This window comes from Fundidesulfovibrio terrae (assembly GCF_022808915.1).
GTDB lineage: Bacteria > Desulfobacterota > Desulfovibrionia > Desulfovibrionales > Desulfovibrionaceae > Fundidesulfovibrio > Fundidesulfovibrio terrae.
This window is the reverse complement of the sequence record NZ_JAKZFS010000001.1, coordinates 869,880-983,749: the sequence shown is the minus strand read 5'-3', so window position 1 is coordinate 983,749 and position 113,870 is coordinate 869,880. Positions and strand designations below refer to the sequence as shown.

Here is a 113,870-nt window from a genome sequence, read left to right as displayed (position 1 = left end):
GTCCAGCACCTCGGGCACGAACCCGGCCCCGATGCCCTGGATCATGTGCGGCCCGGGCTCGCCGCCGGAGAGCACGGGCGAGGCGTCGGGCTCAACCGCCACGGCCCTGAGCCCGGCCTTGCGCTGCTTGAGCACCTGGGCCACGCCGGTAAGCGTGCCCCCGGTGCCCACTCCCGCCACGAACACGTCCACTGCGCCGTCCGTGTCGCGCCAGATCTCCTCGGCCGTGGTCAGGCGGTGGATCTCCGGGTTGGCCGGGTTGGCGAACTGCATGGGCATGAAAGCCTTGGGCAGCTCCGAAACCAGCTCGTGAGCTTTCTCGATGGCCCCCTTCATGCCCTTTTTCGCGTCGGTCAGCACCAGCTTGGCGCCGAAGCCCTTGAGCAGCGTGCGCCGCTCCACGCTCATGGATTCGGGCATGGTCAGCATGAGCTTGTAGCCGCGCACCGCGCACATGAAGGCCAGGCCGATGCCGGTGTTGCCGCTGGTGGGCTCCACGATCACCGTGTCCTTGTCCACCAGGCCGCGCTTCTCGGCGTCCAGGATCATGTTGGCGCCGATGCGGTCCTTCACGGAAAAGCAGGGGTTGGCCGATTCCAGCTTGGCCACCAGCTGCACGTCCAGGCCCCGGCCGATACGGTTCAGGCGCACCAGGGGCGTGTTGCCCACCAGTTCGATCATGTTCGAGGCGATGTTCATTGTCGCGCTCCACGCCCGTCAAGGCGGGCCAAGGTTGCAGCATTGCGGTCGTAGCGCCAGTCCTGGGCTTGGTCCAGGCGGACGCCGCCTATCCAGCGCCCCCGGCCGCCCGTTCGCATCCAGTCCGATCCGCCGGAGAGGGTCCGCTCCCCGGCCTTGGTCAGCCGGACCATCCGGTCCGGAAAATTCCCTTCGTCACCGGCCAGCAAGGGCGCGGGCCCGGACATGAGCCGGGACGCCATCAGCCAGCAGGACCAGTCCCCGAAAAAAGGGCGCTCCTCCTGGCGCGAGACCGCCTTGAAAAGCGCCGCTCCGCTGACAGGCCCGGACGAGGCCGCCTCAAGCATCACCCGCTCCAGGCGCGAAAGCCCGTCTCCGACGCCGGGGTATTCCTCCAGGAGCCTGCCCACGGCCTCGGCGACATACGGCAGCCCCTCGACGCCCTCGGCAACGAACCTCTCCAGCCCGGACGGATCGGGGGACGTGAAAGCCCGCCAGGCCTCGTCCGCCGCGCGCATGGTTGCGGCGTCCAGGGGCTCAAGCGCCTTGAGCAGCCCCTCGCTGTCCAGGCCCGAGAACCCCGCGCCGCGAAACGCGAGGATGCTCCCGGGCGCGACCCCGAGCCCGCGAAGCAGCGACACCACCTCCAGCATCTGGAGCTGGTCGAACAGGTCCGCCTCGAACCACAGCACCGCGCCGTCCGCGGCCGATCGTTCCACCAGGCGGTCGCGCTCATCCAAAGAGCCCAGGACCTCCTCGTAGTCCCCCCAGCCGCAGGAGGCGATGAAATCCGCCCGTATCTCCCGCAGTTCGCGCCCGGTCACGTCCGAGGGCACGGGGCCTTCGTGCAGCACGTCCCGCCAGGGGAGCACCTCGTCCGCCATTCCCGCGCGCCTGAGCTCTTCGGCCGCGAAGTCGCCGCAGGTTATGTGCAGCATATGCCCACCTATTCCAGAGGCCGCTTCAGGTAGCGGTAGTAGCCGTCGTACTGCTGCACCGCCGCAAGCGGGTTGTGCCCAAGCAGGCGGTCCTTCACGGCGAGCACCGTGCAGGGGGCTTCGGCGTACTTGATGAAAAGCGAATCGTGCCCCACGCACAGCCCCAGCAGCACGTTGAAATCGGTCCGCGAGGCGTTCAGCGCCTCGGCCTGGAACACCGGGTTGCACATGCTCTCGTGGACCGCGCCGGGGTCCACCTGTTCGCAGGGCTTGATGCCGATCTCCGACTTGGACACGGCCCCAGCCTTGCAGGACACGGACACCGTCTCGAAGCCGTTGGTCGTAAAAATCTCGTGCACCACGGCCCCTTCCTTGCGGAGTCCGATGCAGAACGCCAGCCCGAGGCGACGATACCCCATGCGGCGGGCGAATTCCACGATCTCGACGATGCGGGGCTTCACCGGCCTGACGGACGCGTAGCCGCCGTCGCGCCCGCCGTAGCACTCGGACTCCTGCGCGGAGGCGTTGTACGCGAATTCCAGGTTCTGCGGAGAGATTGTCGCCGAGAGGGCCTTCCCGGACTCCTCGGACATGCGCAGGGACGGGCAGTTGGCCGGAGCCTTCCCCTTGGCGTTGCGGCAGAAGCGCACGGACCAGTCGTAGGGGCACAAGGCGCAGGTGGGATGGTCGAAAGCGGCAGGCATGGATGCTCCGGGGAAATACGTGCTTGCCGGGGCTTCGCCCCGGACCCCAGCAGGGCTCTGCCCTGCACCCGCCAGGGAGACATCCGTCTCCCTGGACCCTCTTACCGCTTCGCGTCCGCGAGCGTTAACGCTCACGGCCGCGAAGCCCGCTATAAGTTTTTTGAGAGAGTCCAGAGAGAACTTTTTTCAAAAAGTTCTCTCTGGCCGCCGAAGGCTCTTAACAAGTACAGGCCGGAGCTTCGCCCTCGGTCCGCTTGAACGGCGAAATCTCCCGCAGCCTGGAGATGATCTTGGGCAGCTCGTTAAGCACCAGGTCCACGTCGGCCTCGGTGTTGAAGCGCGACAGGCTGAAACGGATGGAGCCATGGGCGTAGGTGAACGGCACGCCAAGCGCCCGTAGCACGTGGGACGGCTCAAGCGACCCGGACGTGCAGGCCGATCCGGAGCTTGCGCAGATGCCGAAGGCGTCCATCATGAGCAGGATCGCCTCGCCCTCCACGTATTGGAAGGAGATGTTGGTGGTGTTGGGCAGGCGCGACTCCGTGGTGCCGTTGACGCGCGCGTCGGGCACGGCGGCCAGCAGGCCCTTTTCCAGCCGGTCGCGCATGGCCCGCACCACGGAGTTCTCGTGGCCGATGTTGCCCATGGCGATCTCGCAGGCTTTGCCCAGGCCGATGATGCCGGTGGTGTTCTCGGTGCCGGCGCGGCGTCCGTGCTCCTGGTGGCCGCCCATCATGAAGGGCCTGAACTGGGTGCCCTTGCGCACGAAGAGCGCTCCCACGCCCTTGGGGGCGTGCACCTTGTGTCCGGACACGGCCAGGAAGTCCACGGGCAAGGTCTTCAGGTCGAAGGGCACCTTGCCGAGCACCTGCACGGCGTCGGTGTGCACGAGCACGCCGCGCTCCTTGGCGATTTCGGCGACCTCCTGGATGGGGAAGACCACGCCGGTCTCGTTGTTGGCGAACATGACGGAGACGAGCGCCGTGTCGGGGCGGATGGCGTCGCGCAGCTCGTCCAAGTCCAGGCGGCCCTCAACGTCCACCCCCAGGTAGGTGGCCTCGTAGCCGCCCTTCTTCTCCAGGTGCTTGACCACGTTGAGCACGGCGGGGTGCTCGACACGGGTGGTGATGAGGTGGCGCTTCTCGGGCTGGGAGGCCAGGGCCGAGCGGATGGCGGTGTTGTCGCCCTCGGTGCCGCAGGCGTTGAAGAGCACCTCGCCGGGGGTGCAGCCGAAGGCGGCGGCCACGCGTTCGCGGGCCTCGCTTATCTTGCGGCCCACCTGCCCGCCGAAGGTGTGCATGCTCGAGGGGTTGCCGTAGAGCTCCGAAAAGTACGGCAGCATCTCGTCAAGGACGGCCGGGTCCACCTTGGTGGTGGCGTTGTTGTCCATATAGACGGCGGCCATCAGCGCACCTCCTCCACGATCAGGTCGGGTTCAACGGCGTCGCGCAGGCGCTTTTCCACGAACTGCTTAAGCGTGAGCTGGCTGGACTTGCACGAGGAGCACGCCCCGCGCAGCTGCACCAGCACGCGCTTGCCTTCCACGTCCACCAGCTCGATGTTGCCGCCGTCCTGCTGGAGGCTGGGGCTGATCTCCTCATCGATGATCTTGGAGACGAGCTTCATGCGCTGCAGGTTGGTGAGCCCGGCGGGCTTGACGATCTCCAGCGGCTTCAGGACCTTCTTCTGCCCCTTGGCCTCGGCCAGGAGGTCGGCCAGCTTGTCCAGGCACTTGCCGCAGCCGCCGCCGGCCTTGGTGTAGTCGGTGATCTCCTCCACGGAGGAGAGGTTGTTCTCGGCGATGGCCCGGCGGATGGTCTCGTCGGTGACGCCGAAGCATTCGCAGACGACCTCGCCCTCCTGGTGGGGGGCGACGGGCTGGCCGCGCAGGTTGGCCACGGCGGCCTCCAGGGCCTCCTTGCCCATGACCGAGCAGTGCATCTTCTCCTTGGGCAGCCCGCCCAAAAACTCGGCGATGTCCTGGTTGGACACGGCCAGGGCCTCATCCACGGTCTTGCCCTTGATCATCTCGGTGAGAGCCGAGGAGGACGCGATGGCGCTGGCGCAGCCGAAGGTCTGGAACTTGGCGTCCACGATGCGGTCGTTCTCGTCCACCTTGAGGAAGAGCTTGAGTGCGTCGCCGCAGGCCAGCGAGCCGACCTCGCCTACCGCGTTGGCGTCCGCTATCTCGCCCACGTTCTTGGGGTTGATGAAGTGCTCACGCACCTTGTCGGTATATTCCCACATAAGAATTCTCCTGGTTTGAAACGAGGCAGTGCTATGAAGACGAAAAATAACACCTCCCCCCGGTTTATGGAAGTGCCCCGGGGGAAATTGTTCCGCAGGCGCGGCCGGTTAATCCTCGTCGTAGCCGTCGGCCCCGGCCTCGTAGGAGGCTTCCACCACGATGGCGATGCCGCCGCGCGGACGGAAGTCGCCCGTGACCATCATGCGGCGTGGTTTGCAGGCGGCCACCAGGTCATCCATGATGCGGTTGGTGAGGGTCTCCATGAAGGAGGGCTCGCCCCGGTAGCTGAACAGGTAGAGCTTGAGCGACTTGGACTCGATGCAGCGCTCGCCGGGCACGTAGGTGATGGCGATGGTGCCGAAGTCCGGCTGGCCGGTCATGGGGCAGAGGCTGGTGAATTCCTCAGTCTCGAAGGTGATCTGGTACTCGCGGCCGGGGAAGCGGTTGGGGAAGGTCTCGATGAGGCCGGGGTCCACGCGCTCGGGATATTTGGTGCCCGCCTGGCCCAGGTGGGTCAGGGAGGAAACGTCGTCTTTCATGCTCATGGGATGCTCCTTCTGCCGGCATATTTTGACGCCGGGCCGCATCTGGATTAGACTTTCGGGATATTCGCGTCAAATGGTGGGAATGATGTCGGTCATGGTCACGGAGATATTCCACTCCATCCAAGGGGAGTCCTCGCACGCCGGACGGCCGTGCACCTTCGTGCGCCTTTCGGGCTGCAACCTGCGCTGCGAGTGGTGCGACACGCGCTACTCCTGGGAGGAAGGCCAGGCCATGAGCCGCAGGGACGTGCTCTGGGCCGTGGCCGGACACCGCTGCCGCCTGGTGGAGATCACCGGCGGCGAGCCCCTGGCCCAGCGCGAGACGCCGCGCCTGGCCGCGCTTCTGCTGGAACACGGCTACGAGGTGCTGGTGGAGACCAACGGCTCCTACCCCGTGGACGTGCTGGACGAGCGCGTCACGGCCATCGTGGACATCAAGTGCCCCTCCAGCGGCATGCACACCTGCACCGACTGGAGCAACCTGGAGCGCCTGCGCGCCCGTGACGAGCTGAAATTCGTCATCGCCGACCGCCTGGACTACGAATACGCCACGCGGGTGGTGCGCCGGATCCTGCCCCAGGAGCGCCACATCCACTTCTCGCCGGTGCTGTCGCGGCTGGCCCCGGCGGAGCTGGCCGCCTGGATACTGGAAGAGCGCCTGCCCATCCGCCTGAGCCTGCAGCTGCACAAGATCATCTGGGACCCCGAGGCGCGCGGGGTCTGAGGGCGTCATCGCGGACGGATTACGCACAAGACACCGGACCCCATATGCGGGGGGTCTGAATTCATACCGAGGTTCATCGTGAAGAACGCCGTGGTTCTCTTTTCCGGAGGACTCGACTCCTCCACCTGTCTGGCCATCGCCAAGTCCCAGGGATTCAACGCCTACGCCTTGAGCTTCCGCTACGGGCAGCGCCACACCGTGGAGCTTGAGGCCGCAAAACGGGTGGCCAAGCACCTGGGCGCGGCCGGGCACCTGATCCTGGACGTGCCGCTCGGGTGCATCGGGGGGTCGGCCCTGACCGCCGACATCGACGTGCCCAAGGACCGCGACGTGGCCGTGATGGAGGAGGAAATCCCCGTGACCTACGTCCCGGCCCGCAACACCGTCTTTTTGTCCCTGGCCCTGGCCTGGGCCGAGGTGCTGCCCGCGGCGGACATCTTCATCGGGGTCAATGCCCTGGACTACTCGGGCTACCCGGACTGCCGCCCCGAATTCGTGGCCGCCTTCGAGAACATGGCGAACTTAGCCATAAAAGAGGCCGTGGAAGGGCGCTTGAAGATGAAGATCCACGCCCCCCTCATGCACTGGGACAAGGCCAGGATCATCCAGGAGGGCATGAAGCTCGGGGTGAAATACGGGCTCACGCACAGCTGCTACGACCCCAGCCCCGAGGGGCTTGCGTGTGGCAGATGCGATTCGTGTCTGCTCAGGAAGAAGGGGTTCGCCGAGGCGGGGGTGGACGATCCGACGGGGTATGCCTTGGACGCGAGCTGACCTACAGGCCGAGCCAGAGGGCCAGGGTCCGGTTCACCTGCACCATGACCTCGTCGCTCACGCGTCCGGCCACTTGCCGCACCCGCTCGCGTTTCACGGCCGACACTTTGTCCACCATGATCTGCGAGGGAGCCTGGAGTCCGTTGGCGGAAGATGGTTCCACCGGAATCCGGAACAGGGGGGCGTCGATGAGGTGTGACGACAGTGGGCAGACCACCACGCTCGCATGGGTCTCGTTGGCTTGGTCGTGCTGCACCACCAGCGCGGGGCGCGTCTTGCCGTAGTCGCCGGACATGGCCACGATGACGATGTCGCCTCGTTTCATCCGGCGTCGTCCCAGGCGCTTGCGTCCTCAAGAAAAGCCAGCACGTCCTGTTCGTCGGGCCCTTGGCTGGCCAGCATGGATTGCCGCCGCAATTCTCCGGCGATGGCCGGGGAGCGGGTATCCGGCACCCATATCTGAACAGGCCGAAGGCCAGCCTGCTTCATGCGCACCCTGTACTGCTTCATCTTCTGGCTGGGGCTGAGAGGGGAATGCGTTTGCATATCTTTGCGTCCTCCGGCAAAACGTAACATAGTTACCATCCCGGCAGATGTCAATTGCCCCAAGGCCCCTCACCTCACCGTCCGAGCCCCTTCAGATATACCCAGGCGATCCCCAACAGCTCGTGGGCGCATTCGTAGGATTTTTCCATCCCGTAGGGGGTGGGGAGGAACATCGTGAAACTAAACGGCGCCCCTGACGATGTGAAGTGCGTCGGGGCCGCCACCGGGTCCATGCCGTATTTGCGGAAGAGCAGCATGGACCTGGGCATGTGCACCGCCGACGTCACCAGGAGCATCTTCTCGCCGTTCACCATCTTGGCCACGGCGACGGCCTGGTCTTCGGTATCCAGCGACTTCGTTTCCAGCACGATCTCCCCTTCGGGAACCCCCAGCTCGCGCGCCAGCTTGGCCATGATCTCCGCCGCGGCCACCTGCCCGTCCAGCACGCCTCCGGAGATGAGCAGCTTCGCCCCGGGTATCCTCTTGAGCAGCAGGACCCCCTCCACCAGCCTGTGCATGGTGGCGTCGTAGTTCTGGCTGGTCAGAGGCGTGCGGTCGTCGCTGGCGGCGTAGCTGCTGAGCACCACCACCCACTTCACGCCCTGGGGGATGTCCGCCTGGGTGAGGATGGGCTTGTATTCGTATTCCAGCCGCCTGAGGATTTCGTTGGAGAATACCGGCATGGACTGCGCCAGCAGCAGGACCAGCCCGGCCAGGCAGAGCATGCGCCCCGCCCTGGCCCTCCTGGGAACAAACGACATGGCCACGCCGAGCGCGAGCGCCAGGACCATCAGCGAAAAGGGAAACAGAAAGAAGGACAGTATCTTCTTGAGCAGCATGGGACTCCCTGTCATCCGCCGCACAGGTAGTGCGCGTTGAACGGGTCCGTGGGGATCTCGCACACCTCCACCGTGGCGAATCCGGCCTCGCGGAGCATTTCGAGCGCCCTGCCGCGCCCCCACATGGTGCCCAGGCCCGCCCCGCCGTCCACGAGCCCCACCGGCATGCAGTGCATCAGGCTCACCGTATAGAGAAACGCACCCAGCGGATGGTCCACATTGCCCGAAAGCTCGGTCTCGGCCTTGATGTCCACCATGGAGAAGAGCCCGCCATCGGCCAGCACGGCCCGTATCCCCTTGAGCACATCCAGGGGCCGGGTCTGGTCGTGCACGGCGTCGAAGGCGGTCACGTAGTCGAAGCTCCCGGCCAGGACCGGATCGTCTTTGAGTCCGGCCGCGTCGCGCAGCTCGAACCGGGTGTTGGAAATCCCCAGGCGTCCGGCCTCGGCGCGCGCCACCGCGAGCGCCTCCTCCGAGATGTCGATGCCGGTGAAGCTGCTCTCCGGGAAGGCTGCGGCCATGAGCAGCACCGCCACTCCCTCGGAGCATCCCACGTCCAGCACCCGGATGCCCCGCTTGAGACGCGCGACCACCGCGCCCCCGGCCACGGACGGCAGGAACACGTCCACCAGCATCTTCCTGTGCTTGGCCTCGGCCACCTGGGCCATCCAGTCGTGGAACGGCGGATAGCGGTCGTAGGGCACGCCCTCGCCCGTGCGGAATGCGCGCTGCACGTCGTCCAGGACGCACCGGGTCAGGATCGGCAACTCCTGGGTGTAGACCCCGATGTTGCCGCTTCCGGCCCGGCGGGTGAGCAGGTCCGCGTGCTCGCGCGGAAGCGTGAACAGGTCCTCGCCGGAGGGGGAGACGGCCAGGTCGACGATGCCGCCGCAGACCATGACGCACAGCCACTCGCGCACGTAGCGCCCGTCAAGGCCGGCCTCGCGGGCGATCCCGTCGCTGGTGGCCGCGCCGCCCAGGCGGTCCATGGCCTCCAGGAGGCCCGTCCGGTAGCCCAGGCACAAGGCGGTGTTCACGGCGGATGCGTTCAGGACGGCGGTCATCTTCCCGGCGAATGCGGCGCGTCTGTCGTCGGAGGCGGAGGTCATGGTCCGTGCTCCCTCGTTGTGCTTCTACTTGAGAATAAACCCCAGGGCCTTGAGGTTCCTGCCCCAGCCGCTCCAGTGTCCCGTCTCCATGGTCAGCAGCCGGCGGTGCTCGTCATAACGGGCGTGCACGTTGGTCTCGATGGAGCACCTGCGGTCGTAATTGGTGTGCGAGAGCGCCAGTTCCCACTGCCCGCCCCCCAGATCCTTCACCTTCTCCACCACGAACACGTGCCCGGTGCTCATGCGGTGATTGGAATTGTCGCCCAGGATCAATATCGAAACCGCGGTGGGCTTGCCGGTCACGTGTCCGTTCTGGTCCTCGCACTTGTACCAGCTGATGGGCGAGAGTTCGTAGTTGCCCCGGCAGCAGGAATTGCCCGTGCGGCAACGCCCGTAGGGCAGGCTCTGCGGCTCGCAGCGGTGGAAGAGCCGCCCGTGGCTCAGGTTGTAGCACGGGTGCTTGCCGCCGCTTACGTCGATGGGATCGCCCGTATCCTGGACCTTCTTCTTGCCCTTCTTGGCGGCCAGGGCCGGAGCGCCCTGCCCCGCCAGCACAAGTCCGAGGACCACCGCCAGGACCCAGGCTATCCTCCTCGCCGACACCAACGCGACCAGAGCACGCTTCATGCAACCTCCTCCATCCAGCCCGGCCCGACCACCACCGGCCCCCGGGGCATGGGCGCGAAGCTGAATCCGTCGATCAGTTCATGGGGGGAAACCAGGCGCGGAGCGTCCAGGAGCCCGGCCTTCCAGGCCAGGTATCCGGTGATCGCCTGCGCAGAGACTCCCGACTCGCGCAGCAGCCCGAGGTCCACGTCGCCGCGCCGTTTGGAGAGCCGCCTGCCGTCAGGGTCCAGCAGCAGGGGCACATGGGCGAAGGCTGGTTCGGGCCAGCCGAAGGCGCGGAAGAGATGAATCTGCCGGGCCGTGGAATCGAGCAGGTCCGCCCCGCGCACCACCTCGGTTATGGCTTGCGCCGCGTCATCGGCGACGACCGCCAGTTGGTAGGCGTGCGTTCCGTCTGCGCGGCGCAGCACGAAATCGCCGCAGTGCGCGGCCAAGTCCTGCGTCTGCGGCCCCAGCGCCAGATCCGTGAATTCGATATGCAGGGCGGGCACGGCAAGCCGCAGCGAGGGCCTTCTGCCCTGGGCCTGCCGGGCCTCGCGCTCGGAAACGGAGAGGTTCAGGCAGGTTCCGGCGTAGACCGGCTCGGCCTCACCCGCGTGGGGGGCGCGCACCACGTCCGCGTGGGCGACGCAGGGTGTTCCGCACTCGTGGCCCGTGCCGGGGGCGCTCCCGGCCTTGGCCGCCAGCGCGGCGTCGCGCAGTTCGGCCCGGGTGCACCAGCACGGGTAGACGAGCCCCCGCGCCTCCAGCAGTTCCAGGCAGCGCTGGTAGTACTCACGGCGTTCGTCCTGGCGGTAGGGGCCGTACGGGCCGCCCTTGTCCGGGCCTTCATCCCAGTCCAGGCCGAGCCAGGCAAGGTCCTGGAGGATTGCCCGGGCGAAATGCTCCTTGGAGCGTTCCGGGTCCAGGTCTTCCATGCGCAGCACCACCGCCCCGCCCTGGGAGCGCGCCGACAGCCAGGCCATGAGCGCGGTCCAGGCGTTGCCCAGGTGCATGCGCCCGGACGGGCTCGGGGCGAAGCGGCCCCGGGTCGTCATTTCCCGGCCCTGGCCTTGGCGATGAGTTCCGGACGGTACTCGAAGTGCATGATGTCGAACTCGGCCCACTTGCCGCCCCAGATGAAGCCGTGGCGCTCGAAGACCTCCGTCACCTCGGGGGGGAATGCTTTGCGCAGCCCCAGGGGATCGTTGCCCTTGTACCACTGCCAGTAGGTGTTGCGCTTGGCGTTCAGATCGATGGCCGCGCCGAAGCTGTGCATGGACAGGCGCTCCGTGCCCGCGATGGCCCGCCAGGCGAAGGTGCCGCTTATTGGCATAAGACGCGCCCGGATGTCCGGCCTGGCGGCCAGGGATTCAAGCTCCCGCCCCACGGCCTCCAAGGCCTTGGCCGCGCCGTTGCGGGAATTGAACATGACGGTGGTGTTCAGGAAGGGCACCGGCACCAGGTTGGCCTTCACTTCGGCCGGGTCGTGGCCGTAGACGGCCTTGAAAAAGGCGGTAATGCGCCTGCGTCCGGGATGGAAGTTAGGCTCCGGCTCCGACGTGACCGGCCCCAGGGGATAGGGCTGGGCCAGCATGTCCTCGATGTCGGGGTCGTCCAGGGCCTGCTCGGGAGTCTTCACCCTGCCGTCGTCGTAGACCAGGCGCACGCCGTCGCTCAGCGTGAGCCCGCCCGCGTCGATGGATTTCACCGCCTCGGGGTAGAAGCGGCGCATGAGTTCCAAGTCGGAGGTCTTGTCCGCGAAGGCGGAGGAGGCAATCAGGATCGAAAGAACGAGCAGGGGAAGGATGATCTTTTTCACGAGGCGCACAGTGTCACGCCGGGCGGGCCGGCGTCAAACCGATTCCGTGCGGAGGCCCGCCGCCCGGTCTCCGGCTACCCTTGCGGCAGACGCCGTGCCCGGCGCTGCTCGAGCCTGCGCCGGGTGCGAACAGGTCCCCTACACCTTCTTGTGCAGGAGCTTCTGGAAGATGGCCTCGGCGTTCTTCTCGGCCTTCTGGAGTTCGTCGGCGGTGAGGCCGCAGCCCAGGGCGATCATGCGCCGCATCTCCTGGGACACCAGGTCGCCGGGCGCGTGGGCGTCGTTGTCGATGACCAGCTTGGCTTTCAACTTGCGGGCCATCATGGCCACGTGCCCGTTGGTCAGGCTATGGCCCTTGCGGGTGGTGATCTCCAGGCACACGCCTTTCTCGGCGGCCAGGGCCACCTCCTGCTCGGTGATGAGCCCAGGATGGGCCAGCACGTCCGCGCCGCCCTCGATGGCCGCAAGGTTGGTCCCCCTGGCCACGGGCTCCACGATGGTCTCGCCGTGCACCACCACCAGCATGGCCCCGGCGCGCCGGGCCTCCACGATAAGCCCGGGGATCAGCGCGGGCGGACAGTGGGTCAGCTCCACGCCCACGGCCAGGTTGCAGTCCAAGTATGGGCCGGTCTCATCGGCGAAACGGCGCAGGTTCTCGATGATGTGGTACATGTTGGAGGGGTCGGCGTGGTCGGTGATGGCCAGCCCCTTGTACCCGGCCTTGGCGGCGCGGCGCACGAGTTCGGCGGGGATGAGTTCGCCGTCGGAGAACGTGGTGTGGGTGTGCAGGTCGATCATGGCTTCATCTACATCTTGTATTTGGTGTCGTCGGGGTTGTAGCTTTCCAGGATGTCGGCCCACTTGTCCTCGCCCTCGGCGCTCGCTCCGGGCTTGGGCTTGGCCTCGGACAGGGACGCGATCACCTTGGGGTCCACCAGGATGGACGCCCCGGCGCGCAGGGCCAGGGCCACGGCGTCCGAAGGACGCGCGTCGATCTCGATCAGCTTGCCCCCCTGGTCCACGGAGATCACCGCGAAGAAGGTGCCTTCCTTGAGTTCCGTGACCGACACGGCGCGCACCGTGCCGCCCAGGAGCCCGAGCGCGGTGAGCAGCAGGTCGTGGGTCATGGGCCGGGGCAGCTTCACCTCGTTGAGCGTGAGCGATATGGCCATGGCTTCCATGGCGCCGATCCAGATGGGCAGGGTGATCGTGTCCTCGACGTCCTTGAGGATGAGCACCGGGGCCTGGGTGTCCTCGTCCAGGGCCAGCCCGAAAACCTTCATCTCTATCATGACGCCCCCTCCCCCCAGAGTGAATGCTTCTTGGCCTGGGTGATACGCACCGAAACGATACGCCCCGTGAGGTCCGGCTCGGCCGGACCCGCGAAGTTCACCACCCGCCCGGCCTCGTCCCGGCCGCGCCAGGCCGGCTCCTCACTTCCCCTGCGAAAGCCTGGGCCTTCAACCAGCACCTTGGCCGTGGTTCCGGCCAGGCTTTCCAGCATGGCCTCCTGCTGGGCATTTTGCAAGGCCTGAAGCTCGGCCAGCCGCCAGGATTTGATCTCGTCCGGCACCTTGGGCTCCATCTTCACCGAGGCCACGCCGGGGCGGTCGCTGTAGAGGAAGGAGAAGGAGCCCTCGAAGCGCACCTGGCGCATGAGGTCGAGCGTGGCCTTGAAATCCGCCTCGGTTTCGCCGGGAAACCCCACGATGAAATCCGTGGAAAGCGAAATGTCCGGGCGCGCCCTGCGCAGTCCTTCGACCTTCTTCAAATATTGATCGACCGTGTACTTGCGCCCCATGCGTCTCAGCACCGCGTCCGACCCGGACTGCACCGGCAGGTGCAGGCTGGGGCAGAGGTTGGGCAGGTCGCCGAAAGCCTCGATGACCTCCTCGGCCAGGTCCTTGGGGTGCGAGGTGGTGAAGCGGATGCGCTCGATGCCGGGAATGGCGGCCACGGCGCGCAGAAGCTGCGGGAAGAGCACTCCGTCGCCGCCCGCGTCCAGGCCGTAGCTGTTCACGTTCTGCCCCAGGAGCGTGACCTCCCTGACGCCCGAACCCGCCAGCGCGAAGCACTCCTGAAGCACCGCGGCGCTGGCCCGGGACTTCTGGCGGCCGCGCACGTGGGGCACGATGCAGTAGGCGCAGAAGTTGTCGCAGCCCTGCATGATGTTGACGAAGGCCGTGGGCGAGGCGGCCTTTCCGGGCAGGGCCGGGTCGCGCTCCAGGTAGTCTTCGGTGAAATCCAGAAGCGACAGGCGAAGCTTGGGTTCGCGGGCCAGGCGGGCCAGGGCGGCCGGGGCCTGGGACACGCCGTCCGTGCCGAAGACCAGGCGCACGAAGGGAAAGCGGTTCCAGAGCTTGGTGCCCACCTGCTGGGCCACGCAGCCGCCCACGGCGCAGAATATGGAGGGATCGCGTTCGAGGTGTTCGGAGAGCCTGCCAAGCAGGCTGTAGACCTTCTGCTCGGGCTTGTCGCGCACGGAGCAGGTGTTGACCACATAGACCTGGGCCTCTCCGGCGGGGACCTGTTCCCAGCCGAGGCCCTCAAGGCTGCGGCCGAGCCAGCCGGAGTCGGCCGCGTTCATCTGGCAGCCGAACGTGAGGACGTGAAACTTCATCCTCGCATCATAATGCATGGATTGGCCGCGGTCAAAGGGCGGGAAAACGCTCCCGCGCGCGGGCGTCACTCCCGCCCGTGCCCAAGCCAGGCGGAAAAGCGCTCCAGCACCTTGGCCAGCATCTCGTCCGTGCTCGAGGCGGCCGCGTCCAGCACCAGTTCGGCCCGGGGATCCTCCTCGAAGGGGACGTCCACGCCGATGACCTGCCCCAGGCCCTCGAACTTCTGGCCCGTGGCTTTGCGCTTCATGGCCTTGGCGTAGAGCCCGGCCATGACCGTGCCCTCGGGCCTGGCGGATTCCCGCTTCATGGCCGTGGTCACGCCGCAGCGCAGATGCACCTCCGCGAAGCGTTCGATCAGCTCGCGGGCGCGCTCACGCATGGCCACCTGCGGGCCGGAACCGTCCATGAGCACGATCCTGCCCTCCCCGGCCAGGCCGGCGGCCTCCTCGGCGAACATCCTGTAGGCCTCGGCGCGCTCCTTGACGGTGTAGAGGGGGCGCGGCGTGTAGTGGGCGCGCCGGGCGTCCATCTGGAGGAGCACCGCGTCCAGCCCCCGCTTCTTCAACACATCCAGCACGGCCCTGGCCAGGGTGGACTTGCCCGATCCGGGCAGCCCGGTGAACCACAGGGCGGCCCCGGTCTTGTCGGCCTCTGGTCCTTCCGTGTCGTCCAGGGCGGCGTTTCCGTCAGTTTGCATATTCCTACCGTGATACCGTTTGATCCCGCGGAGCTATCGGGGATTCCAAAGGGACCCCGTCCCTTTGGCCGCCGGAGGCATCTTCCCTCCTGCTCTTACTCCAAATACTTATTGATCCCCCGCCAGTCGAACCGCTCCTCTTCCAGCACCCGCTCCAGGAAGCGCAGCAACCCCTCGCGCACCGGCTCGGGGTGGTGGGGGTACCACTGGGGCGAGGCGATGACCAGCCCGCGGAACACATAAAAAGGCGCAATGACTTCCAGTATCTCCTCGTCCCCCGTCCGTTCCAGGTACTCTTCCCAGAAGGCCGTATAGAGCTTCTCGAAGTCGCCCTGAAGCCTTGGCGTGCCGGTCTGGCCGTAGAGGCCGAAGAGCACGAAGTTGAGGCTCATGGTGGAGACGTCGTCGGCTGGTTCTCCGAATTCGCCCCTGCTGCGGTCCAGCACCGAGAAGTCGAACCGCCCGCCGTCCTCGCGCACCAGGGTATTCCAGGGGTGGAAGTCGCCGTGCACCACGCTCAGGCGGTGGTTGTAGCTTCTGAGCTTCCAGCGCCAGTCCACCACGCGTTTCTCCAGGGCCTGAAAGCGCTCGGGCGGGAACTTGTCGTAGGGATGGGGGTAGGCGTCCACCAACCCGAAGATGCACTCGGAGGCCCCGATGAGGTTGCGCACGCGGCGCAGGTAGAGGTCCGGGTCGTCGCTCTTGTCCGCGTGGATTTCGGCCAGCCAGCCCGCGAAGTCCCGGGCCAGGGCGATATCCGCGGGTGTGGCTCCCTCGCGGACGATGCGTTCGAGCGTCTCGTGGTAGCCGTCGCCGTCCACCAGCTCGGTGAGGATGAAGAATTCCTTGGGGTCCACCACTGCGGCCATCTTGTCGTGCACGTCGAAGTAGCCCAGGCCCATGGGCTTGGCATGGCGGGGCAGGCGTCCCGAGGTCTCGTGCTGGAACATGAGGATGGCGGCGCGGTCCCAGTAGAACTGGTGGCCGTACTTATCGCCGCGCATGATGGAGAGCACGGCGGACTTGAGGCGGCCCTCCACTGAGAACTCCAGGCGCAGGGGCTTGCCGTAGCCGAACTCCTTCATGCCCTGGGTTCCGACCTGGCCGATCTCGCCGAGCCAGGTGAGTTTCGCGGTATCGCCGAACACCTGGCGCAGATAGGCCTGGATTTTTTCCGGGCCTATGACCAGGGGGGTCTTTTCCTCGGTTCCCTTGCGCATGACGCCTCCCGGGCGCGGTGCGGCGCCCTCACGATCCGATCATGCAGGCGGCCGGACCGGCACTCGAAAGCCCGGCCCCCCGCCTGCTGAAACCGTCCCCCTAGTCGGCCTTGCCGAAGTTCTCCTCGTAGCGCGCCCAGAATTCGGCCTCGGTGAAGGCGTGTTCCTGGGTGCCGTGCTGCTCCACGCAGTAGGCGGCGCACACCGCGCCCATGCGGGCGGCCACGGGCAGGGGCTTGCCCTGTGCCAGGCCGCGCAGGAGGCCCGCCCGGAAGGAGTCGCCCGCGCCGGTGGGGTCCTTGACGCCCGAGATGCAGGCGGCGGGCACGCGGGTCTCCACGCCCTTTTCATTGATGACCGAGCCTTCCTCGCCCAGGGTGGTGATGAGGATGCCCACCCGGTGCAGGATGGACTCCTTGGTGAGGCCGGTGGCGTTCATGATGAGTTGGAGCTCGTAGTCGTTGGTGATGAGGTAGCTGGCGCCGGTGAGCATCTCGGCCAGCTCCTCGCCGGAGAAGGCGGTGATGTTCTGGCCGGGATCGTAGAAGAAGGGGATGTTCAACTCCTTGAACTTGGCGCTGTAGAACTTCATGTCCGCCAGGCAGCCGGGGGCCACGATGCCGAGCGTGGAGGCCGGGTCGAAGCCGTCCAGGGAGAACCCGGCCTGGACCTTCATGGCCCCGGGGTTGAAGGCGGTGATCTGGTTGTCGGTCTGGTCGGTGGTGATGTAGGCCCCGGCGGTGAATTCCTCGGGCACGTTGCGGATGCCCTGCATGGTGAGCCCGTGCTGGGCCAGCCAGGCCGCATAGGGCTCGAAGTCCTTGCCCACGGTGGCGATGATGGTGGGGCTGTCGCCCAAAAGGCTCAGCGAATAGGCGATGTTGCCGGCCGTTCCGCCGAACTTCTCCTGCAGGTCCTGAAGCACGAAGCACACCGAGAGGATGTGCAGCTTGTCGGGCAGGATGTGGTCGGCGAACTTGCCGGGGAAGGTCATGATCCGGTCGTAGGCCATGGACCCGAAGACGAGGATGCGCATCGAGGCTCCTTACGATTGCGGACCGGTTTCGGCGGAAATCCAGTCCAGGAAATCGGGGTTGCCGGCCGCCACCGGCAGGGCCACCACGCAGGGGACCTCGTAGGAATGGAGCTCCTTCACCCGCGCCACCACCGCATCCACCAGTTCGGAGCGGGTCTTGGCCACGAACAGGGCCTCGTCCTCCTCCTGGACCGCGCCGTCCCACCAATACAGGGATCGGACGCCGTCCAGGACGTTGGCGCAGGCCACCAGGCGCTCCTGGACCAGGGTCCGGCCGATGGCCAGGGCCTCGGCACGGTCCCGGGCGGTGACGTAGACGAACACGGCCGCCATGCTAGTTGCAGACCGGCTTGTCGCCGGGCTTGCGGGAGGCCAGCCAGGAAACCAGGCCGGGCTTGTCGGCGGCATCGAGCTTCGCGCCGTTTCTTATCATGTGCGACACCGTGGCGTCCCAGGCGTCCTGGTCCTTGACTCCCAGGTTTTTGCAGATGCGCGCGGGGGTGTGGCACCTGGTGCACACGCTTATGACGGTCTGCGCTGGGTCCTTGTCCTGGGCCCGGGCGAAAGCGGGGAGGCAGACGCCGAGGGCCAGGCACAGCACCATGGCCAGACGGGTACGTGTCATAGGTCGGACTCCTTGAAAAGGGCAAGTTTGACCCTGAATACACAAGTTTGCCGATTTTGCAACGCGCCGAGGCTTGCCCCTGCCCCCGGGCGTGGCTAGGATGATCGTATGTCACGACGTGAACGGCTCATGGAGTATTACCGGTCCATGCTGGGCTCGCTGGGTCACAGGAACTGGTGGCCCGCAAAGACGCCCTTCGAGGTGTGCGTGGGGGCCATCCTCACCCAGAACACCGCCTGGACCGGAGTGGAAAAGGCCATCGCCAACCTGGAAGGGGCGGGGGCGCTTACCCCCGAAACCCTGCGCGGCCTGCCGAGGCCTGAGCTTGAGGAGCTGATCCGCCCGGCCGGATATTTCCGGCTCAAGGCCGAGCGCCTGTCCGGCCTTTTGGACTATCTGGAACGGAGCTGCGGCTTCGACCTGCCGGAGCTTTCCCGGCGCGACATGGGCCAGGTGCGCGAGGAGCTTCTCGGGGTGCGCGGCGTGGGCCCCGAGACCGCGGACTCCATCCTGTGCTACGCGCTCGGCATGCCGAGCTTCGTGGTGGACGCCTACACCCGGCGCATCCTCTCCCGGCACGGCCTGGTTCCCGAGGACGCCCACTACGACGAGCTGCGAGACTATTTCATGGACGTGCTGGACCCCGATCCGGCCCTCTTCAATGATTTCCACGCCCAACTGGTGCGCGTGGGCAACCGGTTCTGCAAGACCAGGAAACCGCTGTGCGAAGAATGCCCCCTGGGACCCTTTCTTTCCTGATCCTGGTCCTGGCCCTGTCCGGGGTCCCCGTTCTGGCGGCGACGCCCTACCCGCTGACGGCCACCCCGGCCGAACTGGCCGCGCGCCCGGAACTGGAAAAGATCCAGTCCAACATCCGCGTCCTGGAGGCGCGCCTCAGGCAGCAGGCCACGCGTTTCGCGGCCCTTTCCGGCGAGGCAGGCAGGCTCTCGCGGGAGCGCCAGGGCCTCGAGGACGAAATCGCACAGCTCACCGGCAGGCTTAAAACCATGTTGCCCGCCCTCTGGGAGATGGACGTGCGCCTGAAGGGCGTCATGGACGCCTCCGTGGCTCCCTGGGACGAGACCGACCGGGGCCTCGCCTGGCTGGGCTCGGTGTACGCCCAGGCCCGCGAGGATCTGAACCGGCTGCGCATCAAGAACAACGAGCTGGCCGCCAATATGGAGAAGGAGGCCGGGCTCAAGCCCGAGGCCGACGCCCAGGGCTCCCAGACGGAATCCTCCCGGGACGCGCTTTTGGCCGAGCGTCTGAAGCTCCTGAAGGAGCTCACCGCGCTGCGCCGCGAGCGGCCCGCCCCTCCGGAACAGCTGGAACGCATCCTGGAGCAGGCGTCCCTGGCGGACTTCTCCCCTCTCGGGGTCGCGGACAAGCCCTTCGAGGCCGCGCGCGGGGTGCTGCCCTGGCCCGCCAAGGGAACTTCCGCCCAAGGATTCGCCCCCCAGACTTCGCCCGCCGTAAACGGCGTCTCCATCGCCACTGCCCCCGGAGCCAAGGTGACGGCGGTGCACTGGGGGAGGGTGGCTTTCGCGGGCGAAGTGAAGGGCCTGGGCCACGTGGTGGTGCTGGCCCACGGGGGAGGCGCGCTGACGGTCTATTCCCGCCTCTCTTCCGTGTCCGTTTCGCCCGGCCAGGAGGTCGCGCGCGGCGCCATCCTGGGCGCGGCGGGGGAACTCTCGCCGGGCGGTGCTTCCGGCATGTCTTTTGAATTGCGTTTTGGCTTGAAACCAATTAACCCCAGCCGATGGCTTATTGTCGGTTAAAACGCCGGCAGGGCTCAAGGCTTGCTGACGCATCCGGCCCCTGCGGCCGGTCTCTCGCTGGAGGCGATTCTATGTCCCGCATTTCCAAGACCGGGGTGGCCGTGATCGTTGCCGCCCTGATCCTCACCGCCGGATTGGCCCTGGCTCAGGAGGACCGGTTCGGTCCCCTCAAACGCTTCAGCCAGGTGCTCGACCTGGTGGAGAACAACTACGTCAAGAACGTGACCCGCCAGGAGCTCATCGACGGGGCCATCGTGGGCATGCTCCAGCAGCTCGACCCGCACTCCAGCTTCCTCTCCAAGGAAGACTTCAAGGAGATGCAGGTAAGCACCTCGGGCGAGTTCAGCGGCATCGGCATTGAAATCTCCGTGGAGAACGGACGCATCACCGTCATCTCCCCCATCGACGACACCCCGGCCGACAAGGCTGGACTCAAGGCCGGCGATGTCATCGTGGAGATCGAGGGCCAGTCCACCCAGGACATGTCCCTCATGGACGCCGTGCAGCGCATCCGTGGCCCCAAGGGCAAGCCCGTGGCGCTCACCATCGTGCACAAGGGCAGCAACAAGCCCGAAAAGCTGCGCATCGTGCGCGAATCCATCCCCATCGTCTCCGTGAAGAGCTCCGAGGTCGAGCCCGGCTACCTGCTGGTGCGCGTCACCCGCTTCAACGAGAACACCACCGCCGAACTCAAAGACTCGGTCGCCGCCTACACCAAGGGTGGAACGGCGCTCAAGGGCATCATCCTCGACCTGCGCAACAACCCCGGCGGACTGCTCGACCAGGCCGTGAGCGTCTCCGACTTCTTCCTGACCAAGGGCCGCATCGTCACCATCAAGGGCCGCAAGGACGAACAGCGCAAGGACTTCGACTCCAAGAAGGACGGCTTCGAGCCCTCCGTGCCCGTCACCGTGGTCATCAACGCCGGAAGCGCCTCGGCCTCCGAGATCGTGGCCGGAGCGCTGCAGGACAACAAGCGCGCCCTGCTGGTGGGCGACAAGAGCTTCGGCAAGGGCTCGGTGCAGACCGTGATCCCCTTGAACGACGGCTCGGGCATCAAGCTCACCACCGCCCTCTACTACACCCCCAGCGGCCGCTCCATCCAGGCCGAGGGCATCGAGCCCGACTTCAAGGTGCCCCTGCAGCAGGACACCGACAAGGAAAAGGACCTCTTCGCCCAGGGACACCAGGTGCGCGAACGCGACCTGAACCGCCACCTGGACAACGTCAGCCGCAAGAAGAAGGCCGACGGCACCGATCCCAAGCAGAAGATCAAGGAACTCATGGAGCACGACAACCAGCTGAAGCTGGCCCTGGAACTGCTCAAATACGCCCCTGTGAGCGCATCGGCCCAGTAGCATGGCACAGAAACGCCCCGGCAAGCCCCGGCGGCGCTCTCCGAAACAACAGCGCGGCCGGGCACCCACTCCGGCCGCGCTCGTTTTTTTCGCGGGCGTGGCCGTGGCCGCCATCCTCCTGTTCTTCGGCTACGCCTTCTACTACCTGCCAGAAAAGCAGGGTCCCAAGGCGCCCCCGGCAACCCAGACCCAGCCCAAGCCCCAGGCGCAAGCTCCGGCGCCGCCCGTTCAGGCCCCACAAGCCCAGGCTCCTGCGGCCGGGCAAAGCCCGCCGTCGGGCCAGGGCCAGGCTCAGCCAGGGGGACACGCCCCCGACCAGACGCCATCCCAGGCGCAAGCGCCCGCCGTACCGTCGACGCCCGCGGTTCAGGCCCCGCCAGCCCCCACAGCCCCGGAAGCAAAGCCCGGCAATCCGCGCCTGGCCGTGGTCATCGACGACCTGGGCGGCTCCCTCGACCAGGCCAGGGACATTCTGGACCTGGGGCTGCCCGTCACATTCTCCATCATCCCCGGCCTCACCCACTCCAAGGACGTGGACGCCATGGCCGCCAAGGCGGGCATGGAGGTCATCCTGCACCAGCCCATGGAGGCCCACGGCAACGCGCCCGAATCCCCCGGCACCCTGCGATCCGGCATGAACGTGCCCGAGGTTTCGCGCATCCTGGCCGCACATCTCGCCCAGCTGCCGCACGCCGTCGGCGTGAGCAACCACACCGGCTCCAAGGCCACGGAAGACCCCGTGCTCATGGCCGCCGTCATGGGCGAGCTCAAAAGCCGCAACCTGTTCTTCCTGGACTCCATGACCTCGCCCAAAAGCGTGGGCCTCAAGGAGGCCGCCCGCGCCTCCGTGCCCGCCCTGCCCCGGACCGTGTTCCTGGACAACGAGCGCGGCCAGCAGGCCTCGCTTCTCATGCTGGCCCAGGCCGAGAAGGACGCCCGGACCAAGGGCCGCGCCGTGGCCATAGGCCACCCCTACCCCGAGACCATCGGGGCGCTGGCCGTGTGGAGCCTGCGCCGCGACAAGGGCGTGCAGTTGGTGAGCTTGTCGAAGATTATCAAAGAGTAAGGCGAAGAAAGAGAGAGGAGTGAAGATGCCTCCGGCGGCCAAAGGAACTTCGTTCCTTTGGAATCCTTTATAGCTTCGCGTCCGGGGCGGAACGGCGTTACAAAAACGTCACAATTGCGGCGTTTGGCGCATGATGTTAGGAGAGTTTCGGTTTTTTTACTCTCGTCGAAACATCGCAGAACAAGGAGCAGGCATGAAACGGATTCTCACGCTGGCGGCAGCAGCCGTCCTGGCCCTCTCGGCCACCGTGGCCATGGCCCAGCAGAAGGTCGTCTCCATCACCCAGATCGTGGAGCACCCCGCCCTGGACAACGCCCGCAAGGGCTTCATGGACGGCCTCAAGGAAGCGGGCGTTGACGCCAAGTTCAACGTGCACATCGCCCAGGGCAACGCCGCCACCAACGTGCAGATCGCCGGCCAGATGCTCGACGAGAAGCCCAACCTGGTCCTGGCCATCGCCACCCCCGGCGCCCAGGTCTGCGCCCAGAAGATCAAGGACATCCCCGTCCTGTTCACCGCCGTGTCCGACCCCGTCGGCGCGGGCCTGGTCAAGACCATGGACGCCCCCGGCGGCAACCTGACCGGCATGACCGACATGCCCCCCGTGGACAAGCAGCTCGAGCTCATCAAGAAGATCCTGCCCAAGGCCGCCAAGCTTGGCGTGGTCTACAACGCCGGCGAGGCCAACTCCGTCAGCCAGGTGAACGCCGTCAAGGCCGCCGCCGCCAAGATGGGCCTCACCGTGGTCGAAGCCACCGTGGCCAACTCCGGCGGCGTGTTCCAGGCCGCCAAGAGCCTCGTGGGCAAGTGCGACGCCGTGTACATCCCTCTGGACAACACCGTGGTCTCGGCCTTCGAGTCCCTGGTGAAGGTCTGTGAGGAGAACAAGCTGCCCCTGTTCAGCTCCGACAACGAGTCCGTGGAAAAGGGCGCCATCGCCGCCCTGGCCGTGGACTACTACGCCATGGGCAAGCAGACCGCCGGAATGGCCAAGAAGATCCTGGACGGCGCCAAGCCCGCCACCACGCCCGTCGAGGCCCTCAAGAACCTGGACGTGCACCTGAACCTCAAGGCCGCCAAGGCCCAGGGCGTCACCGTGCCCGCCGACGTGATTGCGTCCGCCAAGAAGAAGTACGAATAGTCGTGTAAAGCCTCCGGCGGCCAAAGGGCTTCGCCCTCTGGACACCCGTATAGCTTCGCGCCCCCGGCTCAATAACTGTCGGGGGCGCGATTTTCGTTGGCTTTACAAACAGGCGATTTCAGGGCACACGTCCGGGGTTTCGCGGCCCGTTTTTCAGCAAATCCTGGAGCCACCACCAACATGTCGTTCTACGCTTTCATAGGCGCGCTCGAGCAGGGCTTCGTCTTCGGCCTCATGGTGCTGGGGGTGTATCTCACCTTCCGCATCCTGGACTTCCCCGACCTCACGGTGGACGGTTCGCTCCCCCTGGGCGCCGCCGTGTCCTCCGTGTGCATCGGCGCCGGAATGGACCCCTACCTGTCGCTCATCCCCGCGACCCTGGCCGGATTCTGCGCCGGGGCCGTGACCGGGCTTCTCAACACGCGCCTCAAGATCCTGCACCTGCTCTCCTCGATCCTGACCATGATCGCGCTCTACTCCATCAACATCCGCATCATGGGACGCCCCAACTTCACCCTGCTCGGCAAGTCCACCGTGCTGGATCCGCTTGCCGCGCTGGGCATGCCTTCCTGGATGGCCGCCCCGGCGCTGTTCGCCTGCGTGACCGTCCTCGCCGCCGTGGGCCTCATCTGGTTCACCCGCACGGAGCTCGGCCAGGCCATGCTGGCCACCGGCGACAACCCGCGCATGATCACGGCGCTCGGCGTCAACACCGGCAACATGATCGTCCTCGGCGTGGGGCTCTCCAACGCCCTGGTGGCCCTGTGCGGCGCGCTGGTGGCCCAGAACCAGGGATCGGCCGACGTGAACATGGGCGTGGGCACCATCGTGGCCGGGCTCGCCTCGGTCATCATCGGGGAAACGCTCCTCGGCCAGGGGCGCATCGCCAAGATGATCCTGGCCGCTGTGCTGGGCTCGGTGGCCTACCGCCTGGCCATCGCCCTGGCCCTGTCGCTCAAGGTGGGCAGCTTCTCCTTCGCCCCGAGCGATTTGAACCTCATCACCGCTGTGGTGGTGGTGGCCGCGCTCACCGCGCCCAAGCTCAAGCGGAAGGTGGCAGGCTGATGCTCACTCTCTCCGGAATCACCAAGCGCTTCCACAAGGGCAGCATCAACGAGGTCCTGGCCCTGGACGGAGTCGACCTGGACATCCGCAAGGGCGACTTCATCACCGTGATCGGCTCCAACGGCGCGGGCAAGTCCACGACGCTCAACTGCATCGCGGGCTGCTTCATGCCGGACAAGGGCTCCATCACCCTAAACAGCGAGACCATCACCACCTGGCCCGAATACAAGCGCGCCCGCTTCATCGGCCGCGTCTTCCAGGACCCGCTCATGGGCTCGGCCGCCTCGCTCTCCATCGAGGAGAACATGGCCCTGGCCGACCGCCGGGGCAAGGTGCGCGGGCTCTCCGCCGGGGTGAAGGCGAAAGACCGCGAGCGCTACCGCGAGCTGCTCTCGCGCATCGGCCTGGGCCTTGAGAACCGCCTCAAGGACAAGGTGGGGCTCCTCTCGGGCGGGCAGCGCCAGTCCCTGACCATGATCATGGCCACCATGGTGCGCCCCGAAATTCTTCTTCTGGACGAGCACACCGCCGCCCTGGACCCCAAAACGGCCGGGCACGTGCTGGAGCTCACCGACAAGCTGGTGGAATCGGAGAAGCTGACCACGCTCATGGTCACGCACAACATGAACCACGCCCTCAAGCTGGGCAACCGCCTGATCATGATGCACCAGGGCCGCGTGATCCTGGACATCGACGGCGAGAAGAAAAGCCGGTTCAACGTGGAGGATTTGCTGGAGCGCTTCTTCACCCTCAAGGGCGAAGCGTTTTCCTCGGATAAGATGCTCCTGGTGTAAGCCGTCCGCGCGCCTTTGGGCATGGGGTGTGCCCCTTGTGCGCGCTTCAACCGGTGCCGGTGGGGAACCGGGAAAGCCTCCCGCGATGGGCGCGGGGAGCTTCCGAGCCAGGAGCGTTTGGACTAACGAACCTCCAACCTAGGAAGGTCCCCGATGGAACTCACCCTCTGCCTTATCAAGCCCGATGCCGTGAAACGCAACCTTGTCGGCGGCATCCTCTTCATGATCGAGAAGGCGGGCCTCACGCCCGTGGCCATGAAGATGCTCAAGCTTGACCAGCGCCTTGCCGAAGGCTTCTACCACGTCCACAAGGAACGCCCCTTCTTCGGCGAGCTGACCGAATACATGGCCTCCGGCCCCATCGTGGCCATCGTGCTTGCCGGCGACAACGCCATCAAGCGCTACCGCGAGCTCATGGGCGCCACCGACCCCGCCCAGGCCGCCGACGGCACCATCCGCAAGGTGTACGCCGTCTCCAAGCAGGAGAACTCCGTGCACGGTTCCGACGCCCCCGAAACCGCCGCCTTCGAGATCTCCTACTTCTTCAACGCCACCGAACTGGTAGGATAACACCATGGGCGCGACCATCTCCTTCATCGGCACGGGCAACATGGGCGCGGCCCTGATCAAAGGGCTCGCCCGCATGGACGGCGTGAAACTGGCCGGATTCGACCTGGACCGCGACAAGCTCAACGTCTTGTGCGTTGAGTGCTCGCTCACGGCCGTTTCGTCCATCCACGAGGCCGTGGCCATGGCCGACTACGTGGTCATGTGCGTCAAGCCCCAGCAGATGAAGGCGGTGCTCGCCGATGTCCATCCGGCGCTCGCGCCGGGCAAGTGCCTGATATCCATCGCGGCCGGGGTCTCGCAGGCCCAGCTGGCCGAATGGACCGGCCACGTCTGCCCGGTGGTCCGGGTCATGCCCAACACCCCGGCCCTGGTGGCCAAGGGCGTCTCGGCCGTGTGCCTGGACGACCCGCACCTGAGCCAGGAGCAGAAGGGCATGGTCCAGGACATCTTCTCGAGCATCGGCAGCGTCCACGTGCTCGAGGAAAAGGGTTTCGACGCCTTCACCGCCGTGGCGGGCAGCGGCCCGGCCTACGTCTTCTACTTCATGGAAGCCGTGATCGAGGCCGCCGTGCACGCCGGGCTCCCCAGGCCCCAGGCCACCAAGATCGTGGAGGACCTCTTCGAGGGGTCTCTCGCCCTGGCCAAGCAGAGCCTGACCCACGTGAGCCTGCTGCGCGAAATGGTGACCTCCCCCGCCGGGACCACCATCGCCGCCCTGACCCACATGGACCGCCAGGCCGTGCGGGCATCGATCATCGACGCGGTGCTCGCCGCCAAGAAGCGCAGCGAGGAACTGGGCAACTGAACCCGCCGGATACAAACGCACGGGGGCCGGTCCGCGGGGACCGGCCCCTTTTTCTTTTCCTGCCCGTCGCAATCGCCAGCCAGGCCACCGGCTTGCCGCGCCTGCAAGTCCGTACCCGCTTCGCCCCCGAATGTGCGCTCAGCGCTCCTCGAACACCTCGCGCGCGGCGAAGAGTCCGTTCAGCGCGGCCGGAAAACCCGCGTACACGGCCATCTGAATGAGAATCTCCACGATCTCTTCCCGCGTCAGCCCCACCTGGAGACCGGCGGCCACATGCACCTTGAGCTGCGGGCGCATGGTCCCCCGCGCGGTCGCCGAAGCGATCATCACGATCTCCTTGGCCTTCGGCGTCAGGATGTCCCTGGCGATCACGTCGCCGTAGCTGAAATCCAGGATGAACCCGGCCATGTCCGGCGCGATGTCCGCAAGCGACTCCAGCACCGCCCTTCCCGCTCCCCGGCTGGTTGACTCCAGCGCGGCAAGGCCGCGTTCGCGCCGGTCCTGGCCCTCGGGATACGCCTTCACGGGCTCCAGGGTGATCCCGCGGCCGTCGAAGACCTTCCGGGCTGCGCCCAGGGCGTTCAGCGCGGCCGGAAAGCCCGCGAACACGGCCACCAGAGAGAGCACCTCCACGATCTCACGGGGCGTAACGCCCACGTTGAGGGCCGCCCCGATGTGGAAGCCCAGCTGCTCCGGGGCCGTGCCCATGGATGCCAGGGCGGCCACGGTGGCGGTCTGGCGCGACTTCAGGTCCAGCCCCGGCCGGGAGAGCACCTCGCCGTAGCCGAAGGCGATGACGTACTGGGCCACGTCCGGCGCAAGCCCGGCGAGCGCCTCGTTCAGGGCGGCGGGCTGGCCCGGGGCCATGGAGTCCAGCAGCTTCCAGCCTCTTTCGAACACGTCGGTATCCATGTTTATTTCCTCCTGCCGGGCCGTCCGGCCTCGGCCATGCGGGAACCTTACGCCCGGCCGTGACGATATGAAAAATACTCTTTTATGGCATCATTAATACATATATCATATCGTCATGAACCTCAAACGCTTCGAATGCTTCGTCGCCGTGGCCGAAGAACTGCACTTCGGCCGCGCTGCCATGCGCCTGAACATGTCCCAACCGCCTTTGAGCCAGCAGATACGCGCCCTTGAGGACGAGCTTGGCGTGCGCCTCTTCGAGCGCGGCACGCGCTCCGTGAGCCTGACTCCCGGCGGCTTGGCGTTTCTTCCCGAGGCCCGCAAGGTTCTCGAGGGCGCCCGGCGAGCCGCCGAGGCAGCCCGGCGCGCCCAGGCAGGAGAGAGCGGGACGCTTGCGGTGGGCTTCGTGAATCCGGCCATGGACGGCTTCCTGGCTAGGGCCGTGCGCGAGTTCCGGCGGCAGCGACCGGGCGTGGAGCTCGCTCTCAGAGAGATGGCCAGCAGCGCCCAGTTGGCCGCCGTCCGGGCCGGGACGATCCACTGCGGCTTCGTGCGGCACGGCTGGCTTGATTTCGACGGGCTTGAAACCATCCTCGTGCGTCGGGAACGATACGTGCTGGCCGTTCCCGAGGACCACGCCCTGGCGCGGCGCAGGCGCGTTCCCCTGGCGCGCCTGGACGGGGTGGAGCTCATCCTGTTTCCGCGCGCCTTGCAGCCCCGGCTCCACGACGCCATGATCGCGGCCTTGGCCGGTGCCGGGGCGAGCCCGCGCATCGTGCAGGAGGCGGTCTCCAAGCACACGGCGCTGTCGCTTACGGCGGCGGGCCTGGGCGTCGCGCTGGTGCCGGAGTCGGCAGCGGCCTGGCAACGGCAGGGGGTGCGCTTCGTTGCGACGACGGGCGGGCTGCCGGTGGTGGAACTGGCGGCGGTGCTCCCCCTCGCGGCGCACCCGGCGGCCGCGCTCCTGGCGGCCATTGCCGCTGGGAACAGCCCGCCGGAAGCGCGGCGGTAAAGAGAGAGCCCCACCGGACAGGCGTCCAGTGGGGCTTCGATCCGATGAACGGTTCGGGTGTTAGGCGGATTTCACGACGTTGGTGGCCTTCATGCCACGCTCGCCGGTGACGACCTCGAAGACGACCTTCTCGCCTTCGCGAAGCGTACGGAAACCCTCGCCTTGAATGGATGAATAGTGAACGAAGATGTCTTCTTCGCCATCACGGGTGATGAACCCGTAGCCCTTCTTATCACTGAACCATTTGACAGTACCTTCCAGTGACATGACCCACGCCCTCCTTGGTGATTCTTCTGACCTTACACTTCAGGGTTCTCAAGAAAAACGTCAAGCGCAAGCGGGTAGGGTTTCACGAAAAGACGGTACAGAGGGCCACTAACAGTAATTCAGACAGTAAAACCATACCAAAACCGGAGATAAAGATAAGCCGCGTAAGAGTTCTGAATAGCAATATGTCCCACGAGACATATTGAGGGCCAAGCTTCGGCTTTTCAACAGTCCGTCCGAAGTAGACCGCCGTCCCGCCCATGGAGGCGCCGCACAGCCAGGCGGCCGCGGCCATGGGCCAGCCCGCGTTGGGACTGGCCATTTTCCGGGCGTCGGGTCTGAATGAGGCCCAGGCCTTCCCGGCGGGCAGCCCCATGAGGAATCCCGCCGCGATCAGCAGACACGCGGACAACCGGGCCGGGATATACGCCAGCACGTCGTCGGCGCGCGCCCCGGCCCAGCCCAGGTCGGCGAAGCGCGGCGTCTTGTACCCCCACATGGAATCCATGGTGCTGACGGTTTTATAGAGCCACAAGAGAGGCGGTCCGCCCAGGCAGAGAAAGAACATGGGCGCAACGAAGGCGTCGCAGAAATTCTCGCTGGCCGTCTCGGCCAGGGTGCGCCACAGCCCCGCTTCGTCCAGGACCGAAGTGTCGCGGCTGACCAGGAAAGCCAGCGCGGCCCTTGCCTCATCCAGACGACCGGACCCGATGAGCGCGGCCACGGCGCGGGTTTCGCGCGTCAGCTGCCCCAGGGCCAGGCCTGCGTAAGCGAGATACAGTGAGAATATCCAGCCCACGGAGGAAATGCGCCCAAGCCAGGCCACCAGGGCGTAAACGCCGAGTCCCAGGAGCGCCGCAACCAGGGCGCCGAAGACGCGCTTGGCGGCAGGTGTCGCGCCGGACTTCCGCCCAGGAGCATCCGGGGAACCCGGGACGCCCTTGTCCCGATCCGGGGGCGAGGGTTGCACGAGGCGTTCCAGGCGCTCGAGCGCCCGGCCGATGAGGCGCACAGGATGCGGCCAGTGGTGCGGATCGCCCAGGGCCATGTCCAGGGCGAAGGCCGCCGCCGGGAGAAAAAGAGTGGAGTCCATACGGGCGCGGAGGATGCCCTCGCCGCGCGGGGGCAGTCAAGCTGCGCCCGCGCGGCGGGGGATGATCTGGCAGGATTTGCGTTACACCGAGAGCGAGTGCACCGTGCCGTCGAGCTGGTCGGCCAGCCGGGAGAGGGCGTCCACGCTCTGGGCGGCGCTGCCCATGTCCCGGGCTGTCTCCTCGGACACCCGGCGCACGTCCTCGACCGCCTTGGATATCTCGTCGCTCGCGGAGGACTGTTCCTCGGCCGCCGCCGCGATGGCGCGGACCTGGTCGGAAGTGTCCACCACCAGCTCCACTATCCGTGCGAGGGCCCGCCCGGACTCACCGGCCAGTTCGGTGGCCCTGCCCACCGCCTGGGAAGCCTGGTCCGCTCCGTCGATGCTCGCGCGCACGCCGTTCTGGATCTCGCCCACGGTCTGACCCACTTCCTTGGTGGCGGTCATGGTCTTCTCGGCGAGCTTGCGCACCTCGTCGGCCACCACGGCGAACCCCCGTCCCGCGTCGCCCGCCCGGGCCGCCTCGATGGCCGCGTTGAGGGCCAGCAGGTTGGTCTGGTCCGCGATGTCGGAGATGACTCCCATGATGCGCCCGATGGCCTCGGCCTGCCCCGAGAGACCGTCCATGCTGTGCATGAGAACCCCCGTGACCGTCTCCACCTGACGAATTGCCTCGACGGCCTTCTCAACCACCGCCGCGCCTTCCCGGGCCTTGGCCTGGGCTTCTCCGGCGCGCTCGGCGGCGGCCGAAGCGCTCTTGGCCACCTCGCTCACCGTTTCGTTCATCTGGCCCATGGCCGCAGAGGTCTCCTCGGTGCGCGTGTTCTGCAACTGTGCCCCCCGGCTGGCGCCCTCCACCTGGGTCGAGAGCGCCCGGCTGGTCTGGGCGAGCCCGCCGGATATCTCCTCGATCTGGCGTACCGCCGAAACCATGCGCTCGCCCTGGCTGACGATCTGGTCCTCCTTGCGGCGAATCTCGGTGTAGTCGAGGTACATGCACAGCCCGCCGCTGACATTGCCGTCCAGGTCGTGCAGGGGCGAGAGCGCCGCCTGGATGAAGCGGGTGTTGCCCTTGATGTTCTTGAACTCCACCTCGCGAACCACCCCCTTGTTCTGGTCCATCACGTCCACGATCAATGCCTTGCGGGAGCGGTCGCCGTAGAAGAACTCGGAGAAGAACATGCCCACGCAGCCCTGGGGCGTGCCGCCGCGCTCCAGCATGTCCAGGGCCATCTGGTTGGTGAAGGTGAGGTGTCCCTTGCGGTCCACGATGGCGTAGGGGATGAGGATGGCTTCCGTGAGCCCGCGCCAGTTGCCCAGGGTGAGCTTGAGCTGGCCGACCACGGTCGTAAGGGAAGCACTCAGGGAATCGAGCCCCGCTGAACAGCAGGACGGAATCTCCGCCTTGAAATCGCCGCCGGCGAGTCTGGATGCGGAATTGTTCAGGCGGTCAAGGTCGCCGGAGACCCGCCCGAACAGGAGGGCTGCGAGTCCCGTGCCCGTGGAGACGCCGACAGCCCCGCCCAGGAGGTAGGACCATGTTCCGGACAGTCCGAAAACCTGTGCGGCCAGGGCGTGGGCGGCCAGGACGACCAGTGTGATGAGGATGCACGCCGCCAGCGCGCGGGAGACGACGGACAGGGATGGAGTCATGAAGGAACCCCTCTTCTGAAATATGGTTTTCCATCCAGCGGGACGCTTTCTCGCCGGACGACTGTGGATAAAAATACACAAGATGGCGAGGGGAGAAAACGGGAAAACAACGGATCCGCAGTTTTCTGTCCCGAAACGTCGTTTCGTTGAACCGGACGGTTGCCCATGCCCACCGGTTGCCCTGGCAGGCATTCATCCCCGGAAGGGGCGGGGTCTTGCGAGGGGATCAGGCGGGCAGGGCGCCGGTGGCGCGGAGGGCCTCGTAGAGCAGGACGGAAGCGGCGTTGGCGATGTTGAGCGAGCGCACGCACCCCCAGATGGGGATGCGCACCAGATGAGGCTGTCCCTCCAGGAGTCCGTCCGGCAGCCCGGTGCTCTCGGAGCCGAAGACGATGGCGTCGCCCTCGCCGTAGGCGAACTGGTGGTAGGGCGTGCCCATGATGCCCCGGTTGCCCGAGGAGGTGAACACCAGCCTGCCCGGGGCCGCCCCTTCCAGAAACGCCTGCCAGTCGGGCCAGACCGAAAGCTTCACGTGGGGCCAGTAGTCGAGCCCCGCGCGCTTGAGGTAGCGGTCGGTGAGCTTGAAGCCCAGGGGCTCCACCAGGTGCAGGGGAGTGTCGGTGGCCGCGCAGAGCCTGGCGATGGAGCCGGTGTTCTGGGGAATCTCGGGAGCGTTGAGGACGAGTTGTATCATGGGTACGAAAAAGCCCCGCTGTCGCGGGGCTTTCGGGGTTCCGGTGGTGGGCGGTCTGGGATTTGAACCCAGGACTTCCACCGTGTGAAGATGGCACTCTAACCGCTGAGTTAACCGCCCGAGGAGGAGCTAATTAGGGAAATCCCCCGGGCTTGGCAAGCACTTTTTTTACGCTCTTGCTTCCGCAACCGGTTTGAGGCAGGAAGACCCCCGGGGGAAGCCTCCCCATATCCCGTTCCAAGAAGGTCTATCCATGCGACTTCTCGTCACCGGCGGGTGCGGATTCATCGGCACCAACTTCGTGTACATGATGCTTAGGAAGCATCCGGATATGGTCATCGTCAACCTGGACAAGCTGACCTACGCCGGAAACCGCTTCAACCTGCTCCCCATCGAGCAGGAGTTCGGCGGCAAGCGCTACCACTTCGTCCACGGCGACATCGCCAACGCCGAACTGGTGGCCCACATCATCACCGACCACAAGATCGACGCCGTGGTCAACTTCGCCGCCGAATCCCATGTGGACCGCTCCATCGCGGACTGCAACCCCTTCATCCTCACCAACGTGCTGGGCACGCAGGTCCTCCTGGACACCGCCCGCCGCCTGGGGCTCCCCAAGTTCGTGCACGTCTCCACCGACGAGGTCTACGGCACGCTCGGCCCCACCGGCAAGTTCACCGAAGAGACGCCCCTTGCGCCCAACAGCCCCTACTCGGCGTCCAAGGCCTCGGCCGACATGCTCTGCCGCGCCTTCTTCGAGACCTACGGCTTCCCCGTGACCATCACCCGCTGCTCCAACAACTACGGGCCCTTCCAGTTCCCGGAGAAGCTCATCCCGCTCATGATCATGAAGGCCGCGCGCGGCGAGTCCCTGCCCGTGTACGGCGACGGCATGAACGTGCGCGACTGGATCTTCGTCACCGACCACTGCCGCGGCGTCGAACTCACCCTGTTCAAGGGCCAGCCCGGCCATGCCTACAATTTCGGCGGCAACGCGGAAAAGCCCAACATCGAGGTGGTCAAGACCATCCTCAAGGCCCTGGGCCAGCCCGAGACGCTCATCAATTACGTCAAGGACCGCCCCGGCCACGACCGCCGCTACGCCATGGACTACTCCCTGGCCGCGCGCGAACTGGGCTTCGAACCCGAATACACCTTCGAGCGCGGCATCGCCGAGACCCTCGAATGGTACAAGGCCAACGCCGCCTGGATGGAACAGGTGCAGAGCGGCTCCTACCGCACCTTCATGGACAAATGGTACGGAGAACGCCAGTGAACGGCCGCGTGGCGGTGCTGGGCGGGCGGACCGGGCTCCTGGGGGTTCCCCTGGCCCAGTCCTTCGAGGCGGGCGGATTCGAGACCGAGCCCCTGGGGCGGGCCGACTTCGACATCTGCGACCCGGCCCGCATGGGCGAATTCCTGGACGAGTACCGGCCCGACTGGCTGGTCAACGCCGTGGCCTACACCGCCGTGGACTTGGCCGAGGACGAACCCAAGGAAGCCGCGCGCCTGAACAAGACCCTGCCCGCCACCCTGGGGCGCCTCTGCGCCGACCGGGGCATCGGCCTCTTGCACTTCAGCACGGATTTCGTCTTCGACGGTAAGAAGAACACCCCTTACGTCGAGGACGACCCTACCGGCCCCATGAGCGTCTACGGCCAGAGCAAGCTCGACGGCGAAAAGGCCCTCCTGGCCCTCAAGATGCCAAGGCTCCTCATCGCCCGCGTGGCCTGGCTGTTCGGACCGCAGAAGAAGAACTTCGTGCGCACCATCCTGAACCTGGCCCGGCAGCGCTCCGAGCTCAAGGTGGTCCACGACCAGATCGGCTCGCCCTCCTACACCCTGGACCTGGCCGAATACGCCGTGGCCCTGGTGAAGGCCAAGGCCGAAGGAATCTTCCACCTGGCCAACGCAGGCCGGGCCAGCTGGTGCGAACTGGCCAGCGAGGCCGTCCAGGCCGCCGGCTACGAGTGCAAGGTGCTGCCCATCACCAGCGCCGAATATCCGCTCAAGGCCGTGCGCCCGGCGTACTCGGTGCTTGATACGTCCAAGTTCGCCAAGACCACCGGAATCTCCCCTCGCCCCTGGCTCAAGGCCCTGCGGGAATACGTGTTCGCGGAAATGGCGGCGGAAGAAGCCGAGTAGCCGCACACCCTCTTGAACAAATCAAGGCAGGAAGTGCGGTTTTTCGCGCTTCCTGCCTTTTTTCATGCCCGAACGTCTTCACATCGATCGGCGCGAAGCGAAGCGGGATTCCAAAGGGATGGCAATTCCGCAGGAAGCGGAGTCGGGCGTTGCGCAGCAGCGCCCGAAGAGTGAGGGCCAGGATGGCCAGAGTCAACTCCCTTTGGCCGCCGGAGGCACCCTCTTCTCTTACTCTATCTACAACGGATCGTCGCAATTCTGCGCCATGATCTGATAGTAAGGCGTGTTCGACAGGTACTCCAGGGAGTAGATGTTCACCGGAAAGTTGTCCGCATCGTAACGTGCTGAGAACACCTGCTCGCCCCTCCTCCACAGATAGAGCGCCCGGCCCGAGGAGTTGTCCTCGCAGACGACGCTCGCCTTTCCGTGCGTCTCACGAATCACCTTGGCCAGGGCCTGCTTCTCGAACTGGTCCGTCACAGTCAGCAGGATGCGCACCCTGGAGAGCCGGTCGTTCTCGAAATAATACGCCACCTGCGAGACATCCTTGCCGAACATCCGGCCCAGGTCGGACTCACGCATGGTGAAGTCGTCGAAATCGCTCTCCTTCATGGTAAACGCCGTGCCGCGAAACTCCCTGTCGGAGCGGGAATAGGCCACGATTTTCACCGCATTGGAGAGATCGGTCGGCCGGTGAGCCGTGTTGGCGGCGCACAGCGCCCGGAAATCCTTCTCCATGCGGGCGGGAATAGGGTCGCCAAGGCGCAGGCCCCCGAATCCGGCCGGGAGGTCCTCCCCGGCGCGGGCGAAACCGGCCCCAAGTAATCCGGCGAGGAGCACCAGAAAAACCGCTGACAGAGAAACGTTTTTCATCTCGCAAAACTCCGCCGTGCCGGCCGGGCTGTCCGGTCCGGGCAATGCCGTTAGTAATCGGAAACCTTTTTGGGCAAGGTGGCCACCCAGAGCCTGGGGGTCTCCCGGCTGGGCTTGAAGCTGATGACCGCCTTGGTGGGCTGGCCCGCGTAGGTCAGCACGCCCCCCTGCCCCAGCTGGTAACGAGGGGCGTCGAGCACGGGCCTGCCCGATTCGTCCGAGGCGTAGCCCGCGATCTGGGCCTCCAGCCCGAAGCCGTGGCCGCTCATCACCGCCAGGGTGAGCCCGTCGGAGAGAAGGGTCATGCTCTCGGCGTAACGGTCCTTGAATCCGGCGGCGTGCAGGTCCACCACCAGGGTTTTGCGGGCCAGGTTGAGCTTCATCTTGCTCCACTGGGCCCTGTCCGTGAGCACCTCGATGGGCTGGCCCGCGTCGTTGAAGACGCGGTTGATGTTGCTGGTCTGGGTGAGGTCCACGGCGTAGATCAGGCTGCGCGGCCTGCCGTCCTTGCCCGGCCCCTGCTCCAGCACCAGCAGGCGCTTGTCCGCGACGGCCACCACCTCGCCCGTGGACACCTGGGACGGATCGGCGAACGCCTCCTCGTCGATGGGATACGGAAGCTGGCGCACACGCTCGGTGTCGGGATCGAACTCCACGATGCGGCTGAAGATGGCGGGCTTGCCCCCAACGGACAGAACGCCGCGCATGATGGTGTAGATCTTTCCGGTGGGGCTTATGCTCACGCCCGAGAAGCCCCATCCGGCGCGGCAGGTGGCCAGGTAGTCCTCCAGGCCGTCGCCCGGGACCAGCATGGAGGAGACGCGCCCGTCGCGCGGGGAGACCCGGGCCAGGGCCGGGCGGTATCCGTCGACCAGCCAGAACACGCCGCGCTTGAAATCGTAGGCCACGCCCTGGGGGTCGATGCCGTGGGGGTTGTTCGCAAGCCGATTGAGCGCCAGGTCGAGCGGGGCCTCGGCCTGCCCGCCGGTTATCACCGGGGCGGGAGGCAGCCCCGTAAGCGGCGTGCCGTCCTCGTCCTTGAGGGGCAGCATGCCCACCACCTCGGCCTTGTTGCCAAAGAGGCGCATGGTGGCGATGGCCGGGGCGAATCCGGGCAGCACGAACACCGACGAGGGGACGAGCCCTCCGGGCACGGCCACCATGGGTCCGGCCAAGGTGGGGCCGCGCCCGGTGAGCGTGTGCAGCACCATGGCCCCGTCGGGCTGGGCCTGGGCGCAGTTCAGGCCGAAGCCCAGGCCAGGGGTGAACCCCTGGGGAAACTGGGCCTTGAGCCCTTCGGGCGCGGGGATGTTCATGGAGGCCGGGACCACCACCTCGGGGGAGCGTATGTCGGGAGCCTGGGCACGGGACGGGAAGGACTGCGCCGCCAGCGCCAGGACGGCCAGGGTCAGACAGCGAACGAAACGAAATGCCATCGAGGTCTCCTGAAGCCTCCCCGGGGAGGCTGGCCGGGGGGGCGCATCGACAGACGCGGGGGCAAAAGCTCCCGCCGGCCCGGGGCCGGAAGCCCGGGGCGATCCCTTCACGCGGCCTAGGGATGGATGATCGTGCGAAACGCGCCCACGCCCGCCGTCAGGACTTGAAATCCTGGGCCTCGATCCCTAACCGTTTCAGAATTTTCTGTAAACTCGCCCGCTCCAGCCCGCTCACCCGGGCGGCCTCGGAAATGTTGCCCTTGGTGCGTCCCAGCAGCTGGTCCACGTAGGTGCGGGTGAAGGCTTCCAGGGCCTGGTTCTTGGCCTCCTGGTAGCTGCCCAGCACGCAGGCGGGCGGTTCGGTCATGCCCGCGCCGTTGTCCACCAGCCGGGCCGAGCGGGCGTCGATGACCTCGCCAGGGGAAAAGACCACCAGCCGGCGCATGAAGTTGAGCAGTTCGCGCACGTTGCCCGGCCATTCGCGCCCGGCCAGATAGCCCAGGGCGTCCGGGGTGAGCTCGCGTTCGGGCAGGTTCATCTCCTTGCAGGTGCGGCGCAGGAAGTGGACCGCCAGAAGGGGCACGTCGTCGCGGCGCTCGCGCAGGGCCGGAGTGTGGATGGTGAGCACGTTCAGCCGGTAGAAGAGGTCCTCGCGGAAGGTGCGGTCCTTGATCTTGTTTTCCAGGTGCTGATTGGTGGAGGCGATGATGCGCACGTCCACCTTCACGGTGTCGCTGCCGCCCACGGCGCGCACCTCGCTCTCCTGGAGCACGCGCAGGAGCTTGGTCTGGATGTTCATGGGGATGTCCCCGATTTCGTCGAGGTGGATCGTGCCGCCCTCGGCCGCCAGGAACAACCCCTTGCTGGCCCGTTCCGCGCCGGTGAAGGCGCCCTTCACGTGGCCGAAGAGTTCCGACTCCAGCAGCTGCTCCGGGATGGCCGGGCAGTTCACCGAGACCATTGGGCCGTCGTTTCGCCCGCTCAGGCGGTGGATGGCCCGGGCCACCACCTCCTTGCCGGTGCCGGATTCACCCTGGATGAGCACCGTGTAGTTGGACCCGGCCACGGCCGAGATGGTCTGCTTGAGCCGGAGCACCCCGGCCGACTCGCCGATGAGTTCGCGCCAGGTTTCGGCCTCGGCCACGGACTCCCGCAGGCGGCGGTTCTCGGAGAGAAGGCGCATGCGCTCCAGGGCCTTGTCCAGGGCCAGGAACAGGTCTTCGGGCTCCACGGGCTTGGTGATGAAGTCGTAGGCCCCGGCCTTGAGCGCGGCCACGGCCGAGCCCACGTCGCCGTGGGCCGAGAGCATCACCACGGTGAGCTGGGGGTTCACGGCGCGGGCGCGCTCGAGAAGCTCCTGGCCGTTCATGCCGGGCATGCGCAGGTCCGTGAACACCAGCCCCGGGGATTTCTCCTCCAGAAGCGACAGGGCGCTCTCGCCGTCGTTGGCCTGGATGATCGTGAGGCCGGGATGGCGCGAGCCGATGAGCCGGGCCAGACCCTTGGCGAAGTCGGGCTGGTCGTCGACGAGAAGGATGGTTTCAGGCCGCGTCACGGTCGGCCTCCCGGGCCCCGGCCAGGGGCAGTCTGATGATGAATTCGGCTCCGGGTCCGCTCAGGGCTTCCACGCTTCCTCCCATGTCGTTCACAAGGCCGAAGACCACGGCCAGTCCCAGTCCGGTTCCCTTGCCCACCTCCTTGGTGGTGAAGAAGGGATCGAAGATGCGCCCCAGGTTCTCCGGGGCGATGCCCGGGCCGTCGTCGGCCACGCGCAGCACGGCCTGCCCGTCCTCCAGGCCGGCCGTCACCTTGATGGTCCCGCCGCCAGGGGCTACTGCGTCCAAGGCGTTTATGAGCAGGTTGGAGAGAATCTGCTCCAGCGACGTGGTGTCGGCCTTGACCGGGGGCAGGCCCTCGGGGGCGTCCACCGTGAGGTTCACGCCCTCGGCCGACGCCTGGGCCTGGAACACGCTTGCCGTCCGCCGGGCCACCAGGCCCAGGTCGCAGGATTCGTCCGCGCCTTTCTTGGGCCGCACGAAGTCCAGGAGGTCGCGCAGCACCTTCTGGGCCTGGCGGGTGTGGCGCAGGATGACCTCCACGTCCTCGCGGCTCTCGTCCAGTCCGGAGGAGGCCTTGAGCAGTTCGCCGTAGAACAGGATGACCCCCAGGGGATTGTTGATCTCGTGGGCCAGCCCGGCGGCCAGGCGTCCCACGGCCACCAGTTTTTCGTTCTGCAGGGCCAGATCGCGCATGCGCCGCTCCCCGGTCACCTCGCGGGCGTAGGCCACCAGGCGCCCGCCCCGGCCCTGGTATTCCGGCAGGGGATAGAGCGACACCAGGAACGTCCTGTCCCCGGGGAGCTTCACCTCGCGCACGGAGGGCCCGGCCAGCACGTCCGCCGGCAGGGGGCGCCCGGCCTCGATGCCCAGCGCCTCGCGCAGGAGCTTCTGGGCGTCCTGGCCCCCCTCGACCCCGGACACCGCCAGCTGCCTGGCGGATTCGTTGGCCAGCACCACCTGGCCGCTTACGTCCAGGAGGGCCACAGGGTCGCTAATCCCCTCGAACACGGCGTGGAGCAGGTCGTTTTGCCGGATGAGGTTGTCCAGGGCGTCCATGTTCTCCATGACCACGCCCAGCTGCTGCCCCACGGCCATGAGCACGCCCGTGGGCATGGGCTCGGGCGTGCTCCCGGGCTCCCAGCACAGGGTGAGCAGGCCGTGGACCGCCCCTGAAGTTCGCACCGGGATGTAGGCGCAGCCGTCCTTGAACTGGGTTTCGCCGCGCGCGGCCATGCGCTCCCAGGCTTTGGGCATGGGGGCCGCGGCCTGCTGGTCCGGCCACGAGTACGAGGCCCCCACGGCCATGGTGCAGCAGAACGTCACCCGGTTCGCGCCGAAGCGCTTGCCCACCAGTTCCAGGCAGCTGTCCAGGATGTCCTTGCGGTCGGCGGTGTGGTTGAGCCCGTTGAGAAGATTCACGAACAGGGCCACATCCGCCCGGCGCGCCTCGGCCTCGCGCGAGAGCTCGCGGGTGCGCCCGGCCACCATGCCCTCCAGGTTGGCCGCGTAGGACTGCAGCTGCCCCCTGGCCTGGCGCAGGCTCTCGGCGAACTGTTCCATGGAGGCCAGCATCTGCTCGATCTCGTCGCTGGAGCGGTCCAGGGGATGCGGGCGGGACGCGGCCGCCGCCTCGCTGGCCGCCTCGGGGAAGTACCGCCCCATCACCGACAGGGCCCGGTGGAGGTTGTGCACCACCAGGCGGTTGAAGAAGAAGTAGATGGCCCCGAAGAGAAACAGCGCCCCGAGGCTGAACATGAGCACGAATCCCAGCGTTGCGCCCTGGATGCGCTCGGCGGTGGCCTGCATGGGAAGCCTGACCACGTGGGCTCCGGCCAGCTCCCCTTCCTTGCGGTGGAAGCCCCGGTCCGCCCCGTACGCCTGCACCAGGTCGCGCGGGGCCTGGTCCGGGTCGCCGTGGCAGCGCAGGCAGAAGCTCTGGTAGCGCACGGGCCGGGCCATCACCAGGTATTCCTGCCCGCTCTCCTTGATGAACGCCTCGTCCCATTGCCGGGACGGATCGGCCTTGAACCGGGTGATGAAGTCGCGCTCGAGCCCGGCGGCCTCCAGGTCCGGGCTGCGCGCGCCGATGGCCACGCGCCGGAAGCGGTAGTCCTCATTGCCCTCCTGCCCGGTGGGCCCCATGGCGGCCCGGGCCAGGGCCGTGCAGGACATGGCCTCCAGGAGGCCCTGATCCTCCAGGAGGATGCCGGTGATGGCCGGGCGCAGGTTGTCCTGCACGTAGCCGTGCAGAGACTCCACCCCGCGCAGGATCACCTGGGCCTTGCCCCGGGCCTCCTGCTCGAGGGTCTGGCGCAGGTACTGTTGCAGCAGGTAGACGAAGAACACGCCGATCACCGCCATCATGGCGGCCAGACCCAGAATGAACTTGGTCTGGAGGTTGCGCGGCTTGAATATGGTCATGGATGTCGATCCTTGCGTCCTGGGAGCCCATCCGGGCGAGCCGGCCCTGTCTGAACAGGGGGGTGAGTCCTCCAAGGTGCATCCTTGAAAACGCACCCTGCAAACTCAAGTTTGCAAAAGAAAGTCGTCCTGTCCACTCCTATTTTCAAATAGACCATTAAATCAGCGTGTTACAAAATGACGCAGACTTGGCACCCCCTTTGCTAATAAGAAGGCGGGTTGGTTGTGGTGGGGGATGCCGCGAGAAGTAGAGCGCTCGCGGCCATCGTCCACACCGAGTCGAGAGCATCCGGCCTTGCGCCGGGCCTCTTCCCTCAGGGCAGGGCCGCGAAGATGACGATCTTCGCGGCCCTATATTTTCGCTTGCCTTTCTGCAAGCCTGCCTTATCCTCACAGGATACATGCCACCGCTATCAAAAGACATCGACAACGCCTGCCGATTCGAAAAACGACTGGACATCCGCTGCGAACTGACGCGCCTCATCGAGGAAGCGCCGGAACCGGCGCGCGTGGCCATCCTGCACCTGATCGTCTCCATCAAGACCAGCCTGGACATCCTGGTCAAGCGGCCGGATTTCGAAAACCTGGCCAAGACCGCGCACAACTGGGGCGAACTGCTCACCGGCCTCACCGAGCTGCGCCTGGACCTGGACAGGATCAAGTCCTCGCGCATCGCCAGGCTGCGCCACTGCCACCCGCACTACGTCCAGCTGGAGCACCGCTTCGAATTGCTGAAAAGGGCCTACGAGAGCAGCACCCTGGTCATCGAGATTCTCTACTCCCTGGTGGCCGCCGGGCAGGAGTTCACCACGGCCGAGGAAGTACTCGAACAGTCCGGCGAGATCCTGCTGCGGGAGCTGGGCGCCGACCTCTACGTCAGCCGCCTGCGCGACGACGAGGGCAGCTGGATCAACGTCTCGGCCAGCGACGCCGAGGAGAAGCAGACCCCCATCTTCGTCTGGGCCATGGAAGACTCCCTGCCCAACCATCCGGTCATGCGCGCCGTGCACGAGCGCGGGGTGTTCCACGTGCTCTCCAACGACCTGCGCGGCCTGGAGCGCGGCGGCGAATCCGTGGACTGCATGGCCTACCGCGAGGGCTACCGCTCGCGCCTGGCCTTCCTGCTGCGCGGCCCCGACTGCGACGCTTTCGGGGCCATCATGCTCTACTCCCACCAGCCCGGGTTCTTCGACCGCTACGATTCGCAGTTCCTGGCCGACGCCTCCAAGATCATCTCGCTCACCGTGGGCCGCCAGCTCGAACTGGGCAAGGACGCCCTGGCCAAGGCCGCCGGCGGCATGGCCCACGTGGGCAACAACGTGCTGGGCATCATGATGAACTACAACGCCCTGGTCATGGAGGAGCTGCAGTACATCTCGGCCGACGTGAAGGCGGCCCTGGCGCGCACCCTGCCCGACCGCGACGTGGAGGGCCTGGCCCGGGAGATCGAATCCCTGCGCAAGCTCCTCATCGAGCTGGACCTGGACCGCAAGATACATTCCCTGCAGGGCGTGGCCGACGCCATCCTGCGCCTCAAGGCCGCCATCGAGAACCTGCTCGGCCAGGTGAACAAGCCGGTGCTCATGCCCTACGTGCGCGGCCAGGAGGTGCTCGACCTGGAGCACACCAACGCCCCCGGCGGGCACCCGTCGTAAGAAGCCTCGGGCCTCAAGGCCCCCCGGGCGGGGCTGGCTGGGCTTACCCTCCTCATACCATGCGGGACTGTCCCCCTTCCCCGGCTTCGACCGATCAAGCCTGGGTGATGATCACCTTCTTCGTGTAGTAGGTCACGGTGTAGGTGGTGGTCACCGTGTCCTCGGCGCCGGTGGTGGGCGTCGCCTGGCCGGTCGCCTCCGGGCCCGCGGTGACGGTGGCCATCTGGCCCAGCGGGATGGGGATCTGCGCGCCGATCTTGAGCTTGATCCCGTCCATGCTCTCCGAGGTCTTGTGGGTCACGGAAACCGTCTGGGGCGGGCTCTTCTCCAGCACGATGTTGTAGGTGAAGCTCGACTGGTCGAAAGGTCCGCCGATTCCCTGGAAGAAAATGGGCTCGCCGTTGATGGTCAGGCCCAGGGCCGCCTTGATGAGAATCTGATCCTTCGGGTCCTTGATTGACATGGTGCCGCTGGCCGGGTTGTCGATCAGGTTGTAGTCCGGGGCGCGGTAGATCACGACCTGGTAGTCCCCTGCGGCCGCCTTGTCCACGCCCGCGATGAGGGCCGAGCCCGAGACCTGGTAGTCCTGGAAGATGAAGGTGAAATTCTGGGTCTTCACGCCCACGGGCTTGGCCGGGGCCGGGGCGGATTTGGGCGCGGGCGGAGGCGTGGGCGCGGGCTGGCCGGGAGCCGGAGTTGGCTGCGTCGCCGCAGCCGGTGGAGTGGGAGCCGGGGGCTGCTGAACCGGAGTTTGGGCCGGTGCGGGCTGCGCCGGAGTGCTGGCGGCTGGGGGGGCTGGGGCTGCGGCTGGCTGGGCCGGGGCTGCCGGAGTGGCCGGTGCCGGTACCCCTGCCGCCACGGACTGGGCCTTGACCGCCGCGTCGGAAAGCGAGGTGAGCAGCCCTTTGAGCTGGTCCAGGCCGGAGAGGTTGTTGAATATCCCCGGGGTCTTGAGCACGTCCAGGGCGGCGCGCAGGCCGATGGGGTCCGGGGCAGGGGCGGGCTGCTGGATGCCCAGCAGCGAGGCGGGCAGCCCGGCCGGGGTGAGGTTCTGGGCCACGGCTCCGCTCACCGGGCCGATTCCGGTGATGGCCGGGGCCTCTTCCGGAATGGGCGAGGTCTGCCAATCCCAGAAACGGGTGTTGTCGATCACCTCCGAGGCGTTGCAGTGGCCGAGCTTGGCCTCCCCGAACACGCCCCGGGTAGGCACGCTGAGAAGCCTTTCCACGCGCGCGTCGGCCACCACGGGCAGTTTCATGGCCCGCCCGGCCAGGCGGACCACTCCGGCCGGGTCGAACAGCTCGGGATCAAGAGGCATGACCAATTGATCCCCCAGGACGTCCAGCACCCGGTTCTCCACCGCGCTGAACAGGGGCAGCTTGGTCCCGCTTAAGCTCACCGTGGCCGAGGCCAGGCGGGCGTAGCGCAGGCTGGGATCCTCGGCCAGCCAGATCTGGCGGTAGTAGTAGGCCTTGTTGCTATTCAGATGGGCCATGAGCCGCACATAGGCGTGGCGCTGCTCCGGGGTCAGGGCCTGCATGGGCGTTGCCGGGGCCGGAGCCACGGGCGGGGCCGCGCAGGGGATGCTGGGGAATTTCTCATAGGAGGCGGAGCTGGGGTCCGCACCGGCATAGTAGGTCTTGTTGCCGCTCCAGGAGCCGAGCCGGTGCTCCACCCCGTTTACGTCCACGCCGATGACCTCGATTCCGGTCAGCATGAGAATGTTGGTATGCTTCTCGTTCTCCCAGACCCCCATGTTCACCACGAAGAAGCCGATGTCCCGCCAGGCCATGGGCCCGTTTGCGGGAATGCCCTGGCCTTCCAGGGAGCCGCTGTTGGCCCGGTCGAAGTCCCAGGCCAACTCGGTAATGCCCGAGAAATTTTTCAGGCTGACCGGGTTGGCCATCTTGTGGTCGGCTATGTCCACGCTGGCCACGCCGTTGCAGGTCACTTCCCCGCAGTGGAAGAGGAAGCGGAACAGGCTGAACTGCAGGTCCCCGGGCTGGGGCGGGGGCGGGGGCGGCCCCTCCTGCTCCAGGGCGAAGAGCAGCTCGATGGCGTCGAACCCGCTTTCAAGCGAGGCCAGGAGCAGCACCGGTTCCAGAAAGCGGCGGTAGGCGAAGACCGAGGCGTCCGTGAAATCCGGCATGAGCTGGCGCAGCAGCAGGGCCGGGCGGACCGCTCCCCGCTCCACCACCACCCGGTAGTGGCGCAGCACCTCGTAGTACAGGAGCGTCATGGCGTGGGAGTGGTTGTGGTTGCGCACGGTGCGCGTCTGCATGGTCTGGCTCTGCTTCTGGGTGGACTGGATGACCACGGTGCTGCGCAAATCGCGCACCGAGGTGCTGACCTGGGCAAAGCGGTCCAGGAGCTGCTGGGTGGTCTCGGCGCTCACATTGCGCTCGCCGCTTGTGGAGGCGAAGGACGCGCCCAGGGAGTAGGCCGCCCCCACGTTTCCCCCGTAGCCCCCGGTGATGGACTCGCCGCCCATGACGCTCGAGCCGCGCTGCCATTCCTGGATCGAGGCGTCCACCACCTCGCCCACGGTGCGGTCCCGGCTGGTCTGGTGCTCCAGGGTGTCGCTCAGCCCGGTGTGCTCCGCCCGGGTGTCGGTTGAGGTCCTGGCCCAGTCGATGACCGCGATGTTCACCTGCTCGCCCGGAGCCAACGGCAGGCTGTAGAGGATCTGGCCCAGGCCGTGGCCGATGGGCAGCCAGGTCACGTCGTAGTCGATGGCCAGGGCCAGGGCGGCCGAGGTGGATATGCCCAGGGCGCCGCTTAAGAACTCGGGGCTTGCCTTGGCCACCGTGGAGCCCAGATTGCCGATGCTGGCGCTGGACCAGGGCGTCCGGCTTTTGGACGGGGGCGTCGGGGCCAGGCCGGTCTTGGTGTCCGGGAAGGTGAGTTCGGCGGAAGCGGCCAGGGGCGCCAGCTGCACGCAGGTGAATTCCTGGGTGGCGATGTTGGAGGGCAGGATGGCCTCGCAGCCGTCCTGGCCGATGATGGCAGCCGGCATCTGGGAGAACGAGGTGGGGGAAAGATACCAGTCCATGAGGCTCGGAGCCTGGATCGAGGCGAAGCCCTGGCCCGCGTCCGCGTAGACGCTGCCCGGATCCACCATCAGGCGCACCACCACCGCGAAGTCGCGCACGTTCTCCACGTCCAGGGCGTCCAGGGACTGGGCCAGCGGGGAGTAGGGGTGCAACCAGAGATGGTCCAGGCTGAGCGCCGGGTTGGACTGGCTCTCAAAGGCCAGTTGGGTTTGCAGGTCGGTCATGCGCCGCACCAGCGGCGTAAGGTCGAAGGAGACGTACCCGGCCTGGTCCGTGGCCAGGGTTCCCAAGGGCACGTCGTAGGAAGTGGGGGGTTGCGCCTGATTCGCCACCGGACCGGGCGTCGCCGAGATCGCGGCGTGGGCGAAAAAGGGCACGCCAAAGAGCGGCCCGCCGGTCTGGGTCGAGGTGAGGATGACGCACAGCCGTACGGGAAAAGGCTCGGAGCCGAATGCAATCGCGGACATGGACCCTCCTGGGAGGCTGTTTGCGGCCATACGGACAGCTCCGGCCGGGCGGGCGGGCGTTTCATTGCCGAATATCTTGACGGATACCGGAGCATAGCATTGTTTCAAACATAATGTACACGCCGCCGGTTCCGTTTGTGGTCGAGAACAGCCTGCATTTCCGGTCAAACTTGACAGCGGAAGCGGGCGTTGTTAGCTGGTTGGCACTCTCAGAAGGCGAGTGCCAAGACCATGCGGGACACCCCACTCATCCAGCGCGAACTCGAAGTTCTCACGGCCATCGTGGAGGACTACATCGCCAAGGCCCAGCCCGTGGGCTCCCGCACCGTGTCCAAGGGCTCCGCCATGCGCCTGTCCCCGGCCTCCATCCGCAACACCATGTCCGACCTGACGGACAAGGGATACCTGGAGCAGCCCCACACCTCCGCTGGGCGCATCCCCACGGCCAAGGCGTTCCGCCTCTACCTGGACCAGGTCATGCGCCTGCGCCCCCTGACCGGATCGGTCAAGGAGATGATGTCCTCCTCGCTCGGCCAGGCCGGGCTCGAGATCGACGACATCCTGCGGCGCGCCTCGCGGGTGCTCTCCACGGTGTCCAAGCAGGTGTGCATGGTGCTCGCGCCCAGGCACGCCCTGGCCCGCTGGCGCCAGATCGACTTCGTGCTGCTGCGCCCCGGGCTGGTCATGGCCATCCTGGTGCTGCAGGGGGGCCTGGTGCAGAAGCGCCTGGTGACGGTGGACGATTCCATCACCGCCGATTCCCTGGTGCATTTCGGCAATTACCTGAACCACCATTTCCAGAACCTCACCGTGGCCGAGGTGCGCACCCGCATCATCGCCGAGATGGCGGCGGCCGAACGCGAGCTGTCCACCCTTACCGGCCGGGCGCTCCTCTTGGCCGTGGATACCTTCGCCAACGCCGAGGCCCCCCAGATGTACGTGGAAGGCACGCTCAACATGCTTTCCCAGCCGGAGTTCTCCGACGTGGGCAGCATGCGCGAGGTGCTGGGAGCCCTGGAGGACCGCACCCGCCTGCTGGAGGTGCTGGACAAGACCATGGAGGAATACCGCACGGTGGTGATGCTGGGCGAGGAAGCCCAGGCGGCCGGCGTGTCGGGATGCGGGCTGGTGTCCTCACCGTACGGCGGCCAGGGGACGCCCCTGGGGGCGGTGAGCGTCATCGGCCCCCTGCGCATGGACTACGCCGAGGTGGTGCCCCTGGTGAACTACACGGCGCAGCTCATCACGGCCATGCTGGGCAAGCATTTCTGATCCCACCCCCATTTTCGTATCGAGATACTTCCAAGCCCATTCAAGGAGCACGTCATGACTCTTGACAACGATACCCCCAACGCCGAAAGCGCCCCCGCGCAGGCCGCCCCCCTCACCCCCGAGGAGGAGATCGACCGCCTCAAGCTGGAGGTGGCCGCCGAGGCCGACAAGCGCCTGCGCGCCCTGGCCGAGGCCGACAACCTCAAGAAGCGCCTGATCAAGGAGAAGGAGGAGTTCGTCAAATACGCCGCCGAGGGCGTGCTGGCCGACCTCCTGCCGGTGTTGGACAACCTTGATCTGGCCCTGGCCCACGGGCGCACCGTGGAAGCCTGCAAGGACGTGGTCATGGGCGTGGACATGACCCGCAAGGTATTCCTGGACATCCTGGCCCGCCACGGCCTGGAGGCCTGCGGCGCCGTCGGCGAGGAGTTCAACCCCGAGGTGCACGAGGCCGTGGGCATGCAGCCCGCCGCCCCCGGCTGCCGGGTCGCGCCCAACCACGTGCTGCAGGTGATGCAGTCCGGCTACCGCCTGCGCGGCAGGCTCCTGCGTCCGGCCAAGGTACTGGTCTGCCAGGGTTGATCCCGTCCGGAATCCGCAGCAAAACCGCCCCGCAAGGGGCGGTTTTTTTTATTATCTGCTTATTATAGCATGATTCCCACTTGACCAGAAACGCCCCTGACGGACACACTGCCCGCACTCCTGTACACCGGCAGACTGAAGACCACGGATTCACGAGACTTACCCAAGGAGTTGGCGTCATGCGTTTGGGAACCAGAGTCATGGTCATGGGCATCGCCCTTGTGGGAATGAGCGTCGCGGCGTTTTCGACGAACATCTTGTGGCAACGAAGCGCCCTCACCAAGGAGATGCGGGCCTCTTTCTCGGAGGAAGCGGGGCAGCGCCTGCGCGGCAGGGCCCGCCAGGCCCAGGCCATGGTCCGGTTCCAGGTTCAGGGCGAGGCTTCCGGACAGGATGATTCACGGCTGCGCGACATCCTGGGCGCGGTAGGCGCGGGCAGAACGGGGCGCATCCTGGCCGTGCGCGCCAAGGGCCCGGACAAGGGCCGGATGCTCACTGACGGCCCGGCCCTTGCCGACATGAAGGACCCGGCCGGGAATCCTGTTTTCAAGGCCCTCGTGGAGGAGGCATCCTCTTCCGGCTCCCTGGACAAGCTTCTTTCCTACGATCTGGTCACCCCGGGCGAAGCCCGTCCCGTCCCCATGCTGGCCGCCGCGGCCTACGACGCCGGGCGCGACGTGGTCATCATCGCCGCCGCCCCCGTGTCCGACTTCGAGCAGGCAATGCTGCCCGTGGAGAAGGGCATGGACTCCATGCTGGCCTGGACCACCGGCATCGGCCTGGCCCTCATGGCCCTGGGCGCGGCCGCCAGCGCCTATATCGGCAGGGGGTTGCGCAAACGCATCCAGGACATCCTCTCCTACCTCAAACGCCTCACCCAGGGCGACCTCACCGTTTCCGAGCTCCCCATGGGCACGGCCAAGCCCTGCAGCTCCGTGAAGAAATGCGGCAAGGACATCTGCCGCTCCTACAACCGCACCGTGCACTGCTGGGCCGTGTCCGGCTCCTTCAGCCACGACCCGGACTGCCCCCACGTCATGAAGGGCGGCGTCTGCGACACCTGCGTGGTCTTCAAGCGGGGCGTGGGTGACGAACTGGACGAAGTGGGCTCCGCTCTCAACGTGTTCGCCGAAAAGCTGCGCATCGTCGCCCACAGCGTGCAGGACGAGGCCGCCGAGGTCTCCCATCACGCCGGCGAGGTGTCCTCCTCGGCCCAGAGCCTGGCCGACAGCGCCAGCAACCAGGCGTCCTCCATGGAGGAAATGGCCGCCAGCCTGGAAGAGATCGCCGCCACCGTGCGCAAGAACGCCGACAACGCCCGCCAGACCAAGCATTCCGCCGAACTCGCCGCCACCGAGGCCCAGGAGGGCGGCAACGCCATGGAAGAAACCCTCAGGGCCATGACGGCCATCTCGGAGAAGATCGGCATCGTGGAGGACATCGCCCGCCAGACCAACCTGCTGGCCCTGAATGCGGCCATCGAGGCCGCCCGGGCCGGGGAGCACGGCAAAGGGTTCGCCGTGGTCGCCGCCGAGGTGCGCAAGCTGGCGGAACGCTCCGGCCAGGCCGCCAGCGAGATCACGGACATGGCGGCGCAGAGCGCCAAGGTGGCCCGCGACGCCGGGGACAAGCTGCGCCGCATGGTGCCCCAGATCAAGGACACGGCCGAGCGCATCCAGGAGATCGACATCGCCTCCCACGAGCAGGACCAGGGCATCGGCTCCATCAACACCGCCATGCAGTCCTTCGACCGGGTCACCCAGGGCAACGCCTCGGCCTCGGAGGAACTCACGGCCACCGCCCGCACCCTCTCCGGCAAATCCGAACTCCTGCGGGAGGCCGTGGCCTTTTTCCGCCTGGGCGACGACCGCAGGGGACGGCTCCGGGCCATCCCGCACTCCCCGCGCGACTGACCGGGAAACCCTCCAAATGCGGGGGGGAGGAAGGAACATTTTTCGCCAACCCCCCTTTACACCTCGGAAATCCGCCTTATAGTCGGGTCCTGAACGCGCCCGCCCCGGCGGGCGCGCCTCACGTCGAAATATCCGGTTCCCACGCGACACCGGCTGACTTCTACCCCCCCAAGGAGGAACGGATTCAATGGGCAAGATTATCGGGATCGATCTTGGCACGACCAACTCGTGCGTATACGTCATGGAGGGCAAGGACCCGAAGTGCATCACCAACCCTGAAGGCGGGCGCACCACTCCCTCCATCGTCGCCTTCACCAAGGAACGTCTGGTGGGCGAGATCGCCAAGCGCCAGGCCATCACCAACCCCGAGCGCACCATTTTCGCGGTCAAGCGCCTCATGGGCCGCAGCTTCGACACCCCCGAGGTGTCCGAATGGCTCAAGCACTGCCCCTACAAGATCGTGTCCGGCGCCGGTGGCGACGCCGCCGTGGAAGTGGACGGCAAACGCTACTCCGCTCCTGAAATTTCGGCCATGATCCTGGGCAAGTTGAAGAGCGACGCCGAAGCCTACCTGGGCGAGACCGTCACCGAAGCCGTCATCACCGTGCCGGCCTACTTCAACGACTCCCAGCGCCAGGCCACCAAGGACGCCGGCCGCATCGCGGGCCTGGACGTCAAGCGCATCATCAACGAGCCCACCGCCGCTTCCCTGGCCTACGGCTTCGACAAGAAGGCCAACGAGAAGATCGCCGTGTTCGACCTCGGCGGCGGCACCTTCGACATCTCCATCCTGGAAGTGGGCGACAACGTCGTGGAAGTGCGCGCCACCAACGGCGACACCTTCCTGGGCGGCGAGGACTTCGACCACCGCGTCATCCAGTACCTGGTGGACGAATTCAAGCGCGAGAACGGCATAGACCTCTCCCAGGACCGCATGGCCCTGCAGCGCCTCAAGGAGGCCGCCGAAAAGGCCAAGAAGGAACTCTCCACCGCCATGGAGACCGAGGTCAACCTGCCCTTCATCACCGCCGACGCCAACGGCCCCAAGCACATGATGGTCAAGCTCTCGCGCGGCAAGCTCGAGAAGCTGGTGGAAGACCTGATCGAGCGCACCGCCGGGCCCTGCAAGAAGGCCCTGGCCGACGCCGGGCTCTCCGCCTCCGACATCGACGAAGTCGTCCTGGTGGGCGGCATGACCCGCATGCCCGCCGTGCAGCAGAAGGTGAAGGACCTCTTCGGCAAGGAGCCTAACCGCTCCATGAACCCCGACGAGGTCGTGGCCATGGGCGCGGCCATCCAGGGCGGCATCCTGGCCGGCGACGTCAAGGACGTGCTGCTGCTCGACGTGACCCCGCTGTCTCTTGGCATCGAAACCCTGGGCGGCGTGTTCACCAAGCTGATCGACCGCAACACCACCATCCCCACCCGCAAGTCCCAGGTGTTCACCACGGCGGCCGACAACCAGCCCTCGGTGTCCATCCACGTCATGCAGGGCGAGCGCCCCATGGCCACGGACAACATGACCCTGGGCCGCTTCGAGCTGACCGGCATCCCCGCCGCCCCGCGCGGCGTGCCCCAGATCGAGGTCAGCTTCGACATCGACGCCAACGGCATCGTGAACGTGTCCGCCAAGGACACCGCTACCGGCAAGCAGCAGTCCATCCAGATCACCGCCTCCTCGGGCCTGTCCGAGGCCGAGATCCAGAAGCTCATCAAGGACGCCGAGTCCCACGCCGACTCCGACAAGAAGAAGCAGGAGACCATCGAGGCGAGAAACCACGCCGACACCCTGGTCTACACCACCGAGAAGAGCCTGCGCGACCTGGGCGACAAGGTGGACGCCGTGACCAAGGGCGAGATCGAGGCCAAGTGCGAGAAGCTGAAGGAACTCATGAAGGGCGAAGACGCCGAGGCCATCAAGAAGGCCACCGAGGAACTCTCCCAGGTGGCCCACAAGCTGGCCGAGAAGCTCTACCAGCAGCAGGGAGCGCAGCAGCCCGGCGGCCCCGAGGCCGGACACGGCGAGCCCGGAGCGCAGCCCGGAGGCGCCCACGGCAAGGACGAGGACGTGGTGGACGCGGACTACACCGAAGTGAAGAAATAAAGCCCGATCAAGAGAAATGCCAAAGCCCGGCGGGGGAAACCTCGCCGGGCTTTTTGTTTGGAAGAGCCAAGAGAAGAGGAAAATGCCTCCGGCGGCCAAAGGGACCTGTCCCTTGGAGTCCCCTATCGCTTCGCGTTCAGGGACGGGACGCCTGGGGCAGCCCCGTTCAGTACGTGTTGGCCAGACAGACCCAGCCGAACTTGCCGGTGCCCGGCACCTCCACGTAGGCCCAGCCCTCGCCGTCGTTCCACCAGACGTTGAGCGCCTGCCCGTGCGCAAGCTTCATGACCTCGCCGCTGGTGGTGCCCTGCCCGTCGCGCAGCGGCAGGTCGGTGAAACCGGCATGCACGACCTTGCCGGTGTTCGCGCCGATCATGGCGGGCTCCACGTACATGGCCATGGCCGGAAGCGCGAGGAACACGGTCAGCGCGAAGGCGCACATCACTCCAATCATCCATTTGCAGTTGCGTTTCATTGGGCGCTCCTTGGGTTGCGGTTGGGATCGGAGCACGGCAGACGGCCGCCCCGGTCCGTCACCCCTCGCTAAGGCGACAACAGAAAGAGGGATTAGGGTCCATTCTATACGGAATGCCCACGCGATGATCAAGCGCCTTTACGCGCGGTCAGAAAAAGTACGCGAGGAAACGTCCGGGTCTCACGGCCTGGACAAAGGACCGGACGGATTCGGCCTGTGCTCGGCCCGGATGCGCTCGAGGTCGGCCTCAAGCGCCCGGCTGAACTCCACCCGGTAGGGAGCGATCGGTCCGCCCAGGCTGCGCAGAAATTCCGGAAGCGCGTTCAGTTGGGCGGCCGCCCGCTCCCGGCATTGCGCCAGGGTTTCACGGCCTGCACCGGTGCGTTCCCCGTTGCGCATGACCTCGCGCAGCAAGGGCTCCCCGCCGGGCTCCTCGTCCAGGCGGCAGACCAGGTCCCGGGCCATGCGCCCGTTCTCGAAGAACCGGAAGACCTGCTTGCGCCCAGGGTGCAACACCTTGCCCGTGGCCAGCTTGGCCCGGCCCTGCCCGGCGTACTCCGTGAGCTTGTAGACCATGTCCAGGGCGGGCGCGTCGGCGGACACCGCCAGACGCGTGCCCACGCCGAAGCCGTCTATGGGCGCGCCGCGGTCCAGCAGGTCGGCCACGGCGTACTCGTCCAGCTCGCTGGTGGCGAAGATGCGTACTTTGGTAAGCCCAGCCTGGTCCAGGATGTCCCGGCAGGCCCGGGCAAGCCCGGCCAGGTCGCCCGAATCGATGCGGATGGCCCCCACGCGGAAGTCATCCCCCAGCTCCCGGGCAAGGCGCACGACCTGGGCCGCGCCCTCCAAGGTGTCGTAGGTGTCCACCAGAAGCGTGGTGCCGGGGAAGAGACGGGCGAAATCCCTGAACGCCTCGTACTCGCTGGCGTGGGCCTGCACGAAACTGTGGGCCATGGTGCCGGATACGGGCACGCCGTAGAGTTTGCCCGCCAGCACGTTGGAGGTGCCCGCCGCCCCGGCCAGCCAGGCCGCACGGGCCACCTTGAGGGCCGCGTCCGTCCCGTGGGCCCGGCGCGAGCCGAAATCCACCACCGCCCGGCCCCGGGCGGCCAGCACCGTGCGGGCGGACTTGGTGGCCGCCATGGTCTGGAAGTGGATCTGGTTGATCGCCAGCGTCTCCACGATCTGGGCCTGCATGATCGGGGCCTCCACCGCGAGCAGGGGCTCGCCCGGAAACACCGCCGTCCCTTCGGGCACGGCCCGGACGTTGCCGGTGAAGCGAAGCCCGCTCAACCGGTCCAGGAAATCGTCCGGGAAAAGCCCGAGCTTGGCCAGATGGTCGATGTCGCCGGGGGTGAACCGCCAGGATTCCAGATACGCCAGCACGTCATCCAGCCCGGCGGCCAGCAGGAATCCGCGCGAAGCGGGCAGCCTGCGGAAAAAGAGCTCGAACACGGCGGTTTCGTCCATGGACACGGCCGCGTAGGCCCTGGCCATGGTCAGCTCGTAGAGGTCGGTGAACAGGGCCGAGCGCAGGGGATTGTCCTGGCCGGTCACGCCGAGACCTCCGCCGGTTCCTCCGCCAGGACCGCCCCGGCCTCGAGCATCTCGCGCAGGGCCTTTTGTCCGGATTCCCGGCTGAGCGGGCGTGTCCCGGCAGCGACCACGTGGGTCTCGAACCCGTTCGCGAGCGCGCCCAGCACCGTAGCCAGCACGCACACGTCCTGGGCCAGCCCGCACACGAAGACGCGCCGGACGCCCAGGCGGCGCAGCTCGGACGCCAGGGACGTGACCTCGAAATCGGAATATTGGTCCAGGTCCGGCCGGTCGCCTTTGGAGACCAGGATCGTGTTTTCAGGCAGGCGCAGGTCCGGATGGAAGGCAGCGCCGGGAGTGTCCTGGACGCAGTGGGGAGGCCAGAGGCCGCCCTGCTCCAGGAAGCTCGAATGGCCGGCGGGATGCCAGTCCCTGGAGGCCACCACGCGCGCCCCGCCCGCCTCTGCGGCCCGGATCCAGCGGTTGATCACCGGCACAACGGCATTGCCGTCCGGAACCGGCAGGCTCCAGCCCGGCATGAAGTCGTTCTGGACGTCCACGATGATCAGGGCGTCCTTGGGGGTGAGGGTCTCGGCCATGTCCGCTCCTTGGGACGGCCCAGGCCCGTCCGCGCAGGGGTTCGTCAGTCTGGGAAGAGAATAGCCCTGCGTGTGGGCCGCGTCCAGGGCGATGCGCGGGTTTGCTTTCGCGGACGGGAAAAACGCTATTTTCGGCGGATGGTCACCACGGCCCAGCCGCCGTTTTCGGGAACCCCGGCCGCCCTGTACTGTACCGGCCCCAGCCAGCCCGTCTCCTTGAAGAGGGCGTCGTGGTTGCTCACGATGCCCATGGGGCAGCTGAACAGGCAGACCAGGCAGCCGCTGGCGTCCGGTCCCGCGGCGGTCTTGAGGTTGCCGCCGAAGCGCATGTCCAGGCCTCGCCCGCCCGGGTCCTTGAGCAGTTCCGCAATGTCCGCGGTCTTGCCCGTGGCCTCGAAGAACACCGACACGGACAGCGCGTCGCCCTCGACGTGCTGGGTGTTCCAGTTGTCCATGCTCATGTTGTTCCCAGCGCGAAAGCCCAGCAGGGCGAGCGCGTCATGGAGCTGGCGGGGGGTGATGAAAGCCCTGAGCAGGGCCTTGTCCGCGTAGTCGCCATCCTTGTCCACGGCGAAATGCTGCAGGACTCCGCCTACGGCCTCCCGGTTCACCTCGGCCAGGAAGCTCACGCTCCCGGCGGCCAGGTCCACGTTCAAGGGCATTTTCGTGTTCAGCCCGCGCGGCAGGTCCGCGCAGGACGCCTCGGGAGCGAGAGCGCAGCCCAGCGCGGCAAGGAGCGCCAGCGCGCACAGAAACGGGGCGGCCCGCCCGAGCCGGCGGCTGGACCTGGGCGGCCGGGCGTCAAGGCCAAGGGGCCTGTCCGTTTGATGCGACACGAGGCGGGCACGTCCGGAGGCGGAAAACTTCATCGGTTGCTCCCGTGGTTGAAGAAGGGCGGCCGGAACCGGAAAACGGCCCTGCCTGGGTGAAGGGTCACTGCGGAGACGATCCTCGCGGCAGCAGGATGCTGAAGGTGGTGCCCTTGCCCGGGGCCGACTTCACCAGCAGCCGGCCGCCGTGGTTCTCGGCCACGATGCTGTAGGACACGAACATGCCCAGGCCCGTGCCCGCTCCGGATTCCTTGGTGGTGAAGAACGGCTCGAAGATGCGCTTGCGCACGGTTTCGTCCATGCCGGGGCCGTTGTCCTGAATGTCCACGCGCATGAGATCGCCGTCGGGATGGATGCGCAGGATGATCCTCGGGTCCTCGATCATGGTGTCGCTTGCGGCCATGGCCTGCACCGCGTTCATGAGGATGTTCAGGACCACCTGGGCGATCTTGGTGCGCGTGCAGGGTACGGGGAACGATTCGGGCGAGTATTCTTTTTCGATTTTTATCTTTCTGAAATCGTAAGACTTCTTAAAATCGTAGTCGCTCGAGATGATGCCCAGGACGTTCTCGACGATGGCGGCAAGGTCGCAGGCAATCTGCTCCGTCTCGCTCTTGCGGCTGAACTCCAGCATGTTCTTGACGATTTTCCCGGCGCGCTCCCCGGCTTCGCGGATGTCGCACACCGCGTCGAAGACGCCCCGCCGCCGCAGGTACTCCGACAGCCCCTCGAAGCTGATGCCCAACTCCTCGGCCTCTTTCCTGTTTCCGCCCAGGCTTTCGAAGAGGCGGCGCTGCAGGTTCTGGGAAGACTGCATGATGATGCCCAGCGGATTGTTGACCTCATGGGCCATCCCGGCGGCCAGTCCGCCGAGCGAAACCATCTTTTCCGCCTGCACCACCATGTCCTGCATGCGGCTGAACTCGGTGATGTCGCGCTGAACCCCCACCAGGAAGACCTTGCCCGAGCTGTCCGTGTAGCGGGACTTCTTGGTCAGGACCAGGCGCTGCGCCCCGCCCTCGTCCAAAAGGCGTTCCTCGCAGACGGACTCGCGCCCGGAGCGCAACACGGCCTCGTCCATGCGCCGCATGGACATCGCCTGGTTCCCCGGGAAGAACGCCTCGTCGGACCGCCCGGGGAAATCCTCGGAACGGTGGCCGCTCATGGCCGCCTTGGCCTCGTTGACCAGGACGTAGCGGGAGTGCCCGTCCTTGACGAAAATCGGGTCGGAAATGGTGTTGATGAGGTTGAGGAAGAAGTCCCGGGATTCCTTGAGTTCTCGCGTGCGCTCCCCCACCCTGCGGGAGAGGCGCTTGTTGAAGACCAAAAGCGCGGCTCCGCCGAATCCGGCCAGGAGCGCCGCTCCTCCCACCACGCCGAGCACCGTGCGCACCTTGCCGCGCTCGCGTTCTTCCAGGGATTTCTTGAATTCGGGATACAGGAAGCCTTCCAGGCTGAAACCGGGACGCAGCATGCCCAGGCGCTCGTAGGTATGGGCGATGTGCCGCCAGCGTTCGGGGTTCATGTGCCCGATCTCGACCAGGTCGGGCAAAATGAGCGAACGCATGGCCTGCGCCTCGTAGAGCAGTCCCTCGCGACCCATGGCGCTGTGATAGCGCGCCAGGATCACGTCCGCGATCTCCTCGGGATGGGCCATGGCGTAGCGCCAGCCCTGGTCCACGGCGCGCAGGAACGCCTCCACGCGGCCGGGGTGGTTGATGATCTCGTCCTCGGAGGTGGTCAGGCAGTCGCCGTAGAAGTCCACGGCGTAATGGTTGGGGTAGATGACGCAGGGTTCGAAACCGCGCTGCTCCAGAAGGTAGGGCTCGTCGGTAAGGTAGGCTGTCATGGCGTCCACCGTGCCGTCCACGAGGGGCTCGATGGTCCAGGTGTGCGGGACCGTGGTGTAATCCTTGAGCGTAACCCCCTCGTTGGCCAGCATGGCCCGGCATTCCGGGTCGGTGGAGGGGGTCATCATGATCCGCTTGCCCGCCAGGGACTGCGGTGTGCCCAGGCCCTTGTCGCGCCGCGTCAGGAGGATGTTCGGGGAATGCTGGAACACGGCGGCCAGGGCCACCACCTTGCGGCCCTCCTGGCGCTGCAGGAGGATGGAGGTGGAGTCCACGGCGTAGTCGGCCTGGCCGGTGAAAAGACGCTCCGAGGGTGTGAGACCTGGCTGGCCCTCGATCAGCTCCACTCGCAGCCCTTCCTTGGCGAAGAAGCCCTTCTCCACTGCCGCGTAATACCCGGCGAACTGGAACTGGTGCTTCCACTTGAGCTGCAGGCGGACGGTGTTCGGGGAGGGCTGGGCGTCGCCGGGCGCATCGGCAGCCCGGGCGGCCAGGGGGCAGGCCAGGCAGAGCGCCCACAGCGCGAGCAGCAATCCCCCCGCGTGCATCCGGAGAACGCGTCGCGGCAGTGCGGCCTGACGCGCCGTGGAACGACCGGGATTCCTCTTCATTGCGCTTTTGCCCGGAACATCTGGAATTGCGGCGAGACGCCGTGACAAGGCATTGTTGGTGCTTGCCGCCAGGAATCTTTCTTGTCAAGGCGCATTCAGGCGGGGAGCGCCCTGGAGAAGAGGGGGGAAAAAACCGCTCAGCCGATGGCGTCGGCCAGGCGGCGCAAGAGCGAAGCCAGGCGCGCACCCCGGCGGCGGCGCGGAGGCTTGGCCCCGTGGGCCAGGGACGGCAGGCGTGAAAGGATCACCCGCGTGGCCAGTTCCGCCCCGTGCCGGGTGAGCCCGGAACACTTGGCGAAGTGCTTGGCCGGTTCGGCCTTCACCGGCTTGGTGAGCACGCGGCAGCACGACGAGCCGTGGGCCTGCCGGAAGCGTTCGTGCAGCTCCCGGGAGGCGTCGCGCACCTGTTTCGAAGGCAGGCTGGCGGACAGGAACCACGACGTTGCCAGCACCGCACCGGACAGCGCCCCGCACACGCACCCGGCCTTGCCCAACCCTTCGCCGAAGCCCATGGCCAGTCCCCGGGCGCGTTCTCGGGGCAGGCCGCCCCCGAGCCCTTCGTTCAGGGCGCAGAGGATGGCCTCGGCGCAGTACATCTCCCGGCTCAAGAAAAGGGCCTCGGCGCGTTGCGCCATGGTCTCGATGAGTGTGTTCGTCATGGACTCCATGTGGCAGCAGCCAGGCGAAAAGGCAAATCCGCTTTCCTGATGCCTGGGCGTCGGGACCATGCGCCACGCCGATCCTTGCCTTGGGGGCCAAGGAGCGCTAGAGTAGCGCACTCCCGATCAAATATTCCACAAGGGTCCATCCGCCATGACAACCCCACGCGTTCTCCAGGCGACTTTCCTCATTCTCTCGCTCACCCTCTCCGGCTGCGCCGGAATGGACATATTCGGCAAGGATTCCCCGCCCACCTCCGCCCAGGAGCAGGCTACCCTGCAGACCAAGGCCGACGAAGCCTGGCGCGCCGGCAAGTACGACCGCGCCGTCACCCTCTATTCGCTCATCCTGCAGGGACAGGCCCTCACCCGCGAGGCCAAGCTCACGGCCCTGGAGCGCTCCTCCAAGGCCCTGATCTGGACCGGGCGCGCCCCCGAAGCCCTGACCACCCTGGAAAACTGGGCCGCGGCCGACTCAAAGGTGAAGAACACCTGGGAGTGGACCAGCCTCTACACCCAGGCCCTCTCGGCCTCCGGACGCGAGCGCCAGGCCGAGGAGCACCTGGCCAAGATCCTCCAGACCCGGGGAGCCCCCTTCGATCTGGCCGGTCCCGCCGGGATCGAGCTGGCCAAGCGCTACGCCTCGCGCGATCTGGCCAGCCAGGCCGCCCAGACCCTGCGCACCCTGCACGCCAAGGCCCCCAACCGCAAGGACAGGGCCCAGTTCGAATCCGACACCGCCCGCATGTTGGGCTCGCTCGAGCCCAAGGCCCTGTCCGGCCTGCTGGCCGCCGTCAACGAGGCCAACAAGAACGTTTTCCCCTACAACCTCGTGGCCTTCGAGGACCTGCGCCGCGCCGCCTCGGCCAACCCCGCCGAGCGCGGACGCTTAAGCGACGCCGCCGACAGGCTGGCGCGTTCCTCCGACCTGGCCGACCGCGAACTGCCGCACCGCATCCTGGCCCAGGGGCTCACCGCCGCCACCTCCGGAGTCAAGGAAGCACCGCCCATCCCCGAGAAGGACGCCGCCCTGGTCAAGCCCGGCACCGTGGCCGTGGCCCTGCTGCTGCCCCAGACCGGCCAGCTGCGCGGGCTGGCCGCCAAGGTCCTGGCCGGAGCCAACGCGGCCAAGGCCGTGCTGGACGCCCAGGGAACCCAGGTGGACATCCGCGTGATCAACACCGACGACGCCAACTACGTGGACCAGCTCATCGCCCTGCCCCACGAAGTGACCCTGGTGGGCGGCCCCATGCACCTGAGCTATTTCAAGAACCTGCCCGCCAGCGGCGAGCTGTCGCGCCGGGTGTTCCTCTCCTTCACCCCCGAGGTGACCGACGCCGAGGAAGGCAAGCAGCTCTGGCGCTTCTTCTGGAGCCCCCAGGACGAGGTCAACGCCGTGCTCAACCTGCCCATGGAGGAAGGCGTGAAGCGATTCGGCGTGCTCTACCCCGAGGACCGCATGGGCAAGCGCCTGGCCGACGCCTTCTCCGCGGCCGTCACCGCGCGCGGCGGCGAGGTGGCCACCCTCCAACCCTACCCCACCCAGGACGTGCCCAAGTGGGGCGACATCGTCAAAAACATGGTGCGCGCCGTGCCCAAGGGAACCGATGGCAGGAGCTTCACCTCGCGCCCGGACTTCGACGCCATCTACATCCCCGACGAACTCCAGCGCGCCGACCACATAATCGGCCAGCTGCAGTACTACCAGGCGGACTCGCTCATCGTGCTCGGGCCGCAGCTGTGGTCCGCGCCGCTGTCCGGCCAGGGAGTGAAGCCCAACTTGAGCCCGGCCAACTACCGCTTCGCCTTCTGCCCCGGCGCGTGGTGGGCGCAGTCGCCCTCCAAGTCCCTGGCCGACCTGCGCGCCCAGCTCCCCAAGGACCCGCAGAACGAAGCCGACTTCTGGACCGCCCTGGGCTTCGACTTCATCCGCCTGGCCGCCACCACCGGCGCGGTCCCGCCCGACTCGGCCCCCGCGGAGATCACCAAGCGCTTAAACGAGGCGTCCAAGAAGATGGAATGGACCATGGCCCCCATCACCTGGGACGGTTCCGGGCACGCCAGGATGGCCATGTACTTCTTCCGCCCCTCCGTGGAGGGGCTGGCCCCCGTGGACAAGGACGGCTTCAGGGAGCGCCTGGACGCCCTGAGGGCCAAGCAGCAGCAACCGCAGCAGTGAGCCTGACGGATCGCCGCCCCGCCCCGCCGGGCGGGGCGCACGCAGGGGACGCCGCGGGACAGGCGGCGCAGGCCTCCTCCGAAGGTGCGGCCGCCGCGAAGCCCTGGGCCGACCCCTTCGCCCTGGCCGCGCGCGCGGTCCCCGGCCTGGACGGGCTGCGCGGGCTGGCCTGCCTGATGATCTTCAACGTCCACTTCTTCGCCCAGTTCGCCGACGCGTCTTACTTCACCGGCTCCGGCACGCCGCTTCACTCCCTGATCCACGCCGTCCATTCCGGCTCCCACGGGGTGGACGTGTTCTTCGTGGTCTCGGGCTACCTCATCTACGGATCCCTCGCCCGCAAGCGTCCCACGCTTTCGCGCTTCATCCTGGAGCGCTACAAGCGTCTGCTACCGGTGGTGCTGGCGGTGAACATCCCGGCCCTGTACTGGGTGAACGCGGACTGGAAGATGATCGTGGACAACGTCTTCTTCCTGGACCTGTTCGGGGCCAAGCTGGTGACGTTCGTGTCCTGGGCCCTGGTGTACGAGATGTATTTCTACCTGCTCTGCGGGGTGTGGCTCATCGTGCTCGGATGTGGCAAAAACGGCCCGCCGTGGCGCAGCTGGACGCTCCTGGCCGGACTCTACGTAGCCAACAGCCTGTATTTCCATGTGAACACCGTCCTGTCGGACTGGCGGTTCATGGGATTCTTCGTGGGGATCGGGCTCGGCATGCTCAGGGCCGACCCGCGCGGGAGCAAGGCGTTCGGGAAAATCCCGCCCGGATTCTGGCCGGTGGGGCTGGCCGTCCTCGGACTCGGCTGCTGGCTGTGGTCGCGGGATTTCACCGGCACGCTGTCCGCCGTTTCGCCCGCCCTGGCCCTGGCCTATTTCACGGCCTTCGACCTGGCCGTGGCCATGCTGGTGGCCTCGCTCGTAAACGCCGCACAAGCCGCCCGGCCTTCCTCCGCGCCCGGAGATGCAGCGGGGAACGGCCCGGGACGGGATGTTCCGGGACCGCGATCCCGCGGCGGGGGCGTCTTCACCTGCACGCCCATGCGCATGGTCGGCGCGGTGAGCTATTCGCTGTTTCTTCTGCACACGCAGTGGGGCCTGCCCCTGGCCAACACCCTTTTCGGCAGGCCCGCGAGCCTGGCCGGACTCGGGCTGCACTACGGCCTGAGCCTCGGGGTGAGCTTCGCCCTGGCCGCGTTCCTCTACATGCACCTGGAAAAGTTCTACTTCACGAGGCGCTGACGTGGGCTGGCTCAAACGGACCTTCCTCTACCGCGAGGACTACATCCCGGCCCTGCAGGGCCTGCGCGGCCTGGCCGTGCTGTGGTTCTTCCACTGGAGCTTCTACGCCCAGTTCGACCCGGCCAAGCTTTCACGCATCACCGAGGGCAAGGCCTGGATGGGCGCGGCGCTGGACGCCGTGGCCCTTTGCCTCTCCCCGGCCATGATGGCCCCGGTGGCAGCATACGTGCTCGCCGGATTCCTGGCTCAGACGACCCTCGGAACACGCCCGCTGGCCGGCTTTCTGCTTTCGCGAGCCGCGCGCTTCTATCCGGTGTTCCTGGCGACCGTGCTCCCCATCCTCGCCTACTCCGCAAGGGGATGGTCCGATATCGCCTGGGTCCTGACCTTCTTCATCGTCCCGCAGGACATCCCCCCGGGACACCTCCTCATCCTCGCCAAGGCGTTCTGGTTTTCCCTGCTCTGGGCCGTGATCCTCGCGGCGACGGGAAGAACCCGCCGCTTCCTCGTCCAGGCCCTTCCCTTTCTCGCCGTGGCCGGGCTCGAATACCTGGTCTACCGCGACCTGCGGACCACATCCGCGTTCCTGGCCGTCCTGGCCGGAGCAGCCGCGGCCCGGCACCCCCTGCCCGAGGCCGTGGCGCACCGAACCGCCGGTCCGAGCCTCGTCTGCGCCACCCTGGCCGCGCCCATTTTCCTGGCTTCCACCCCTGGAGCGAGCTTCCTCCTGGCCCTGGCCGGAGCGGCTCTCCTGGCCCTGGTCGCCGGATCGCTGGCATCCGGCGTACCCTCCTTCACCGCGCGCCTGCTCTCGCATCCCGTGCTGCGCTATTTCGGCGCAGTGGCCCTGCCGTTCTTCCTCATCCACACTACCTGGGGTTTCAGACTCTCGCGCTCCATCCTCCAGGGCGAGATGCACTCCCTCTCGGCCATCCTGGCCCACTACGCCATGAGCCTCGCCTTCTCGACCGTGTTCGCCGGGTTCCTGCACGTCTTCTTCGAGCGGCCCCGCTTCTTGCGAAACTTGCGAAACGCCACGGCAGCGGATAGAAACCCCAGGTCTGCAACGCAAGGAGTCTCCCCATGAAATTCACCCCCGAGCAGGCCGCCAAGGTGGCCGCCCTGGCGCGCCTGAGGCTGCCTGAGGACAAGCTCGAACGCCTGGCCGCCCAGATGGGCGACATCCTCTCCTACATGGACGCCCTGGGCGCCTGTGACACCGCGGGCGTGGAGCCCCTTTACAGCCCCGTGGAGCACGACACCCCCCTGCGCATGGACGTGGCCGTGAAGACCTTCCAGCGCTCGGACGTGCTGGGCCAGGCCCCGGACTCCGACGGCCGTTTCTTCGTGGTCCCCAAGATCGTCTCCGGATAAGGATCCGTCATGTCCGATATCACATCTCTTTCGCTTACCGAACTGCGCGCCAAACTGGCCTCGCGCGAGATTTCCGCCGCCCAGGCCACTTCGGCCTGCCTGGCCCGGATCACCGCAACCGAACCCGCCGTGGACGCCCTGCTCTCCGTCCAGGCCGAGGCCGCCGTCGAACAGGCCAAGGCCCTGGACCAGTCCGGTCCGGCCGCCGGCAAGGCTCTCTGGGGCGTGCCCATCGTGGTCAAGGACGCCATCTGCACCAAGGGCGTGCCCACCACCTGCGGCTCGAAAATCCTGGAAAATTTCGTCCCCTTCTACGACGCCACCTGCGTGGAGCGCTTAAAAAACGCCGGGGCCGTCATCCTGGGCAAGGCCAACCTGGACGAGTTCGCCATGGGCTCCTCCACGGAAAACTCGGCCTACAAGCCCACCCGCAACCCCTGGGACACCGCCAAGGTCCCCGGCGGCTCAAGCGGCGGCTCCGGGGCCACCGTGGCCGCGCGCCAGTGCTTCGCTGCGCTTGGCACCGACACGGGCGGCTCCATCCGCCTGCCCGCGTCCTTCTGCGGCATAACCGGCTTGAAGCCCACCTATGGGCGCGTCTCCCGCTACGGCCTGGTGGCCTACGGATCGAGCCTGGACCAGATCGGGCCCATGGCCCGCACCCCGGCCGACTGCGCCGCGATTCTTTCCGTCATGGCCGGGCACGACCCCAAGGACTCCACCTCGGCCCCGCGCTTCGTTCCGGACTTCGAAGCCCTCACCGCCGAGCGTAAGGACCTCAAGGGCCTGCGCCTGGGCATGCCCGAGGAGTATTGGGGAGAAGGACTCACCGCCGAGGTGGACGCCTGCTGCCGCGCCGCCATGGACACGGCCAAAGCCCTCGGGGCCGAGATCGTGCCGGTCAAGCTGCCGCACACCCAATACGCCATCGCCACCTACTACATCGTGGCCATGGCCGAGGCGAGCTCCAACCTGGCCCGCTTCGATGGCGTGCGCTACGGCTACCGCCATGAGGGCGCCAAGGACCTGCGCGAGCTCTACGAGCTGTCGCGCTCGGAAGGCTTCGGCGAGGAGGTGCAGCGGCGCATCGTGCTCGGCACCTACGTGCTCTCGGCCGGATACTACGACGCCTACTACCGCAAGGCCGCCCAGGTGCGGCGCCTCATCCGCCAGGACTTCCTGGACGCCTTCGGGAAGTGCGACGTCATCGTGGGGCCGACTTCGCCGTTCACTGCCTTCGGCCTGAGCGAAAAGACCGGCGACCCGCTCCAGATGTATCTTGCGGATATCTTTACGATCTCGCTAAACCTGTCCGGACTGCCCGGGCTCTCCGTGCCCGTCGGGCTGGGGAAAGACACCGGCATGCCCGTGGGCCTGCAGATGTTCGGCAAGGCCTGGGACGAAGGCACGATCCTGGGCGCTGCAAATGCGCTGTCGGGCGCGCTGCCGGGGCTGGGCGAACCGAAGGGATTGAAGAAGTAAGAGTTCATATGCCTCCGGCGGCCAAAGGAACTTGACGAGGGCCGTCCTGGCCCTCGCCCTTCGGGCGCTGCTGTGCAGCGTCCAATTCCGCAATCCTGCGGAATTGGCGTTCCTTTGGAATCCTTTTTAGCTTCGCGTCCATGCGCGAGAAGGTGAGTCCGTGCTCCAAAGCGCCTTCGGCCTCGTCGTCCTCGTTTTCATCGCCTGGCTTTTAAGCTGCGACCGCAGGCGCGTGCCCTGGCGCATGCTGCTTGGCGGCGTGGCGCTCCAGTTCGCCATCGCGAGCCTCATGCTCAAGATGCCGGTGTTCTCGGGCGTGTTCATGGCGCTCAACAAGGTGGTTCTGGCAATGGAGGAGGCCACCCGCGCCGGAACCTCCTTCGTGTTCGGCTACCTGGGCGGCGGACCGGTGCCCTTTCCCGAGCCCAAGCCCGGATCGAGCTTCATCCTGGCGTTTCAGGCCTTGCCGCTGGTGATCGTCATCGGCGCGCTCACCTCGCTCCTGTTCTACTGGCGCGTGCTGCCCTACGTGGTGCGGGGCTTTTCCTGGGTGCTGAAAAAGTCCATGGGCATCGGCGGCGCTCTGGGCGTCGGCGCGGCGGGCACGATTTTCCTGGGCATGATCGAGGCGCCGCTGCTCATCAAGCCGTACCTGACGCAATTGACGCGTAGCGAGCTTTTCGCCCTCATGGCCACGGGGCTCTCCTGCATCGCCGGGACCATGCTCATGCTCTACGCCACGGTGCTGGGCAACGTGATACCGGACGCCCTGGGGCACATCCTGACCGCGTCCGTCATCCACGCCCCGGCGGCCCTGGCCATCGCGGCGGTGATGCTGCCCGAGACGGGCACGCCCACGCTCGGGGAGGCCATTCCGCCCTCTTCCGCCAGCGGCTCCATGGACGCCGTGGCGCGCGGCACCTGGGACGGCCTGCAGCTTTTCCTGAACATCATCGCCATGCTCATCTCGTTCATCGCCCTGGTGAAGATCGTGAACCTGGGCCTCGGGTACGCGCCTGATTTCGGCGGCGAGCCCTTGACCCTGCAGCGCGGCCTGGGGTGGCTCCTGTCGCCGGTGGCCTGGCTTTTGGGCATTCCCTGGTCCGAGGCCCGCACGGCGGGGAGCCTCCTCGGCACCAAGGTGGTGCTGAACGAATTCATCGCCTTCATCGACATGGCCAACCTTCCGGCGGCCGCGCTCTCGGAGCGCACCCGGCTCATCCTGGCCTACGCCATGTGCAGCTTCGCCAACTTCGGCAGCGTGGGCATCATCATCGGCGGCATGGGCGCGCTCTGCCCGGAGCGGCGCGCCGAGATCGCCGGGCTTTCCATGCGGGCGCTTGCGGCCGGGGCCATCGCCTCGCTCATGACCGGGGCCATGGTGGGAGTGTTGTTCCCGTAAGCGGCCGTGAGGGCGTCTTGGCAATGGTGTTCGAAAATATTTCGTGGTAGATCGAACCCATGCTGCTGGGAATCGATGTGGGGGGCACGCACACGGACGCCGTCCTCGTGGGGACGGGGGGCCTTCGGGCCTGGGCCAAGGTCAAGACCAACCACGCGGACCTGATGGAATCCATCCGCGAGGTGCTTGGCCGCATCGTGCCCGAGGCCGGGCCGGACCCTATTTCGCGCCTGAATCTCTCCACCACCCTGTCCACCAACGCCATCGTGGAAGGGCTTACCGAGCCCGTGGGCATATTCGTGGCCTCCGGTCCAGGCGTCGATCCCGCCGCCTACGCCACGGGCGGCCACTACCGGGTCATCCCCGGAGCCACCGACCACCGGGGGCGCGTCACCGCCCCGCTCGACGAGGCCGCCGCCCGCGACCACGCGAAAGCCTGCAAGGCCGCCGGGGTGAGCGTCTACGCCTGCGTGGGCAAGTTCTCGCCGCGCAATCCCGAATTCGAGGAGGCCCTGCGCGCCGTGGTCCACCCCCAGGCTGACTTCGTCAGCTGCGGGCACGAATTTTCCGGCCAGTTGGGCTTCGGGCGGCGCATCCACACCGCCGCCTTCAACGCCTCGGTCTGGCGCACGTTCAACCGCTTCGCCGACGCCGTGCAGCGCGCCGCGCTGCGCTTCGGGCTCTCGGGCCACGTGAACATCCTCAAGGCCGACGGCGGCACCATGCCCCTGTCCATGTCCCGGACCTTCCCCGTTGAATCCATCCTCTCCGGCCCGGCCGCCTCGGTGATGGGCATCATCGCCGTGTGCGACATCAAGCGCGACTCGGTCATCCTGGACATCGGCGGCACCACCACCGACATCGCCCTTTTCGCCGACGGGGCGCCGCTGATCGAGCCCGAAGGGGCCGTGATCTCGGGCCGCCCCACCCTGGTGCGCGCGCTCAAGAGCCGCTCCATCGGCATCGGCGGCGACTCGGCCATCACCGTGCTGGACGGCCACGTGCGCGTGGGACCGCGCAGGCTGGGCCCGGCCATGGCCGAGGGAGGCAGCCACCCCACCCTCACCGACGCCCTCAACGTGCTGGGAGCGGCCAGCTTGGGCGACATGGCGGCCTCGCACAGGGGACTCAACGAACTGGCGGCGCTTAACGGCTCCGACGGGGCCACCCTGGCCCAGGACGCGGCCCTGGCCGCCGTCACCTCCATCCGGGCCGCCGTCATCGACCTCACCCGGGCCGTCAACGACCGCCCGGTCTACACCATTTACGAACTGCTGGAAGGCAAGCGCCTGACCCCGGCCCAGGTCTACGTCATGGGCGGCCCGGCCAAGGCCATGCAGGAACTCCTGGCCGAGGTCTTCCCCGAGGACGTCATCGTGCCCGGCAGCTACGCCGTGGCCAACGCCATCGGCGCGGCCCTGTCCCGCCCCACGCTCTCGGCCGAACTCTTCGCCGACACCCAGCAGGGACGCATGCTCATCCCCGGCCTGGACGTGGAGGAGGCCGTGCCTCCCTCCTACAACCTGGACGAAGCCCGGGCCGACGCGTCCGGATACCTGCGCCAGTACCTGGAGCACCTGCGCATCGCCGACCCCGACGCGATGCTGGAGATCGTGGAGTCCCAGTCCTTCAACATGGTTGAGGACGACGCCCTGGTGGGCCGCTCCATCCGCGTGAAATGCCAGATCAGGCCCGGGGTGCTGCCCGGATACCGCAAGGCGGTGCACCGCCTATGCTGAGAGCCTCAAGCCCCTTGGGGGTCGTCTTCTTCCCGGCCTACGACTGGGCCATCAGTCCCACCCATCCCGAGCGCCAGGAACGCCTGCTCTACACCCAGGACCAGCTGCGCGAGGAAGGGCTCTTCGACATCGAGGGCATCCGCGAATACAAGCCCGACGTGGCCCGCGTGAGCGACGTGGACCTGGCCCACTTCTGCTTCCCCGACGTTGAGCAGGTGGTCACCTCCTCGCACCTCATCTCCGCCGGAGGGGCCATGCGCGCCGCCCGGCTGGTCATGGAGCACGAGGCCAAGCGCGCCTTCGCCCTGGTGCGCCCGCCCGGCCACCACGCCATGAAGGTGGTGCACGGCACGCGCGGCTTCTGCACCATCAACATCGAGGCAGTGATGGTGGAGTACCTGCGCGAACGCTATGGCGTACGCCGCATCGCCATCGTGGACACCGACTGCCACCACGGCGACGGCACCCAGGACATCTACTGGCACGATCCGGACGTGCTCTTCATCTCCATCCACCAGGACGGGCGCACCATCTATCCCGGCTCGGGCTTCCCATACGAGCTGGGCGGGCCCACGGCCATCGGCACGACCTGCAACATCCCGCTGCTGCCCGGCACCGGCGACCAGGGCATCCTGCATATGCTCGACCATGTGGTCATGCCGCTCATCGAGCGATTCAAGCCCGAGATCATCATCAACTCCGCCGGGCAGGACAACCATTTCTCCGACCCCATCACCAACATGGCCTTCTCCGCCCAGGGCTACGCCGAACTGACCCGCAGGCTCGGGGCGCACATCGCGGTGCTGGAAGGCGGCTACTCCATCCAGGGCGCGCTGCCCTACGTGAACCTGGGCATCTGCCTGGCCATGGCCGGCATGGATACCTCCTACGTGAGCGAGCCCTCCTACGACCCCGAACGGGTCAGGCAGGAGCAGCGCATCACGGACTATACCCTGTCGCTGGCCGACCAGCTGCTGGGATACTTCATGGACCCGCCCCCCATGCCCAAGCACGGGCGCCTCGAAGGGGAATGGTTCGTGCGGGAGAAGGAAATCCACTACGACACGGATGGGATTTCCGAGCGCCAGCTAGAGAAGGTCTTCATGTGCGGGGAGTGTTCCGGCACGGTGGTCATCGAAAGCCGCGCCGACCAGGGGCGGCCGTGCCTGGCGGTGCAGATTCCGCTGCGGGCCTGCCCGGCTTGCCGGGAAAAGGGCCACGAGGTGTTCGAGATGGGACAGAGGTCAGGGAACTACCGGCATGCCATGCTGGTGGACCGGCCGGGGAAGGATGTGAAGCGGGTGCTGATTTAGATCGATGGGAATCAGAAAAATGAAAAGGCCGGGTGCACGAAGTCGTGCTCCCGGCCTTTTTTGATCCGAGAAGCTATTTCCCGCCGAGTTCCTTCACGGCGTCGGCCACGCGCTTGCCGTCGGGCATCTTGGCCTCGGGGTTCACCGCCAGAAGATCTTGCCACGCCTTGATGGCGGCCTGCTTGTCCTTCAGGTCGAACAGGTACACCACGCCGGTGTTGAGCCGGGCCTGCTGGTGCTTGGAGTCGATGGCGACGGCCTGCTCGAAGGCCTTGAGCGCCTCCTGGTACTTGTTCATGGAGCGAAGCATCACCCCCATGTCCGTCCAGACGTCGGCTTGGCCCGGCTTGAGCGCCAGGGACTTCTGGTAGGCGGCCACGGCGCGGTCGGGCAGTTCGGCGTCGAAGTAGGTATCGCCGAGCTTGGCCCAGACGGCCGGGTCGTTAGGGCTCTTGGCGGCCTGCTCCTCCATGGTCTTGGCCTGGGCCATGAGCGAGGACATGGGGTTCATGCCCTGTGGAGCCTGCTGTCCCTGCGCCTGCTGGGGCATCCCTCCTGGCATCCCGGCGGGCTTGCCGCCCTGGGCCGCCTCCTGGTTGAAGACGATCACCGCCCCCTGCCAGCCGATGAACACGCCAGCCAGCAGCATGACCACGGCCAGCGCCACGGCCGACTGTTTGCGGACCATTGTCTGCGGGGCAGGCGTCTCCTGCCGCGCCTGTGGGGCGTTCTTGGGCTTTGCCATGTTCTCTCCTGATGATGCGAGGTAAAACGTCGGGCCTGAAGGCCTACTGGACGGGCTGTCCCGCGCCCTTGCCGAACTTGGGGTTCAGGATGGCCTTGGACAGGAAGTAGTCGAACTTGATCTTGCGGTTCTGGTAGATGCGCTCCCAGTAGTAGGTGGGAGGATCCTTCCAGACCAGCCGGTCGCGGACTCCGTCCTGGAACACGGCTTCGATGGAGGGGTCGGGGCACTCGGCCGAGCTGCCGCGCTTCAGGTTGATGGTGGCCACGAAGGTGAGCGACTTGAAGGTGTCGTGCAGATCCTTGGAGTTGAGACGGCTGACGTAGCGGCTGTCCAGCTCCGTGATGCTCGAGAGGTCCACTTCGCCCCGGAATTCGGCCTTGTTGGGCTCGAGCACCCGCCAGGAGCGGGAGGTGAAGAAGGCATAGTTGTCCAGGGCCTGGCCCAGGGTCACGGAGGAGTTGAACTTGAGCTTGGCGGACTTGAAAGGCTCGGGGTCGCCCGAGGCGTGGGGCTCCGCCAGGGAGGCGGCGGGATCGGCGGCCGCGGGCGGAGACTGCGCGCGCATGTCCAGCCCCCTCACGTCCAGCTTGGACAGGGGCAGGGTGAACACGGGGGGCTGGTCGTTGAAGATGAGCAGCCCACCGGCGATCTCCACGGTGAGCTTGCGTTCGGCGGCCTGGTCCAGGGCGGCGCGGGTGGCGGGCGGGAAGAACTCCCGGTCGCCCACCACGATCATCTTGTTGTTTTCGAGCATCAGGCGGTAGACCGTGGCGGAGCCTTCCGTGGCCACGGCGATCTTGCCCGTGCGCGTGACCTGCATTTCCTTGATGAGCCTCGCCTGGGCCGGAGCCGCCGACAGCGTGACGGCCAGCATCGCCAGGATGATCAGTCGGGTCATGACGCGTGATCCTCGTGTGTGGTTAGACGCCCGTATCGGCCAAGGGCACGTTGCCCGGCGCGGGAGGGGCCCAGGTTATGCGGGTTTCCAGGACGGCCTGGCAGTGCCCGGCCAGGGTCTGGGCTCCGGCCGTGGTCAGATGGACGCCGTCGCGGGCGCGCAGCGGCGCTCCCCCGGCCAGGTCGGGCTTAGAGAAGGCGAAGCCGCCCCCTGCCGTCGAAAAGAGCGGCCAGGTGTCCACGTAGTGGCAGTCATCGAAAGAGGCCATGGTCTTGCGGATGAGGGCGTTGATGTGCTTGAGGTCGTGGTTCAGGTCGTCGTCGGCCATGACGGGCGCGCCCATCCAGAACACCATGGCCGAAGGGTTGTGGGCGCGGACGATCTCCACCATGCGCTTGACGCGGGCGGTGTAGGCTTTGTCCCATTCGGGGGTGGCGTAGGGAATCTGCGCGCCGCCCTCGAACCGCAGGGGCTTGTTGTCGTTGGTGCCCAGCATGATCACCACGGCGTCGGGCCGGTAGCGGCGGGCCAGGGTGTCCAGGTTGCGGTCCCAGTCGAAGAAGTCCGGCCGGGCCAGCCCCGAGGAGACCTTGCCCAGGCTGGCGAAGCCCAGGCCGGGCTTTGATCCCAGGCTTTTCTCCAGTTCCGAGGCCAGGCCGATGGAGAGCGAATCCCCGACCACGGCCAGTGACCTGACCTGGCGTTTGGGCTGGCGGGGTGCGAAAAGGTCCTTGGGGGCGAGGTTGGGCCGCTCCAGGGCGGCCAGGGCTTGCGCCTTGCGGCTGGACTTGGCGAAGGCGGAGTTCTCCCCGACGCCTGCCCCAGCGCAGCCGGTGACGGTCAACACCGCGAACGCGGTGAGAAGCTTCAGAAGAAACGATGAGAAACGCATGGCACCTCCGTTTGGCCCCATTCGGGGCCGCCGTCAAGGCCGGAGGATCTACTGGGCGGCCGTGCGCGCCGCCGTGGGGGCCTGGGCCACCTGCTTGCCGCCCTTGGGCTTGAACTCAATGAGTTCGCCTGCGTCCTTGAGCAGGGCCCTGACGATGATGTCTCCTCCGGCAGTGGAGAAATGGATCTTGTCGCCCTCGCGCACCCGTATCCGGTGACCGGAGTTGTCCATGATGTGCTGGGCGTAGTTGCCCTGCGGGTCGCAGAGCAGCGGCCAGGTGTCCAGGAAGCGCCCGTGGGACGACTCCCGGCAGGCCCGGCTCACGATGGCGTTGAGCGCGCGGCTCTTGCCCGAGAGTTCCGGGTCCCCCATGACCGGCAAGCCTATCCAATAACTCGTCACCTTGCGTTCGTCCATTACCGAGAGGAATTTTTTCAGCCTCGCCTCATAGAGAAAGCGGCGCCTGTCGTCCAGGGCGGCCGGTTCCGGGGCTTCCGGGTCCAGGCTCAGGTATTTGGCGTCGTTGGCCCCCATCATCACGATCACCAGTTGGGGATCGTATTCCTTCATGAACTGGGACAGGGCCTGCTCCCAGTTGTAGTACTGCGGATTCTGCAGGCCGCTGGCGATCTTGCCCTTGGGGATCATGGTCAGACCCTCGAAATCCTTGAACGCCTTTTCCAGGCTCACGGCCAGGGTCACGGCCAGGGAGTCGCCCACCACCAGCACGTTGGCGGGCAGGTTGAGCTTGGGCTGAGGGGGCTGTCCGGGCTGAAGGGACGCGGTGGTGCCGGAAGCGGCGTCAGGGATGTCCTGCGCGGCGAGGGCCTCGCCCGGATGCGACGAAGGCGGGGCAGCGTCGGCCAGGGCGGCGTCGCCGCAACGGTAGGTCTTCTTGTAGGTGCCGTCGAACATCCCGGCGGTTGAGCAGTCGAGCGCAAGGGCCAGCCCGGTCAGCCCCGAAGCGGCATGCAGCGATTCCCCGGCGGCCACCACGGCGGCCAAGCCCTCGGGCAGGCCGTCGGGAAACTTGCCCGAAAGCCACGGCCCGATGCGGTCGAACAGCAGCGCCACTCCCACCGCCAGGGCCAGCGCGTAAACCAGAACTATCCGTTTGCCCGTCATTGATGCGGCGTCCTCATTCTAGAACGAGAAGTAGATGAACGGCAGCATGCCGTCAGGTCCCAAACGAACGGCCAGCGCTCCGAGAACGCCAAGCGCGCAGGCCAGGGCCGGGGCCGAAAGCCGGGACAGCAGCGGCGGGCAGGCGCGCAGCCAGTCGAGGTTCAGGGCCTGGAAGCCGATGACGCCCAGGGTGATGACCGTAACCGTCACGCCGGGCCCTTTCCCGGCGGCGTCGAAACTCACGATGCGGGCGAGGGCCTGAGCCGCCGTCTCGAAATCGGGAGCGGCGAAAAACACCCAGGCCAGGGTGACGAAACCGAAGGTTCCGGCCCAGAAGGCCGCGTCACGGGCCTTGGCCTTCCAGCCTTCAAGCCCCGCCCCGATACGCCCGGCAAAGGCGTGCGTGGCCGCAAGCCCCACTCCGTGCAAGAGGCCCCAGGCCAGGAAGGTCAGGTTGGCGCCGTGCCAGAGCCCGCCCAGGCCCATGGTGGCCAGCAGGTTCAGGTTGCGCCGCAACGGCGTGCAGCGGTTGCCGCCCAGGGGGATGTAGAGGTAGTCCCGAAGCCAGGTGGAAAGGCTCATATGCCAGCCCTGCCAAAATTCGCGCAGATTGCGCGCCTTGTAGGGCCGGTCGAAGTTGTCTGGCACGCGAAGTCCCAGAAGCCCGGCCAGTCCCTGGGCCAGATCCGAGTAGCCGGAGAAGTCGCAGTAGATCTGGGCGCTGTAGGCCATCACCCCGACCAGCGCGCCCAGGCTGGAAAAATCGTCGGGGTTGCTGAAGATTTGACGGGTGATGTGCTCGGAGAGGTAGCTCGACAGGGCCACCTTCTTGAACAGGCCCACCATGATGAGCCAGAACGCCTGGTTGGCGTCCGTCCAAGCGGGGGCGGCCGACCGGAGCTGGGGGATGAAGTCCCTGGCCCGCAGGATGGGGCCCGAGAGCACCGTGGGGAAAAAGGCCATGAACAGGAGCACGTCCAGGGGCGAACGCTGGACCTCCTCCGGGCGGCGGAACACGTCCACCACGTAGCCTACGGCCTGGAAAGTAAAGAAGGAGATGCCCACGGGCATGACGATGGACAGCTCCGGCAGCGCACCCGTCAGCTCGGAGGCCAGGGCGTAGTATTTGAAGAAGCACAGCTCGCCGAGAAGCGCCGCCAGATACGCCGTGAGCAAGGCCTTCCTGCGGCCGGGGGCCTGAAGCCGGGCCACGCCCAGGGCCGCGCCCCAGGTGGACAGGCTCACGCCGAGAAGCAGTGCGGCGAACCCCAGGTGAAAAGACGCGTAAAAGATATAGGAAGCGACCAGGAGCAGCAGCCGGAAGGCCAGGGCGTTTCGGCGCGCAGCCCAGGCTCCGGCCAGCACGGCCAGGAAGAAAAAGGCGAACTCGAGGCTAAGAAACTGCATCGCGGCCGGACATGAAAACCATTGTCGATCCATCCAAAAGAAGACGGGCTTGACGGAGCCCGTAGCCTGTTACACTCTCGACCCCGCCCCGGCACAGGCCGGACGCGGCGTCTTCCCCTGACAAATCAACGCAATTCAAGGTGTTGGCGAAATCAGAATCCGGGGCGAAAGGCCCCGTCCGGCTCGGCAAGCATATTTTACCTTTCGTGTCGAAAAAGGCAACAGCCAACCATCCCCCGGAGACCTCAGCCATGGAACACCTTCTGCTTGAACTCATCAGCGTAAACAGAGAAATGCTGAACGAATTAAGAATGTTGCGCCAGTCTCTTTGCAAGGACGCAAGCGTAGCGGCGCAGGAGGAACCGACCTTCGCCCAGCCCGAACACGTGAAATCCCCCCCGCCCCGCTTCACCCCGGAAGACCTGGAAGACATCCACGGATCGCTCTTGGACGGGCTGAAAAAACGCAACCGGGAAAAGAGCAACGCTTTCTCCGAATTCGAGAAACGGCACAAGAACTGGTAGGGGCCGGGCCAGGGGCGGTGTCTGCGACTGAAGCCGGAGGGCCAGGGGAGAAGAAGCCTCCGGCGGCTAAAGGGACCAGTCCCTCTGGAATCCCGTCTTATTGGCGCATTGGGCTGCGGGCTAACCTCGCGCGGCCCGAAAGTCCGGAAGAAAGCTAGAAGTACCGGGGAACGGCGGCGCCCTTCACCCACTCCACCACGTCCGGATCGGGCGTGAAGGGATTGGCGGCCATGTCCGGGACGGGCACGGTGAGCTCGGGGGCGAAGGGGGTCTTGAGAAGCAGTTCGTCCAGGGCGTGAGCCAGGAGCACCTCCAGCGACAGCACGTCGGCCGCGTTGTAGGCCAGAAGCGTCTCGAGCACCCGCCGGTCGCCGGTGCGCTCCCATTCCCGCCACAGGAGCACCGCGCTCCAGCCGTCCACCCCGTCCAGTTCCCGCCGCGAGAGCCCGTAGCGTTTCTCGCACGCCTTGAGTCCGCCCTTCTGCCCCACCGCCCCCAGCACGAAGCGAAGGTCCACATGGGCCTTGGGACAACGCACCCCGAGCACGCGCTCGATGATCGGCACATCGAAGCACTTGCCGTTGAACGTAACCAGCACCTTCACCCCGGCCAGCCCGGCCTCCAACTCGTCCATGTTCTCGCCACGGACGTAGGTGGCCAGCCGCCCCTGGTGCAGAAGCGCCACGGCCGTGACCACCGGATCGGTGGTGCCGTCGGTTTCGATGTCCAGATAACCCGCGTCGGGCAGGAAAGAAGGAAAGAGCCGCCAGGAATTGGCGGTACGCAGCCGCGCCGCGAACCAGTCCGCGTCGCGGGCCTGGAGGGCGGCCCGGGACTGTTCCAGCCCCTCGCGCATGAGCCCGAACCTGCCGGGGCTGACGGGGGGCTCAGGCGCGCAAAGGAAATCCTCCCATGTGCGGATGCCCGCATCCCACAGGGAGGATTCGCTCTTGGGACCTATGCCGGGCAGATGACAGAAGGTGCGGCCCAGCATGGCCAGAAAAAGGCGGCTAGACCTTGGTCTTGTCGGTCTGGTTGACCGTGGTGGTGGAGGATGCCTGGGTGGAGTGGTCCTCGATCTTGTCGGGCGTGATGTCCTTGTCGTTCATCGCGCTTTTGAATTCCTTGATGCTCTTGCCCAGGTCGCGGCCCAGGTTGCCGAGGCGGCCCGGTCCGAAAACCAGCAGAATGATTGCAAGAACTACGATCCAATGCCAGATGGAAAACGCGCCCATAAGCTTCTCCTTGCGCCGAAACGCCGGTGGGTTTGCCGTGCGGGGAAACTAAGCTCGCCAAGGGGGTTTGGCAACTCAAAACTTGACCCGAAGTGGTCCAGAACCGATCCCGCGCCGGTCCGCCCCGCCGGATACCCCGCGAAGCTCTACGGGATTCCAAAGGGACTGGTCCCTTTGGCCTAAGGAGGCATACCTCCTCCTACTTCCCCTCCCCCAGACTTTTCAGGAACGCCTCCACGTCCGGCAGCATCCGCCGCACCACCTCGCGCACGCCCTGGTAGTTGGGGTGAATGCCGTCGGGCTGGTTGAGGGCCGGGTCGCCGGCCACGCCAGCCAGGAAGAAGGGATACAGCTTCACGCCGTGCTTTTCGGCCAGGCGGGGATAGATGGCCGCAAACTCGTCGCCGTAGCGCTTGCCCATGCCCAAAAGCGCCCGCATGCCGGTGAGCAGCACGGGGATGTTCGCCTTTTTGAGTTCGCCCAGAACGCGGTCCAGGTTGGCTTCGGGCAGGGCCGGATCGAAGCCGCGCATGGCGTCGTTGGCCCCCAGCTCCAGGATGACGCCGTCGGGCCTGGCCGCGATCACGGCCCCCACGCGGGCCACGCCACCGGCGGTGGTGTCCCCGGAGATACCGAAATTGAGCACCTGCACGTCGTGGCCCTTGGCCTTGAGCGCACGTTCCAGCTCGGCGCAGAAGGACTCGGACGGGGGCAGGCCCCATCCGGCGGTAAGGCTGTCGCCCAAAGCGGCCAGACGGAGGGTTTTGGCGTGGGCGTCAGAAGGCGTCATGATTCCAACCAGCACAAACACAAGGGCCACAAGCCCCGCGAACACTGCATGCACGTTGCCATCCCCGCTACGCTCGTGCCATGATGCGGACATGGACACCGAGATGATCGCCCTTGAGGACGTAACCCTGACCCTACAAAGCCAGGCCGGGCCGGTCAACATTCTGCGCGGGGCCAACCTGCGCGCCAAGGCCGGGGAGCATCTGGCCGTGGTGGGGCCTTCGGGCGCCGGGAAGACCACGCTGCTCATGCTCATGTCCGGCCTGGAGCGGGCCACGTCCGGTTCCGTGCGGGTGGCCGGGCGCGAGCTTTCGGGCATGAACGAGGACCAGCTGGCCCGCTTCCGCCTGGAAAACGTGGGGATCGTGTTCCAGAGCTTCCACCTGGCCCCGGCCATGACCGCCCTGGAGAACGTGGCCCTGCCCCTGGAGTTCGCCCGCCGCGAGGGGGCCTTCGACCTGGCGGCCAAGGCGCTCGAGCGCGTGGGCCTGTCGGGGCGGCTTGGCCACTATCCGGCCCAGCTTTCGGGCGGCGAGCAGCAACGCGTGGCCCTGGCCCGGGCCGTGGTGGCCGGTCCGCGCCTGATCCTGGCCGACGAGCCCACGGGCAACCTGGACCACGCCACCGGCGAGAGGGTTGTGGAGACGCTTTTCACCCTGGCGAACGAGACTTCCGCCACCATGGTGCTGGTCACGCACGACATGGCCCTGGCCGGGCGTTGCGGCCGGGTGGCCCTCATGGAGGATGGCGTGATCGGGGAGCATCCATGACCGGAGAACGCATCGAACTCGGGGGCGGGCGCGGGAAGTTCTCCATGCCCCGGGGCCTGCTTCTTCTGTGCGTGGTGCTGGCCATGGTATGGGCCTATTCGCGCCATTTCGAGGGCGTGGCGGACCGGCTTTCGCGCCAGGACGCGGTTCTCGACGAGACCGGGACGCTTTCCGCGGACAAGATCAAGCTCCTGCGCGACGCATCCAAGGTCATGCACGACACGTACGGGGTGAGCCTGCGGGTGGTGGTGCGGCGAGGCCCGGTGACGCCGCCTCCCGCCGATCCCTCAGTGGTCTTCATCGGCCTGGACGTCGCGGGCAAGCAGGCCGTGACGGCCATCCCGCCGCTCCTGGCGAAAGCGCTCCCTCCCGGGCTTGCGGAGCAGCTCGCGAACGGCTATTTCGACCCTTTCTTCGCCGCCGGAACCTGGCCCGAGGGCCTGTATTCCTGCGTGCTCGCCATATTGGAGGCTTTGCGTGAACGGAACTGACAACGAATCCTGCCCGGTCCTGATCCACACCGATGGGGCCTGCCTGGGCAATCCCGGGCCCGGCGGCTACGGTTCGATCCTGCACTGGAACGGCAAGGAAAAAGAGCTTTCGGGCGGATACAAGCTCACCACCAACAACCGCATGGAGATCCTGGCCGTGATCGTGGCCCTGGAGGAGCTGACCAAGCCCTGCCAGGTGCGGGTGGTCACGGATTCCATGTACGTGCGCGACGCCATCGAGAAGCGCTGGCTGGCCAACTGGAAGCGCAACGGCTGGAAGACTGCGGCCAAGACGCCCGTCAAGAACCGCGACCTGTGGATGCGCCTGGACGGGCTTCTGGCCCAGCACCAGGTGAAGTTCGAGTGGGTGCGCGGGCACAACGGGCACCCGGAGAACGAGCGTTGCGACGTGCTGGCCCGCAGGGCCGCGCAGGGGCGCGAGCTTCCGGTGGACACCGGCTACCCCGGCTGATTTCCCCAACTTTCCAACAAAAAAACGGGATGTCCGCCAAGCGGGCATCCCGTTTTTTGTCGTGGTCTTCATTTTTCAACAAGCCGCCTTCGGCGGCATCATGGCGCAAGCATACAACCAACTTAGTTAATTCAAAAAAGCCAGCCAGCTCTCCAGATTGCGGCAGAAGCTCCTCACGAATCCCGCGAAGCGACAGGGGATTCCAAAGGGACTGGTCCCTTTGGCCGCCGGCGGCTCTTTCTCTTCAGCTCCCCTTCTTCGCCTTCCTGCCTTTGTCCTTCTTATCCTCCCCCTCCTGCACGAAATCGCGCAAACCTTCGGCCAGGCTCTTCAGGCGGTCGTCGGCCAGGGCGTTGATCGTTCCGGCCGCATACTTCCCGTCCTTGCCTCTCTCCCCGGCCGGGACTCCGGTCAAAAGCTCGATCCCCTCGTCCACCGTCTCCACCGCCCAGACGTGGAACTCTCCCTTGCTCACGGCTTCCAGTACCTCCTCACGCAACATCAAATCCTGGACATTGGCCCTGGGGATCATGACGCCCTGCTTTCCCGTGAGGCCCTTGTCCCGGCAGCACAGGAAGAACCCTTCGATCTTCTCGTTGACCCCGCCGATGGGCTGGACGCGCCCCATCTGGTTCACCGAACCGGTGACGGCCACGTCCTGGCGCAGGGGCACGCCCGACAGGCTGGACAGCAGCGCGTACAGCTCGGTTGAGGACGCCGAGTCGCCGTCCACGCCGGAATAGGCCTGCTCGAAGGCGATGCTGGCGGTGAGCGACAGGGGTTTGTCCTGGGCGTAGTTGCGCCGCAGGTATCCGGACAGGATGAGCATCCCCTTGCTGTGGATGGGGCCGGAGAGGTCGGCCTCGCGTTCGATGTTGATGATGCCCTCACGGCCCATGGCTGTGGCCGCGGTGATGCGCGAGGGCATGCCGAAGGCGAAATCCCCCACGCTGTGCACGGCCAGGCCGTTGACCTGGCCCACGGCGCTTCCCTCCACGTCCACGAACAGGCTGCCCCGGGCGATCATCTCGCGCAGGAGCTCCTGGATGCGGTCCAGGCGTCCGATGCGGGCGGTGAGCGCCTGGCGGACGTGGTCCGCGCCCACGACGTCGGCCTTGGCGCGCCCGGAGTAGAGGTCAGCCTCGAAGAGCAGGTCGGCCAGCAGGGGGAAGGCCGTGGAGAGCTTCTCCACCCGCCCGGCCATGCGCACGGCGTGCTCCACCACCAGGGCCACGGCTCCGGCCTCGAAGGGCTTCAGCTTGTGCTTGGCGGCCTCTCCCGCGATGAACCGGGCCATGTCGGCCACGGCGGCGTCGGTCTTGTCCATGGCCCGGGCGAAATCGGCGCGGACCTTGAAAATCTTGGGCAGGTCCTGGTCGTAGTACAGAAGGAGCTGGTGCAGCCGGTGGTCGCCGAGCACCACCACCTTCACCTGCATGTCGATGGGCTCGGGCTTGAGCCCGGTGCCGGAGATGAAATAGAACGGGTCGTAGGTCTGGATCTCGATGCGCTCGGTCTTGAGGGAGCGCTTCAGGGTCTGCCAGACGCCGGGCTCGATGATGGCGTCCATGAGGTTCAGCACCAGGTAGCCGCCATTGGCCTTGACGAAGGCCCCGGCGGTGATCTTGGTGAAGTCGGTGCTCCAGCCGCCGTAGGGTCCCACCACCCGGTCCACGCCGCCGAACAGGTTGCGGTAGGTGGGGTAGGATTCGATGATCACCGGGGGGCCGGGCTGCTCGGCGTTGTCCACCAGCAGGTTCACCCCGTAGGGTTGCACGATGGCTTCGGGCGAGGGGCCCATGAAGGGCATTCCGCCCGGCATGCCCTGGCCCTTGCCGCCCAGGAGCTTGATCTCCTCCAGGTTCTCCACCATGTGGTCGAGCATGGAGTCCAGGTGGGCCGCGACCTTGGGGTCGGGGTGGCGTTCGCGTAGCGGCGCCAGAAGGTCCGAGGCCATGGCCCGGAACATGATGCGGTCCATGTCCTCGAGCTTGCGGTCCACCTCCTTCTGGAGGGTGCGCACCTCGAGCACGATGTGGTCCACCTCCTCCTTCACCTGGGTCCGCTTGGCCTTGATCTGCTCGAATTCCTCCCGGGGGAAGCGACCGTTGTCCACCATGGCCTCCAGGTCCACCATGCGCTTGGGCTCGCCGTCCACCACGGGCAGCACGTCCGGGCGGCTGTAGGGGCCGATCTCCATGCGCACCATGGCCAGGCCGGTGTTTTTGACCTTCTCCTCCACGGCCTTGTAGAACTCCATGACCTTTTTCTCGTGCACCTCGATGATCTCGTTCTTGCGGGCGATGTACTCCTCGCTCTCGAAGAGCTGCGGGACCTCCTTCTTGAGGCTCTCCAGCCAATCGTGAATGTCCTTTTTGAAAACCGAGCCTTGCCCGGCCTTGAACCTGAGCAGCACCGGAGCCTCGGCGCGCTTGAAGTTGTTGACGTAGCACAGGTCGTCGGGGACCCGGTCAGCTTTGGAGAGCTCGCGCAGGAGCCGCTTGACTGCGGACAGACGGCCAAGGCCCTGCTCGCCTGTGACGAAGATGTTGTAGCCCTTGCGGGCCATGCCCATGCCGAACCGGAGGGCCTCAAGGCCCCGGTCCTGGCCGACGACGGCGTCCAGGGGATCGAGCTGGGCGGTGGTCTCAAAGCCCAGGGAGGCCGGGTCGAGCCTCCAGCGGAGCTTGTCCTGAGGGACTTCCATGGAATGAGGCGATGCGGTCATGGCGTTCTCCGGTGTGATGGCGTGGCCGCCGCGTGACGCTTCGCGGGCGGCCGGCCGGGAATGTGTGGGGTCATCTCTTGACCACAGGGACGCTGCGGACGGCGGAAGGGGGCGAACGGCGGATGCTCACGGTGAGCGTTCCGCCTGAGAATTCGGCTTCGGCCGCCTCCACGGGGAACGGCAGGCTCAGGCGGCGCGAGAGGGTCACGAGGCCCACGCCCTCCGCCTCCTTCCTGGCGGCGGTGATCAACAGCACGCGCCCGGCCACGGTCACGGAGACCTCGCCGGGCTCGAACCCGGGCAGGGGGCAGGTGACGATCCAGCCGTCTCCGGCCTGGGCCAGGCTGATGCCTTCGTCGGGACAGACGGCGCGGGAGAGGGCGAAATCCTCGAAAAGGTCGTCGAAGAGCTTGTCCAGGTCGCCTTTGAGCTTGGCGATCTCGTGCGCTCCCCAAGAGATCAGATCGGGCATGGCCGCGCCTCCGGATGGGGGTTCGCCCGGCCGCGAAGAACCGGGGCTTTTGGGCTATTTAAGAACAAGCAGGGCAAAAATTGTCAAGGACGCCCTCCGATCCCGCACAATCAAGAGTGCGGATGAAATTTCTCCCTGCCTTGCTCCAGGCGGCCCGGCATGGTACGCTCCGCCCCAAATCCCTCATCCCGGAGGTTGGCCATGAAAGTGGACGCCACGGCATTATCTTCGAAAATAAAGGAGATGTTTCCCGAAATCGGGCAGTCCGGCGTGACCCTGACGGTTACGGCGATGCCGGACATGAACGCCTGGGAGATACGGCTGGCCAAGGGCAAGCACGAGATGAGCGTCAGCCTGGGCTTCCAGGACGCCGAGAACTGCCTGGGGGGCAGGGAGTGCACGGCCTTCGCCTCAGAAGTGGGGCAGTTCGTGCACAGTTACTGCCGCCACTCCAAGGAGTGCGCGGTCGGGTCGTGAGAGCGCCCAAAGGATAAGGTAAAAAAAAGGGCTCCGGCGCGACCTGCGCGCCGGAACCCTTGGAGCGTCATGGCGGTCCCGGGCTACTTCAGCCCCAGTCCCCGCTTGATGTACTCGAAGTCGATGTTGGAGCTGACCAGCTGCGCGCCCTGCTTGATCTTGATGATGTCGCGCAGCTTGTGGCGCTGCAGGATGGTCTCCATCTTCTTGGCCACGGAGAAGGTGTCGTCGCGCACCACGATGATGGGAATCTCCAGCACCTCGGAACGGGTGAGGATGATGTCGTTGGGATAGAGGTTGCCGGTGAGCACTAGGCAGGGGCTGTCGCCCTCCAGGGCCACCAGCTGCACGTCGGAGCGGTCGCCGCCCACGATGACCGCCGCGTTCTTGTTCTTGCGGAAGTGGGTCAGGAAGTTCTCCACCTGCATGGTGCCTATGAGGAAGCTCTCCACGATGCGCTCGGCCTTGTGCTGGGCGCTGATCACCTTGCCGCCCAGCTTCTCGGCCAGGTCGGCCACCTTGATGGCCCCCATGAGCGGGTCCTTGGGGATGACTCCCAGCACCTTCACGCCGCTGCGCTCAAGGAAGGGCACGATGAGCGATTCCGCCTCGTCCAGGAAATTCGGGGTGATGTCGTTCAAGACCACGCCCATGAGGTGGTCGCCCAGGGCTTCCTTGAGGATCACCAGATAGTCGTAGTTGAGCTCTTTCTGGAAGCGGTCGATGACGATGGCCGGGATGTCCAGCTTCTTGACCACGCTGACGCCGTCCACGCCGCAGTACTTGCCGGAGTACATGGAGCCCGAGCCCGCCACCAGGGTGACGTCCTTGCCCTTGGAGAGCTTCCTGTAGCCCGAATCGATCTGGCCCATGAGGTCGCCGCACTGGCCGGAGAAAGCCTTGACCTTGAAATCCTGCGTGACCACCACGGGGGTCACTTCGGCGGGGTCCTCCTCCAGGCCGAGCACGCCCTGGACGAAGTTGGCGTCGTCGTCTCCGAGCTTTCCGGCCACTTCCTTGGGCATGGCGCCCACGGGCTTGTAGTAGCCCACCTGGTAGCCTTCCTTCTGGAACTTGAGGCCGAGCCCCATGACGACCATGTTCTTGCCGGAATATCCCGACGTGGACCCGATGTAGATGCCAGCCATGGATTCCTCCCGCCCTGCGCCGGGGCAGCGTTCCCTCCCGGGAACGGCCCGGAGCTTTTGATTTCCAGCCAATGATCCGGCCGCGCCGCGCCCGGGGACACCACGTCCCCCGCATGGCTCGGACAGCGCCGTTTCTTACTAGCCCTATTTACGCCCCGTGATCAACCGTCATTGCCGGTCGGCTTGCCCAGGGTGAAGCGCGCATCCACCACGAGCACGCCACCCGGATGGGCCATGATCGGATTGAAATCGCATTCCTCGATCTCCGGGAAGTCCACAGCGATCTGCGAAAGCGTCAGCAGAACGTCCTCGACGGCCCGGAAGTCCACGGGGGGCTCGCCACGCACCCCGCGTAGGATCGGATAGCTCTTGATCTCGCGCACCATCTCGCCCACGTCCAGAAGCGACAGCGGGGCCAGCCTGCAGGAGACGTCGCGCAGCACCTCCACGTAGATGCCGCCCAGCCCGAAGAGCACCAGCGGCCCGAACTGGGGGTCGCGCTTGAACCCGGCGAACACCTCGCGCGAGCCCTTGGGGGCCATCTCCTGCACCAGGCAGCCCATGACGTAGGCTTCCTTCACCCGGCGGGCTCGGTTGGTGATGCCCATGAAGGATCGGCGCAGCTCGTCCTCGTTTCCGATGGAAAGAGCCACGCCGCCCACGTCGGACTTGTGCAGAATCTGGGGCGAGGCGATCTTCAAGGCCACCGGATAGCCCATGGACTTGGCCGCCTGGGCGGCCTCGTCGGAGGTCCTGGCCAGAACCGTCTTGGGCACGGGCAGGCCGTAGGCCTTGAGCACGTCCTGGGCCATGAACTCGGAAAGCTCCGTGAAGCCCTTGCCCTTGGCTTTGTCCAACACGTCCTTGGCCTGGTAGGTGTTGGACATGTAGCAGATTTCCACCGGCAGGGGCCGCTTCTTCCACTCGCAATGGCAGAACAGCGCGTCCAGGGCCGCCACGGCGGATTCCGGATACTCGTAGCAGGGCACCTTGGCCCGGCGCAGGATCTCGCGCGCCCCGGCCACCTTGCCCTCGCCCATGAAGCAGGCCACCACGGGCTTGCCGCAGGACCTGGCCTGCTCGGCCACGGCCCGGGCCACGGCCTCGACGTCCACGGCCGGAGCCGGGGTCAGAAGGGCCAGCACCATGTGCACCATGGGGTCGGCGGCCACCACCCCCAGGGCCTTGACGAAGCGCGCGGCGTCGGCGTCGCCCAGGATGTCCACGGGGTTGTAGACGTCGGCGTAGCTGGGCAGCATGGCCTTGAGCTCGTCCACGGTCTGGCCGCGCAACGCCGCCATGTTGAGCTTGGTGCGCCCGGCCGCGTCGGCGGCCATGATGCCGGGACCGCCGGAGTTGGTCACCACGCACAGGTTAGGGCCCTGGGGCGCGGGCTGGGTGGAGAAGGCCCAGGCCAGGTTGAACATGTCCTCGACGCCACCGACCCGGATGATGCCGGCCTGGGTGAAGGCCGCGCGGCAGGCGTCCTCGGATCCGGCCATGGCCCCAGTGTGGCTGGTGGCGGCTCGCGCCCCGGCCGGGGTGGAGCCGGACTTGATCATGATCACCGGCTTTTCCAGGGTGGCCTCCTGGGCGGCGCGCAGAAAAGCCTGGCCGTCGGCGATGTTCTCCACGTATCCCAGAATGACCTCGGTTTCGGGGTCGTCCTTCAAAAAGGCCAGCATGTGGGATTCGTCAAGAAGGGCCTTGTTGCCCAGGTTCACGAACTTGGAGAAGCCGAACCCCTTGCTCCGGGCGGAGTCCAGCACGGAGAAGCACAGCGAGCCGGACTGGGAGAAGAAGGCCACGTTGCCCGCGTCCGGAGCGGCCTGGACGAAACTGGCGGAAAGTCCCCTGGCCGGGTTGAACACGCCCAGGCTGTTGGGGCCGAGCATAAGCATGCCGTGCCGACGGCAAATGCTTGCGGCCTCCTCCTCAAGGTAGTAGCCCTCGCGGCCGACCTCCTTGAAACCCGAGCCCAGGACGGCCACGGCCTTTGTCCCCAGGGCTCCGAGCCGTTCCAGGCTTGCGTTCACCAAGTTCCTGGGGATGCACAGCACGGCCAGGTCCGGGGTTTCGGGCAGCTGGTCCTCGGAGAGGAACGCGGCAATTCCCGCGATTTCGCCCCCGTGGGGGTTGACCGGAAAAATTTTCCCCTGATACCCGGAGGCGAGTAGATTGGACACAACAAGATGCCCCACCTTCTCAGGGGAGCGTGATGCGCCGATCACCGCCACGGTGCGGGGTTCGAAGAGCGAGAGCAACGGGTCGTTTCGTTCCATGCGGCCGCCGAAGGAAGGCATTGTAATGACGGAAGATGCGCTGGAAAACCTACAGGAATCCATTTCCTATCGCTTCGGCCAAGTCAAGCTGTTGGCCACGGCCCTGACCCATAGCTCGTTCGCCAACGAGCAGGGCTGCGACCACAACGAGAGGTTGGAGTTCCTTGGAGATGCGGTGCTTGAACTGGCAGTTTCCGAAGAACTTTTCAAGCGTTTTCCGGATGCCCCCGAGGGAACGCTGACGAAACTGAGGGCCAAACTGGTGAGCATGCCGAGCCTGGCGGAGACGGCCAGGGTGCTCAACCTCATGTCCTACATCTCCCTGGGCCGGGGAGAGGAAAGCCAGGGCGGGCGCGACAGGGACTCTCTTCTGTCGGACGCCTTCGAGGCCCTTCTGGGCGCGGTATTCCTGGATGGAGGCTACCTGGAGGCCAGGCGGGTGGTGGTGGAGCTCTTCGCTCCGCGCTGGCCCCGGGACATCGATCCGCCCAAGGCGCGCGACTTCAAGAGCAGGCTGCAGGAACTGACCCAGCGCGACCATAAGTCCCGCCCGATCTACAGGCTCATGGGCAGTTCCGGCCCCGAGCACGAAAAACTTTTCGAAGTGGAATTGACCCTGCCGGACGGCAGGACCCTCACGGCCCTGGGCTCGAGCGTCAAAAAAGCCGAGCAGACCGCCGCCCGAATCGCCCTGGACATGCTCGAATCCGAAGAGCGAGCCAGATCAGAGGGGAAGGGCGTCTAGCGCGTTGAACCCCGCAAAGAATTTCATCTGACGGGAAAGATCAAGTAATCCAGGAGTGATCCAGGCCAGGGTGGGGGCCTTCCTAGCCCCCGCCTCCCTGGTCCTGGCTACACAAATCAACTCAAGCCTAGCCCTGGATGAGCTGCATGGCCATCTTGGGCAGGCTGTTGGCCTGCGAGAGCATGGCCACGGCGGACTGCGTCAGGATCTGCTCCCGAACGAATTCGGTCATTTCGGTGGCCACGTCGGCGTCCGAGATGCGCGATTCGGCGGACTGCAGGTTTTCCGCCTGGATCTGCAGGTTCTGGACGGTGTTTTGCAGACGGTTCTGGGTGGAACCGAGCTGGGCGCGGATCTTGTCCTTGGACACGATGGCGCGGTTGATGACGTCCAGCGCCTTCTGGGCCATGTCCTGGGTGGAGATGGACCGTCCGTCGGGGCGGGTGGGGTCGGCGCCCATGCCGATGCCCAGCGCGGAAGCCGTGGCGCAGCCGATGTTGATGAAATAGTAGTCTTCGGCGCTGTGGTTGCCGGTGCCGAAGTGGATCTTGATCTTGCCCACGGGGTTGAGTCCAGTGCCATCGTGCGTGGTGCTGGAGAGGTTGCCGTTGAGCAGATAGATGCCGTTGAAGTTGGTGGCCGAGGCGATACGCGTGATTTCCGAGGCCATTGCCTGATATTCCGAGTCGATGATCAGGCGCTGATCGGACGTATAGGTGCCGGTGGCCGCCTGGGTGGCCAGCTCCTTCAGTCGGATGAGCTTCTCGTCCGTGACCTGCAGCGCGCCGTCGGCGGTCTGGATCATGGAGATGGCGTCGTTAGCGTTGCGCACGCCTTGGTTGATGGAGCTGATGTCCGCGCGCATGAGTTCGCGAATGGCCAGGCCGGCAGCGTCGTCGGCCGCGGTGCCCACGCGAAGGCCCGAAGACAGGCGCCGGGTGGAGACGCCGAGCTTGTCGTATGAGTTCGACAGGTTCCGCGATGCGTTCATCGCCATCAAGTTGTGGTTGATTACCAGAGCCATGGGAGTACCTCCTTGTCTAAAGGCAACTTTCCTTGTTGTTGGACATGCAGATGCTTGATCCGTGCCAACAATAAATAGACTAGCTATTTCGGAATCTTAAAAACAAGGATGCACCTTTTTCCCCCTCTTTTCACCCCTCCCAGGTCAAAGTTGCCGCGCTTTTTAGGGCCCCGCGTCAGGTTACAAACGTTCGATGACCGAGCAATTATTGGGATCTCCGGGGCTTTTGAGACGTGCAGCCCCGCATCGAACCGGTCCTGCGCCAGGGATGCCCACGGCGCGCAACCGAGCAACGATCCAGGACGCAACTGGAGAAGCCCGTCCGCCCAGCCCCACGGGGGCTCCCCTCCGGGCGGACGGGCTTCTTGATGCTTGCGGGCGCCGCTTGCGCCTGCATGTTCAGGCGTCAGGGCCATCGGCCCTTGCGGCGCGCCGACGCGGCGTTATGCCGCGCTTTGGTCCGTTGCGGCGGGGAAGGCGCAGGGCCCGGACGCCTGCGCCTCCAGGGCCCGGCGGTGGGCGACCAGGGCCTCGATGGTCAGCACGGGAAGGCCGTGCTGCCGGGCGAAGGCCCGGATCTCGGGCATGCGGGCCATGGTGCCGTCGGGATTGGTCAGCTCGCACAGCACCCCGCAAGGATCGAACCCGGCCAGCCGCGCGAGATCGACCACCGCCTCGGTGTGCCCCGGGCGCTCCAGGACGCCTCCGGGCCGGGCCCTCAGGGGGAACACATGCCCTGGGCGGCTCAGGTCCTGGGGCCGGGCGCCGGGGGCGGCGGCCGCGCGGACCGTGGCCACCCTGTCCGCGGCGCTGACCCCGGTGGTCACGCCGCGCGCGGCCTCGATGGTCACGGTGAAGGCCGTGCCGTGGCGGCTCGTGTTCTCCTCCACCATCGGGGGCAGGGCCAGGGCGTCCGCCTTTTCTTCGGTCAGGCACAGGCAGACGATGCCGCTGCACTCCCGTATGAGCATGGCCATCTGTTTTTCGGTGAGGGTCTGGGCCGCGAAGACGAGGTCGCCCTCGTTCTCGCGGCTTTCGTCGTCCACCACGAGGACGCCTTGGCCGCCGCGCAGGGCGCGCAGGGCCTCCTCTACTTCGTTCGATGAATGCGCAGGCACGTTGGTCGCGTGCTGATTCATGGTAATGCTCCCTTGCAGGCTGAAGGTTACCAGAATCAGGGCGTGAGAAAGGATCGACGCCGGACGCGGAAGGCGCGCCGGCCACGCGCCGGGGAGGGGTCCGGCGGCGGGGAAGGCTCCCGTCTGTTCCTCTTCCATCCGGACTGTGACCGTCGGCTCCGGCGTCTCACCGGATCTGCTGACCCCGCGCGGGTTGCGCGCGGGCGCTCGCGGGCTCCCCGGAACAAGCCGGGATACCGCCGGTGGGGAATTCCACCCCGCCCTGAGGACAAGGGCGAGAGCTACCCGTAAACGCACGCCCGCGCAAGCGGCCGCGCCCCCGGAAATATCTGCCGCCGGGCGAAGCCTGGGCTTGGCGGAGGCCGGAAGCCGGAGCGCTCCTGCCAGGCCCCGGCGCGTTCCGAGCCCCCTCCCGCCCGGCGCCCACTCCTGCGCTCCAACGAAAGAACGCCGGGCGCTTGCGCGCCCGGCGTTTTGAGTTTCGTCGCAGTTTCAAGCCTAGCGCTTGAGCTGGATGACTTCCGACAGCATGGTGTCCGCGGTGGTGATGATCTTGGAGTTGGCCTGGAAGCCGCGCTGGGTCTGGATCATCTCCACCATTTCCCGGGCCATGTCCACGTTGGAGGTCTCCAGCGAGTTGCTGGCGATGGACCCGAGCCTGCCCGTGTTGGCACGGCCCACCACCGCGTCGCCCGACTCGCGTGTCTGCGAGAAGAGGTTGCCGCCGTCCCGCTTGAGTCCCCAGGGGCTGGCGAAGTCCGCCAGGGAGATCACGTAGAGCTCCTGCGTCTGGCCGTTGGAATAGCGGCCGGTCAGCACGCCGTCGCTGGACACCGACACGCCCTGCAGCGTTCCCGGGGGATACCCGTCCTGGGAGATGAACAGCGGCGAGCTTGCTGCCGCGAAGTTGGTAGTGTGCAGATTGTTCAGCACATCGGTCGAAGGATCGAAGCCTTGCAGGACCGAGGCGTTGGACAGGTGCGACAGCCCGATCATGGAGGCGTCCGTAGCGGTGGTATTCCAGGTGGTGTTGGCGCTGCGCAGCCCGAAGCTGAGCGACATGGACACCGCGTTGGAGGCCGTGGTGGTGCTGGCCCCGGAGACGCTGCGGAAGTTGCCGGTGAACACGGGGTAGCCGGAGCCGGATATCTTGGCCAGGGTCCAGTCGGAGAGGTTGCTGACCGGGTTGGCCAGGGTATTGGAGTTGAGCGTGTAGGAGGTCTGGTTCTGCAGCACGCCCGAGTCGTTGAAGACCATGGTGCCGAGCATCAGCACGCCGGCCTTGGAGTTGGAGGCCATGTTCTGCTGCACGCCGCCTATAGTGAACTGGCGTCCGTCTTCCTGCGGGTTGCAGGTGACCATGTATTCCCAGTATTCCTTGCCGCCCACGTCCGAGACCTTGTCGTAGTAGACGGTCAGGTCGTGCGATCCGCCGCGCTGGTCGTACACCTTGAGGGTGTTCTGGAACCCGAAGGAGGTGTCCGGCAGGGGGTTGTCCGAGGGGCGGGCCGGGTTGTAGTTGTAGTTCTGGAACAGCGAGAAGAACGGGTTGGTTGAGCTGGTGGACTTGCTGGCCGTGGAAGGGTCCAGGTTGGAAATAAGGGTCACGGTGTTGGTGGGCTGGGCGGCCAGGGCCAGGGTGTCCAGGCGCACGTCGGTGACCGCGCCCTTGGTGGGCACCCGGGTGATGGTCTGGCCGTTGGCCCTCTCGGCGCGCAGCGACGCCGAGTCCACCTGCCAGCCCTGCACGGCATAGTTGTTCGGGTCCACCAGATAGCCGTTGTTGTCGAAGCGGAAGTTGCCCGCCCGGGTGTAGTAGGTGGCCTGGTTGCCCCGGTCGTGCACGGTGAAGAAGCCCGAGCCGGAGATGGCCATGTCGGTGGTCTCGTTGGAAGTCTGGAAACCGCCCTGGGTGAAGTCGGAGAGGATGGCCTCCGTGCGCACGCCCTGGCCGAGCTGCGAGGTTCCGGAGCCCGTGCCGATGTTGGTGTAGAGCAGATCCTCAAAGTCCATGCGGGCCGATTTGTAGCCGATGGTGTTCACGTTCGCCAGGTTGTTGCCGATGATGCCCATCTTGTCGCCATGGGCCAGCAGGCCGGTGACGCCTGACCACATTGATGTCGAGAGACCCATAACCTACCTCCGAGAAATTCGATCCGGAAAATGTTGCCTATTAGGAGGACGTGGTGGGCGTCACGACGCCCTGAACGTCCATGAGATTTATCTTTCTGCCGTCCTGGGTGGTCAGCATGTAGGAGCCCGTCGTGCTGTCCGATGAGACGCCCGTGACCAGGCCCGTCACCGAAGTGGTCACCATCAGCGGCTTGCCGTCGGACCCAAGCGTGGTCACGCCCGTGGAGTACGTGCCGTCGGGCACGAGGTTGCCGTTGGAGTCCTTGCCGTCCCACTGGAAGCTCTGGCTTCCCGCCGCCTGCGCGCCCTGGGACACGGAACGGATGATGTTGCCGTTGGCGTCCATGATGTTCACGGTGACCGAGGAAGCTGCCGCCGGAAGCGTGTAGTAGAGCGCGCTCACGCTGCCGCCGGACTTGGCGAGGGTGCTGCCGGAGGCCGTCACCTGCTTGCCCATGAACCCCACCGCCGAGAACATCTGCTGCTGGTTGGTGGCGGTGATGAGCTTGCCCATGCCGGAGTTCAGGTTCGTGAGCTGTTCAAGGCTCGAGAACTGGGCCAGCTGGGCGGTGAAATCCTTGTCGTCCTGGGGATTCAGGGGGTCCTGGTTCTGCAGCTGGGCAAACAGCAGGGTGAGGAAGTCGCTGCTTCCGAGCGATGACTTTCCGGAAGACGGGGTCAGCTGGCTCATGGCTCCAAGCTGGGTCGTGGCTCCGGTGGCTGGATCGGTATATACGCTGCTCATGGGACACCTCTGGGCGAACTAGGCGATGATGTTCAGGCCGCCCTGGGAAATTTTTACCTCTGCCCCACTACTCTGCATCTGCCGGGCCAAGCCGCCGCCGTCCCCCGAAAGGATGGACGAAGTGCGCATGCGCTCCAGGGCCTCGCGCCGCTCCTGGGAGAGGTTGTGCTTCTCCGCTCCGCCCCATTGCTGCCCGAGGCCGGAATCCTGCGACAGGCCCGTGCGCACTTCCAGCTTGGAGACGGTCAGGCCCTGGTTCTCCAGGCTCTGCTTGATCTGCTGGAGGTTCTCGGAGAGCATCTTTTCGGCTTCGGGCGATTCGGCCTTGATGACCGCCTGGACGTCCTTGCCTTTCACCGAGAGCACCACGTTCAGCTTGCCCAGGTTGTCCGGGGTCAGCTCCAGGGAGAGCTGCTTGACGCCCTGCCCCATGTTCTTGAGCAGGCCCGTCTGCACCTGGTCGAGGAACTGGGTGGACTGGGCCTTGAGCACCTGGGTGTCCGCGCCCTTGGCCAGGGTCGCGGCCGCCGCCGAGGAAGCCTGCCCGGCCAGGCCCGCGCCCGCCATGAGGCGGCCGTCGGAGGTGAGCTGGGAGTCGGTGTCCGTGCGGACCTTGGCGACGAATTCGCTCCAGGCGTTCCCCTGGGAGTTCTTCTGGCTGGAAGCGCCGCCCGAATCCTGGTTGCCCAAGGTTCCCTGGCGGGGATCCTTCTGGACCTGCCCCGAATCGGACTGGCCGCCCGTTCCAGGCTGGTTCTTGGCTTGGGACTGGGACTGGGACTGGGAAGGTTTGGCGTTCCCGTCCTGGGCGTCCTTGACCATGTGGTCGGTCTTGAACTGGTCGGCCTGGGTCTTGGCTTCCAGGCCCTGCTGGGCGATGCCCACGCGCTCGCGAGCCTGCTCCATGACCGGGGCAATGGCGTCGTGGGCCGCCTTCAGGGCGTCCTTGGCCTGGGACAGCACCCCGGCGTACTCACCCTTGATCTGGGCGAAAAGCTGCTTGGCCGCGTCCCCGGTGATATCCAGGCTGTCCTGGTTGCCGAACTGGGCCATCAGGCGTTGCTGGGTGCTGTCCGGGAGCTTCAAGGCCTTGCCTAGGGCGGCCATCTCGTCCTTGCCCAGGCTGATTGTCTGGTCGGGGTCCAAGGTGCCGATCTTGGCGTAAATGGCGTTCAGCACCTTGCCGGACTTGCCGCTGGCCATGGCGTCGATCATCTCGCCGGACTGCTTGGCGTCGAAGCCCAGCTTGGTCAGGAGCGACGAGATGGCCGACTTGTCCTCGTCGGTGAGGTTCACGGGCTTGGTGGCCTGCGCGAGCACTTCCTTGTGCACCGTCTGCATGAGCTGGCCCCAGGTGAGGCCGTCCGGGCTCTGCAGCTTCTTGCCGAGCTCCTCGACCTTCTCCTTGGGAACCCCGGCCGACTCCAGCTTGTCCTTGAGCTTGTCGAAATCGTCCTGGGTCAGCTTCACGCTGCTCATGGATTCGTTCAGGTGTTCGCCGGGCATTTCCGGCTCGGCGAGCTGCGCCGCCTTGGCGGACACCACCTGGGAGGTCTGGGCAATCTGGGGAGCCGCCGTGTTGGCCAGCGTATCCAAGGCGGCCTGGGGCATCGCAGACGCGCTCGCCGTGTCGCCGCCGGGCTTGAGAAGGTCGGCGAAATAGGAGGCCCCTCTGCCAGCAAGGGACGGAACCTGGAACATGTCCAGGGAGAGAAAATTTAAGGGAGAAATCTGGCTGGGAACGATTTGCATGTCTTCCTCCTGACGGGCCCCTTCCTTCAAGAGCCGTTCCAAAGAAAAACATCGCAATATCAGTATGTTGAAAAATACGAGAGGGGGAAGTATTTTCCTTAGGCCCTGCCAGCCGGAAGAGGCTTCCGGGTCAGGGACGCCCGGCGGTCGTCAGGCCGTCACGGACCTGAGCCGTTCCATCAGGGCCAGGCACGCGCCCAGGGATTCGCGGGAAAAATCGGAATTCTCCAGGAGCATGTGCATGTAGCCCGCCAGGGGACGCAGCATGGGCGGGGAGGACGCCCAGAACTCCTCTCCCCGGGCCGATCCCGAAAGCAGGGCCTTCTTGATCCGCCCGGCCAGTCCCAGGGCCGCGGCGTTGAAGGCCCGGGCCAGGGCTGGCTGGAATTCGGCCAGTTCCTTCCAGATCCGCGCGGGCTTGTCGTCGTCCCAGAGGCCGAACGCGGCCCCGAACATGCCGCGCCAGAACTCGCCCACCATGTCCGAGGCCCTGCGGCCCCGCTGGCCCACGGGGACCAGGTCGTAGAACCCCTCCAGGGTGCGCCCGGTGCGGTACAGGCGCGTCCGGGGCGGCGAGGACAGGCGGCTCGAAGCGCCGCCGGTGAGCCGCCAGGCCAGGTAGGCCACCTGGACCGGATCGAAGCGGTCGTGGCACAGGGGCCGGTCGAAGCGGCACCGCCAGCAGTCCACGCAGGACATGGCCGCGCGCAGCACGTAATGCCCCGGCGGATAGGGGGCGGTCTCCCAGGGGTTCACCGGCCCCATGGAGAGGTTGAGGGTGGCAAGTCCCGACCAGGCCGCCAGGTGCATGGGCCCGGTGTCCGGGGTGATCATGAGCGAGAGCGTCTGGCCCACGGCCATGAACTCCTTGAGCCCAAGCTTGCCGCAGGTGTCCACCAGGCGGCCGCCGTGCAGCCGCTTGACCTCCTCGCACAGGGCCACGTCCCCCGGGCCGCCCAGCAGCACCACCTTGAGTCCCCGGCGTTCGAGCTCCCGGGCCAGGGAGGCCCAGAAGGCCGCGTCCGGGCGTTTCTCCTCCTGGCTGGCCCCCACGAACAGGCCCACGGGATCGCCGCGCCCGGCTGGCTTGCGGGGCGGATCGAAGTGCGTGGCCGGGAAACATCCCCTGTCCACGCAGTCCAGGGCGTTGAGCTCGGCCCAGTGGTAGCGGTTGTGGCGATTGTTGCCTGTGAGGGAAGTCCGGTAGAGCTGCCAGCGGCCGTGGACCCGAAGCCCCGTCTCGCCCTGCACCGGGCCGAACTTGAGCCCTGCCTGGAGTTCCCCGGCAAGCTTCGCCGCCTCGGGGCGGTGGCTCAGGTTGACGATGAGCTGATAGTCCCGGGCGAAAAGCTCATGGGTGGCCGTCCAGGGCAGGTACACGGCCGGAGGGGAGACGCCCAGGAGGTCGGTGTAGAAGCCGGGCTCGGCCACGACCCATATGGGCCGGTCCGGGGCGTTGCGGCGCATCCAGAGAAACAGGGGGAAGGACAGGATGATGTCCCCCATGCGCTGCATCTGTAGGATAAGAACGGGTTTAACCATGATTTCGCCGCGCTGGCCGCGCGTAGGAGGTATGTAGTGCGTTAGCGCAGGAAAAGACAAGGCCGGCCCGGGGTCAGTCCGCCGCGCTGGCCCGCCATTTGGCCAGGGCGTCGTCCCAGGCGGCCGCGTCCGCCTCCTGGGCAGCCTGGGCGAAGCTCGCCGGATCGAATTTCTGGTGCAATTTGTACTGGTTGGCCCATCCTACGGAATACTGGGACTGTCCCGCAGCGCCCTGACTCCCCGTGGACTTGAAATGCCTTACCGCCAGGTGCCCCTGGTACACCGGAGTCTGTCCCGCCAGCAGCAGGCGGATGTCGTGGTCCAGGTCGTCGTACTGCGACGGCGAATAGCGCAGGTCGAACCCGCCCTGGCTCAGCAGTCCGGAGGTCCGGAAGAGGTGGCAGCAACCCGTCACCGTGGCGCAGGGGCGCAGATAGGCGAACTGCCCCCGGTCCAGGGTCTGGTGGTGGACGGAGGACAGCTCGAAGCGGCGCATCCCCTCCCCCGCCTCTCCGGGTGAGGGATCAAGAAATACATCGGCGGACTGCACATGGGCCGGGCGCGCGAAATCAACCACCCGCGCTCCCCACACGCCCGCCTCGGGATAGAGGGCCGTCGCCGCGCCCAGGCGACCCAGCCAGTCTCCGGGCAGATTCACGTCGTCGTCCAGGAACGCCGCCCAGTCGCTTGAGCGCACGTGCTTGAGGCTCATGAGCCAGTTGCGCGCGGCCGGAGCCCCCACGTTCACCGGCAGGGACACCGTGCGCAGGCGGTCCGGCCCGAAGCGTCCGGTCCAGGCGGCCAGCACCTCGCCGGTAGCGTCCGTGCTGCCGTTGTCCAGCACCGTGAGCCCTGCCCCGCCGAGATCGGATTCGAACAGGCTTTGCAGGGTGCGCTCGATATCATGGGCCTTGTTGCAGGTGTAGAGCAGAATCTCCACACGGCCGGGAAGCCTGCCGGAAAGCACGCGCCGCCCCCGGGCCAGGTCATGGAGGACCAGCAGGGTCTGCACCCGCCAGGGCTGGCGGGCAAGCCCCGCCGCGAGCCGGTTCAGAGCCCCCTCCTCGTCCCCCAGGCCCAGGTTGGCCAGCCCCAGCCGGATTTCCAGGCCCGGAAGACCGGCGAAACCCTCCGCTCCATCTCCCCCCCCACCCGGCTCGCCGGACACTCCCCCCGGGCCGGAACGTCCCGGTCCTTGCATCAGGCAGGCGCAGTCCGCGTAGTTCTCAAGCCCGGCCAAGGCGTCGCCGCGCATCATGGCCGCGTCGCCGCCGATGAGCTTGGCCAGCGGCTCGGGCAGCCCGGCCGTGACCTGGGCGACCCAGTCCCAGTCCTCGGCGTCCAGGGCGTGGGTCAGGCCAAGGCGCGCCCAGAAGAGGTTGCCGGGTTCCTTGGAACTTTGCAGGGAGAGGAAATTCTTGATCTTGGCCGTGTCCCGGCGCTCGGCCAGGCGGCGGTAGTACGAGAGGTCCGGGGGAGCGGACGAATTGCCCGCAACGTGGGCGGCCAGATCCCGGGCGGCAGGAGGAGCCGGGGCCAGCGCCGCGACCTGCCCGGCCAGGACCGCGTCCAGCGGGGATTCGGCCCAAGCGGCCAGGAGGAGGTCGGCGGCCAGGGAGGTGAGCCCGGCCTCGGCGGCCAGCCGCGCGCAGGACGCAAGATGTCCTGCGCCCTCGGAACCGTGGACCAGGGCTGTGCGCAGGGGAGGTGGGAGAGTTTCGAGCAGCCAGGACATGGGGGTGAAGAGGCCTCCGGCGGCCAAAGGGAGTTCTTCCCTTTGGAATCCCGTTTCGCTTCGCGTCCAGGGCGGGAGCGTGAAGCCGTTTTCGACCGGACCTGCGGTCTTTAGGAAAAGAGCCCGAACGTGTCGCCCACGACGTCCAAAAGCTGCCCCATGCGCCTCACGTAGGTGTGCTCGGCCAGTACCCGCTGGCGCGCCGCGGCGGCGATTCTGGCGCGCTCTTCCGGATGGGCCAGGTAGTGGCGGACCAGTTCCGGAATCTCGGCGGGATCGCCGTACACGGCCACCTCCCGGCCGGGCTCGAAGAGTCGTTCCATCTGGGCGCGATGGTCCGTGAGCAGGAACGCCCCGCAGGCGGGAACGTCGAACACCCGCTGGTTCACTGCGCCCTTCATCTGCAGGCTGGTGCAGTTGAAGTTGATGTCCGAGAGCGGATAAAAGCCCGGGAGCTGGTCATAGTAGGCCAGCTCCGCGATCCTGCGCCAACGGACGTTCTTGTCCGGGAAGGTGGCCAGCCAGCCCTCGTCACCGGCGATGAGCGGGGAAAAATCCATAAGTTGCGAAAGGCAGGCCGCCCGGTATTGGCGGGTGGACTCCCAAATGACAGCCGTCTCGTAGGCCAGTTGGCGCTGCGGCGTGTTAAGGGCCGCGAAATCCTCCATCAGGTGCGGGAAGTGTCCGGCCATGAAGGTGCGCACGCTCCATTCGGGGTGCTCGCCGAATGCCGCCGCGATCTGGCCGGTTGCCGCCAGCAGGCGCGGGCCGGGCGCGGCGTATTCCAGGCGCTTGGCGGTCTTGATGACCATGGAGTTGCCCACGAAGCTCACGCGCGCCCGCCAGGGATGGTCCGTGGGAGCCGGGCTTGCGGGCGGGGCGAAGCGGCGCTCGTCGGTGGCCAGGGGAAGGTAGAAGACGTTGTCGAAGCCCCCCCGGCGCAAAGGGTCCAGGTTGTCGGCGTCCCAGGTGAACACCGCCGTGCGCTTGGCGGCCGGGTTGGAATACAGGGCCAGGGCCAGGGCCGGGTTGTCCACGAACCAGGAGGCCAGGGGGATGTCCAGGCGCGACAGAATACCGGTGAGCACCCCCTCGTGGTCCACGCCCAAGTGGTTGACCGTGAGCGCGAAATGGGGGCGGAACTCCTTGATGAGGCCGATGAGGGTCTTGAGGTACCCCTCGAGTTCCAGCTCGTCCCCGCCGGTGTCCAGGTAGCGGTAGCCGACCCCCATGCGGTCGAAGGCGTTCATGACCTCGCCCAGCAGGAAGAACCGGCTGGTGACGAGAAGCACCCTCGGCGATTCAGGCATGGGCGGTCACCTGCCGGAGAGGGCGTCCAGCTCCTGCTCGGACTCGGCCACCTTGAAGAACTCCAGCAGCTGCACCAGCCCCAGGGTTTTCCTCACCTGGGGGCTCGGTGCGAAGAGCACCAGCACCCGGCCCGACGCCTGGAGCCTGGTGTTGCAGGCCACCAGAAAGCCGATGCCCGAGGAGTCCATGAAGCTCACGTCGGAGAGGTCCAGCACCAGGGTGGCGGACTTGTCCTCCTCCAGAGCCCGTTCCATCTCGCGTTTGAAGTCCTGGGTGATATCCATGGTGATCTCACCGGAATACCTCGCAACGAGAGCGCCGCCCTTGTGAATCCAGGTCAGATTTTCCACAGGTCCTTCCTGATGCGTTTGACCACGCGCAGGACGTTCTCCCTGCCGCGGCGTTTGAGTTCACACGAATCCGAAAGCTTGCAGATGATGAACATGCCCCGGCCGCACTCGGACTCCGGAGCCGCGTTCTCGAAGTTCACCTTGTCGCCGAAGCCCTTGCCCCAGTCCGCCACCTCCAGCTCCACGGATGCGCCCGGATGCAGGCGTAGGCGCACCTCAACCGGCCCCTCGCCGCCGTCGTAGGCGTGGCGGGTGACGTTGGCGCAAGCCTCGGTGAGCACGATGTCCAGATCGTGGAGGATGTCCGGGTCGGACACGAACGCGTCCAGGGCTCCCACCGCCTGTCTGGCCAGCGAGCGGCTGGCCCCGGGGCTGGAAATGGCGCTGAACACCCGGGTGAGAGGACTGCCCACGCTCACCCACAGGGCGGTGACGTCATCGGTGAAAACCGGCCCGGCCCTCTCGCCGCTCAGGTTCTCCAGAAGCGTGCTCAAGGAGAAGCGGTCCTTGGCCAGAAGCGATTCGGCCAGATCCTTGAAGCTCTCCAGGCCGAAGATCTCCCGGTCCAGGTTGCGCCACTCGTACCAGCCGTCGGTGTAGAGGAAGAGCCCGGCCGGCTTGGTGAAGCGCACGGTCCTGGTCTTGAACTCCTGGTCGAAGAACCCCAGCACCGACCCCGTGGGCTCGAGCCACTGGGCCTTGCCGCCGGACCACAGAAGCGGCGGGCAGTGCCCGGCGTTGGCGTAGGTCAGGACGCCCTCGTCGGGGTCGATGTCGGCGGCGGCCAGGGTCACGAAGTCGGGCTCGTCGCCGATGGAGGACAAAAGGTGGTGGCTGGCCAGGGAAAGGGTCTCGGCCAGGGAGAGGTAGTGCGTCTGGGAGATGCGCACCAGGGTGCGCACCACGGCCATGAGGAAGGCCGCCCTGGCCCCGTGGCCGGACACGTCGGCCATGACCGCGCGGATGTTGCCGTCGGGCAGGGTGAAGAAGTCGTAGTAGTCGCCGCTGGCCCGTCCGGAAGGGCGGTAGAAGCACTCCACGTTGGTCTCGCCCAGGATCGGCGAGCAGTCCGGCAGCAGGCGCTTCTGCAATCCCGCCACCAGGTCGATCTCGCGGCTGATGCGCTCGTAGGCCTGCCGGAGCCTGCGGGTCAGGTGCACCTGCCGCGCGGCCGCTCCCACCCGGGCCAGCAGCTCCTCGCGGTCGAAGGGCTTGCCCAGAAAGTCGTTGGCCCCGGCGGCGAAGGCCCGGGCCTTGAAGGCATTGGTGTCCTGGGCGGTGAGCACGATGATCTGCACCTCGTGGTCCTGCACCACGCCCCGGATGTGCTGCATCACCTCCAGCCCCGACTTCATGGGCATGTTCATGTCCAGGATGATGATGTCGGGCTTGAAGGCGGCGTGGGCCTCGATGGCCTCCTGGCCGTCCTCGGCGGTCTGGAGCACGTACTGCTGCCCAAGGATGTAGGTGAGCAGGCGGATGACCGTCTTGGAGTCGTCCACCAGAAGGACGCGGATGCTGTTCTCGGGGGAAGCCATCAGGAGAAATCCCGGCTGTCGAGCATGATGGTGACGGGCCCCCAGTTCACCAGTTCCACGGCCATGTCCGCCCCGAACACGCCCCGCCGGACCCTGCCGGGAAGCAGGGACTCGAGGTCGTCGCAGAGCCTGTCGAAGAGGGCGCTGGCCACGCCCGGGCCGGCCGCGCGCGAGAACGAGGGGCGAAGCCCCTTGCGGCAGTCCGCGTAGAGGGTGAACTGGGAGACGGCCAGCACCTCGCCTCCGAAGTCGGCCAGGCTCAGGTTCATCTTGCCCGCCTCGTCGGGGAACACCCGCAGTTTGGGGAGCTTTTCCACCATGGTCCGCCACCATGCGGCGTCCGGCGCGCCCGGGCCGTCGTCCGGCCCGAATCCCGCCAGCACGAGAAAACCCGGGCCGACTTGGGCCACGCGCTCATCGGCCACGTCCACCGAAGCCCTTTTCACCCGCTGGACGAGAAGCCTCACGGAACCTCGAAATAGGTGGCCTTGCTGGTGGCCTTCTCGAACACGCTCACCTCGTGGACCTGGGCGGGCTGGCCTTCCAGGAGCCTGCCCAGCTCCCAGTAGATGTAGCGGGCCAGGTTCTCGGCGGTGGGGTTTCGCCGCTGGAAATAGGGCACGTTGTTCAGGTGGGTGTGGTCCAGCTTGTCCAGCACCTGCTTGAGGAATCCCTTGAGCTCCTTGAAGTCCATGAGCATTTCCGTGTCCTGGGTCAGGCGGTCGCCCTCGAACACGGCCTCCACCACGAAGTTGTGCCCGTGCAGGGCCTCGCAGGGCCCCTTGTAGTTGCGCAGGCAGTGCGCGGAGGAAAAATCGTCCGTCACCGTGAGCCGGAACAGGCCCCTGCGCATGGGCTGGCGATCGGAAGCGGTCTTGGTCGTCACGTTTTATCCCCTTTAGGCCGTTGCCTTGGCCGCCTCGGCCAGGCAGTCGTCCACGGCTTGCCAGAATTCCGGGCACGGCCCCACCGAAATCTCGTCGGCGAGCCCCGTCAGGCATTCCAGGTCGTCGTACACAAGGCGCAGCCGTATCTTGGCCGGGCCTGGATACTTATTAAAGATTTCCTTGAGTCCCGCAAGGGTGCGGCAGGAGCGGGCCTCCACGCGCACCTCGATGGGCTCGTCCCCGGCGGCCACGGCCTCGGAGAGCGAACGCGCCGACTCCACCATCAGCTTGAGCTTCACCGGATGGTCTCCGCCTTCCTCGGCGTCGCGGTCCTTGCCGATCTTGGCCGTGATCAGAAGCGGCTGGTCCCCTTCCAGCAATTCCCGGCAGCTGGCGTACGCCTCGGGGAAGAAGATGGCCTCGCCGTCGCCCGCGATGTCCTCCAGGCCGCAGAAGGCCATCTTGGAGCCCTTCTTGGTGATGTGCTCCTTCTTGGTGGTGATGACCGCGGCCACCTTGACCTCGCAGTCCGGGGCGTAGCCCTTGCACTCGGAGAGGGTCTTGATGCCCATGCGCCGGATGTCGCGGGCGTAGACCTTGAGGGGGTGGCTGGTGAGGTAGAAGCCCAGGGCCTCCTTCTCGCGGGCCATGAGCTCCTCGTGGGGCCACTCGGGCACGGTGGCCTCCTCGCAGTTGAGGCCAAGTCCCGTGCTCTTGCTCTTGGGGGCCGGCGCTAGGCTCATGAGGGAGAGCTGGCCGGAGTTCTTGTCCTCGGCGCGTTTCTGGCCCTGGGACACCACCTTGTCCAGCCCCGCGGCCAGGGCGGCGCGCGGCAGGCCGAAGGAGTCCATGGCCCCGGCCTTGATGCAGAACTCCAGCACCCGCTTGGTCACCTTGCGCAGGTTCACCCGGGAGGTCAGGTCCAAAAGGCTCTCGTAGGGGCCGTTCTCCTCGCGCTCGCGCACGATCTCGTTGATGGCTTCCGCGCCCACGTTCTTGATGCCGGCCAGGCCGTAGACGATCCTGTCGTCCTTGACGCTGAAGTGGCGCATGGACAGGTTCACGTCCGGGGGCAGGACCTCCAGGTCCTTGTCCGAGCAGTCGGAGATGTATTTGAGGACCTTGTCCTGGTTTTCAATGTCGCTCGTGATCAGCGCGGCCATGAACGCCAGGGGGAAGTGGGTCTTCAGGTACGCCGTATGGTAGGAGATGAGCGCGTAGGCCGCCGAGTGGGACTTGTTGAACCCGTATTCGGCGAACTTCTCCATCAAGTCGAAGATTTCGTTGGCCTGGTCGTCGGGGATGGCCTTCTTGCGCGTGCCCTCCAGGAACCGGGTGCGCTGCTTGGCCATCTCCTCGGCGATCTTCTTGCCCATTGCCCGGCGCAGCAGGTCACCCTCGCCCAGGGAGTACCCCGAGAGCACCTGGGCGATCTGCATGACCTGTTCCTGGTACACGATGACGCCGTAGGTGGGCTTGAGCACCGGCTCCAGGTCCGGGTGGGGGTATTTGACCTCGACGATGCCGTGCTTGCGGTCGATGAACTCCTGCACCATGCCCGAGCCCAGGGGGCCGGGGCGGTACAGGGCCAGCATGGCGATGATGTCCTCGAAGCAGTTGGGCTTGAGCTGGCGCAGGTACTTGCGCATGCCGTCGGATTCCACCTGGAAGATGCCGTCGGTATCGCCGCGCGAGAAGAGGTCGTAGGTGTCCCTGTCGGTGAGGGGCAGGCTGTCCAGGTCCGGCGGCTCCTGGCCCATGCCCCGGATGATCTCCAGGGCGTCCTGGATCACGGTCATGGTCTTAAGCCCCAGGAAGTCGAACTTGACCAGGCCGATCTTCTCCACCCGCTTCATGTCCCACTGGGTGACGATTTCCTGGTTCTTGCCCTGGTAGAGCGGCACGTACTCGGTCATGGGCAGGTCGGAGATGACCACACCCGCCGCGTGGGTGGAGGCGTGCCGGGACAGGCCCTCCAGACGGCGCGACACGTCGATGAGCCGGGCGATCTTGGGGTCCTGCTCCACGAGCACGGACAGCTCCGGCTCCATGTTCAGGGCCTTGTCGATGGTCATCTTCAGGTCTTCGGGGATGAGCTTGGCGATGCGGTCGGTTTCGCCGTAGCTCATGCCCAGGGCCCGGCCCACGTCGCGCACCACGGCCTTGGCCTTCATGGTGCCGAAGGTGGTGATCTGGGCCACCGAGTCGCGCCCGTACTTCTCCGAGACGTAGCGGATCACCTCGGTGCGGCGGCGTTCGCAGAAGTCCACGTCGATATCGGGCATGGAGATGCGCTCGATATTGAGAAAGCGCTCGAAGAGAAGGTCGTAGGGCAACGGGTCCAGGTTGGTGATGCGCAGCGCCCAGGCCACGATGGACCCGGCCGCGCTTCCGCGTCCGGGACCCACGGGGATGCCCTGGCGCTTGGCCCAGTTGATGAAGTCCTGCACGATGAGGAAGTAGCCGGGGAAGCCCATCTTGGTGATGACGTCCAGCTCGTAGTCCAGGCGGTCCCAGTACTTCTTCTCCTCCTCGGGGGAGAGGTTCATGACCGCCAGGCGGGCCTTGAGGCCGTCGCGGGCCATGTCCGCCATCTCGTCGTCCAGGGACTTGCCCGGGGCCACCTCGTAGACCGGGAAATGGTAGGTCTTGAGGTCCAGCTCCAGGTTGACGCGTTCGGCGATCTCGCAGGTGTTGGCCAGGGCCTGGGACAGCCCGGGGAAGGAGGCGGCCATCTCCTCGGGCGAGCGGTAGTAGAGCTCCTGGGTGGTGAAGCGCATGCGCTTGACGTCGTCCACCTGGGCCTGGGTCTGGATGCACAGGAGCACGTCGTGGGCCGAGGCGTCGTCGGCGTTCAGGTAGTGGCAGTCGTTGGTGGCCACCAGGGGCAGCTTGATCTCGTCCGCCAGCTCGATCACCAGCTTGTTGAGCTGGGCCTGCTCGGGCAGGTCGTTGGCCTGAAGCTCCAGGTAGAGCCGGTCGGGAAAAAGCGACATGTACTGCCGGGCCATCTCGCGCCCGGCGTCCATGCCCTCCTTGAGCAGGGCCTGGTGGATCTCGCCCTTCAGGCAGGCCGACAGGGCGATGATGCCCTCGTTGTGGGCGGCAAGCAGGGCCTTGTCCACGCGGGGCTTGTAATGAAAGCCGGTGAGGTAGCCCTCCGTGGAGAGCTTGAGCAGGTTTCGAAAGCCCGTGAGGTTCTGAGCCAGCAGGACCAGGTGGTAGCCCGCGTCTCGGGGGGAGCGGGCGTCCTTGCTTTTTCTGTCCCCCTTGGCCACGTAGACCTCGCAGCCCACGATGGGCTTGATCCCGGCCTTGAGGCAGTACTCGTAGAAGACCAGGGCCCCGTGCATGTTGCCGTGGTCGGTGATGGCCGCCGCCGGACAGCCGAATTCCTTGGCCCGCTTGATCAGGTCCCCGATGCGGATGGCCCCGTCGAGCAGGGAATATTCCGTGTGGCAATGAAGGTGTACGAAGTCTGCCATAGTCCAACTATTTGTAATTTATGGATGTAGTTATAGCGCCCAAAGACCGCGCGCGACCAAAGTCCTAGCCCATTCCTCTGCCGCTGCCAATGCCCGGATCAAATCCTACCAGAATATTCCAGATAATATATATTTTCCCACAGGCGCAAAAAGGAGGGGTTTTTCTACTTGTGCCAGGGTCGTCAATATGTATAAGTGGAAATTTCAAAACATGTAGTCTATAATTTTCTTTACTTTGGCGAGGCCGTTTCATGCCAGGAAAGATCACCATCGTCGCTTCAGATCAGGAACTCTACCGCTTCCGCTACCAGAGCCAGTCCGGGGAAAGCATTCTGGAGGGGGCACCGCGGCCGTCCAAGAGCCGCGCCCTGGAAGACGCCGACGCCTTCCGGCGCGGCGTGTCGGAAGACGGCCGCTACCACGTCTCCCGGGACCTCAACGGCCGATTCTATTTTCATTTTCTTGGCGAATGCGGGGAAGAACTGGCCGTGAGCGCGGCCTACCCCACCCCGGAAGGGCTCGGACAGGCCATAGCGCTGCTCAAGGCATGCGCCCCGAAGGCCGCGCTGGACGACCGGGCCTGAAGTCCCCTACCCGCTCACCCGCATGGCCGCGGCCGGATTGATGCGCGCAATGCGCGAGAGCACCTGGCGCGTGCGGACCTTCCCCTCGTTGTCGCCGTCCAGGGACAGCACGTCGTAGGCGGCCAAGAGCCCTCGCAGGGCCGTGTCCGGCTCCCACTGCTCCAGTCTGTATTGGTCGATAAGCCCCAACAATTCATCGATATTCGGCCCGGCCAGATCGGCCCGGCCGGACTGGGAGAGCGTAGTGGCCACGGCGATGAGGCCGTCGAAGCGCTCCCGGCCCGAACGGGCCTGACGCAGAGCGTCCTGAAGGGTGGTGACCGCCTCCACGAACTTCTTCTGGGACGCTAGCCCCCGCGCCTCCTCCAAGGCCTTGCCCAGCTGCGAATCGGACAGGGCGGCGTCCACGGCTTGGCCGGAGCCGAGGGCGAAGGACTTAAGCCAGGTCTTGGTCTGGGCGTCGGCGAAGGGGGTGCCGTCCGAGAAGCTCATGTTCTCGATGCCCTTGAGCCGGGCCACGTAGAGGGCCGCCTGGGCCTTCAGGGCGTCCAGGGCCGGGGCGCCCTTGGCGCCGAGGGAGTCCAGGGCCTCGGCGGACAGGCGGGAGAGGTCCAGCCAGAAGAGGTACACCGGCACCTGGGATTCCGCCCGGCGGGCGGCCGCCTCGAACTGGCGGCCCGAGACGAGCTGGGCGATGGAGGATTTTATGCTCTCGTCCGGCGGGGGGATCATGGTCTGGCCCTGCTCGGCCGGGGGCAGGCCGTCGACCTTGAGCCACGCGCCCAGGCGATTCAGGGCGTAGGCCCTGGGGTCGCCCGCGTCGGCCTCCAGGAGTACGGCTGCCGTGGCGATCATCCGGCTCAGGCACTCCTCCACGGCGGCGGCCGGGTCCGAGGGCGTGGGCGTTGCGGCGGCCGATTGCGTGGCGGCCGGGCGCGGAGCGGCCTGCCCTCCCCCTTGGGCCGGACCGGAGCCAGTCTGCACCGGCGCTCCCGTATCGGCCGGAGCCGGCGGAGGAGTTTCCTCCTTGGGTGCCTCCACGGGCAGGCGTTTGACGAACTCCAACAGGTCGCGCAGGCCCGGCCCGTCGGGAATGTTGTCGGCCACGAAGCGGTCCAGGGTGTCGAAGCCCAAGACCAGCCGGTCGGCCAGATCCTTGGGGAAGGCGGCGTCGGTGGTGTAGGCGTCGAAGAAGGCGCGCACCTGTTCGCGGAACCAGCCGATGGCGTTGGCGCGCCCGCGCATGCGGTTCTTGGGAGGGTAGAGGGTTTCCCAGAATGTGGTGGCCACGTCGGCCAGCAGGTTCACGCCGTCGGCCAGTCCGGGGATGGCCTTTTTCTTCATGAGGGCCACGGCCATGTAGGCCGCCGTGGGCAGGTGCTTGCCCTTGGTGGTGAGGACTCCCTCGCCGAGCTTGAGCACCTTGTCCCAGTCGATGCCCTGGCCGCTGGCCGAGGGCATGGAGAGCTTGTCGATCTCTGCCTGGAGCTGTTCGAATTCGGGTTCGTATGAGGGGTCATCTCCGGCGGGCTTCGCCTCGGAAACGGGAAACTTGCCTACGTCGCGTATGTCCATGGATGCCGCCGGATTGGGGGTTACGTGCGGGACGGCCGTCAGGGGCGTCCCCATGCACGATCCATAACCCGAATCCGGCCCGGGCAACAACAGCTAAAGACATTTGCCGGCTGTGCGCCCACTCAAGCCCGCGAAGCGACAGGGGGATTCCAATGGGACTGGTCCCTTTGGCCGCCGGAGGCTTCTTCCTCTTCCTCCCGCCTATCTTTCTCCGTCCTTCCGGCGGCACTCACGCCTGGGCGAAACTCTCCCGTCCGCCTTGCTCCTCCCCTCCCCCAGCGGCATCTCCCGCGCGGCGGCGTCGAGCACCTTGGCCAGGCGGCCCGGGTTGGTGAGCATGGGCAGCGGCCCGGTCGCCAGTTCGGCCACGCGCATGCCCTTGAGCGCGGCGCGCGCGGCCTGGGCCTTCACGGCCGGGTCCTCCAGGCCGGTGGTGCGCAGGTACACGGCGGGCTGGTCCCGGTCGCGACCGCCGTAGGGGTACGGCGACGCCAGGCAGGAGCGCGGGAACGGCTGCAACCGCACGGAGAACCAGCGGGCCAGTTCCCGGCATTCGATGCCGTAGCTCTCGGCCGGGGGCGGGGGCACCAGCCAGTCGGAGCCGTCCTGGCGGGCGTGGAGGCGGGTCGAGCCCTTGCCGAGCGCGTTCAGGAAGCTCGCGCCGCGACCTGGGATGACGCCGTCCAGGTGCACGAGCCCGGCCACCTTGCCGGAGTGGCGGTGGGCCACGGCGGAGGCGATCATGGCCCCGTAGCCGTGCCCTACGAGCACGGCCCGGTCGATGTCTTCGTGGAAGAGGAATTGGGCCAGGTCCTCCACGTGCATGGCCAGGACGATCTCGGGACGCAACAGGTGGGAGCGTTCGCCGCAGCCGGTGAGGGTGGGCCGACAGACCTCATGGCCGAGCCGCGCCAGAGCCCGGGCGGTGCGGCCCCAGATCCAGCCTCCGGTGAAGGCCCCGTGGATGAGGATGAAGGTGGTCACGCGAGGCGGGGAAGCAAAATCCCGGCCACCTATCAAACTCAGCTATTTCGGGATGTTACTTCCCGAGAATGCATCGCTGGACACTTCACTTTTGTCACGTGCGACAAAAGTGAAACCCTACCGCGAACACTCGCAGATGGTCTGGGGCAGCACCGTGGGCGTGACGGAGAGGAGCCGCACCACAGGCTGGTTGCCCTCGAACACGTAGCTCACCTGGATGCGCTTGACGCCAAGCGACCCCAGCATGTCCCGCTGGCCGGGGAAGTCGTCCGGGGTGAAGGTCTTGGAGCCGCCGTTCTTGAAGTCCTTGAGGAACAGGGCGAAGCCGTTCACGCCGGGGTAGGTCTTGGACACCTGGAGGTCGCTGAAGACCACGGTGACGGTGGTGTCGCCGCAGCCGTCGGTCTTCCACTTGAACACGGCGCTGTCCAGGAAGTTGTAGTTGTTGAGTATCTGCTGCTGGTTGCCGCAGGAGAGCGTCAACGTCGTCAGATAGGGCTTCTGGCGCGCCTCGGGGTTCACGGTGGTGGGCACGGTCTTCGCGGTGACGTCGTATTCGGGCAGGGCTTCCTGGGTCTCCTGCCCGCCTTCGTCCAGGAAGGTCAGGAAACTCCGGTTGACGGGGAAGACGGCGTTCATCCAGCTCTTGGCGGTCCAGCCCCGCATCTCGCGAGAGAGGAAGGGCCGGGCCGGGCCGTTCACGAACTTCCAGATCAGCCCGTCCTTCTTGTCGAAGAGCGCCTGGCGGTACTTGTGCTGCGGCAGCCCCTGGGCCTCGGCCAACACGTGGATCTCCCACTGGCGCTGCAGCTCGCAGGAGGCAAGCTCGGTCGAATAGAGCACGAAGAAGGCCAGAGGTCCGCTGACCACCTGGGTGAACACGTCCGCCGAGGCCCCTACGCCGATGAGCGCGTTCATGCCCACCAGCGCGGTTTCGGCGTTCAGCGCGGGCGACCTGGTCACGGGCGCGGCCGCACCAAGGGCCATGGCGTCGCCCGAGGCGGCGGGATTTCCCATGGACGCGCCCACGAACTGGAAGGCCGTCTCCTGGGTGGCCACGGAGGGGACCATCTCCGTGAGGGTCTTCTGGTACTCCTGGAATTTGGCCGTGGCGGCCAGGAGGTTCTCGAACTGCTTGGCCTCCCGGGTATCCACGTCGCCCACGATGCGCTGGGTGGCGACCGCGACCTTCTCCTTCTCCTTCTGCAGGAGCGGTTCGGTCTTGCTCTGGGAGCGGGCCTGCTCCAGGACGATGTGGAAGCGCATCACCTCGGCGGCCCAGGGCGGGGGAGGCGCGATCTTCTTCACCGCCGCGAGGGCCGTGGCCATCTGCTCCAGCATGGCGAAATAGGGGCTGGCGAAGGTGGGCATGCGTGCGGCCATCTTGCGCTTGTCCTGGTCGTCCAGCAGGAAGCCGTATCCGCTGTGGAATCCCTGGGCGAACTGGCTCCAGGAAAGGTAATACTGGTTGGCGTACCAGCTCCAGAAGGCGTCGATCTTCTTCTGGAGCTCCTTGGGCTTGTCCACGGCCTGGTCGAATTCCTTGATGAAGGACTCGATGGCCGTCTTGCCCTCCTCCGTGTAGCCCGCCGGGACGAACACGTCCTGGCCGGAAATCTGCCCCGTGCCGCCCCAGAAGTCGTTGAGGGTCACGCCGCGCAGGTAGGGCCGGGTGTTGGCCCAGTCCACCAGCCACTGCATCTGGCCGTCCTTGAGGGAAGCCAGGCGGGTGAGGCGCACCTTGAAGTCGGCCAGGCGCTGATCCATGCCCTCGTTCCAGGGCTCCCAGGCGAGATAGTCCAGGTAGCAGTCGTTGAAGAAGGGGGCCAGCTCGGGCACCAGCTTGGGGTCCACCTGGGCCAGCACGGCGTCGGGATAGGCCGGAATCTTGCGCATCTCGTCGATCGTCGCGCCTCGCTGCTTGGCCTTCAGAAGCTCGATGCGCCAGACCATGTGCCCGATGTACATGCCGATGGCCGTCTCGGAGGCCCGGGCGTCCAGGGAGTCCACGGCGGCGCGCATGGAGGCGTCCATGGGATCGAGTATCTTGCTCTTGAACAGATCGGCGTAGGCCCGCTTCACCCGCTGTTCGCCGGTGAGGCTCTGGGTCAGGCCCATGCGCGGCAGGAACCAGTCCTTGTTCACGGTCTCCATGCGGATGATCTGGCGGCGGAACTGGTCCACGGTCAGAAGCTGCTGGTCCATGCCCCCGGAAAGGGCGGGCAGGGAGGCGAATTCCGAGGAGATCACCTTGAGGGCGCGCTCGTTGTGGGTGAAGGCGAGCGTCAGGAGCCCGGCCAGGCAGAACATGACGAACAGCCAGGCCATCACCCCGGCGAAGCGCGTGGCCGAGCGCCAGCGCAGGAACTCCAGCATGGGGGTGAAGAGGTTGCGGTCGGCGGGCAGAAAGCGCGAAAAGACGTCGTGCAGGAAGGCCCCGCGCTCGGTGGCGGCGCGATCCGAGAGCTGGGCGGCCACGTCGGTGAGCCCGGCGTCCATGACGTGGGCCTGGCCCTCCTGGCGGGCGCTTACGAAGAAGATTCCCCGGTAGGTGGGCGTTTCCAGGTAGGGGTTCTCGGCGAAGAGCGCCCCCACGAACACCTTGAGCCGCTCGCCCAGGCGCGAAAGCTCGCCTGGCAGCATGAGGTAGGCCGGGTCCATGGACTGCGGGTCGCAGGGCAGGATCACCCGCAGATCCTTGAGCCGGGACACGACCCTGGCCAGGCCCTCGTCCAGGGCGTTGCCCGCCGGGCGCAGGGTGCTGGCGTTGACCGCGCCCATGGCCTGCACCAGGGCCTGGTCGTCCAGCTGGTCCACCAGGCCGTTCATGCCCAGGATGTGGTCCATCTTGGTGACCATGACGTACACCGGGAACTTGGCCCCGATCACCCGCATGAGCTCGTTCACCCGGCGGCGAAGGCCCTTGGCGTATTCCACCAGCACGTCGTCCGTGGCGTCCACCGCCTTGTCCGCCGCGATGGCCAGCACCAGGCCGTTCAGGGGCTCCTTGCGGCGGTGCTTCACCAGGAGTGCAAGAAAGCGCTCCCACTCCTCGCGGTCGCGGGCCTCGTCCAGCGGGATGGCGTAGCGGCCGGCCGTGTCGATAATCACCGCCTCGTCGGCGAACCAGAAATCCACGTTGCGCGTGGGCGCGGGCAGGCGCTCCTGCCCCACGTCGGTGAGGATGGAGGCCAGCTTGGCCCGGCGCAGGGCCAGGGACTTGCCCGAGCCCATCTCGCCCATGACCAGGTGCCAGGGCTTGACGTAGACCGGATCGCCCTCACGGCGCAGCTGGGAGCCGCGCAGGATCTCCACGGCCTTGGCGAAGCGGTCCTCCACGTCGCGCAAAAGGCGCGCCCGCTCTCCCTGGGAGGCGGAGATGGCCGCCGTGTCCTCCTCCACCACGCGCTTGACGAACTGGCGCTCCCGGCGCCTGAACCACCACCGCCGCAAGAACACCGCGCCCGCGATGAGCCCGGCCGCGCCCAGGCCTATGGCCACGGCGGCCCACTGGGGCCAGCCCCGCCACTGGGCCAGGTACCATGCGCCCGCGCCGATGGCCGCGAACAGCAGAAGCCACAAGATGACCTTGAGGACAACGAGCAGGATGGTCTTCATCGTGGTCTACGGCCCGCCCATGAAGCCCTTGAGGGCCCCGGAAAGAATGGTGCTGTACGCCAGGAACATGACCGCCACGGCAAGCAGGGGCAGGCCGATGACCACCATGTCCGCCCAGTCCATGCCGCGCCAGAACCGCCGCCGGCCGCCGGCCGTCCCGCTCTCCGGCCCGTAGAGGCCCGGGAAGAGGCGCGAAGCCTGGCCGGGCGCCAGCGAAGCCGGAGAGGCCAGGGCCGTGGCGATGGTCTTCTGCCTGAGCGACCCAAGCGCCGCCTGGTCGTCGGGATGGAAATACCGGCCCGTGAACCCGAGCATCATGGTCAGCCCGAACACCTCGAGCACGCCCTTGACCCCGAGCCCCACGTCTCCCTCGGCGTGGGGCGCGGCGAAGGGGCTTTCCTTTTGCGGCCCGGGCGAGCCGGGAGCACAGGCGGGCCCGTGCGGTTCCGGCTCGTCGGGGCCGAAGGAGAGCTCATCGACGCTGGCCTTCTCGCCGGGGGCCGAGAACTCGAAATCCCCGCCGGATTTGGCCAGCAGGGCGTCCAGGCGGTCGAAATACTCCTCGCCCGCGTTGACCGTGCCGTACACGGTGCGCTGCAGGGGCTGGTGCAGCCAGCGGGCCTTGCCCTCCCAGGCCGAGCCCAGCACCATCTCGTCCATCCAGGCGCACACGGCGAAGCGGGCGTCCTGGAACTCCGAGGCGGCAACGCCCAGGGTCTTGGCCGAGCGCCCGGCGGAGTTCAAGAGCTCCTCCACCTTGGCCCGGGAGGCGTCGTAGTCGGAAAAGGAGGCGGGCTTGCGCACCACGTCCAGGACGTAGGTCACGGCCGGGACGAAGCAGTCGACCAGGCGCACCTATTTGCCCCTCAGCACGGCCACGTGGGCGGTGAGGTCCTCGGGGGGGCTGTCCCAGAACATGGACAGGGACTTGTTGCGGACCACGTCCAGCCACAGCGGGTTGGTGGTGTCCAAGAGGAAATAGTGGGTGCCGGAGCGCTTGGGCAGCCCGGCGGGCGGATTCTTGGAATAGGTCAGGGGCACGCCCGGCACGGCTTTGACCAACAGCGTGGCCATGAGCGGCGAGGCGCAAAGCTTCACGGTCGCGAGCACGGTGCGGGGCACGTCCTCGGGTGCGGCCCCGGTGCGCACGATGAGCCAGAACCGGTTGGCGGGGGTGAACACGCGCTCGGGCAGCTCGGCCACGTAGTAGCTGTCCTTCTTCTGCATGGCGGCCAAAAGCTCGATGGAGGTGCCGATGCCCTCGATCATGCGCTCGATCAGGCGGCGGGCGGCGGCGAAGCAGCCGGTGAGGTCCTCGTGGTCGTAGGCGGGCACCAGCTTCTCGCCGTCGAAGCGCTCGCCCGTGGCCCCGAAGTCGTCGGCGAAGGTGGAGAGCTCGCCCAGGAACTGCCGGAAGGCCCCGTATGCATCCCAGGGATGCACGTCGAGCGATTCCACGTAATGGGTGAAGAGCGGCGCGTAGCGGTTAAGGGTCATGAGCGCCATGAGAAAGATCATGTAGCCGGGATCGAACTCCTTGGAGGTCAGCTCGCCGCGCATCTTGTAGTCTTCCAGGGCCCGGGCCCGGGAGGCGACCAGGTCGGTCACGTCGCGCACCAGCTTGGTCAGCGCCGGGCTCGAACCGATGGTCAGGCAGGGGGGGATGAACTCGGGATCGTAGAAGATCTTCTCGGCCTCGCGCACCACGCGGGCCACCGGGATGAGCAGGTAGTCGCCCAGTTGGGGCAGCTCGTGCTCGAAGTATATGGCCAGGGCGAACTGCATGGTCTTGACGGCGGCTGGAGGGCCTTCGCCCAGCATGTCCGGCATGGTGTCGGGATCGGCCTTGGTGACGAAGGACGTGGTGGGCTGGCCGGTGTAGGCGAGCTCCGGCAGCACGGTGACGTTGCCGCCCTCGGGCTTCAAATTCTTCACGCCCAGGTACACCATCACGGGCTTGTCCGACTCAAGCCCGGCTTCGTCCAGCGACCTGGCCGGGATCACCGCGTTGCCCGGATAGCAGATGAAGGCCCCTTCGTGGAACACGGCCTCCAGGCGGGTCACCTCCACCCGGCGCGCGGCCAGGGCGTCCTCGCGCAGCTCCATGGTTCCCACGCCCCAGAAGTGGCGCAGGGAATACTTGGTCATGGAGGTGAACTTGAAATGCTGGTGCCAGTCCACCAACTGGAAATGCTGCGGCGTGAGGAAGAGCCCCTGGTGCCAGTAAAGCGGCGATTTCGCGCTCACGAGCCGTCCCCCATGGTCTGGATGCCGGTTTTGCCGAGCAGGATCTTCTTGGAGAGCTTGCCCGGCTCGTAGGTGGTCTCCTTCCACCAGAGCCAGCCCGAGGTGTTGGAGCTGACCGGAATCTCGTACACCCGCGTGGCCGAGCCCAGGTTGAGGTCGTAGTAGCCGCAGGCGATGGCCACGAACTTGGACTTCTCGTTGCGGTCCACGGTGATGACCTCGTTGCGCCCGGGCTGCACGATCACCCGCTGGGCGCTGACCACGCTGGCGTCGAAGTTCTGGCAGTCGAGCAGCTTGGAGATGCCCGGAGCCGTGGCCGCAAGCTGCTGGAAGGCCGTGGGGGACTGGAGCTGGTAGACGCACACGGCCAGGGTGTGGGCCGCGCCCTCGTATTCGTTCAAGAAAGGATCGGAGATGAAGGTCAGCTCCAGGGCCTTGGGCGCGAAGGCCCAGTTCATGGTCTGGGGGCTGTAGGACGGGTTGGTGTACTGCGAGGGCGGGGCGCTCTTGCCGCCGCCGCAACCGGACGCCGCGAGAACGAACATAACCGCGAGAAGAAAGGCTTTACGCATCGAATTCTCCATGTGAACCGAAGATGTTCGCACGGGGCGAAAATGTCAAGGCGGGGCGGGCAGGACCCGCTTCAGCGCTTCATCTTCCAGGCTTTGGCCGCCTTGTCGGCCTGGGCCTTCTGCTTGTCGGTCAACTTCGCGGCCGCGTACTCCAGGTTGCTCTTGGCCCCGGCATGCCCCTGCCAGGAGGCCAGAGTCAGCCACATGTACCCGGCCATGGGGTTCTTCCTGAGGCCCTGGCCCTCGAAATAGCGGATGCCCAGGTCGTTCTGGGCTGAGGCGTCGCCCAGTTCGGCGGCGCGGGAGAGCCACCGGGCCGCCTCGGCCTGGTCCTGCCTCACCCCGAGCCCCTTGGCGCAGAGCCCGGCCAGTTCGTTCTGGGCCTCGGGGTTGTCCTTGCGGGCGGCCCGGCCGTACCAGTCGGCAGCCTTGGCCGCGCTCTGGGACACGCCGTGACCGGAAAGATACCAGCGGGCCAGGGCCAGCTGAGCGGGAACGTCCCCCTGGGCGGCGGACTTCTCCAGCCACATGGCGGCCTGGGCCGGGTCGTGGGGCACGCCCTCGCCCCGGTCGTACTCCACGGCCAGGTTGAACTGGGCGTCGGCATCGCCCTGCTCGGCGGCCTTGGCGAACCAGCGGGCGGCCTCCTGGGGGCTTGCGTGCACGCCCATGCCCTTGTCGTAGAGCACGCCGACCTGGAACTGGGCGGACGCGGACC

The 113,870-nt window shown here is 66.5% G+C and carries 103 protein-coding genes, 1 tRNA gene and 1 riboswitch (2 of these 105 cut by a window edge); of the genes, 34 read left to right on the top strand and 70 right to left on the bottom strand.

The window, feature by feature from the left end:
• From cysK to queF, 6 genes are all read right to left on the bottom strand, one after another.
• A protein-coding gene (gene cysK, locus ML540_RS04520) for a cysteine synthase A (RefSeq protein WP_243358798.1) crosses the window boundary here: on the bottom strand, positions 1–699 show its 5' portion. It extends 234 nt beyond the left edge of the window; the window shows 699 of its 933 coding nt (coding positions 1–699); its start codon is at positions 697–699; its stop codon lies beyond the left edge, outside the window.
• Positions 696–1,637 carry a DUF1835 domain-containing protein gene (locus ML540_RS04515; RefSeq protein ID WP_243358797.1) on the bottom strand — a complete coding sequence of 314 codons (942 nt, stop codon included), beginning with the start codon at positions 1,635–1,637 and terminating at the stop codon, positions 696–698. Before ML540_RS04515 ends, cysK begins: the two co-directional genes overlap by 4 nt.
• Before the next feature lie 8 nt (positions 1,638–1,645).
• On the bottom strand, positions 1,646–2,341 hold the full coding sequence (locus ML540_RS04510; RefSeq protein ID WP_243358796.1) for a DUF1847 domain-containing protein: 696 nt from the start codon (positions 2,339–2,341) through the stop codon (positions 1,646–1,648).
• A 217-nt stretch (positions 2,342–2,558) separates the two neighbouring features.
• Positions 2,559–3,746, bottom strand: a complete 1,188-nt coding sequence (gene nifS / locus ML540_RS04505; protein ID WP_243358795.1) for a cysteine desulfurase NifS — start codon at positions 3,744–3,746, stop codon at positions 2,559–2,561.
• Positions 3,746–4,588 carry a Fe-S cluster assembly protein NifU gene (gene nifU / locus ML540_RS04500; RefSeq protein ID WP_243358794.1) on the bottom strand — a complete coding sequence of 281 codons (843 nt, stop codon included), beginning with the start codon at positions 4,586–4,588 and terminating at the stop codon, positions 3,746–3,748. Before nifU ends, nifS begins: the two co-directional genes overlap by 1 nt.
• A gap of 108 nt (positions 4,589–4,696) precedes the next feature.
• Positions 4,697–5,134, bottom strand: coding sequence for a preQ(1) synthase (gene queF, locus ML540_RS04495; RefSeq protein WP_243358792.1), 438 nt, complete (start codon positions 5,132–5,134; stop codon positions 4,697–4,699).
• Between the two features lie 73 nt (positions 5,135–5,207).
• Between queF and ML540_RS04490 the strand changes: the two genes are divergently transcribed.
• Together ML540_RS04490 and queC are read left to right on the top strand one after the other, a co-directional pair.
• The gene (locus tag ML540_RS04490; RefSeq protein WP_243358790.1) at positions 5,208–5,858 is read left to right on the top strand and encodes a 7-carboxy-7-deazaguanine synthase QueE; all 651 of its coding nucleotides are present in this window, start codon (positions 5,208–5,210) and stop codon (positions 5,856–5,858) included.
• A 78-nt stretch (positions 5,859–5,936) separates the two neighbouring features.
• Positions 5,937–6,632 carry a 7-cyano-7-deazaguanine synthase QueC gene (gene queC, locus ML540_RS04485; RefSeq protein ID WP_243358789.1) on the top strand — a complete coding sequence of 232 codons (696 nt, stop codon included), beginning with the start codon at positions 5,937–5,939 and terminating at the stop codon, positions 6,630–6,632.
• A gap of 1 nt (position 6,633) precedes the next feature.
• Here queC and ML540_RS04480 read toward each other — a convergent pair whose 3' ends face one another.
• The 15 genes from ML540_RS04480 to ML540_RS04410 form a co-directional block, all read right to left on the bottom strand.
• Positions 6,634–6,957 carry a type II toxin-antitoxin system PemK/MazF family toxin gene (locus ML540_RS04480; protein ID WP_243358788.1) on the bottom strand — a complete coding sequence of 108 codons (324 nt, stop codon included), beginning with the start codon at positions 6,955–6,957 and terminating at the stop codon, positions 6,634–6,636.
• Entirely contained in the window at positions 6,954–7,178 is a 225-nt protein-coding gene (locus ML540_RS04475; protein WP_243358787.1) for an antitoxin MazE family protein, read from the bottom strand. Before ML540_RS04475 ends, ML540_RS04480 begins: the two co-directional genes overlap by 4 nt.
• A gap of 74 nt (positions 7,179–7,252) precedes the next feature.
• Complete coding sequence (locus ML540_RS04470) at positions 7,253–8,017, bottom strand: YdcF family protein (RefSeq protein WP_243358786.1); 765 nt, start codon at positions 8,015–8,017, stop codon at positions 7,253–7,255.
• A gap of 11 nt (positions 8,018–8,028) precedes the next feature.
• Entirely contained in the window at positions 8,029–9,126 is a 1,098-nt protein-coding gene (locus ML540_RS04465; RefSeq protein ID WP_243358785.1) for a class I SAM-dependent methyltransferase, read from the bottom strand.
• Positions 9,127–9,150: 24 nt separating this feature from the next.
• Complete coding sequence (locus tag ML540_RS04460) at positions 9,151–9,753, bottom strand: hypothetical protein (protein WP_243358784.1); 603 nt, start codon at positions 9,751–9,753, stop codon at positions 9,151–9,153.
• Entirely contained in the window at positions 9,750–10,790 is a 1,041-nt protein-coding gene (gluQRS, locus tag ML540_RS04455; RefSeq protein ID WP_243358782.1) for a tRNA glutamyl-Q(34) synthetase GluQRS, read from the bottom strand. Before gluQRS ends, ML540_RS04460 begins: the two co-directional genes overlap by 4 nt.
• Complete coding sequence (locus ML540_RS17920) at positions 10,787–11,563, bottom strand: M15 family metallopeptidase (RefSeq protein WP_243358780.1); 777 nt, start codon at positions 11,561–11,563, stop codon at positions 10,787–10,789. The genes gluQRS and ML540_RS17920 overlap by 4 nt, the downstream gene beginning before the upstream one ends.
• Positions 11,564–11,692: 129 nt before the next feature.
• Positions 11,693–12,352 carry a histidinol phosphate phosphatase domain-containing protein gene (locus ML540_RS04445; RefSeq protein WP_243358778.1) on the bottom strand — a complete coding sequence of 220 codons (660 nt, stop codon included), beginning with the start codon at positions 12,350–12,352 and terminating at the stop codon, positions 11,693–11,695.
• Between the two features lie 8 nt (positions 12,353–12,360).
• Positions 12,361–12,846, bottom strand: coding sequence for a bifunctional nuclease family protein (locus ML540_RS04440; protein WP_243358776.1), 486 nt, complete (start codon positions 12,844–12,846; stop codon positions 12,361–12,363).
• A complete protein-coding gene (gene miaB, locus ML540_RS04435) occupies positions 12,843–14,174 on the bottom strand; it encodes a tRNA (N6-isopentenyl adenosine(37)-C2)-methylthiotransferase MiaB (protein ID WP_243358774.1) in 1,332 nt (443 codons plus the stop codon). The genes ML540_RS04440 and miaB overlap by 4 nt, the downstream gene beginning before the upstream one ends.
• Positions 14,175–14,239: 65 nt before the next feature.
• On the bottom strand, positions 14,240–14,872 hold the full coding sequence (locus ML540_RS04430; RefSeq protein ID WP_243358773.1) for an adenylyl-sulfate kinase: 633 nt from the start codon (positions 14,870–14,872) through the stop codon (positions 14,240–14,242).
• A gap of 95 nt (positions 14,873–14,967) precedes the next feature.
• Complete coding sequence (locus tag ML540_RS04425; RefSeq protein ID WP_243358771.1) at positions 14,968–16,092, bottom strand: phosphotransferase family protein; 1,125 nt, start codon at positions 16,090–16,092, stop codon at positions 14,968–14,970.
• 100 nt (positions 16,093–16,192) lie between these two features.
• Positions 16,193–17,128, bottom strand: a complete 936-nt coding sequence (locus tag ML540_RS04420; protein ID WP_243358770.1) for a carbohydrate kinase family protein — start codon at positions 17,126–17,128, stop codon at positions 16,193–16,195.
• Between the two features lie 9 nt (positions 17,129–17,137).
• A complete protein-coding gene (gene cutA, locus ML540_RS04415; RefSeq protein WP_243358769.1) occupies positions 17,138–17,461 on the bottom strand; it encodes a divalent-cation tolerance protein CutA in 324 nt (107 codons plus the stop codon).
• A gap of 1 nt (position 17,462) precedes the next feature.
• On the bottom strand, positions 17,463–17,753 hold the full coding sequence (locus ML540_RS04410) for a hypothetical protein (RefSeq protein WP_243358768.1): 291 nt from the start codon (positions 17,751–17,753) through the stop codon (positions 17,463–17,465).
• Between the two features lie 108 nt (positions 17,754–17,861).
• Here ML540_RS04410 and ML540_RS04405 point away from each other — a divergent pair, with 108 nt between their 5' ends.
• From ML540_RS04405 to proC, 9 genes are all read left to right on the top strand, one after another.
• Positions 17,862–18,512, top strand: coding sequence for an endonuclease III domain-containing protein (locus tag ML540_RS04405; protein WP_243358767.1), 651 nt, complete (start codon positions 17,862–17,864; stop codon positions 18,510–18,512).
• Entirely contained in the window at positions 18,485–19,531 is a 1,047-nt protein-coding gene (locus ML540_RS04400; protein ID WP_243358766.1) for a murein hydrolase activator EnvC family protein, read from the top strand. The genes ML540_RS04405 and ML540_RS04400 overlap by 28 nt, the downstream gene beginning before the upstream one ends.
• A gap of 71 nt (positions 19,532–19,602) precedes the next feature.
• Positions 19,603–20,889, top strand: a complete 1,287-nt coding sequence (locus ML540_RS04395) for a S41 family peptidase (protein ID WP_243358765.1) — start codon at positions 19,603–19,605, stop codon at positions 20,887–20,889.
• A 1-nt stretch (position 20,890) separates the two neighbouring features.
• Positions 20,891–21,955: a divergent polysaccharide deacetylase family protein gene (locus ML540_RS04390; RefSeq protein ID WP_243358764.1), complete on the top strand. Its 1,065-nt coding sequence runs from the start codon at positions 20,891–20,893 to the stop codon at positions 21,953–21,955.
• A gap of 193 nt (positions 21,956–22,148) precedes the next feature.
• Positions 22,149–23,096: an ABC transporter substrate-binding protein gene (locus tag ML540_RS04385; RefSeq protein ID WP_243358763.1), complete on the top strand. Its 948-nt coding sequence runs from the start codon at positions 22,149–22,151 to the stop codon at positions 23,094–23,096.
• Positions 23,097–23,276: 180 nt separating this feature from the next.
• Positions 23,277–24,161 carry an ABC transporter permease gene (locus ML540_RS04380; RefSeq protein ID WP_243358762.1) on the top strand — a complete coding sequence of 295 codons (885 nt, stop codon included), beginning with the start codon at positions 23,277–23,279 and terminating at the stop codon, positions 24,159–24,161.
• Complete coding sequence (locus ML540_RS04375) at positions 24,161–24,955, top strand: ABC transporter ATP-binding protein (RefSeq protein ID WP_243358761.1); 795 nt, start codon at positions 24,161–24,163, stop codon at positions 24,953–24,955. Before ML540_RS04380 ends, ML540_RS04375 begins: the two co-directional genes overlap by 1 nt.
• A gap of 153 nt (positions 24,956–25,108) precedes the next feature.
• On the top strand, positions 25,109–25,525 hold the full coding sequence (ndk, locus tag ML540_RS04370; protein ID WP_243358760.1) for a nucleoside-diphosphate kinase: 417 nt from the start codon (positions 25,109–25,111) through the stop codon (positions 25,523–25,525).
• 4 nt (positions 25,526–25,529) lie between these two features.
• The gene (gene proC, locus ML540_RS04365) at positions 25,530–26,330 is read left to right on the top strand and encodes a pyrroline-5-carboxylate reductase (protein ID WP_243358759.1); all 801 of its coding nucleotides are present in this window, start codon (positions 25,530–25,532) and stop codon (positions 26,328–26,330) included.
• 138 nt (positions 26,331–26,468) lie between these two features.
• Here the strand turns inward: proC and ML540_RS04360 are convergent, their stop codons facing one another.
• A complete protein-coding gene (locus ML540_RS04360) occupies positions 26,469–27,242 on the bottom strand; it encodes a carboxymuconolactone decarboxylase family protein (RefSeq protein ID WP_243358758.1) in 774 nt (257 codons plus the stop codon).
• A 115-nt stretch (positions 27,243–27,357) separates the two neighbouring features.
• Between ML540_RS04360 and ML540_RS04355 the strand changes: the two genes are divergently transcribed.
• A complete protein-coding gene (locus ML540_RS04355) occupies positions 27,358–28,254 on the top strand; it encodes a LysR substrate-binding domain-containing protein (protein ID WP_243358757.1) in 897 nt (298 codons plus the stop codon).
• 60 nt (positions 28,255–28,314) lie between these two features.
• On the opposite strand, the gene ML540_RS04350 is transcribed toward ML540_RS04355, so the two are convergent.
• From ML540_RS04350 to ML540_RS04330, 5 genes are all read right to left on the bottom strand, one after another.
• Positions 28,315–28,521: a cold-shock protein gene (locus ML540_RS04350; protein WP_243358756.1), complete on the bottom strand. Its 207-nt coding sequence runs from the start codon at positions 28,519–28,521 to the stop codon at positions 28,315–28,317.
• 82 nt (positions 28,522–28,603) lie between these two features.
• A complete protein-coding gene (locus ML540_RS04345; RefSeq protein ID WP_243358751.1) occupies positions 28,604–29,614 on the bottom strand; it encodes a CobD/CbiB family cobalamin biosynthesis protein in 1,011 nt (336 codons plus the stop codon).
• A gap of 81 nt (positions 29,615–29,695) precedes the next feature.
• A complete protein-coding gene (locus ML540_RS04340) occupies positions 29,696–31,267 on the bottom strand; it encodes a methyl-accepting chemotaxis protein (RefSeq protein WP_243358749.1) in 1,572 nt (523 codons plus the stop codon).
• Positions 31,268–31,493: 226 nt separating this feature from the next.
• Positions 31,494–31,958, bottom strand: a complete 465-nt coding sequence (locus ML540_RS04335; protein ID WP_423747883.1) for a tRNA (cytidine(34)-2'-O)-methyltransferase — start codon at positions 31,956–31,958, stop codon at positions 31,494–31,496.
• 47 nt (positions 31,959–32,005) lie between these two features.
• Positions 32,006–32,081: transfer RNA gene (locus ML540_RS04330), tRNA-Val, on the bottom strand.
• A gap of 133 nt (positions 32,082–32,214) precedes the next feature.
• Here ML540_RS04330 and rfbB point away from each other — a divergent pair.
• Positions 32,215–33,237 carry a dTDP-glucose 4,6-dehydratase gene (rfbB, locus tag ML540_RS04325; RefSeq protein WP_243358745.1) on the top strand — a complete coding sequence of 341 codons (1,023 nt, stop codon included), beginning with the start codon at positions 32,215–32,217 and terminating at the stop codon, positions 33,235–33,237.
• On the top strand, positions 33,234–34,106 hold the full coding sequence (gene rfbD, locus ML540_RS04320; RefSeq protein ID WP_243358744.1) for a dTDP-4-dehydrorhamnose reductase: 873 nt from the start codon (positions 33,234–33,236) through the stop codon (positions 34,104–34,106). Before rfbB ends, rfbD begins: the two co-directional genes overlap by 4 nt.
• A gap of 237 nt (positions 34,107–34,343) precedes the next feature.
• On the opposite strand, the gene ML540_RS04315 is transcribed toward rfbD, so the two are convergent.
• The 4 genes from ML540_RS04315 to ML540_RS04300 form a co-directional block, all read right to left on the bottom strand.
• Complete coding sequence (locus ML540_RS04315; RefSeq protein ID WP_243358742.1) at positions 34,344–34,979, bottom strand: hypothetical protein; 636 nt, start codon at positions 34,977–34,979, stop codon at positions 34,344–34,346.
• Positions 34,980–35,029: 50 nt separating this feature from the next.
• On the bottom strand, positions 35,030–36,415 hold the full coding sequence (locus ML540_RS04310) for an esterase-like activity of phytase family protein (RefSeq protein ID WP_243358740.1): 1,386 nt from the start codon (positions 36,413–36,415) through the stop codon (positions 35,030–35,032).
• A gap of 157 nt (positions 36,416–36,572) precedes the next feature.
• Positions 36,573–37,970 carry a sigma-54-dependent transcriptional regulator gene (locus ML540_RS04305; protein WP_243358738.1) on the bottom strand — a complete coding sequence of 466 codons (1,398 nt, stop codon included), beginning with the start codon at positions 37,968–37,970 and terminating at the stop codon, positions 36,573–36,575.
• Positions 37,957–40,395 carry a c-type heme family protein gene (locus ML540_RS04300; protein WP_243358737.1) on the bottom strand — a complete coding sequence of 813 codons (2,439 nt, stop codon included), beginning with the start codon at positions 40,393–40,395 and terminating at the stop codon, positions 37,957–37,959. The genes ML540_RS04305 and ML540_RS04300 overlap by 14 nt, the downstream gene beginning before the upstream one ends.
• A 401-nt stretch (positions 40,396–40,796) precedes the next feature.
• Here ML540_RS04300 and ML540_RS04295 point away from each other — a divergent pair, with 401 nt between their 5' ends.
• Positions 40,797–42,050: a histidine kinase gene (locus ML540_RS04295; protein WP_243358736.1), complete on the top strand. Its 1,254-nt coding sequence runs from the start codon at positions 40,797–40,799 to the stop codon at positions 42,048–42,050.
• A 94-nt stretch (positions 42,051–42,144) separates the two neighbouring features.
• Here ML540_RS04295 and ML540_RS04290 read toward each other — a convergent pair whose 3' ends face one another.
• Entirely contained in the window at positions 42,145–45,570 is a 3,426-nt protein-coding gene (locus ML540_RS04290; protein WP_243358735.1) for a hypothetical protein, read from the bottom strand.
• A gap of 231 nt (positions 45,571–45,801) precedes the next feature.
• Here ML540_RS04290 and hrcA point away from each other — a divergent pair, with 231 nt between their 5' ends.
• The 4 genes from hrcA to dnaK all read left to right on the top strand — a co-directional run bounded on the left by hrcA (position 45,802) and on the right by dnaK (position 51,441).
• Positions 45,802–46,842 carry a heat-inducible transcriptional repressor HrcA gene (gene hrcA, locus ML540_RS04285; RefSeq protein WP_243358734.1) on the top strand — a complete coding sequence of 347 codons (1,041 nt, stop codon included), beginning with the start codon at positions 45,802–45,804 and terminating at the stop codon, positions 46,840–46,842.
• 54 nt (positions 46,843–46,896) lie between these two features.
• Positions 46,897–47,424 carry a nucleotide exchange factor GrpE gene (locus ML540_RS04280; protein WP_243358733.1) on the top strand — a complete coding sequence of 176 codons (528 nt, stop codon included), beginning with the start codon at positions 46,897–46,899 and terminating at the stop codon, positions 47,422–47,424.
• Positions 47,425–47,603: 179 nt separating this feature from the next.
• Positions 47,604–49,337, top strand: a complete 1,734-nt coding sequence (locus ML540_RS04275) for a methyl-accepting chemotaxis protein (protein WP_243358732.1) — start codon at positions 47,604–47,606, stop codon at positions 49,335–49,337.
• Between the two features lie 187 nt (positions 49,338–49,524).
• Positions 49,525–51,441, top strand: coding sequence for a molecular chaperone DnaK (gene dnaK / locus ML540_RS04270; RefSeq protein ID WP_243358731.1), 1,917 nt, complete (start codon positions 49,525–49,527; stop codon positions 51,439–51,441).
• 166 nt (positions 51,442–51,607) lie between these two features.
• Here dnaK and ML540_RS04265 read toward each other — a convergent pair whose 3' ends face one another.
• From ML540_RS04265 to ML540_RS04240, 6 genes are all read right to left on the bottom strand, one after another.
• A complete protein-coding gene (locus tag ML540_RS04265; protein WP_243358730.1) occupies positions 51,608–51,916 on the bottom strand; it encodes an SH3 domain-containing protein in 309 nt (102 codons plus the stop codon).
• Positions 51,917–52,096: 180 nt separating this feature from the next.
• The gene (locus ML540_RS04260; protein ID WP_243358729.1) at positions 52,097–53,473 is read right to left on the bottom strand and encodes a nicotinate phosphoribosyltransferase; all 1,377 of its coding nucleotides are present in this window, start codon (positions 53,471–53,473) and stop codon (positions 52,097–52,099) included.
• Positions 53,470–54,051, bottom strand: coding sequence for a nicotinamidase (locus tag ML540_RS04255; protein ID WP_243358728.1), 582 nt, complete (start codon positions 54,049–54,051; stop codon positions 53,470–53,472). The genes ML540_RS04260 and ML540_RS04255 overlap by 4 nt, the downstream gene beginning before the upstream one ends.
• A 125-nt stretch (positions 54,052–54,176) precedes the next feature.
• Positions 54,177–54,920 (bottom strand): YdjY domain-containing protein, encoded by a 744-nt coding sequence (locus ML540_RS04250; RefSeq protein WP_243358727.1) that lies wholly within the window; start codon positions 54,918–54,920, stop codon positions 54,177–54,179.
• A gap of 64 nt (positions 54,921–54,984) precedes the next feature.
• The gene (locus ML540_RS04245; RefSeq protein ID WP_243358726.1) at positions 54,985–57,264 is read right to left on the bottom strand and encodes an ABC transporter substrate-binding protein; all 2,280 of its coding nucleotides are present in this window, start codon (positions 57,262–57,264) and stop codon (positions 54,985–54,987) included.
• A 215-nt stretch (positions 57,265–57,479) separates the two neighbouring features.
• Entirely contained in the window at positions 57,480–58,001 is a 522-nt protein-coding gene (locus ML540_RS04240; protein ID WP_243358725.1) for a C-GCAxxG-C-C family protein, read from the bottom strand.
• Positions 58,002–58,155: 154 nt separating this feature from the next.
• On the opposite strand from ML540_RS04240, the gene ML540_RS04235 reads away from it, so the two are divergent.
• The 8 genes from ML540_RS04235 to ML540_RS04200 all read left to right on the top strand — a co-directional run bounded on the left by ML540_RS04235 (position 58,156) and on the right by ML540_RS04200 (position 68,728).
• Positions 58,156–60,180 carry a penicillin-binding protein activator gene (locus tag ML540_RS04235; protein WP_243358724.1) on the top strand — a complete coding sequence of 675 codons (2,025 nt, stop codon included), beginning with the start codon at positions 58,156–58,158 and terminating at the stop codon, positions 60,178–60,180.
• Complete coding sequence (locus ML540_RS04230; protein ID WP_243358723.1) at positions 60,177–61,418, top strand: acyltransferase family protein; 1,242 nt, start codon at positions 60,177–60,179, stop codon at positions 61,416–61,418. The genes ML540_RS04235 and ML540_RS04230 overlap by 4 nt, the downstream gene beginning before the upstream one ends.
• Position 61,419: 1 nt before the next feature.
• Positions 61,420–62,505: a hypothetical protein gene (locus ML540_RS04225; protein ID WP_243358722.1), complete on the top strand. Its 1,086-nt coding sequence runs from the start codon at positions 61,420–61,422 to the stop codon at positions 62,503–62,505.
• On the top strand, positions 62,502–62,792 hold the full coding sequence (gene gatC / locus ML540_RS04220; protein ID WP_243358721.1) for an Asp-tRNA(Asn)/Glu-tRNA(Gln) amidotransferase subunit GatC: 291 nt from the start codon (positions 62,502–62,504) through the stop codon (positions 62,790–62,792). The genes ML540_RS04225 and gatC overlap by 4 nt, the downstream gene beginning before the upstream one ends.
• A 9-nt stretch (positions 62,793–62,801) precedes the next feature.
• Positions 62,802–64,274, top strand: coding sequence for an Asp-tRNA(Asn)/Glu-tRNA(Gln) amidotransferase subunit GatA (gatA, locus tag ML540_RS04215; protein ID WP_243358720.1), 1,473 nt, complete (start codon positions 62,802–62,804; stop codon positions 64,272–64,274).
• 160 nt (positions 64,275–64,434) lie between these two features.
• Positions 64,435–65,676, top strand: a complete 1,242-nt coding sequence (locus tag ML540_RS04210) for a NupC/NupG family nucleoside CNT transporter (protein ID WP_243358719.1) — start codon at positions 64,435–64,437, stop codon at positions 65,674–65,676.
• Positions 65,677–65,735: 59 nt separating this feature from the next.
• On the top strand, positions 65,736–67,415 hold the full coding sequence (locus ML540_RS04205; protein ID WP_243358718.1) for a hydantoinase/oxoprolinase family protein: 1,680 nt from the start codon (positions 65,736–65,738) through the stop codon (positions 67,413–67,415).
• Positions 67,409–68,728 carry a histone deacetylase family protein gene (locus ML540_RS04200; RefSeq protein WP_243358717.1) on the top strand — a complete coding sequence of 440 codons (1,320 nt, stop codon included), beginning with the start codon at positions 67,409–67,411 and terminating at the stop codon, positions 68,726–68,728. The genes ML540_RS04205 and ML540_RS04200 overlap by 7 nt, the downstream gene beginning before the upstream one ends.
• Positions 68,729–68,801: 73 nt before the next feature.
• Here the strand turns inward: ML540_RS04200 and ML540_RS04195 are convergent, their stop codons facing one another.
• From ML540_RS04195 to ML540_RS04175, 5 genes are read right to left on the bottom strand one after another with little or no spacing between them, the layout of a single operon-like run.
• A complete protein-coding gene (locus ML540_RS04195) occupies positions 68,802–69,473 on the bottom strand; it encodes a tetratricopeptide repeat protein (protein ID WP_243358716.1) in 672 nt (223 codons plus the stop codon).
• A 43-nt stretch (positions 69,474–69,516) separates the two neighbouring features.
• Positions 69,517–70,374 carry a hypothetical protein gene (locus tag ML540_RS04190; RefSeq protein WP_243358715.1) on the bottom strand — a complete coding sequence of 286 codons (858 nt, stop codon included), beginning with the start codon at positions 70,372–70,374 and terminating at the stop codon, positions 69,517–69,519.
• Positions 70,375–70,396: 22 nt separating this feature from the next.
• Positions 70,397–71,266, bottom strand: a complete 870-nt coding sequence (locus tag ML540_RS04185) for an SGNH/GDSL hydrolase family protein (RefSeq protein WP_243358714.1) — start codon at positions 71,264–71,266, stop codon at positions 70,397–70,399.
• Positions 71,267–71,314: 48 nt separating this feature from the next.
• On the bottom strand, positions 71,315–72,391 hold the full coding sequence (locus tag ML540_RS04180) for a DUF459 domain-containing protein (RefSeq protein WP_243358713.1): 1,077 nt from the start codon (positions 72,389–72,391) through the stop codon (positions 71,315–71,317).
• A gap of 18 nt (positions 72,392–72,409) precedes the next feature.
• Complete coding sequence (locus tag ML540_RS04175) at positions 72,410–73,798, bottom strand: MBOAT family O-acyltransferase (RefSeq protein ID WP_243358712.1); 1,389 nt, start codon at positions 73,796–73,798, stop codon at positions 72,410–72,412.
• A gap of 251 nt (positions 73,799–74,049) precedes the next feature.
• Between ML540_RS04175 and ML540_RS04170 the strand changes: the two genes are divergently transcribed.
• On the top strand, positions 74,050–74,322 hold the full coding sequence (locus tag ML540_RS04170) for a hypothetical protein (protein ID WP_243358711.1): 273 nt from the start codon (positions 74,050–74,052) through the stop codon (positions 74,320–74,322).
• Positions 74,323–74,476: 154 nt separating this feature from the next.
• On the opposite strand, the gene ML540_RS04165 is transcribed toward ML540_RS04170, so the two are convergent.
• The 3 genes from ML540_RS04165 to ML540_RS04155 all read right to left on the bottom strand — a co-directional run bounded on the left by ML540_RS04165 (position 74,477) and on the right by ML540_RS04155 (position 76,347).
• Positions 74,477–75,316, bottom strand: a complete 840-nt coding sequence (locus ML540_RS04165; protein ID WP_243358710.1) for a ribonuclease H-like domain-containing protein — start codon at positions 75,314–75,316, stop codon at positions 74,477–74,479.
• Between the two features lie 16 nt (positions 75,317–75,332).
• Positions 75,333–75,557 (bottom strand): twin-arginine translocase TatA/TatE family subunit, encoded by a 225-nt coding sequence (tatA, locus tag ML540_RS04160; RefSeq protein WP_243358709.1) that lies wholly within the window; start codon positions 75,555–75,557, stop codon positions 75,333–75,335.
• Positions 75,558–75,756: 199 nt separating this feature from the next.
• Positions 75,757–76,347 carry an arylesterase gene (locus ML540_RS04155; RefSeq protein WP_243358708.1) on the bottom strand — a complete coding sequence of 197 codons (591 nt, stop codon included), beginning with the start codon at positions 76,345–76,347 and terminating at the stop codon, positions 75,757–75,759.
• A 91-nt stretch (positions 76,348–76,438) separates the two neighbouring features.
• On the opposite strand from ML540_RS04155, the gene ML540_RS04150 reads away from it, so the two are divergent.
• The 3 genes from ML540_RS04150 to rnhA are packed head-to-tail and all read left to right on the top strand — an operon-like array spanning position 76,439 to position 78,079.
• Entirely contained in the window at positions 76,439–77,116 is a 678-nt protein-coding gene (locus ML540_RS04150) for an ABC transporter ATP-binding protein (protein ID WP_243358707.1), read from the top strand.
• A complete protein-coding gene (locus ML540_RS04145; protein WP_243358706.1) occupies positions 77,113–77,607 on the top strand; it encodes a hypothetical protein in 495 nt (164 codons plus the stop codon). The genes ML540_RS04150 and ML540_RS04145 overlap by 4 nt, the downstream gene beginning before the upstream one ends.
• A complete protein-coding gene (gene rnhA / locus ML540_RS04140) occupies positions 77,594–78,079 on the top strand; it encodes a ribonuclease HI (protein WP_243358705.1) in 486 nt (161 codons plus the stop codon). The genes ML540_RS04145 and rnhA overlap by 14 nt, the downstream gene beginning before the upstream one ends.
• A gap of 244 nt (positions 78,080–78,323) precedes the next feature.
• Here the strand turns inward: rnhA and ML540_RS04135 are convergent, their stop codons facing one another.
• Positions 78,324–80,807, bottom strand: coding sequence for a Lon protease family protein (locus ML540_RS04135; RefSeq protein ID WP_243358704.1), 2,484 nt, complete (start codon positions 80,805–80,807; stop codon positions 78,324–78,326).
• Positions 80,808–80,877: 70 nt separating this feature from the next.
• Entirely contained in the window at positions 80,878–81,279 is a 402-nt protein-coding gene (locus ML540_RS04130) for an Hsp20/alpha crystallin family protein (RefSeq protein ID WP_243358703.1), read from the bottom strand.
• 201 nt (positions 81,280–81,480) lie between these two features.
• On the opposite strand from ML540_RS04130, the gene ML540_RS04125 reads away from it, so the two are divergent.
• Positions 81,481–81,756: a hypothetical protein gene (locus ML540_RS04125; RefSeq protein WP_243358702.1), complete on the top strand. Its 276-nt coding sequence runs from the start codon at positions 81,481–81,483 to the stop codon at positions 81,754–81,756.
• A gap of 83 nt (positions 81,757–81,839) precedes the next feature.
• On the opposite strand, the gene ML540_RS04120 is transcribed toward ML540_RS04125, so the two are convergent.
• Both ML540_RS04120 and ML540_RS04115 read right to left on the bottom strand, forming a co-directional pair.
• Positions 81,840–82,904: a phosphotransacetylase family protein gene (locus ML540_RS04120; protein WP_243358701.1), complete on the bottom strand. Its 1,065-nt coding sequence runs from the start codon at positions 82,902–82,904 to the stop codon at positions 81,840–81,842.
• Positions 82,905–83,065: 161 nt separating this feature from the next.
• Complete coding sequence (locus tag ML540_RS04115) at positions 83,066–85,186, bottom strand: acetate--CoA ligase family protein (protein ID WP_243358700.1); 2,121 nt, start codon at positions 85,184–85,186, stop codon at positions 83,066–83,068.
• Between the two features lie 25 nt (positions 85,187–85,211).
• Here ML540_RS04115 and rnc point away from each other — a divergent pair, with 25 nt between their 5' ends.
• Positions 85,212–85,931, top strand: a complete 720-nt coding sequence (gene rnc / locus ML540_RS04110; RefSeq protein ID WP_243358699.1) for a ribonuclease III — start codon at positions 85,212–85,214, stop codon at positions 85,929–85,931.
• A gap of 127 nt (positions 85,932–86,058) precedes the next feature.
• On the opposite strand, the gene ML540_RS04105 is transcribed toward rnc, so the two are convergent.
• From ML540_RS04105 to dnaE, 13 genes are all read right to left on the bottom strand, one after another.
• Positions 86,059–86,955: a flagellin N-terminal helical domain-containing protein gene (locus tag ML540_RS04105; RefSeq protein WP_243358698.1), complete on the bottom strand. Its 897-nt coding sequence runs from the start codon at positions 86,953–86,955 to the stop codon at positions 86,059–86,061.
• A 443-nt stretch (positions 86,956–87,398) separates the two neighbouring features.
• Positions 87,399–88,094: a 3,4-dihydroxy-2-butanone-4-phosphate synthase gene (ribB, locus tag ML540_RS04100; protein ID WP_243358697.1), complete on the bottom strand. Its 696-nt coding sequence runs from the start codon at positions 88,092–88,094 to the stop codon at positions 87,399–87,401.
• 122 nt (positions 88,095–88,216) lie between these two features.
• Positions 88,217–88,368, bottom strand: a riboswitch (FMN riboswitch).
• A 224-nt stretch (positions 88,369–88,592) separates the two neighbouring features.
• On the bottom strand, positions 88,593–90,227 hold the full coding sequence (locus tag ML540_RS04095; protein WP_243358696.1) for a flagellar hook protein FlgE: 1,635 nt from the start codon (positions 90,225–90,227) through the stop codon (positions 88,593–88,595).
• A 40-nt stretch (positions 90,228–90,267) separates the two neighbouring features.
• Positions 90,268–90,972, bottom strand: a complete 705-nt coding sequence (locus tag ML540_RS04090; protein WP_243358695.1) for a flagellar hook assembly protein FlgD — start codon at positions 90,970–90,972, stop codon at positions 90,268–90,270.
• An 18-nt stretch (positions 90,973–90,990) separates the two neighbouring features.
• On the bottom strand, positions 90,991–92,724 hold the full coding sequence (locus tag ML540_RS04085; protein WP_243358694.1) for a flagellar hook-length control protein FliK: 1,734 nt from the start codon (positions 92,722–92,724) through the stop codon (positions 90,991–90,993).
• A gap of 150 nt (positions 92,725–92,874) precedes the next feature.
• Complete coding sequence (locus ML540_RS04080; protein WP_243358693.1) at positions 92,875–94,266, bottom strand: glycosyltransferase family 9 protein; 1,392 nt, start codon at positions 94,264–94,266, stop codon at positions 92,875–92,877.
• A gap of 73 nt (positions 94,267–94,339) precedes the next feature.
• On the bottom strand, positions 94,340–96,001 hold the full coding sequence (locus ML540_RS04075; protein WP_243358692.1) for a glycosyltransferase family 2 protein: 1,662 nt from the start codon (positions 95,999–96,001) through the stop codon (positions 94,340–94,342).
• A gap of 110 nt (positions 96,002–96,111) precedes the next feature.
• Complete coding sequence (locus ML540_RS04070; protein ID WP_243358691.1) at positions 96,112–97,311, bottom strand: CgeB family protein; 1,200 nt, start codon at positions 97,309–97,311, stop codon at positions 96,112–96,114.
• Positions 97,312–97,317: 6 nt separating this feature from the next.
• Positions 97,318–97,662, bottom strand: coding sequence for an STAS domain-containing protein (locus ML540_RS04065; RefSeq protein WP_243358690.1), 345 nt, complete (start codon positions 97,660–97,662; stop codon positions 97,318–97,320).
• A complete protein-coding gene (locus ML540_RS04060) occupies positions 97,650–99,200 on the bottom strand; it encodes an ATP-binding SpoIIE family protein phosphatase (protein ID WP_243358689.1) in 1,551 nt (516 codons plus the stop codon). Before ML540_RS04060 ends, ML540_RS04065 begins: the two co-directional genes overlap by 13 nt.
• Complete coding sequence (gene dtd / locus ML540_RS04055; RefSeq protein ID WP_243358688.1) at positions 99,200–99,667, bottom strand: D-aminoacyl-tRNA deacylase; 468 nt, start codon at positions 99,665–99,667, stop codon at positions 99,200–99,202. The genes ML540_RS04060 and dtd overlap by 1 nt, the downstream gene beginning before the upstream one ends.
• Positions 99,664–100,086 (bottom strand): 6-carboxytetrahydropterin synthase QueD, encoded by a 423-nt coding sequence (queD, locus tag ML540_RS04050; protein WP_423747875.1) that lies wholly within the window; start codon positions 100,084–100,086, stop codon positions 99,664–99,666. Before queD ends, dtd begins: the two co-directional genes overlap by 4 nt.
• 12 nt (positions 100,087–100,098) lie before the next feature.
• A complete protein-coding gene (dnaE, locus tag ML540_RS04045; protein ID WP_243358687.1) occupies positions 100,099–103,572 on the bottom strand; it encodes a DNA polymerase III subunit alpha in 3,474 nt (1,157 codons plus the stop codon).
• A gap of 251 nt (positions 103,573–103,823) precedes the next feature.
• Here dnaE and ML540_RS04040 point away from each other — a divergent pair, with 251 nt between their 5' ends.
• Complete coding sequence (locus ML540_RS04040; RefSeq protein WP_243358686.1) at positions 103,824–104,156, top strand: YegP family protein; 333 nt, start codon at positions 103,824–103,826, stop codon at positions 104,154–104,156.
• A gap of 6 nt (positions 104,157–104,162) precedes the next feature.
• Here ML540_RS04040 and tssA read toward each other — a convergent pair whose 3' ends face one another.
• From tssA to ML540_RS04005, 7 genes are all read right to left on the bottom strand, one after another.
• Positions 104,163–105,731, bottom strand: coding sequence for a type VI secretion system protein TssA (tssA, locus tag ML540_RS04035; RefSeq protein ID WP_243358685.1), 1,569 nt, complete (start codon positions 105,729–105,731; stop codon positions 104,163–104,165).
• Positions 105,732–105,932: 201 nt separating this feature from the next.
• Entirely contained in the window at positions 105,933–106,715 is a 783-nt protein-coding gene (locus ML540_RS04030) for an alpha/beta fold hydrolase (protein WP_243358684.1), read from the bottom strand.
• Between the two features lie 117 nt (positions 106,716–106,832).
• Entirely contained in the window at positions 106,833–110,333 is a 3,501-nt protein-coding gene (locus ML540_RS04025; RefSeq protein WP_243358683.1) for a type VI secretion protein IcmF/TssM N-terminal domain-containing protein, read from the bottom strand.
• A gap of 6 nt (positions 110,334–110,339) precedes the next feature.
• On the bottom strand, positions 110,340–111,188 hold the full coding sequence (locus ML540_RS04020; protein WP_243358682.1) for a DotU family type IV/VI secretion system protein: 849 nt from the start codon (positions 111,186–111,188) through the stop codon (positions 110,340–110,342).
• The gene (gene tssK / locus ML540_RS04015) at positions 111,189–112,580 is read right to left on the bottom strand and encodes a type VI secretion system baseplate subunit TssK (RefSeq protein WP_243358681.1); all 1,392 of its coding nucleotides are present in this window, start codon (positions 112,578–112,580) and stop codon (positions 111,189–111,191) included.
• The gene (gene tssJ, locus ML540_RS04010; protein WP_243358679.1) at positions 112,577–113,152 is read right to left on the bottom strand and encodes a type VI secretion system lipoprotein TssJ; all 576 of its coding nucleotides are present in this window, start codon (positions 113,150–113,152) and stop codon (positions 112,577–112,579) included. The genes tssK and tssJ overlap by 4 nt, the downstream gene beginning before the upstream one ends.
• Before the next feature lie 71 nt (positions 113,153–113,223).
• Positions 113,224–113,870: the 3' portion of an SEL1-like repeat protein gene (locus ML540_RS04005; RefSeq protein WP_243358678.1), read on the bottom strand. Its footprint extends 583 nt past the window's final position; the window shows 647 of its 1,230 coding nt (coding positions 584–1,230); its start codon lies beyond the right edge, outside the window; it ends in the stop codon at positions 113,224–113,226.

Bases quoted from the DNA above. Each gene is read 5' to 3' on its own strand.
- ML540_RS04080 (WP_243358693.1), bottom strand. From the start codon at position 94,266: ATGGTTAAACCCGTTCTTATCCTACAGATGCAGCGCATGGGGGACATC.
- ML540_RS04070 (WP_243358691.1), bottom strand. From the start codon at position 97,311: ATGCCTGAATCGCCGAGGGTGCTTCTCGTCACCAGCCGGTTCTTCCTG.
- ML540_RS04490 (WP_243358790.1), top strand. From the start codon at position 5,208: ATGGTGGGAATGATGTCGGTCATGGTCACGGAGATATTCCACTCCATC.
- dnaE (WP_243358687.1), bottom strand. From the start codon at position 103,572: ATGGCAGACTTCGTACACCTTCATTGCCACACGGAATATTCCCTGCTC.
- ndk (WP_243358760.1), top strand. From the start codon at position 25,109: ATGGAACTCACCCTCTGCCTTATCAAGCCCGATGCCGTGAAACGCAAC.
- ML540_RS04295 (WP_243358736.1), top strand. From the start codon at position 40,797: ATGCCACCGCTATCAAAAGACATCGACAACGCCTGCCGATTCGAAAAA.
- ML540_RS04255 (WP_243358728.1), bottom strand. From the start codon at position 54,051: ATGGCCGAGACCCTCACCCCCAAGGACGCCCTGATCATCGTGGACGTC.
- ML540_RS04175 (WP_243358712.1), bottom strand. From the start codon at position 73,798: ATGCAGTTTCTTAGCCTCGAGTTCGCCTTTTTCTTCCTGGCCGTGCTG.
- ML540_RS04240 (WP_243358725.1), bottom strand. From the start codon at position 58,001: ATGACGAACACACTCATCGAGACCATGGCGCAACGCGCCGAGGCCCTT.
- ML540_RS04150 (WP_243358707.1), top strand. From the start codon at position 76,439: ATGGACACCGAGATGATCGCCCTTGAGGACGTAACCCTGACCCTACAA.
- dnaK (WP_243358731.1), top strand. From the start codon at position 49,525: ATGGGCAAGATTATCGGGATCGATCTTGGCACGACCAACTCGTGCGTA.
- proC (WP_243358759.1), top strand. From the start codon at position 25,530: ATGGGCGCGACCATCTCCTTCATCGGCACGGGCAACATGGGCGCGGCC.
- tssA (WP_243358685.1), bottom strand. From the start codon at position 105,731: ATGGACATACGCGACGTAGGCAAGTTTCCCGTTTCCGAGGCGAAGCCC.
- tatA (WP_243358709.1), bottom strand. From the start codon at position 75,557: ATGGGCGCGTTTTCCATCTGGCATTGGATCGTAGTTCTTGCAATCATT.
- ML540_RS04025 (WP_243358683.1), bottom strand. From the start codon at position 110,333: ATGAAGACCATCCTGCTCGTTGTCCTCAAGGTCATCTTGTGGCTTCTG.
- ML540_RS04235 (WP_243358724.1), top strand. From the start codon at position 58,156: ATGACAACCCCACGCGTTCTCCAGGCGACTTTCCTCATTCTCTCGCTC.
- gluQRS (WP_243358782.1), bottom strand. From the start codon at position 10,790: ATGACGACCCGGGGCCGCTTCGCCCCGAGCCCGTCCGGGCGCATGCAC.
- ML540_RS04425 (WP_243358771.1), bottom strand. From the start codon at position 16,092: ATGCGCAAGGGAACCGAGGAAAAGACCCCCCTGGTCATAGGCCCGGAA.
- ML540_RS04385 (WP_243358763.1), top strand. From the start codon at position 22,149: ATGAAACGGATTCTCACGCTGGCGGCAGCAGCCGTCCTGGCCCTCTCG.
- ML540_RS04360 (WP_243358758.1), bottom strand. From the start codon at position 27,242: ATGGATACCGACGTGTTCGAAAGAGGCTGGAAGCTGCTGGACTCCATG.
- ML540_RS04135 (WP_243358704.1), bottom strand. From the start codon at position 80,807: ATGACCGCATCGCCTCATTCCATGGAAGTCCCTCAGGACAAGCTCCGC.
- ML540_RS04190 (WP_243358715.1), bottom strand. From the start codon at position 70,374: ATGACCCGACTGATCATCCTGGCGATGCTGGCCGTCACGCTGTCGGCG.
- ML540_RS04300 (WP_243358737.1), bottom strand. From the start codon at position 40,395: ATGACCATATTCAAGCCGCGCAACCTCCAGACCAAGTTCATTCTGGGT.
- ML540_RS04315 (WP_243358742.1), bottom strand. From the start codon at position 34,979: ATGAAAAACGTTTCTCTGTCAGCGGTTTTTCTGGTGCTCCTCGCCGGA.
- ML540_RS04125 (WP_243358702.1), top strand. From the start codon at position 81,481: ATGAAAGTGGACGCCACGGCATTATCTTCGAAAATAAAGGAGATGTTT.
- ML540_RS04290 (WP_243358735.1), bottom strand. From the start codon at position 45,570: ATGTCCGCGATTGCATTCGGCTCCGAGCCTTTTCCCGTACGGCTGTGC.
- ML540_RS04375 (WP_243358761.1), top strand. From the start codon at position 24,161: ATGCTCACTCTCTCCGGAATCACCAAGCGCTTCCACAAGGGCAGCATC.
- tssJ (WP_243358679.1), bottom strand. From the start codon at position 113,152: ATGCGTAAAGCCTTTCTTCTCGCGGTTATGTTCGTTCTCGCGGCGTCC.
- ML540_RS04480 (WP_243358788.1), bottom strand. From the start codon at position 6,957: ATGAAACGAGGCGACATCGTCATCGTGGCCATGTCCGGCGACTACGGC.
- ML540_RS04095 (WP_243358696.1), bottom strand. From the start codon at position 90,227: ATGGGTCTCTCGACATCAATGTGGTCAGGCGTCACCGGCCTGCTGGCC.
- gatA (WP_243358720.1), top strand. From the start codon at position 62,802: ATGTCCGATATCACATCTCTTTCGCTTACCGAACTGCGCGCCAAACTG.
- ML540_RS04205 (WP_243358718.1), top strand. From the start codon at position 65,736: ATGCTGCTGGGAATCGATGTGGGGGGCACGCACACGGACGCCGTCCTC.
- ML540_RS04115 (WP_243358700.1), bottom strand. From the start codon at position 85,186: ATGGAACGAAACGACCCGTTGCTCTCGCTCTTCGAACCCCGCACCGTG.
- ML540_RS04185 (WP_243358714.1), bottom strand. From the start codon at position 71,266: ATGCGTTTCTCATCGTTTCTTCTGAAGCTTCTCACCGCGTTCGCGGTG.
- ML540_RS04310 (WP_243358740.1), bottom strand. From the start codon at position 36,415: ATGGCATTTCGTTTCGTTCGCTGTCTGACCCTGGCCGTCCTGGCGCTG.
- ML540_RS04515 (WP_243358797.1), bottom strand. From the start codon at position 1,637: ATGCTGCACATAACCTGCGGCGACTTCGCGGCCGAAGAGCTCAGGCGC.
- ML540_RS04460 (WP_243358784.1), bottom strand. From the start codon at position 9,753: ATGAAGCGTGCTCTGGTCGCGTTGGTGTCGGCGAGGAGGATAGCCTGG.
- cutA (WP_243358769.1), bottom strand. From the start codon at position 17,461: ATGGCGGCCGTGTTCGTCTACGTCACCGCCCGGGACCGTGCCGAGGCC.
- ML540_RS04170 (WP_243358711.1), top strand. From the start codon at position 74,050: ATGGAACACCTTCTGCTTGAACTCATCAGCGTAAACAGAGAAATGCTG.
- ML540_RS04085 (WP_243358694.1), bottom strand. From the start codon at position 92,724: ATGCAAATCGTTCCCAGCCAGATTTCTCCCTTAAATTTTCTCTCCCTG.
- queF (WP_243358792.1), bottom strand. From the start codon at position 5,134: ATGAGCATGAAAGACGACGTTTCCTCCCTGACCCACCTGGGCCAGGCG.
- rnc (WP_243358699.1), top strand. From the start codon at position 85,212: ATGACGGAAGATGCGCTGGAAAACCTACAGGAATCCATTTCCTATCGC.
- ML540_RS04410 (WP_243358768.1), bottom strand. From the start codon at position 17,753: ATGACACGTACCCGTCTGGCCATGGTGCTGTGCCTGGCCCTCGGCGTC.
- ML540_RS04145 (WP_243358706.1), top strand. From the start codon at position 77,113: ATGACCGGAGAACGCATCGAACTCGGGGGCGGGCGCGGGAAGTTCTCC.
- ML540_RS04380 (WP_243358762.1), top strand. From the start codon at position 23,277: ATGTCGTTCTACGCTTTCATAGGCGCGCTCGAGCAGGGCTTCGTCTTC.
- ML540_RS04250 (WP_243358727.1), bottom strand. From the start codon at position 54,920: ATGAAGTTTTCCGCCTCCGGACGTGCCCGCCTCGTGTCGCATCAAACG.
- ML540_RS04405 (WP_243358767.1), top strand. From the start codon at position 17,862: ATGTCACGACGTGAACGGCTCATGGAGTATTACCGGTCCATGCTGGGC.
- ML540_RS04120 (WP_243358701.1), bottom strand. From the start codon at position 82,904: ATGGCTGGCATCTACATCGGGTCCACGTCGGGATATTCCGGCAAGAAC.
- ML540_RS04350 (WP_243358756.1), bottom strand. From the start codon at position 28,521: ATGTCACTGGAAGGTACTGTCAAATGGTTCAGTGATAAGAAGGGCTAC.
- ML540_RS04400 (WP_243358766.1), top strand. From the start codon at position 18,485: ATGCCCCCTGGGACCCTTTCTTTCCTGATCCTGGTCCTGGCCCTGTCC.
- nifU (WP_243358794.1), bottom strand. From the start codon at position 4,588: ATGTGGGAATATACCGACAAGGTGCGTGAGCACTTCATCAACCCCAAG.
- ML540_RS04345 (WP_243358751.1), bottom strand. From the start codon at position 29,614: ATGGACTCCACTCTTTTTCTCCCGGCGGCGGCCTTCGCCCTGGACATG.
- ML540_RS04130 (WP_243358703.1), bottom strand. From the start codon at position 81,279: ATGCCCGATCTGATCTCTTGGGGAGCGCACGAGATCGCCAAGCTCAAA.
- ML540_RS04470 (WP_243358786.1), bottom strand. From the start codon at position 8,017: ATGCTGCTCAAGAAGATACTGTCCTTCTTTCTGTTTCCCTTTTCGCTG.
- ML540_RS04420 (WP_243358770.1), bottom strand. From the start codon at position 17,128: ATGCGCATCCTCGTCTTCGGGTCCATGGCCTACGACCGGATCATGACC.
- ML540_RS04390 (WP_243358764.1), top strand. From the start codon at position 20,891: ATGGCACAGAAACGCCCCGGCAAGCCCCGGCGGCGCTCTCCGAAACAA.
- ML540_RS04090 (WP_243358695.1), bottom strand. From the start codon at position 90,972: ATGAGCAGCGTATATACCGATCCAGCCACCGGAGCCACGACCCAGCTT.
- gatC (WP_243358721.1), top strand. From the start codon at position 62,502: ATGAAATTCACCCCCGAGCAGGCCGCCAAGGTGGCCGCCCTGGCGCGC.
- ML540_RS04430 (WP_243358773.1), bottom strand. From the start codon at position 14,872: ATGCAAACTGACGGAAACGCCGCCCTGGACGACACGGAAGGACCAGAG.
- ML540_RS04280 (WP_243358733.1), top strand. From the start codon at position 46,897: ATGACTCTTGACAACGATACCCCCAACGCCGAAAGCGCCCCCGCGCAG.
- nifS (WP_243358795.1), bottom strand. From the start codon at position 3,746: ATGGCCGCCGTCTATATGGACAACAACGCCACCACCAAGGTGGACCCG.
- ML540_RS04075 (WP_243358692.1), bottom strand. From the start codon at position 96,001: ATGTCCTGGCTGCTCGAAACTCTCCCACCTCCCCTGCGCACAGCCCTG.
- ML540_RS04165 (WP_243358710.1), bottom strand. From the start codon at position 75,316: ATGCTGGGCCGCACCTTCTGTCATCTGCCCGGCATAGGTCCCAAGAGC.
- ML540_RS04475 (WP_243358787.1), bottom strand. From the start codon at position 7,178: ATGCAAACGCATTCCCCTCTCAGCCCCAGCCAGAAGATGAAGCAGTAC.
- ML540_RS04265 (WP_243358730.1), bottom strand. From the start codon at position 51,916: ATGAAACGCAACTGCAAATGGATGATTGGAGTGATGTGCGCCTTCGCG.
- ML540_RS04155 (WP_243358708.1), bottom strand. From the start codon at position 76,347: ATGACGCCTTCTGACGCCCACGCCAAAACCCTCCGTCTGGCCGCTTTG.
- ML540_RS04355 (WP_243358757.1), top strand. From the start codon at position 27,358: ATGAACCTCAAACGCTTCGAATGCTTCGTCGCCGTGGCCGAAGAACTG.
- ML540_RS04105 (WP_243358698.1), bottom strand. From the start codon at position 86,955: ATGGCTCTGGTAATCAACCACAACTTGATGGCGATGAACGCATCGCGG.
- hrcA (WP_243358734.1), top strand. From the start codon at position 45,802: ATGCGGGACACCCCACTCATCCAGCGCGAACTCGAAGTTCTCACGGCC.
- miaB (WP_243358774.1), bottom strand. From the start codon at position 14,174: ATGAAGTTTCACGTCCTCACGTTCGGCTGCCAGATGAACGCGGCCGAC.
- ML540_RS04445 (WP_243358778.1), bottom strand. From the start codon at position 12,352: ATGATCGACCTGCACACCCACACCACGTTCTCCGACGGCGAACTCATC.
- ML540_RS04060 (WP_243358689.1), bottom strand. From the start codon at position 99,200: ATGGCTTCCCCCGAGAACAGCATCCGCGTCCTTCTGGTGGACGACTCC.
- ML540_RS04200 (WP_243358717.1), top strand. From the start codon at position 67,409: ATGCTGAGAGCCTCAAGCCCCTTGGGGGTCGTCTTCTTCCCGGCCTAC.
- ML540_RS04040 (WP_243358686.1), top strand. From the start codon at position 103,824: ATGCCAGGAAAGATCACCATCGTCGCTTCAGATCAGGAACTCTACCGC.
- ML540_RS04275 (WP_243358732.1), top strand. From the start codon at position 47,604: ATGCGTTTGGGAACCAGAGTCATGGTCATGGGCATCGCCCTTGTGGGA.
- ML540_RS04195 (WP_243358716.1), bottom strand. From the start codon at position 69,473: ATGGCAAAGCCCAAGAACGCCCCACAGGCGCGGCAGGAGACGCCTGCC.
- ML540_RS04510 (WP_243358796.1), bottom strand. From the start codon at position 2,341: ATGCCTGCCGCTTTCGACCATCCCACCTGCGCCTTGTGCCCCTACGAC.
- ML540_RS04180 (WP_243358713.1), bottom strand. From the start codon at position 72,391: ATGACGGGCAAACGGATAGTTCTGGTTTACGCGCTGGCCCTGGCGGTG.
- rfbB (WP_243358745.1), top strand. From the start codon at position 32,215: ATGCGACTTCTCGTCACCGGCGGGTGCGGATTCATCGGCACCAACTTC.
- ML540_RS04465 (WP_243358785.1), bottom strand. From the start codon at position 9,126: ATGACCTCCGCCTCCGACGACAGACGCGCCGCATTCGCCGGGAAGATG.
- ML540_RS04395 (WP_243358765.1), top strand. From the start codon at position 19,603: ATGTCCCGCATTTCCAAGACCGGGGTGGCCGTGATCGTTGCCGCCCTG.
- ML540_RS04440 (WP_243358776.1), bottom strand. From the start codon at position 12,846: ATGATAGAGATGAAGGTTTTCGGGCTGGCCCTGGACGAGGACACCCAG.
- ribB (WP_243358697.1), bottom strand. From the start codon at position 88,094: ATGAATCAGCACGCGACCAACGTGCCTGCGCATTCATCGAACGAAGTA.
- ML540_RS04340 (WP_243358749.1), bottom strand. From the start codon at position 31,267: ATGACTCCATCCCTGTCCGTCGTCTCCCGCGCGCTGGCGGCGTGCATC.